Source organism: Pseudomonas sp. L7, from assembly GCF_046605565.1.
Classification (GTDB): Bacteria; Pseudomonadota; Gammaproteobacteria; order Pseudomonadales; family Pseudomonadaceae; genus Aquipseudomonas; species Aquipseudomonas wayambapalatensis.
This window is the reverse complement of record NZ_CP176784.1, coordinates 2662017-2777359: the sequence shown is the minus strand read 5'-3', so window position 1 is coordinate 2777359 and position 115343 is coordinate 2662017. Positions and strand designations below refer to the sequence as shown.

General features: G+C 62.2%; 92 protein-coding genes, 5 pseudogenes and 1 riboswitch (2 of these 98 cut by a window edge). Of the genes and pseudogenes, 59 read left to right on the top strand and 38 right to left on the bottom strand.

The annotated features are described in order from the left end of the window. The 4 genes in view from ACK3BK_RS12495 to ACK3BK_RS12480 are tightly spaced (at most 16 nt apart) and all read right to left on the bottom strand, a layout consistent with a single transcriptional unit that may run on beyond the window. Positions 1-551, bottom strand: partial view of an urea carboxylase-associated family protein gene (locus tag ACK3BK_RS12495; protein ID WP_186664649.1) — the 5' portion only. The gene continues 298 nt to the left of window position 1, outside the view; 551 of the gene's 849 nt are visible here — the first part of the coding sequence; the start codon lies at positions 549-551; its stop codon lies beyond the left edge, outside the window. 16 nt (positions 552-567) lie between these two features. Further along, entirely contained in the window at positions 568-1245 is a 678-nt protein-coding gene (locus tag ACK3BK_RS12490; RefSeq protein WP_186664651.1) for a GntR family transcriptional regulator, read from the bottom strand. Next, a complete protein-coding gene (locus ACK3BK_RS12485) occupies positions 1242-2747 on the bottom strand; it encodes an amino acid ABC transporter permease/ATP-binding protein (protein WP_411384424.1) in 1506 nt (501 codons plus the stop codon). The genes ACK3BK_RS12490 and ACK3BK_RS12485 overlap by 4 nt, the downstream gene beginning before the upstream one ends. A gap of 15 nt (positions 2748-2762) precedes the next feature. Next, a complete protein-coding gene (locus ACK3BK_RS12480) occupies positions 2763-3593 on the bottom strand; it encodes a transporter substrate-binding domain-containing protein (protein WP_186719376.1) in 831 nt (276 codons plus the stop codon). A gap of 398 nt (positions 3594-3991) precedes the next feature. Between ACK3BK_RS12480 and ACK3BK_RS12475 the strand changes: the two genes are divergently transcribed. From ACK3BK_RS12475 to ACK3BK_RS12460, 4 genes are all read left to right on the top strand, one after another. Continuing rightward, the gene (locus ACK3BK_RS12475) at positions 3992-6049 is read left to right on the top strand and encodes a carbon starvation CstA family protein (RefSeq protein WP_411384423.1); all 2058 of its coding nucleotides are present in this window, start codon (positions 3992-3994) and stop codon (positions 6047-6049) included. An 11-nt stretch (positions 6050-6060) separates the two neighbouring features. After that, positions 6061-6264 (top strand): YbdD/YjiX family protein, encoded by a 204-nt coding sequence (locus ACK3BK_RS12470; protein WP_411384422.1) that lies wholly within the window; start codon positions 6061-6063, stop codon positions 6262-6264. 106 nt (positions 6265-6370) lie between these two features. After that, the gene (locus ACK3BK_RS12465; RefSeq protein WP_411384421.1) at positions 6371-7726 is read left to right on the top strand and encodes a cache domain-containing protein; all 1356 of its coding nucleotides are present in this window, start codon (positions 6371-6373) and stop codon (positions 7724-7726) included. After that, positions 7723-8355: a response regulator gene (locus ACK3BK_RS12460; RefSeq protein ID WP_186664663.1), complete on the top strand. Its 633-nt coding sequence runs from the start codon at positions 7723-7725 to the stop codon at positions 8353-8355. The genes ACK3BK_RS12465 and ACK3BK_RS12460 overlap by 4 nt, the downstream gene beginning before the upstream one ends. A gap of 183 nt (positions 8356-8538) precedes the next feature. On the opposite strand, the gene cprA is transcribed toward ACK3BK_RS12460, so the two are convergent. From cprA to efeU, 5 genes are all read right to left on the bottom strand, one after another. Beyond that, positions 8539-9687 carry a cationic peptide resistance protein CprA gene (gene cprA, locus ACK3BK_RS12455; protein ID WP_411384420.1) on the bottom strand — a complete coding sequence of 383 codons (1149 nt, stop codon included), beginning with the start codon at positions 9685-9687 and terminating at the stop codon, positions 8539-8541. Positions 9688-10147: 460 nt separating this feature from the next. Next, positions 10148-10966: an iron uptake system protein EfeO gene (gene efeO, locus ACK3BK_RS12450; RefSeq protein ID WP_411384419.1), complete on the bottom strand. Its 819-nt coding sequence runs from the start codon at positions 10964-10966 to the stop codon at positions 10148-10150. A gap of 30 nt (positions 10967-10996) precedes the next feature. Continuing rightward, a complete protein-coding gene (gene efeB, locus ACK3BK_RS12445; protein ID WP_411384418.1) occupies positions 10997-12295 on the bottom strand; it encodes an iron uptake transporter deferrochelatase/peroxidase subunit in 1299 nt (432 codons plus the stop codon). A 17-nt stretch (positions 12296-12312) separates the two neighbouring features. Beyond that, positions 12313-13521 carry an iron uptake system protein EfeO gene (gene efeO / locus ACK3BK_RS12440; protein ID WP_411384417.1) on the bottom strand — a complete coding sequence of 403 codons (1209 nt, stop codon included), beginning with the start codon at positions 13519-13521 and terminating at the stop codon, positions 12313-12315. A 2-nt stretch (positions 13522-13523) separates the two neighbouring features. After that, entirely contained in the window at positions 13524-14363 is an 840-nt protein-coding gene (efeU, locus tag ACK3BK_RS12435) for an iron uptake transporter permease EfeU (protein ID WP_186719362.1), read from the bottom strand. 243 nt (positions 14364-14606) lie between these two features. On the opposite strand from efeU, the gene ACK3BK_RS12430 reads away from it, so the two are divergent. The 3 genes from ACK3BK_RS12430 to ACK3BK_RS12420 all read left to right on the top strand — a co-directional run bounded on the left by ACK3BK_RS12430 (position 14607) and on the right by ACK3BK_RS12420 (position 16411). Further along, positions 14607-15206: a TetR/AcrR family transcriptional regulator gene (locus ACK3BK_RS12430; protein ID WP_411384416.1), complete on the top strand. Its 600-nt coding sequence runs from the start codon at positions 14607-14609 to the stop codon at positions 15204-15206. Positions 15207-15209: 3 nt separating this feature from the next. Further along, entirely contained in the window at positions 15210-15800 is a 591-nt protein-coding gene (locus ACK3BK_RS12425) for an HD domain-containing protein (RefSeq protein ID WP_411384415.1), read from the top strand. A gap of 107 nt (positions 15801-15907) precedes the next feature. Continuing rightward, the gene (locus ACK3BK_RS12420) at positions 15908-16411 is read left to right on the top strand and encodes a hypothetical protein (RefSeq protein WP_411384414.1); all 504 of its coding nucleotides are present in this window, start codon (positions 15908-15910) and stop codon (positions 16409-16411) included. A gap of 48 nt (positions 16412-16459) precedes the next feature. Here the strand turns inward: ACK3BK_RS12420 and ACK3BK_RS12415 are convergent, their stop codons facing one another. Continuing rightward, positions 16460-17830, bottom strand: a complete 1371-nt coding sequence (locus tag ACK3BK_RS12415) for a gluconate:H+ symporter (RefSeq protein ID WP_411384413.1) — start codon at positions 17828-17830, stop codon at positions 16460-16462. 206 nt (positions 17831-18036) lie between these two features. Between ACK3BK_RS12415 and ACK3BK_RS12410 the strand changes: the two genes are divergently transcribed. The 6 genes from ACK3BK_RS12410 (at position 18037) to ACK3BK_RS12385 (ending at position 23584) form a co-directional block, all read left to right on the top strand. Continuing rightward, a complete protein-coding gene (locus tag ACK3BK_RS12410; protein WP_411384412.1) occupies positions 18037-18549 on the top strand; it encodes a peroxiredoxin in 513 nt (170 codons plus the stop codon). 127 nt (positions 18550-18676) lie between these two features. After that, entirely contained in the window at positions 18677-19171 is a 495-nt protein-coding gene (locus tag ACK3BK_RS12405) for a hypothetical protein (protein WP_411384411.1), read from the top strand. Between the two features lie 13 nt (positions 19172-19184). After that, entirely contained in the window at positions 19185-19388 is a 204-nt protein-coding gene (locus ACK3BK_RS12400; RefSeq protein WP_411384410.1) for a hypothetical protein, read from the top strand. A gap of 192 nt (positions 19389-19580) precedes the next feature. Then, the gene (locus ACK3BK_RS12395) at positions 19581-20171 is read left to right on the top strand and encodes a fimbrial protein (RefSeq protein WP_411384409.1); all 591 of its coding nucleotides are present in this window, start codon (positions 19581-19583) and stop codon (positions 20169-20171) included. A 52-nt stretch (positions 20172-20223) separates the two neighbouring features. Further along, the gene (locus tag ACK3BK_RS12390) at positions 20224-20943 is read left to right on the top strand and encodes a molecular chaperone (protein ID WP_411384408.1); all 720 of its coding nucleotides are present in this window, start codon (positions 20224-20226) and stop codon (positions 20941-20943) included. A gap of 199 nt (positions 20944-21142) precedes the next feature. After that, positions 21143-23584, top strand: a complete 2442-nt coding sequence (locus ACK3BK_RS12385; RefSeq protein WP_186719359.1) for a fimbria/pilus outer membrane usher protein — start codon at positions 21143-21145, stop codon at positions 23582-23584. A gap of 237 nt (positions 23585-23821) precedes the next feature. Here the strand turns inward: ACK3BK_RS12385 and ACK3BK_RS12380 are convergent, their stop codons facing one another. The 6 genes from ACK3BK_RS12380 to ACK3BK_RS12355 all read right to left on the bottom strand — a co-directional run bounded on the left by ACK3BK_RS12380 (position 23822) and on the right by ACK3BK_RS12355 (position 33676). Then, a complete protein-coding gene (locus ACK3BK_RS12380) occupies positions 23822-24670 on the bottom strand; it encodes an EAL domain-containing protein (protein ID WP_411384407.1) in 849 nt (282 codons plus the stop codon). 138 nt (positions 24671-24808) lie between these two features. Beyond that, a complete protein-coding gene (locus ACK3BK_RS12375; protein ID WP_411384406.1) occupies positions 24809-28066 on the bottom strand; it encodes an ATP-binding protein in 3258 nt (1085 codons plus the stop codon). Continuing rightward, positions 28026-28640 (bottom strand): response regulator, encoded by a 615-nt coding sequence (locus tag ACK3BK_RS12370; protein WP_411384405.1) that lies wholly within the window; start codon positions 28638-28640, stop codon positions 28026-28028. The genes ACK3BK_RS12375 and ACK3BK_RS12370 overlap by 41 nt, the downstream gene beginning before the upstream one ends. A 242-nt stretch (positions 28641-28882) precedes the next feature. Continuing rightward, complete coding sequence (locus ACK3BK_RS12365) at positions 28883-29350, bottom strand: hypothetical protein (protein ID WP_186664693.1); 468 nt, start codon at positions 29348-29350, stop codon at positions 28883-28885. A 69-nt stretch (positions 29351-29419) separates the two neighbouring features. After that, a complete protein-coding gene (locus ACK3BK_RS12360; protein WP_411384404.1) occupies positions 29420-33061 on the bottom strand; it encodes an ATP-binding protein in 3642 nt (1213 codons plus the stop codon). Continuing rightward, positions 33062-33676 carry a response regulator transcription factor gene (locus tag ACK3BK_RS12355; protein ID WP_189657556.1) on the bottom strand — a complete coding sequence of 205 codons (615 nt, stop codon included), beginning with the start codon at positions 33674-33676 and terminating at the stop codon, positions 33062-33064. 354 nt (positions 33677-34030) lie between these two features. Here ACK3BK_RS12355 and ACK3BK_RS12350 point away from each other — a divergent pair, with 354 nt between their 5' ends. From ACK3BK_RS12350 to ACK3BK_RS12330, 5 genes are all read left to right on the top strand, one after another. After that, a complete protein-coding gene (locus tag ACK3BK_RS12350) occupies positions 34031-34900 on the top strand; it encodes an EAL domain-containing protein (protein ID WP_186719356.1) in 870 nt (289 codons plus the stop codon). A gap of 111 nt (positions 34901-35011) precedes the next feature. Continuing rightward, positions 35012-35614, top strand: a complete 603-nt coding sequence (locus ACK3BK_RS12345) for a fimbrial protein (RefSeq protein ID WP_186719355.1) — start codon at positions 35012-35014, stop codon at positions 35612-35614. Between the two features lie 52 nt (positions 35615-35666). Beyond that, a complete protein-coding gene (locus ACK3BK_RS12340) occupies positions 35667-36362 on the top strand; it encodes a molecular chaperone (protein ID WP_186664700.1) in 696 nt (231 codons plus the stop codon). A gap of 4 nt (positions 36363-36366) precedes the next feature. After that, a complete protein-coding gene (locus tag ACK3BK_RS12335; protein WP_411384403.1) occupies positions 36367-38874 on the top strand; it encodes a fimbria/pilus outer membrane usher protein in 2508 nt (835 codons plus the stop codon). Between the two features lie 14 nt (positions 38875-38888). Further along, positions 38889-39956 carry a fimbrial protein gene (locus ACK3BK_RS12330; RefSeq protein WP_186719351.1) on the top strand — a complete coding sequence of 356 codons (1068 nt, stop codon included), beginning with the start codon at positions 38889-38891 and terminating at the stop codon, positions 39954-39956. Between the two features lie 335 nt (positions 39957-40291). On the opposite strand, the gene ACK3BK_RS12325 is transcribed toward ACK3BK_RS12330, so the two are convergent. The 4 genes from ACK3BK_RS12325 to ACK3BK_RS12310 all read right to left on the bottom strand — a co-directional run bounded on the left by ACK3BK_RS12325 (position 40292) and on the right by ACK3BK_RS12310 (position 45365). Continuing rightward, positions 40292-41275 carry a fimbrial protein gene (locus tag ACK3BK_RS12325; protein WP_186719349.1) on the bottom strand — a complete coding sequence of 328 codons (984 nt, stop codon included), beginning with the start codon at positions 41273-41275 and terminating at the stop codon, positions 40292-40294. Between the two features lie 369 nt (positions 41276-41644). Further along, a complete protein-coding gene (locus ACK3BK_RS12320) occupies positions 41645-43843 on the bottom strand; it encodes a xanthine dehydrogenase family protein molybdopterin-binding subunit (RefSeq protein WP_186719348.1) in 2199 nt (732 codons plus the stop codon). Then, positions 43840-44841, bottom strand: coding sequence for an FAD binding domain-containing protein (locus ACK3BK_RS12315; RefSeq protein WP_186719347.1), 1002 nt, complete (start codon positions 44839-44841; stop codon positions 43840-43842). The genes ACK3BK_RS12320 and ACK3BK_RS12315 overlap by 4 nt, the downstream gene beginning before the upstream one ends. Further along, positions 44838-45365 (bottom strand): (2Fe-2S)-binding protein, encoded by a 528-nt coding sequence (locus ACK3BK_RS12310; RefSeq protein ID WP_186719346.1) that lies wholly within the window; start codon positions 45363-45365, stop codon positions 44838-44840. The genes ACK3BK_RS12315 and ACK3BK_RS12310 overlap by 4 nt, the downstream gene beginning before the upstream one ends. A 147-nt stretch (positions 45366-45512) precedes the next feature. On the opposite strand from ACK3BK_RS12310, the pseudogene ACK3BK_RS12305 reads away from it, so the two are divergent. The 5 genes and pseudogenes from ACK3BK_RS12305 to ACK3BK_RS12285 form a co-directional block, all read left to right on the top strand. Continuing rightward, positions 45513-45659: pseudogene (locus tag ACK3BK_RS12305) on the top strand (MBL fold metallo-hydrolase); the annotation flags it as partial. 49 nt (positions 45660-45708) lie between these two features. After that, positions 45709-45960, top strand: coding sequence for a nitroreductase family protein (locus ACK3BK_RS12300; protein ID WP_346655455.1), 252 nt, complete (start codon positions 45709-45711; stop codon positions 45958-45960). Next, a complete protein-coding gene (locus ACK3BK_RS12295; RefSeq protein ID WP_346655454.1) occupies positions 45933-46268 on the top strand; it encodes a nitroreductase family protein in 336 nt (111 codons plus the stop codon). Before ACK3BK_RS12300 ends, ACK3BK_RS12295 begins: the two co-directional genes overlap by 28 nt. Before the next feature lie 51 nt (positions 46269-46319). Further along, positions 46320-46430, top strand: a pseudogene (locus tag ACK3BK_RS12290) (hypothetical protein); the annotation flags it as partial. A gap of 206 nt (positions 46431-46636) precedes the next feature. Further along, positions 46637-46735 (top strand): annotated as a pseudogene (locus ACK3BK_RS12285) (copper resistance protein CopD); the annotation flags it as partial. A gap of 70 nt (positions 46736-46805) precedes the next feature. Here the strand turns inward: ACK3BK_RS12285 and ACK3BK_RS12280 are convergent. The 6 genes and pseudogenes from ACK3BK_RS12280 to ACK3BK_RS12255 form a co-directional block, all read right to left on the bottom strand. Then, positions 46806-48857: a TonB-dependent receptor gene (locus ACK3BK_RS12280; protein WP_411384402.1), complete on the bottom strand. Its 2052-nt coding sequence runs from the start codon at positions 48855-48857 to the stop codon at positions 46806-46808. Positions 48858-48932: 75 nt separating this feature from the next. Further along, positions 48933-49340, bottom strand: coding sequence for a DUF2946 family protein (locus tag ACK3BK_RS12275; protein WP_186664724.1), 408 nt, complete (start codon positions 49338-49340; stop codon positions 48933-48935). Positions 49341-49481: 141 nt separating this feature from the next. After that, positions 49482-50135 (bottom strand): annotated as a pseudogene (locus ACK3BK_RS12270) (cytochrome d ubiquinol oxidase subunit II); the annotation flags it as partial. Continuing rightward, positions 50093-51568, bottom strand: a complete 1476-nt coding sequence (locus ACK3BK_RS12265; RefSeq protein ID WP_411384473.1) for a PepSY domain-containing protein — start codon at positions 51566-51568, stop codon at positions 50093-50095. The pseudogene ACK3BK_RS12270 and the gene ACK3BK_RS12265, both read right to left, overlap by 43 nt. Positions 51569-51883: 315 nt before the next feature. Next, on the bottom strand, positions 51884-52063 hold the full coding sequence (locus tag ACK3BK_RS12260) for a CsbD family protein (protein ID WP_186664783.1): 180 nt from the start codon (positions 52061-52063) through the stop codon (positions 51884-51886). A 73-nt stretch (positions 52064-52136) separates the two neighbouring features. Continuing rightward, complete coding sequence (locus ACK3BK_RS12255) at positions 52137-53123, bottom strand: hypothetical protein (protein WP_186664786.1); 987 nt, start codon at positions 53121-53123, stop codon at positions 52137-52139. Between the two features lie 197 nt (positions 53124-53320). Between ACK3BK_RS12255 and ACK3BK_RS12250 the strand changes: the two genes are divergently transcribed. Both ACK3BK_RS12250 and ACK3BK_RS12245 read left to right on the top strand, forming a co-directional pair. Continuing rightward, positions 53321-54796: a PAS domain S-box protein gene (locus ACK3BK_RS12250; protein ID WP_411384401.1), complete on the top strand. Its 1476-nt coding sequence runs from the start codon at positions 53321-53323 to the stop codon at positions 54794-54796. A 981-nt stretch (positions 54797-55777) separates the two neighbouring features. After that, on the top strand, positions 55778-56488 hold the full coding sequence (locus tag ACK3BK_RS12245; protein ID WP_411384400.1) for a hypothetical protein: 711 nt from the start codon (positions 55778-55780) through the stop codon (positions 56486-56488). Here ACK3BK_RS12245 and ACK3BK_RS12240 read toward each other — a convergent pair. Together ACK3BK_RS12240 and ACK3BK_RS12235 are read right to left on the bottom strand one after the other, a co-directional pair. After that, entirely contained in the window at positions 56444-56944 is a 501-nt protein-coding gene (locus ACK3BK_RS12240) for a hypothetical protein (protein WP_186719337.1), read from the bottom strand. The genes ACK3BK_RS12245 and ACK3BK_RS12240 overlap by 45 nt on opposite strands. Positions 56945-56991: 47 nt before the next feature. Then, entirely contained in the window at positions 56992-57297 is a 306-nt protein-coding gene (locus tag ACK3BK_RS12235) for a hypothetical protein (RefSeq protein WP_186719336.1), read from the bottom strand. 96 nt (positions 57298-57393) lie between these two features. Here ACK3BK_RS12235 and ACK3BK_RS12230 point away from each other — a divergent pair, with 96 nt between their 5' ends. Beyond that, positions 57394-57579, top strand: coding sequence for a hypothetical protein (locus ACK3BK_RS12230; protein ID WP_202885222.1), 186 nt, complete (start codon positions 57394-57396; stop codon positions 57577-57579). Positions 57580-57855: 276 nt separating this feature from the next. On the opposite strand, the gene paaX is transcribed toward ACK3BK_RS12230, so the two are convergent. Beyond that, on the bottom strand, positions 57856-58779 hold the full coding sequence (gene paaX / locus ACK3BK_RS12225) for a phenylacetic acid degradation operon negative regulatory protein PaaX (RefSeq protein WP_186664811.1): 924 nt from the start codon (positions 58777-58779) through the stop codon (positions 57856-57858). A gap of 77 nt (positions 58780-58856) precedes the next feature. Continuing rightward, positions 58857-59456, bottom strand: coding sequence for a phenylacetic acid degradation protein PaaY (gene paaY / locus ACK3BK_RS12220; protein WP_411384399.1), 600 nt, complete (start codon positions 59454-59456; stop codon positions 58857-58859). A 308-nt stretch (positions 59457-59764) separates the two neighbouring features. Between paaY and paaF the strand changes: the two genes are divergently transcribed. The 18 genes and pseudogenes from paaF (at position 59765) to ACK3BK_RS12130 (ending at position 78625) form a co-directional block, all read left to right on the top strand. Next, positions 59765-60538: a 2,3-dehydroadipyl-CoA hydratase PaaF gene (gene paaF / locus ACK3BK_RS12215; protein WP_186664816.1), complete on the top strand. Its 774-nt coding sequence runs from the start codon at positions 59765-59767 to the stop codon at positions 60536-60538. 37 nt (positions 60539-60575) lie between these two features. Then, entirely contained in the window at positions 60576-61367 is a 792-nt protein-coding gene (paaG, locus tag ACK3BK_RS12210; RefSeq protein ID WP_411384398.1) for a 2-(1,2-epoxy-1,2-dihydrophenyl)acetyl-CoA isomerase PaaG, read from the top strand. A 1-nt stretch (position 61368) separates the two neighbouring features. After that, positions 61369-62886: a 3-hydroxyacyl-CoA dehydrogenase PaaH gene (gene paaH, locus ACK3BK_RS12205; protein WP_411384397.1), complete on the top strand. Its 1518-nt coding sequence runs from the start codon at positions 61369-61371 to the stop codon at positions 62884-62886. Then, positions 62879-63334 (top strand): hydroxyphenylacetyl-CoA thioesterase PaaI, encoded by a 456-nt coding sequence (gene paaI / locus ACK3BK_RS12200; RefSeq protein ID WP_411384396.1) that lies wholly within the window; start codon positions 62879-62881, stop codon positions 63332-63334. The genes paaH and paaI overlap by 8 nt, the downstream gene beginning before the upstream one ends. After that, positions 63327-64547 (top strand): 3-oxoadipyl-CoA thiolase, encoded by a 1221-nt coding sequence (pcaF, locus tag ACK3BK_RS12195; protein ID WP_411384395.1) that lies wholly within the window; start codon positions 63327-63329, stop codon positions 64545-64547. The genes paaI and pcaF overlap by 8 nt, the downstream gene beginning before the upstream one ends. A gap of 111 nt (positions 64548-64658) precedes the next feature. Further along, a complete protein-coding gene (gene paaK / locus ACK3BK_RS12190) occupies positions 64659-65978 on the top strand; it encodes a phenylacetate--CoA ligase PaaK (protein WP_411384394.1) in 1320 nt (439 codons plus the stop codon). A gap of 260 nt (positions 65979-66238) precedes the next feature. Then, positions 66239-67228, top strand: a complete 990-nt coding sequence (paaA, locus tag ACK3BK_RS12185) for a 1,2-phenylacetyl-CoA epoxidase subunit PaaA (RefSeq protein ID WP_065863738.1) — start codon at positions 66239-66241, stop codon at positions 67226-67228. A 26-nt stretch (positions 67229-67254) separates the two neighbouring features. Beyond that, a complete protein-coding gene (gene paaB, locus ACK3BK_RS12180) occupies positions 67255-67536 on the top strand; it encodes a 1,2-phenylacetyl-CoA epoxidase subunit PaaB (protein WP_004374528.1) in 282 nt (93 codons plus the stop codon). A gap of 8 nt (positions 67537-67544) precedes the next feature. Next, positions 67545-68303 carry a 1,2-phenylacetyl-CoA epoxidase subunit PaaC gene (paaC, locus tag ACK3BK_RS12175; protein ID WP_411384393.1) on the top strand — a complete coding sequence of 253 codons (759 nt, stop codon included), beginning with the start codon at positions 67545-67547 and terminating at the stop codon, positions 68301-68303. Continuing rightward, positions 68290-68823 (top strand): 1,2-phenylacetyl-CoA epoxidase subunit PaaD, encoded by a 534-nt coding sequence (gene paaD / locus ACK3BK_RS12170; protein ID WP_186664834.1) that lies wholly within the window; start codon positions 68290-68292, stop codon positions 68821-68823. Before paaC ends, paaD begins: the two co-directional genes overlap by 14 nt. A 15-nt stretch (positions 68824-68838) precedes the next feature. Then, complete coding sequence (gene paaE / locus ACK3BK_RS12165; protein WP_411384392.1) at positions 68839-69915, top strand: 1,2-phenylacetyl-CoA epoxidase subunit PaaE; 1077 nt, start codon at positions 68839-68841, stop codon at positions 69913-69915. A gap of 329 nt (positions 69916-70244) precedes the next feature. Beyond that, entirely contained in the window at positions 70245-70553 is a 309-nt protein-coding gene (locus tag ACK3BK_RS12160) for a DUF485 domain-containing protein (RefSeq protein WP_054890632.1), read from the top strand. Next, positions 70544-72112: pseudogene (locus tag ACK3BK_RS12155) on the top strand (cation acetate symporter); the annotation flags it as partial. The gene ACK3BK_RS12160 and the pseudogene ACK3BK_RS12155, both read left to right, overlap by 10 nt. 33 nt (positions 72113-72145) lie before the next feature. Beyond that, positions 72146-73378, top strand: coding sequence for an OprD family porin (locus tag ACK3BK_RS12150; protein ID WP_186664843.1), 1233 nt, complete (start codon positions 72146-72148; stop codon positions 73376-73378). Positions 73379-73402: 24 nt separating this feature from the next. Next, positions 73403-75454 carry a phenylacetic acid degradation bifunctional protein PaaZ gene (gene paaZ / locus ACK3BK_RS12145; RefSeq protein ID WP_411384391.1) on the top strand — a complete coding sequence of 684 codons (2052 nt, stop codon included), beginning with the start codon at positions 73403-73405 and terminating at the stop codon, positions 75452-75454. An 89-nt stretch (positions 75455-75543) separates the two neighbouring features. Then, positions 75544-75750: riboswitch (cobalamin riboswitch) on the top strand. 111 nt (positions 75751-75861) lie between these two features. Continuing rightward, the gene (locus ACK3BK_RS12140) at positions 75862-76638 is read left to right on the top strand and encodes an ABC transporter ATP-binding protein (protein WP_411384390.1); all 777 of its coding nucleotides are present in this window, start codon (positions 75862-75864) and stop codon (positions 76636-76638) included. After that, positions 76635-77603, top strand: coding sequence for an ABC transporter substrate-binding protein (locus ACK3BK_RS12135; RefSeq protein WP_411384389.1), 969 nt, complete (start codon positions 76635-76637; stop codon positions 77601-77603). Before ACK3BK_RS12140 ends, ACK3BK_RS12135 begins: the two co-directional genes overlap by 4 nt. Continuing rightward, complete coding sequence (locus ACK3BK_RS12130) at positions 77603-78625, top strand: FecCD family ABC transporter permease (RefSeq protein ID WP_186719315.1); 1023 nt, start codon at positions 77603-77605, stop codon at positions 78623-78625. Before ACK3BK_RS12135 ends, ACK3BK_RS12130 begins: the two co-directional genes overlap by 1 nt. 122 nt (positions 78626-78747) lie before the next feature. Here the strand turns inward: ACK3BK_RS12130 and ACK3BK_RS12125 are convergent, their stop codons facing one another. Both ACK3BK_RS12125 and ptrR read right to left on the bottom strand, forming a co-directional pair. Further along, positions 78748-79269 carry an acyloxyacyl hydrolase gene (locus ACK3BK_RS12125; protein ID WP_186719314.1) on the bottom strand — a complete coding sequence of 174 codons (522 nt, stop codon included), beginning with the start codon at positions 79267-79269 and terminating at the stop codon, positions 78748-78750. Positions 79270-79498: 229 nt separating this feature from the next. After that, positions 79499-80362 (bottom strand): putrescine utilization regulator PtrR, encoded by an 864-nt coding sequence (ptrR, locus tag ACK3BK_RS12120; protein ID WP_153773677.1) that lies wholly within the window; start codon positions 80360-80362, stop codon positions 79499-79501. A gap of 118 nt (positions 80363-80480) precedes the next feature. Here ptrR and ACK3BK_RS12115 point away from each other — a divergent pair, with 118 nt between their 5' ends. The 11 genes from ACK3BK_RS12115 (at position 80481) to ACK3BK_RS12065 (ending at position 93541) form a co-directional block, all read left to right on the top strand. Continuing rightward, positions 80481-81866, top strand: coding sequence for an aldehyde dehydrogenase family protein (locus tag ACK3BK_RS12115; protein WP_186664860.1), 1386 nt, complete (start codon positions 80481-80483; stop codon positions 81864-81866). A 254-nt stretch (positions 81867-82120) separates the two neighbouring features. Beyond that, positions 82121-83191, top strand: coding sequence for an enoyl-CoA hydratase/isomerase family protein (locus tag ACK3BK_RS12110; protein ID WP_411384388.1), 1071 nt, complete (start codon positions 82121-82123; stop codon positions 83189-83191). 17 nt (positions 83192-83208) lie between these two features. Then, entirely contained in the window at positions 83209-84360 is a 1152-nt protein-coding gene (locus ACK3BK_RS12105; RefSeq protein WP_288377536.1) for an acyl-CoA dehydrogenase family protein, read from the top strand. A gap of 564 nt (positions 84361-84924) precedes the next feature. Then, the gene (locus ACK3BK_RS12100; protein ID WP_411384387.1) at positions 84925-85986 is read left to right on the top strand and encodes a 3-deoxy-7-phosphoheptulonate synthase; all 1062 of its coding nucleotides are present in this window, start codon (positions 84925-84927) and stop codon (positions 85984-85986) included. Positions 85987-86065: 79 nt separating this feature from the next. Further along, positions 86066-86347 carry a peptidylprolyl isomerase gene (locus ACK3BK_RS12095; protein ID WP_151924649.1) on the top strand — a complete coding sequence of 94 codons (282 nt, stop codon included), beginning with the start codon at positions 86066-86068 and terminating at the stop codon, positions 86345-86347. A 163-nt stretch (positions 86348-86510) separates the two neighbouring features. After that, complete coding sequence (locus ACK3BK_RS12090) at positions 86511-88310, top strand: extracellular solute-binding protein (RefSeq protein ID WP_411384472.1); 1800 nt, start codon at positions 86511-86513, stop codon at positions 88308-88310. Beyond that, positions 88307-89365, top strand: coding sequence for a microcin C ABC transporter permease YejB (locus ACK3BK_RS12085; protein ID WP_186664871.1), 1059 nt, complete (start codon positions 88307-88309; stop codon positions 89363-89365). The genes ACK3BK_RS12090 and ACK3BK_RS12085 overlap by 4 nt, the downstream gene beginning before the upstream one ends. Next, positions 89365-90381, top strand: a complete 1017-nt coding sequence (locus tag ACK3BK_RS12080; protein WP_411384386.1) for an ABC transporter permease — start codon at positions 89365-89367, stop codon at positions 90379-90381. The genes ACK3BK_RS12085 and ACK3BK_RS12080 overlap by 1 nt, the downstream gene beginning before the upstream one ends. 64 nt (positions 90382-90445) lie before the next feature. Further along, positions 90446-91216 (top strand): 3-hydroxybutyrate dehydrogenase, encoded by a 771-nt coding sequence (hbdH, locus tag ACK3BK_RS12075; RefSeq protein WP_411384385.1) that lies wholly within the window; start codon positions 90446-90448, stop codon positions 91214-91216. A gap of 56 nt (positions 91217-91272) precedes the next feature. Continuing rightward, positions 91273-93231 carry an acetoacetate--CoA ligase gene (locus ACK3BK_RS12070; protein ID WP_411384384.1) on the top strand — a complete coding sequence of 653 codons (1959 nt, stop codon included), beginning with the start codon at positions 91273-91275 and terminating at the stop codon, positions 93229-93231. A gap of 34 nt (positions 93232-93265) precedes the next feature. Continuing rightward, entirely contained in the window at positions 93266-93541 is a 276-nt protein-coding gene (locus tag ACK3BK_RS12065; RefSeq protein WP_054890650.1) for a peptidylprolyl isomerase, read from the top strand. A gap of 3 nt (positions 93542-93544) precedes the next feature. Here the strand turns inward: ACK3BK_RS12065 and hisN are convergent, their stop codons facing one another. After that, complete coding sequence (gene hisN, locus ACK3BK_RS12060; RefSeq protein ID WP_411384383.1) at positions 93545-94336, bottom strand: histidinol-phosphatase; 792 nt, start codon at positions 94334-94336, stop codon at positions 93545-93547. 206 nt (positions 94337-94542) lie between these two features. Between hisN and ACK3BK_RS12055 the strand changes: the two genes are divergently transcribed. The 4 genes from ACK3BK_RS12055 to ACK3BK_RS12040 all read left to right on the top strand — a co-directional run bounded on the left by ACK3BK_RS12055 (position 94543) and on the right by ACK3BK_RS12040 (position 97690). Continuing rightward, positions 94543-95199: a helix-turn-helix transcriptional regulator gene (locus ACK3BK_RS12055; RefSeq protein WP_186711607.1), complete on the top strand. Its 657-nt coding sequence runs from the start codon at positions 94543-94545 to the stop codon at positions 95197-95199. A 132-nt stretch (positions 95200-95331) separates the two neighbouring features. After that, complete coding sequence (locus ACK3BK_RS12050) at positions 95332-96663, top strand: hypothetical protein (RefSeq protein WP_411384382.1); 1332 nt, start codon at positions 95332-95334, stop codon at positions 96661-96663. Positions 96664-96751: 88 nt separating this feature from the next. Further along, the gene (locus tag ACK3BK_RS12045; RefSeq protein ID WP_411384381.1) at positions 96752-96979 is read left to right on the top strand and encodes a hypothetical protein; all 228 of its coding nucleotides are present in this window, start codon (positions 96752-96754) and stop codon (positions 96977-96979) included. An 84-nt stretch (positions 96980-97063) separates the two neighbouring features. Further along, positions 97064-97690, top strand: a complete 627-nt coding sequence (locus ACK3BK_RS12040; RefSeq protein WP_411384380.1) for a hypothetical protein — start codon at positions 97064-97066, stop codon at positions 97688-97690. A gap of 109 nt (positions 97691-97799) precedes the next feature. Here the strand turns inward: ACK3BK_RS12040 and ACK3BK_RS12035 are convergent, their stop codons facing one another. The 5 genes from ACK3BK_RS12035 to ACK3BK_RS12015 form a co-directional block, all read right to left on the bottom strand. Beyond that, positions 97800-98096: a hypothetical protein gene (locus ACK3BK_RS12035; RefSeq protein ID WP_411384379.1), complete on the bottom strand. Its 297-nt coding sequence runs from the start codon at positions 98094-98096 to the stop codon at positions 97800-97802. Between the two features lie 25 nt (positions 98097-98121). Beyond that, positions 98122-100128: a MacB family efflux pump subunit gene (locus ACK3BK_RS12030; RefSeq protein WP_411384378.1), complete on the bottom strand. Its 2007-nt coding sequence runs from the start codon at positions 100126-100128 to the stop codon at positions 98122-98124. Between the two features lie 2 nt (positions 100129-100130). Next, positions 100131-101288, bottom strand: coding sequence for a macrolide transporter subunit MacA (macA, locus tag ACK3BK_RS12025; RefSeq protein WP_411384377.1), 1158 nt, complete (start codon positions 101286-101288; stop codon positions 100131-100133). A gap of 136 nt (positions 101289-101424) precedes the next feature. Then, entirely contained in the window at positions 101425-112827 is an 11403-nt protein-coding gene (locus ACK3BK_RS12020; protein ID WP_411384376.1) for an amino acid adenylation domain-containing protein, read from the bottom strand. Beyond that, on the bottom strand, positions 112824-115343 hold the end of the coding sequence (locus tag ACK3BK_RS12015; RefSeq protein WP_411384375.1) for an amino acid adenylation domain-containing protein. 10383 nt of this gene lie beyond the right edge of the window; 2520 of the gene's 12903 nt are visible here — the last part of the coding sequence; its start codon lies off the right edge, out of view — the gene reads right to left on this strand; its stop codon occupies positions 112824-112826. The genes ACK3BK_RS12020 and ACK3BK_RS12015 overlap by 4 nt, the downstream gene beginning before the upstream one ends.

The window sequence follows — 115343 nt, the reverse complement described above, 5'->3', positions numbered from 1 at the left end:
CACTGGAAGATGTTCAGCACATCGTGCACGTCGAACTCGGTCAGCCCATGGGGCAGCACAGCGCGGGTGAGGTTGGAGTGGCAGTGGTGATGGAAGTCCTCGCCGGTAAGCATCTTGTTCACGTAGGGGTCGCAACGGGTGCCGAGCAGGTCGTGCAGGCGTCCGCCGTGTTCGTCGATGCCGTAGTCGGCCAGGCTGTCGTCGGTGATGGTTACCAGCGGGCGCAGGAATGGCAGGTTCGACCACAGTCGGTCGTAGGTGGTGACGTGGGCACCCTGCAGCTGGCGGGTACGGGCCGCCCACAGGCGCTCACGCGGGTCGTTGGCGTTCCAGATGTTGAAGTCGCCGACCTGCGGGCCGACCGGGGTGGTGACGCGGAACACATGGCCGGCCGGCACCTTCCAGGCGCGGCCGGTGCGGATCGGCACTTCGAACTGCTCGATCAGCGTGCGTGCATCTTGGCGCTCGCGCACGCGGTCATAGAAAGGCTTGTCGACCTGCAGGGCAGCGCCTTTGCTGACCTGGTAGGCGGCGGGATAATCCTTGTACATGGGTAGGTCTCCGGTTTCAGGAACGGGGTGGATGGCTGAACAGGTCGAGCAGGGCGTGCTCGGAGTCGTCCAGGTAACGGGTCATGGCTTCGGCGGCATCGTGACGCAAGCCGTCGGCGAGCAGGTCGTGGATCTCTCGGTCGCGCTCCAGCCACGGGCTCTGGAAGTTCTTTTCATCGGGCGCAACGGCGAACACCAGACGCATCTGCGCAGCGATATTGGTGAAGAAGGCATCCAGCAGCGGGCTGCGCAGCAGGCCGACGATGTGCTGGTGAAAGCGCAGGCTGTGGGTGCCGAAGGCCTGCCAGTCTTCACGATCACGGGCAAGTTCGGCCGCCTCGATGGCGTCGAGCATGCGGTCGGACTGGTATTCGCGCAGCGGCTTGCTGCCGTGGATCGCCTGCACCTCAAGTGTGCGGCGCACCAGGAAGATATCGCGCACCTCGGCGACCCCCAGCCTGCGCACCATCACACCCTTGTTGCGCACGTAGGTGGTCAGGCCTTCGTGACCCAACTGGTGCAGGGCCTCGCGTACGGTGTTGCGCGAAGCGTTATAGCGGCCGGTGAGCTCTGCCTCGACCAGCGGCATGCCTGAGACCAGGCGGCCGCCGATGATGTCTTCGCGCAGTTCGAGGGCCACCTGGTCGGCCAGGGGCAGGCTTTCGCCGGTCTTTTCCGGGAGTTTGCTGCTCATGCCAGTTGCACATCCTTGAGGAAGCGGCCCATGCGCTCGCTGCGGTTGTCGAGCAACTCGCGCGGCGCACCGGCCTGGATGATCTCTCCGCGCTCCATGAACACCACGCGGTCGGAGACCTGGAAAGCGAATTTCATTTCATGGGTGACGATGACCATGGTCATGCCCTCGCGGGCGAGGTCCTCGATCACCTTGAGCACATCGCCGACCAGTTCCGGATCGAGCGCCGAGGTCGGCTCGTCGAACAGCATCACCTGCGGGCGCATGGCCAGTGCCCGGGCGATCGCCACCCTTTGCTGCTGGCCGCCGGAGAGCTGGTGGGGGTACTTGCCGGCATGCTCGCGCAGGCCCACCTTGCTCAGCAGCGCCAAGCCCAAGGCGCGCAGGTCGGTGTCGCTGGCATGGCCATGGTGACGTGGGGCGAGTATCACGTTCTCCAGCACCGTCTTGTGCGGGAACAGGTTGAAACCCTGGAAGACCATGCCGACCTGGACGATGCCCTCCATGTGCACGCGATTGCCAAGGCTGCCGCCGTCTTCTTCACGCCCGCGCAGGAACGGCGCGCCGCACAGCTCGACCTGGCCACGATCCAGGCCCTCCAGGCCGTTCAGGGTACGGATCAGCGTAGTCTTGCCCGACCCCGAAGGCCCGATGATCGACACTACTTCGCCGAAGCGGATGTCCAGGTCGATGCCCTTGAGTACTTCCAGCTGACCATAGTGCTTGCGCGCGCCGAACACCCGCAGGGCGAAGTCGCCTTGCCGGGGTGTGGTCTCGCGCCGGGCAGGCGCCGGTTGCGCCGGGCCATCGGCGATGGCCTTGGGCTGGCGCCGGGTGACGTCAAGGTGCTGCTCCAGGCGACGTAGCAGGTAACTGAACACCGTGACGATCAGCACATAGTAGAAGGCGACCGCGAGCATGGTCTCCATTACCAGGAAGTTCTGCGTGTACAGCTGCTGGCCGACCAGCAGGATCTCCGACAGCGAAATCACCGACACCAGCGAGGTCAGCTTGACGATGGTGATGTACTCGTTGGCCAGGGTCGGCAATGCCACCCGCAACGCCTGTGGAATCACGATCAGGCGCTGCACACCGGTGTAGCGGATACCCAGCGCCTTGCCGGCCTCGAGTTGCCCCTTGGCCACTGCCAGCAGGCCGCCGCGATGAATCTCGGCGATATAGGCCGATTCGCTCAGCACCAAGGCGATCAGGCCGGCGGCGTAGGGGTTGGACAGCAGCACGCTGGTACTCGGGAAGACCTGGGGCAGGTTGTAGACGAAGATCAGCAGCACCAGCAGCGGCAGGCTGCGGAAGAACCAGATGTACAGTGCCGCGCCGCGGTTCAGGGCGCGGTTGCTCGACTGCCGCGCCAGCGCCAGGACAAAGCCGAAGACGATGCCCAGCAGCCAGGTCTCGACGCTCAACTCCACCACGGTGCCGACCGCCTTCCAGAAGTCGCCGTTGACCAGCAGGCCGGCGGCATAATCCCAATCGAATTGCATGCTCGACGCTCCTGCTTACTGCGCTTTCGCTTGAGGATTCTGGCCCAGGGCCTGGGCCACTTCGGCAGGGCTGGGCTCGCCGAGGTTGTAGCGAGTCAACAGCGTCTGGTATTCGCCACTGTGCTTCATGGCCTCGAAGCCTTGGCGCAGTTCACCGAGCAGTGCATCGTTGCCCTTGCGCACGGCAAGGCCAATGACCACCGGGTAGATCAGCTCGTGGGAACTGATCACCACTCGGCCCTTGAGCTTGTCGGCGGTGATGGCCGCCACTGCGGCGTCTTCGAACTGCACATCGACCGCCTTGGCCAGCAGGGCCTGGGCCGCCTCCGGTGAGGTGGGGAATTCGCGCGAGTCGATCGGCGCCTGGCCGTTGGCCTCGCAGTGGCTTTTGGACAGCGCCATCAGCTTGGGAATCCACGATCCACCCTTGATCGAGCCAATGCGCTTGCCGCACAGGTCCTGGGGCGCTTGCGGGCGGAAACTGTCATCGGCACGCACCATCAGCGAGGCACCGCTCTTGAGGTAGGGCAGGAAATCGACCTGCGCCGCGCGCTCAGGGGTAACGTAAAGAGCCGAGGCGACCACATCGAAGCGTCGAGCGTTTACGCCCATCACCAGGTTGGCGAAGCGGGTGTCCTGGAACTGGGGGGCGAGCTTGAGGTGCTGGCCGAGCAGGGTCATGAACTCGGGATCGAAGCCGGCAGGCTTGCCCTGGTCGAGGTACGTGTAGGGAGGGTAGGTGAGGTCCGAGCCGATGGACAGGCGATCGGACTGCAAGGTGCCGTCGGCGGCCTGTGCGGCGGCACTGAGGGTCAGGGCGAGGGTGAGGGCTGTTGCTCGGGACATGAAGGACGCTCCACTTATGATTGTTCAACAATCGTTGTGGAATTATTAATCAATAGTCGTGCCAACAATGCCAGAAACCGCCTCGGAGGATTGGGGCACTGCCCGCGAATATCTGCAGCGCCTGCTTCGCGGGCAAGTCGCAGCGGCGAACCGCCGCTCCTACAAAAGTACCGCATCATCCACAAGGCAATGCGCTCCCCTGTAGGAGCGGGCTTGCCCGCGAAAAGAGCACCGCCCCCTCACTGACACCCCATCTACGTAGTTCTACGTAGTACTTGCGCGTAGTACTGCGAATGTTCTTGTGGACCCAGTACGCCGAGAGTGTCGTCGTCCCTACCCGGGCACCCACAAAAACAAAAACCGTCGCCGGCACACCCGTCGCGACAGGAGAAATCCCGATGACCAAACTGGCTACCCGAATTGCCTGGTTCGCCATTGCCTTGCTGGGCGCATTCGCGCTGGGCACCGTGGCGTTGCGCAGGGGCGAAGCCATCAGCGCCCTGTGGATCGTCACCGCAGCCGTCGCCATCTACCTCGTTGCCTACCGCTACTACAGCCTGTTCATCGCCAACAAGGTGATGCAACTGGACTCCACCCGCGCCACCCCGGCCGTGCTGCACAACGACGGGCTGGACTACGTACCGACCAACAAGCACATCCTCTTCGGCCACCACTTCGCCGCCATCGCTGGCGCCGGCCCACTGGTCGGCCCGGTGCTCGCCGCGCAGATGGGCTACCTGCCCGGTACGCTCTGGCTGATTGCCGGGGTAGTGCTGGCCGGGGCCGTGCAGGACTTCATGGTCCTGTTCATCTCCACCCGCCGCAATGGCCGCTCCCTGGGCGACCTGGTACGCGAGGAAATGGGCTCGATCCCCGGAACCATCGCGCTGTTCGGCACGTTCCTGATCATGATCATCATCCTTGCGGTGCTGTCGCTGATCGTGGTCAAGGCCCTGGCCGAGAGCCCGTGGGGCATGTTCACGGTGATGGCGACCATCCCGATCGCCATGTTCATGGGCGTGTACCTGCGCTACCTGCGCCCGGGCCGTATCGGCGAGATCTCGGTGATCGGCGTGGCACTGATGCTTGCCTCTATCTGGGGCGGGGGCATGGTTGCCGCGGATCCAGTGTGGGGCCCGGCGTTCACTTTCACCGGCGTGCAGATCACCTGGATGTTGATCGGCTACGGTTTCGTCGCCGCTGTGCTGCCGATCTGGCTGATTCTGGCGCCACGCGACTACCTCTCGACCTTTCTCAAGATCGGCACCATCGTGGCGCTGGCCATCGGTATCCTGGTTATCGCGCCTGAGCTCAAGATGCCGGCCATCACCCAATTCGTCGACGGCACAGGCCCCGTGTGGAAGGGGGCGCTGTTCCCGTTCCTGTTCATCACCATCGCCTGTGGTGCAGTGTCCGGCTTCCATGCGCTGATCAGCTCCGGCACCACGCCCAAGCTGCTGGCCAACGAAAGCCATGCCCGCTACATCGGCTACGGCGCCATGCTGATGGAGTCGTTCGTGGCGATCATGGCCATGGTTGCCGCCTCGGTCATCGAGCCGGGCGTGTACTTCGCCATGAACAGCCCGGCCGCGGTGGTCGGTGCCGACGTCGTGTCGGTGGCGCAGACCGTCAGCAACTGGGGCTTCACCATCACCCCGGAAATCCTCCAGCAGACCGCCACCGACATCGGCGAGCACTCGATCCTGGCCCGCGCCGGTGGTGCACCGACCCTGGCCGTGGGTATCGCGCAGATCCTGCACCAGGCGCTGCCGGGTGAGAACACCATGGCGTTCTGGTACCACTTCGCGATCCTGTTCGAGGCGTTGTTCATCCTGACCGCCGTGGATGCCGGTACGCGTGCCGGGCGCTTCATGCTCCAGGACCTGCTGGGCAACTTCGTGCCGGCACTGAAAAAGACCGACTCCTGGACCGCCAACGTGGTGGCCACCGCCGGCTGCGTGGCGATGTGGGGCTGGTTGCTGTACCAGGGGGTGATCGATCCACTGGGGGGCATCAATACCTTGTGGCCGCTGTTTGGCATCTCCAACCAGATGCTGGCCGGCATCGCCCTGATGCTCGCGTCGGTGGTGCTGATCCGCATGAAGCGCCAGCAGTATGTCTGGGTCACTTTGCTGCCTGCCGTATGGCTGCTGATCTGCACCACCACCGCCGGCCTGATCAAGCTGTTCGACCCCAACCCGGGCATGGGCTTCCTGGCGCTGGCGCGCAAGTACAGCGATGCCGCAGCAGCCGGGCAGGTGCTGGCACCGGCCAAGGATCTGGCACAGATGCAGCACGTGATCTTCAACGCCTACACCAACGCCGTGCTGACCGGGTTGTTCCTGTTCGTGGTGCTGAGCATCCTGTGCTTTGCGGTGAAGGTCGGCAGACGCGCCTGGGTCAAGCCTGAGCGCAGCGACAAGGAGTCGCCGTTCCAGCCGATCCCCGACGCCTGAGGAACGCTGCGATGTTGAGCAAACTGAGCAAGATGGGCAAATGCATGGGGCAGGCTGCGCGCATGCTGGTCGGCATGCCCGACTACGAAACCTACGTCGCGCATAGGCAGGCCCAGCACCCGGGCGAGCCGGTGATGAGCCGCAAGGCGTTCTTCCGCGAGCGGCAGGATGCACGCTACAACGGTGCCAGCGGACGTCCGGCGCGTTGCTGCTGAGGTGTTTGCCGTGTAAAAGGGGCGCCACGCTTGTCGTGGCGCCCTTGTCATTTGCCGGGGCCACAGGCGAAGCTGGCGCCGCGCCGCCCCCGCAACCGGAGTGACCATGCAACTCAAGCACAAGATCGTCACGCTCAGTGTCCTGCCGCTGATCGTCTCGGTGCTGTTCATCTGCATCCTGGTGTTCGCCCAGAGCCGCAAGCTCGAGGAGGACCAGGCGCGCTTGGTGGAAAGCAGCATCATGGCGGCGAAGAAGGCCGAGTTGAAGAACTACCTAGGCCTGGCCATGAGCCTGATCGCGCCGTTGTACGACAGCGGCGCCGACGATGACGACACTCGCCAGCGCGCCCTGCAGATCCTGTCGCGGGCCAACTTCGGCCTGGACGGCTACTTCTTCGTCTACGACCGCCACGGCAAGAGCCTGATGCACCCGCGCCAGGCCGAACTGGTGGGCAAGGACCTGATCGGCATGACCGACAACAAGGGCCTGCTGGTCATCCAGGCGCTGCTCAAGAGCGCCGAACGCGGTGACGGCTACCAGTTGTACGACTGGCAGAAGCCCTCCACCGGGCAGTCCACCGGCAAGCTGGCCTATGTGGTGATGCTCGAGCGTTGGGGCTGGATGCTCGGCACCGGCATCTACATCGACGACGTCGAGGTGGCCACGCTCAAGTCGCGCCAGGAGGTGGCCTCCGGCGTGCTGACCACGGTGCTGGCCATCGCCTCGTTCTCGCTGCTGGCGGTACTGGTGATCTTTGCCGGTGGGCTGATGCTCAACGTCAGCGAACACCGCCTGGCCGACCGCAAGCTGTCGGCGCTGAACCAGCGTATCGTCGATCTGCAGGAGGAGGAGCGTTCGAGGGTGGCGCGCGAACTGCACGACGGCATCAGCCAGGAACTGGTGTCGATCAAGTTCCAGTTCGAGCTCGCGGCGATGGAGCTCGACAACGGTCGTGCCGGCGGGCTGGACAACCTGCGCAACGGCACCACTCGCCTGGCTTCGGCGATCGGCGAGGTGCGGCGGATTTCCCACGACCTGCGCCCCTCGCTGCTCGACACCCTGGGTCTTTCGCCCGCCATCGACCAGCATGTGCGCGATTTCGAGCAGCGCACCGGCATCCGTACCCAGTACGAGTGCGGGCTGACGGACATCGAGGTGGATGCCGAGCTTTCGTTGACGCTGTTCCGTATCCTCCAGGAGGCGCTGGCCAATGTTGACCGCCACGCCAAGGCCAGTGTCGCGATCATTTCCATCTCTGCCCACGACGGGTTGCTGGTACTGCGCGTGGAGGACAACGGCATGGGCTTCGACCCAAGTGCCGCGTACGAAAGCCACGGCATTGGCCTGCGCAACCTGCGCGAGCGGGTCGAGCATCACCGGGGCAGTTTCAGCATTGCGTCGTCTGCCGGACGCACCGAGCTGCAGGTCCAGATACCCATGAACAACCCGAGGCTTGCATGAGCGACACCACACCGATCCGCATTGCTTTGGTCGACGACCATGTGCTGGTACGCGACGGCGTCAAGGCACTGCTGGGCGCGATTGCCCATTTCCAGGTGGTCGGCCAGGCCGAATCCGGCGCCCAGGCGCTTGAGCTGGTGGCGTCGCTGGAGCTGGACATCCTGCTGGTGGATGTTGGCCTGCAGGACATGAACGGCCTGGAGCTGACCCGCCGCCTGTGTGGCTTGTACCCCGGCATCAGGGTGCTGATGCTGAGCATGTACGACAACCAGGAGTACGTGCGCACCTCGATCACAGCGGGGGCGAGGGGCTATGTGCTGAAGAACGCACCCTCCACCGAGCTGATTGCCGCGATCGAGGCGATTGCTGCCGGTGGCAGTTTCTACAGCCCGGAAATTGCCCGCAAGCTGGTCAGCAGCGGCCGCGACGAGAACGACCTGACCCCGCGCGAGCTGCAGGTGCTGGCGATGATCGCCAGGGGTAGCAACAACAAGGAGATGGCCCGGGAGCTGGGCATCAGCGTGCGCACGGTGGAGACTTTCAGGCTGAGCATCCGGCGCAAGCTGAATATCGATACTCCGGCGGCACTGGTGAAGTACGCGCTGGAGCATGGGCTGGTGACGCTCTGAGGCAGCGCTGCGCCATGGACTATGGCTCTGCGGCAAAGCCGATGCTCCACCGCAGTGTGCTTTTCGCGGGCAAGCCCGCTCCTACAGAACTGCACCGCTCAGGTTTTGCGGGCAGCGACTGGCTTTCCCGCTCAATCGTGGGAGCGGGCTTGCCCGCGAAGGGCTCACCCGCGAAGCGCCTGTTTACTTGAAGTCCCACTGCATCTGGGTGGCAATGCTCACACCGCTGGAGGAGCGCACGCACACATCCAGGTAGTCGGTGAAGCGCGGCGGCACGGCAATGCCCTCATCGAGCAGGCGGCGGTTGTCGAACAGGTAGTTCAGGTCGGCAAAACCGCTGTACAGGCGCAGGGCTCGCAGGACCAGGCGTGGGTTGGCCGGGCCGATGCGCGACTCGAAGCTGGCGGCCAGTTCCTTGAGGTTGTCGACATCGATCTTGCGGTAGCGCTCGCCCACCGGCGCGGCGCCGTTGGCCAGGGCGAATGCCTGGTCGATCTCGCCGAAAGTACAGGCCGAATCATGCCCGGCGGAGATGTGGTAGAGGTCGTGGCTCAGGCGCGGCTTGAGGGTCAGGCCGATCAGCGCCTCGGCGCAGTAGTCCACCGGAATCACGTCGATCTGTTCGTCGAGGCCACAGGTGAAGCTTTCCAGGGCGAAGCCCATGCGGAACACCCAGAAAATGCTGCCAGAGGCCTGGCAACCCAGGCTGCGGTGACCGACCACGATCGAGGGGCGCGCCACCACCAGCGGCAGGGCCGGCAGTTCCTCGCGCATGCGTCGCTCGATTTCAGCCTTGGAGGCGGTGTAGTCCACCAGTTGCTGTTCAGCGTCCGGAAACTCCCAGGATTCACTGATCGGCGATTCACGCTCAGGGCCGCAGCACATGGCGGTGCCCACGTGGAGGAAGCGCTTGAGGCGCTTGGAGCGGCTCATCACCTCGGCAAAGGCGAAGGTGCCCTCGACGTTGACCGGCCAGATGGCCGGGTTCTTCGAGAACGACGCCACGGCAGCACAGTTGATGACCCGATCGACCTCCAGCAGGCGCGGCGTTTCGCGCTCCAGCCAGGAGGTGTCGAGGAAGTCGCCGCAAATGATCTGCCCGGCGTTCAGCACCAGGCATTCGGCATGGCTGACGCCATGCTGCTGCAGGTTGTCGCGCAGGCGCTCAAGCCCTTGCCCGGCGTTTTCGGCGCGGACCAGGAATACCAGTTGCGGGCCTTGGCCATTGGCAATCAGCTGGGCGACGACCGACCCGCCGAGGAAACCCGTGGCGCCGGTAATCAGGATGCGTTCGGGGGTAGCGGTAAAGGTGATCGGTGCGTGCGTGTTCATACATTTCCTCAAGACGGGTAAGTCATCCGCAGTTCAATGTTAAGTGGCGACATCGAAACGTTGAAATGAACTTAAAGTCATCAGTAGGTTCGAGACATTCGTTGGGACTGACTTATTCGCCTTGAGAACTTGCCCAGATAGACAATCTCTGTTTAGCGCAGCGCCTATCCGTTCAAAGCTGAAAGTGGCGCAGCCATGCAGCGCAGGGCCGGCCGCCACTCGTTGCGGCGCAGGTCCGGTAGCGGGCATGGCGAGCGGCGCGCCATTCTCCACGCTTTATGCCTGGGGGACGATGAATAGAAGGGGAGATTGGCAGGGTTTTCGATGAAACAAAGTTTAGAAAAGGGGCAGGCAGTGGGGAGTTTTAAATATATTTCATTCGCGCGGTAGTTATGGTCGACGCGAGGGGTTGTTCCGTTCGCGGGCGTGCCCGCGAAAAGAACAACACCGTTATTGAAGATCAGTTCAAACCCAACTTCCCGCGCAAGGTCGACAAGTCTTCGGCCAAGGTATTGACCGGCCCGACCATGGCCTTGCGATCACGCTCGGCCACCTTGTCGTAGGACTGGAACCTGCCATCCTTGGTCTTGTACTTGGCCAGCAGCTTGTTGACGGTGGCGAAGTTCTTGTCGACCTTGGCGACGAACGCCTTGTCCTGGGACTCCAGGTGGGTGCGGAACAGCTCGAAGATCTTCTGTGCGCCGTCGATGTTGCCCTGGAAGTCGTACAGGTCGGTGTGGCTGTAGCGATCCTCCTCACCCGATACCTTGGTCGCGGCCACTTCTTCGAGCAATGCTGCCGCACCGCCAACGACTTTTTCTGGCGGGAAGGTCAGGGTGGCAATACGGCCCTGCAGGTCTTTCACGTCGGCGATCAGCTTTTCGGCAATCGGGCCTTGGCCGTCGGTGGTGTTCTTGTCGAACAGCGCGTACTCCAGGCGATGGAAGCCGGTGAAGTCATCGGCCTCGACACCTTTTTCGTGATCGTCCACCCGCGAGTCGATGGCCGCGTCCAGGTCGCTGAACAGCTCGGCAATCGGCTCGACGGCTTCATAGTTGACCCGGGTCGTGGCATACAGCGCCTTGGCCCTGGCCAGGTCTCCCTTCTTCACCGCATTGGTGAACTGCTCGGTGTCGCTCACCAGTTGGTCGACTTTCTCAGTGACATAGATCTTGTAGTCCGACACCGGCTGAACCAAGGTCAGCGGGTCGACCGCGCCGGCGGCGTTGGCGAACAGCGGGGCAAGCGTGAGCAACAGGGCGAGGCGGGTCTTGTTCATGGAGGTGTCCTGATCCGTTTCAGTGTCGTGTCATGCGGTTTTTATGGGTTTGGCAGCGTCGAGCAGCGAACGACCGATGAAATCGCGATCGTTCTTCACGCCGGGGAGGGCGAAGAAATACCCGCCTCCGACCGGCTTGATGTATTCCTCCAGCGGCTCGCCGTTGAGGCGGTTCTGGACGGTGATGAAGCCCTTCTCCAGGTCGGCCTGGTAGCAGATGAACAGCAGCCCCATATCCAGTTGCCCGTTCTTGTTCACACCACTGGAGTAGTTGAAGGGCCGGCGCAGGATCAGGTTGGGCTGGCTGGCCGCGGTGCGCGGATTGGCCAGGCGGATATGGGCGTCCAGGCGGGTCAGCTTGCCTTCCGGGTCCTTGGCGTAGTTGGGTACATCGGTTTCGCGCTGGCCGTCCATGGGCGCGCCGCTGGCCTTCTTGCGACCGAAGATCGACTCCTGCTCCTGCAACGGCGTGCGGTCCCAGCGCTCGACCAGATTGCGGATGATCCGCACCACCTGGTAGGTGCCATCGATCGCCCAGGCGGGCTCATCGCCACGCTGTACCCAGACCAGCTGGTTCATCAGCGCCGCGTCGCTGGAGTCGGGGTTGGCCGAGCCGTCACGAAAGCCCAGGAAGTTACGCGCACTTTGCTCGGGCTCTGCAGCCTTGCGCGGTGCCTGCGGCGGCACCGAGCCTTCCTGTTTCCAGCGTACGTAGAGCAGGTCAGGCAGGTTCTTGATGATGTCGCGCAGGGCGTGGATGTTGGTGTCCGGCGCGTTGGAGCAGAACTGCAACCCCAGGTCGCCATGGCAGCGCTCGGCTTCCAGCGCATCGTTGGGGAAGCCGAGCATGCGGCTCAGACGCTTGGGCTTGGCACTGCTGAGGCCAAATCGCTCGTCGAACAGTGACTCGCCGACCGACACCGTGATGGTCAGGTTGTCTGGCGTGACTACCGGGCCGAGGATGCCCGAGTCCACAGGTGGCAGCTTCGGGTCGACCTGGGGGACTGGGCCGCCGGTCATCAGGAAGCGAATGCGCTGGTCCAGCGTGCGGAACAGGCGCTCGAGATCCTGCTGGTCCTGCGCCAGCACATCGAAGGAGACGAACATCCCGGCGGTAGGACGCGGTGTCACCACCCCCGGTTGATGCTCGCCGATCCAGGCGTTGCGCTCTTGCGTGCGGTCGCTGTGCGGGGCTTCGGTGACCTTGGCTGGTGAGGGGGCGGCCAACGCGTTGCCGGTGGCCATGGCGACGCCCGCGACACCAAGGCCAGCCAGCAGCCGGCGGCGCTCTTGGGATTGCGGGGCGTTACGGGTATCGCGGTCTGTCATCTGGGGCTCGCTTGTCTTTACTGGTCGGCCAGGCCAAGGGCCTGATCGATGGCCGCAATCGCATTGGCCAGTGCATCGGCATCGGCTGCGATCTGCTGTTTCTGCGCCTGCGGCACCTGGTCGTAGGGCATGTAGCCTTCGGCGCCGCGCAGGGCCTGCAGGTGCTGCTCGAACTGAGTCATGGCGCTATCGACTGCCGCCAACGGCTGGGAGCCGGTCCTGGCCAACAAGGGGCGCAGCCGATCGATCACTTTGCGCACACCTTCAAGGTTGGCGGCAAAGCCCTGCAGGTCGAGGTGGCTGTAGCGTTCCTCTTCGCCGCTGCTGCGGATCTGTGCAAGGTTGCGCAGGCTGCGCACGACCGCCTCGGTGAATTGCTGCGGCGCGATGGACTGGGCGAGCAGTTGCGTCTTGAGCTCGCCCAGGTCGGCCAGCAGCGCGTCGGCCACCGGTGTCAGCCCTTCGGTGGTGCGCTGTTGGAACAGGCTGTACTCGATGCGGTGCAGGCCCGCAAACGCCGGATCCTGCTCACGCTGCTCGAAGTAATCGGCACGGGCATTGATCCGGTTGTCCAGCTCAGCCAGCCGCTGGCTGGCGGGGGCGATGCGCTGGTAGATCACCCGCGCGGCGCCATAGGCGGCTTGCGCCTGCTGCAGGTCGCCGGCCTGAATCGCGTCCTTGAGCGCCTGGCCTGCCCGCACCAGGGCGCTGCTCTGGCTGGCCAGGTAGACACGGTATTCGGACAGCGGCCCGATAAAGGCGGTCAGTGCGGGGCGCGCCTTGGCGGCCGCTTCGGAGGCGGCGGTCGGGGTGACGGTCAAACTGCCACGCGGGTTGCTGAGCAGGCCGCAGGTGATCGCGTAGCGACCCGGCTGCAACGTGGCATTGATCACCTGTGACAAGCCCGGCGCGATGTTCTCGCGTTCTTCGATCACCAGCACGCCATCGAGGATCTCCCACTCCACGGCGCGCTGGGACTGGTTGACGATGCGGAAACTGTTGGGCCCGGCCGGGACGCTCAGGTCGTTCGGTTCGCACGCGTGATCGCGAATGGTGATCAGCGTTTCGTGCCCGGCGTTGGCCGCACGTCTGGCCTGGGCCTGGTGCGAGGCGTAGAAGAACACCAGGCCCGCACCGACCATCAGCAGGGCACTGCCGGCAACCGCCAGGCGCAGTACACGGGGGGAGGGGGGCTTGCCGGCGGCGCCGGTCTCGTGACTGGTCATGCTTACCCTTGTTTCTGTGCAGCGTGGGAAGAAGGCTTCGCCGGCGCCGGCCAGAAGAACAGCACCAGCGCACCGACCAGATAGAGCAGGTAGGCCCCCAGGGTGCTCACTGTCGGGGTGTCCTGGTAACCGAACATCCCAGCCAGCACCGATCCGGTCGGGCCATCCATCGGCAGGCTGTGGCTGATATCGAAGACAACCCCCTGCAGCGCATTCCAGACCCCGGCCTCGTGCAGCGCCTGCACCGAGTTAGCGAGGATGCCCGCGGCCACCACGAGGATGAACAGGCCTGTCCAGCGGAAGAACTGCGCCAGGTTCAGGCGCAGGCTGCCGGAGTACAGCGCCACACCAACCAGGATCGCCACCACCAGCCCAAGCAATGCGCCCAGGGGCGCCGCAGGCCCTTCGCTCTGCTGGAACACCGCCAACAGGAAGAACACCGTCTCCAGGCCCTCGCGGGCGACGGCGAAGAACACCATTGCGATCAGCGCCCAGGCCTGGTGCTTCGAACCGCCGAGCGCGGCATCGAGCGAGACATGCAAATCATGCTTGATCGAGCGCGCCACTTTGCGCATCCACAGCACCATGGAGCTGAGGATCACCACCGCGACCAAGCCGACCAGCGCTTCGAAGAGTTCCTGCTGTTTCTGCGGGAACTCGCTGCTCATCAGCTCAAGGCCAGCGCCGACAAAAAGGGAGAGGGCTGCGGCGAGGAATACGCCGATCCACACGGCCGGCATCCACTGGCCACGGCCGGTCTGGCGCAGATAGCTGGCAATGATGCCGACAATCAGCGCGGCTTCGATGCCCTCGCGGAGCATGATTAGAAAGGGGACTAGCATGATTCTCCCGTGATGTCTGAAGGCATCGACCTCATGGCGAGGTCGCCGGGAAATCTACTTCAATGAGAATCATTAGCGCATGTGAATAATATTTTAACTTTTGCCATGTCCTCCCTGCCCAGGCTTAGGGAAATGGGCGTTGCAAGGCTGGAGTACAAATGTGCTCCACCGCGATTGCCATGCTCAATGAAAGAACGCTGAGGGCGATTGACCACTTCCCTACTAGAAGGTAGGCTGCCGTTCATGAGCACTCAATTCACGACTTATTCCGACATCCTCCAGTGCGCCCGCACCCTGATCGTCACGGGCGGGTACAACGGCTTCAGCTACGCGGACATCGCCGAAAGCGTCGGTATTCGAAAAGCCAGCATCCATCACCATTTCCCCACCAAGGCTGACCTGGTCCGTGTCCTGGTGGCGCAGTACCGCGAAGAAGCCAAGGCTGGGATGGCTGCGCTGGAGCGCTACTTTCCCGAACCGATCGACCAGCTCAAGGCCTATATAGGCTATTGGCTGGAATGCGTCGGCGAGGCCAGCAAGGGCTATTGCGTGTGCGCCTTGCTCGCCACCCAGATACCGGTATTGCCTGCCGAAGTCGCCGTGGAGGTGAGGGCGCATTTTCGCAGCCTTTCGGCCTGGATTACCGCAGTGCTCGAGCGCGGCGCACAGGCGGGCAGCCTGACCCTGTCCGATACCCCTCAAGATGAAGCAGAGCGTTTCATGGCAGCCGTGCATGGCGCGATGTTGTCTGCCCGCGCTTATGGCGAGGCTGCTGTGTTCGGGCTGATCACGCAGCCGCTGATCGACAGGCTGGCCACACCGCCCCCAGCCCCAGGAGCCTGAGGCATGCTGCCAAGTCCACTGGAACAGCAACTGGAATTCCTGCGCCAGATTGACCAATTGAAAAGCGTGCGTCGCCAATCACCGCTGCTTGACCAGAGCCGCAAGGAAAATTCCGCCGAACACTCCTGGCACCTGGCCATGTACGCGTTGATCCTCAACGAGCATGCCAGCGGGGCAGTGGACAGCAACCGGGTCATTCGCATGCTGCTCCTGCACGACATCGTGGAGATCGACGTCGGCGACTTCCCCATTCATGGAGGCTCGTCCAGCCAGTTGCAGGCGCAGCTGGAGGCCGAGGCTGCGCAGCGGCTGTTCGGCCTGCTGCCGCAGCCACAGGGCACGCAGATGCTCGAACTGTGGCAGGAGTTCGAACAGGCCGATACCGAGGATGCGCGCTTCGCCAAGGCGCTCGACCGTTTTCAGCCCCTGCTGATCAACATCTTCACCGGGGGTGGCACCTGGTCTGAAGGCGGGGTATCACGCCAGCAGGTTATCGAGCGCTATGGGCCGGTCATCCAGCGCGGCGCCCCCGAACTCTGGGCGCTGTGCGAACGCTGGATCGCCCGGCATTTCGCGGGTGATGGGCAGCCCTGAGGTTTTCACCGTGAAAAGCCGCTGTGCAGGTGCAGCGGTTTTTTTTGCAATCCCGTACCTACCTACTAGTCGGTAGTAGCTCATTCATAAAAACGGAGTCGTCAACCATGCCACATCCTATTTCCACCCTTGGTGTCATTCACACCGCCGTCAGCGTGGCGACCTTTGTCGCCGGGCTCTACAGCTATGTCCGCCATCACCAGATCGAGCCCCGGGAGCCCGCTGCGCGCGGCTATCTGTTCGGGATGCTGGTGTCGGTACTGACCGCGTTCGGGCTTTCCAGTACTGGCGGATTCAACGTCGGGCATGCGCTCGGCATCCTGGCGCTGCTGGTGGTTGGGGCGGCGCTGGTCATCCCCAAGGTCAGCCTGCTGGGGCGCGCACGACCGTACCTGTCGCAACTGGCGTTCGCATTCAGCTTCTTTCTGCTGCTGGTACCGGGGATCAATGAAACCCTGACGCGACTGCCCAGCGGCCATCCGCTGGCGGACGGCCCCGAGTCGCCGCTGGTGCGGGGCGCGCTGGCGGGATGGCTGGGGATTTTCGTGATCGGCGCGGCCGTGCAGGCCTGCTGGATCAGGTCGCAGCGCCGCAGGGCACCAGCGCTCTGATCGCCGAGGCGAGAGCGCAGCCACTGTGGCTGCGCTGTCATTAGCCGTTTACTGGAACCATTGCCACAGCAGCAGGGTGCCGACCAGCCCGACCACCGAGACGATGGTCTGCAGCACCGACCACACCCAGATCGTCTGCTTGAGCTGCAGCCCGAAGTACTCGCGCACCATCCAGAATCCGGCATCGTTGACATGGCAGAAGAACACCGAGCCGGCACCGATGGCCAGTGCCACCAGCGAACTCTGGGTGGTCGCCAGGCCCGCCATCAACGGCGCGAGAATACCGGCAGTGGTGGTGGTCGCAACGGTAGCCGAACCCGTCGCCTGGCGCAGCGCCACCGCGATCAGCCAGGCCAACAGCACGTACGACAGGTGCGCGCCGTTGGCCACCTTGCTGATGGTGTCGCTGATTCCGGCTTCGAGCAGGGTCTGTTTCAGCCCACCACCGGCTCCGATGGTCAACAACAGCACGGCGATCGGCGCCAGGCTCTTGCGCAGCACGCTGCCGACCTGGTCACGGGCCATACCGATCGACCAGCCCAGGCAGATCACCGCAGCGATCACCGCCAGGCCCAGGGCAATCAGTGGCTCGCCAAGAAACTTGAGGGTCAGAGCCAGGGTACTTTGCGGTGCCAGGGCGATCTTGGCCAGCGTGCTGCCCAGCATCAGCAGCACTGGCAGCAGGATAATCAGCAGCGATACGGCAAAGCTCGGCTTGCGCCGGGTCTCGACCTTGGCGGTGAACAGCGCACCCAGTTCCGCGGGTTCCTGCACATCCAGGCGTTTCGACAGCCAGATGCCATACAGCGGGCCGGCGAGGATCACCGCCGGCACGGCGATGCACAGGCCCAGCAGCATGGTCATCCCCAAGTCTGCATGCAGGGCGCTGACCGCGATCAGCGGCCCCGGGTGGGGAGGCATCAAGGCGTGCAGGGTGGTCATCCCGGCCAGCGCGGGGATCGCCACCTTGAGCAGCGGCTGTCCAGACTGGCGGGCGATGACGAAGATCACCGGCACCATCAGCACCAGGCCGACCTCGAAGAACAGCGGCAAGCCGATGACCATCGCCACCAGCGCCATCACCCAGGGCAGCGCCTTGCCGCGGGCATGGCGCAACAGGGTAGAGGCAATACGGTCGGCGGCCCCGGACTCGGCCATCAGCGCGCCCAGCATCGCGCCCAGGGCAATGATGATCCCGGCCTCGCCCAGCAGGCTGCCGGCGCCCTTGCCGAAGGCCTTGGCCACTTCTTCTGGTGGCAGGGCCGCGCCCAGGCCCGCCACGAAGGTGCCGATCAGGATCGATAGGAAGGGTGGTAGCTTGGTGACGCTGATGAGCACGATGATGCTGGCAATGGCCGCCAGGCAACAGAGCACCAGGCGGGTGTCGTGGGCAAGCCACGTGGCATGAGAAAGATCCAACGGAAACCCCTTCTTGTAATGTCTTGTTACGTGTTTGGAAGGAATATACCCGATGGATTCATATAGACGACTAGCTGATCCGGTTTTTCAGGGCTGGAACACATGAAAGTTTTTTCAGAAACCGCGTAACCCTGCATCCTTGCCGCAAACCTGCTAAAACAGGCCGCCGCGCTCTGCGCAGCAGCCCCACCACCGAGGAGAGACCCATGATCAAGACCGGCGATTCACTGCCTGACATCACGCTGTACGGCTACAGCAACGGGGAGGGCGCCTGTGCGATCGGCCCGAATGCCTTTTCCATCCTCGAGCGCTGCAAGCAACGCAAACTGGTGATTTTCGCCTTGCCCGGGGCCTTCACACCCACTTGCTCCGAGCGTCACGTCCCCGGCTATGTCGCTGCGGCCGATGCGCTCTTTACTGCGGGTATCGACGAAATCCTCTGCGTTTCCGTCAACGATGCCTTCGTCATGAATGCCTGGGGAAACAGCCTGCAGGTGGGCGATGCGGTGAAGATGATCGGCGACGGCAATGGCGAATTCGCCAAAGCCCTGGGCTTGAGCCAGGACCTGTCGGCCCGCGGCATGGGCCACCGTTCCCAGCGTTACGCGATGCTGGTCGAAGATGGCGTGGTCAGGCACCTCGCGGTCGAAGCGCCCGGCAAGTTCGAGGTCAGCGATGCCCAGAGCATGTTGAAGTGGGTTCAACAGCTCAGCGTTTAGCCGTTTGCGGCCCACACGTTCATGATGAGCGCCCCGCGCCAATTGCCGTAGGAAATTTCCTATATAAATAGCGCTCAGCTGTAGAGAAGATTCCCCTCGGCCATAGTGGCCTAATCGGGAGTGTTTTATGTGGGCACGTAATATTCAATTTACATCGGCGATGCTTGCTGTCGCCTTGCTCAACGGCTGCGCCTCTATCATTGGTGACTCAAAGTATCCGGTTACTATTGCCAGTACTCCGCCGGAGGCATCTTTCGATATTGTGAACAGGTCGGGGCAGGTCATCTACAACGGCGTTACGCCTACGGTTGTCACCCTGCAGTCGGGTGAACGCTACTTCCGCGGTGAAACCTACACGCTGCGGTTCAAGAAAGAGGGATACCCTGACAGGCAGGTTGAGCTCGACTCGAGTGTCAGTGGATGGTACTGGGGGAACCTTCTGTTAGGGGGCGTCATCGGTATGCTGATTGTCGACCCTATTACCGGAGCCATGTACAAGCTGCCAGAGCGCGTCTCTACAGACATGGGGGCAAAAGTAAGCATCGCCCCCAACCAACTGCAGATCTCGACAGTCGATGATTTGAGCCCCGAGCAGCGAGCCCAACTGGTACAGATCAAATAAGGACCTTTACATCGTGGTTCGAGCGCTCGGCGCAGCGTCGTTCCTGCGTGGAATGGTCGACGGAGCTCAGGGCTTGGGCTGGGCGGCGCTGATAGCGCTGGCCCTGTCCACCACCAGTGGCCTGCTGGCCAAGAAACGCCTGCGTCCGACGGCGGGCCTGCGCGGAGAGATACCTGGACGTGGACTAGCACTTGCGACGCATTGCGCAGGGGCCTGATTGACTGAAGGACGATCGGCAAATTCAGCGTTTGCTGAACACCTGAAGAACCCAACATCAAAAACAAGATGCTTCTTCCGCCCCCCCAAGATGCCTCTTATTCAGCTCTCGCCCCCACGACTCATACAATTTCCTTGCGCTAAATCAAGGCGCTATCTGCCTGATCCAACACTGCAAGGAAGTTTTATCCCAATGAAAGCAATTACGTTTCTGATGCTCGCTTCGGCCGCGTGCGCTATCTCCAGCACCGCCATGGCAGCGGACGGCACCATCAACTTTACCGGGGAAATCGTCGCGGCTTCTTGCGTCGCTTCGGCCGGTGCGGGCTCCACCGTAGGTGGCGGTCCTGGCAAGCAGATCGTCGACGTGAACCTCGGCAAGGTGAGCATGGACGCCATCAACGGGGCAGGCGAAGGCAACATCGCTGCCGGCACCGCCATCAACCTCAACCTGGACTGTGGCAACACCGCCGCAGGCCTGACCACCATCAAATTCGGTTTCGATCCGATGTCCGGCTCGGGCGTAGATCCGAACAACAATAGCCTGCTGAAGATCACCGGCACGGCTGAAGGTGTGGGCATCGGCATGTTCGACGACAGCAACAAGCTGCTCAACATGTCCGGCAACGAGCAGTATTCCGCTCCGTTGATCGTAGAGGGTGAAGGCTCAGAGGCCAAGTACTCCGCCAACATGCGCCTGCGTGCTTCGTACGTGGGTAACGGCGCCAAGCTCAAGCCCGGCACAGCGAACGGCACCCTGCCGTTCACGCTGACCTACGAGTAATCGTTCCCAAGAGAGGGGGACGCATGCCCCCTCGCTTTTCTGCGAGTCACTGATGAATACCGGTCACTTTGTTCGAATCTATCTCTTTTTAATGCTGATGATGACCTCTGGCGTTTCTCTCGCCGGCATACAGGTCGGTGGTACCCGTGTGATCTTCCCTGCGTCGGATCATGAAGCCTCGCTTCAAGTTCGTAATGAGGGCACCGACGACATCATGATCCAGTCGTGGATCGAAGCTGGCCCGGAACAGGCCGATCGCGATATCCCGTTTGCGATCACACCTTCCCTGGCCCGACTGAGTCACCGCAAACAACAGATGTTGCGTATCTTCTATCAAGGCAAAGGGTTGCCCGAAGACCGTGAGTCGGTGCTCTGGGTGAGCGTGCAGGAAATTCCTCAAGTCAGCGAACTGGATAATACGCTGCAAGTTGCCTTTCGCCAGCGCTTGAAGTTGTTCTATCGCCCCAATGGCTTGCCAGGCACCGCTGACGAAGCGGCCAGCACCCTGAAATGGAACATTCTGAAGACAGCCGGCAAAACTATTTTGCTGGCAACCAACGATTCTGCCTTTCACGTGTCCTTCGCCAAAATCGCGATTGTTGCGGGCAACAAGGAGTACGCCGTCGAGCCAACCATGGTTGGCCCACACGATGCCCAGAGAATGGCCATCAAGGACATGCCTGCAACAGCCGGTGGTGAGGCGACGATCGCCTGGGAGTCCATCAATGACTACGGCGCACTGATCGAGCACAAAGCCTCCATCAAGTTCTGACGCCGCCGCTGCGTACCTGCCTTTATTTCATCGCGTACTTCACATGGGGATTTCCCCGGGACGCTTCGTGCACAGGAAGTAGCGTTTTGACGGAATTCAACCTCATTCCATGAACATCAAAAAACACAACAGGAAGTCTCGGAAGGCGCACGCAAGAAAAATATCAGGCCACTACCTTTCGTGCCTGGCGGCTGCGGGCATGCTGGGGGCTTCCAGCGTCAGCGCTGCGCAATTCAACCCCATGTTTCTCAAAGACAAAGGCGCCAAAGTCGACCTGCGTTTCTTTGAGCAGTCCAATGGCGTGGTGCCTGGCGACTACAGCGTCGATATCTATCTGAACCAACGCCTTAACCGACGCGAGGATATTTCGTTTGCCGCAGACGAAGACGCCCCCAAGGCCGATGCACACCCGATCCTGAAAGTGGGCCTGCTGCGTGAGATGGGCATTGATATCGAACGCCTGCAACGAGAAGGCATCGTCTCGCAAGAGGCTACCGAGGACGATCCGGTCAATCTGCTGCGCCTGGAAGATGCTGCGGTAGAAATGGATGTCGCCAACTTGTCGCTGTCCATCAGTGTGCCGCAGGCGTATATCAAGCGCCGTTCGCGCGGGTACGTCGATCCTTCGCTGTGGGATGACGGTATCACCGCTGCATTCAGCAACTATCAATTGAACCTCAACCGCAACAGTGGTGGCGGTATCCAAAGCGACTACGGCTATCTCGGCTTGCGCAGCGGCTTCAACCTGGGCCAATGGCGCCTGCGCAATCAATCGTCGATCAGCCAGAGTACAGGCACATCACGCAAATTCTCCAGCAACCGCACTTACCTGGAGCATGACGTCACTTCGATCAAAGGGCGTTTCGCCATCGGCCAGCTCTACAGCAATGGCGATATCTTCGACAGCAGTCGCTTCCGCGGTTTTCAGCTTGGCTCGGACATTGGCATGTTGCCCGACAACGAGACAGGCTATGCGCCGGTGGTGCGTGGTATTGCCGAAACCCATGCTACCGTCGAGGTGCGCCAGAACGGTTACGTGATCTACTCCACGACCGTCTCGCCGGGCGCCTTCGAGATTCACGATATCTACCCCGGCGGCTCCAATGGCGACCTGGAGGTCACCATCATCGAGTCCGATGGCCGTGAGCGCAAATACACCCAGGCGTATTCCTACCTGCCGGTGATGGTGCGCGAAGGGACGTTCCAGTACAGCTTGTCGCTGGGCAAATACGACAGTGAAGGCATGAAATCGCCCAAGCTCATGCAGGGTACGGCGGTCTATGGCGCCACCGACAACCTGACCACCTATGGGGGCATACTCAACTCTGATGGCTACAACGCCTTCAACGTTGGCCTGGGCCTCAATACCGGTCTCGGTGGCATGTCACTGGACATCACCAACAGTCAATCGCACCCCGATCACGGTGATGCGAAAACCGGTCAGAGTGCACGCTTTCTGTATTCCAAGACGCTCAGCAGTACCAATACCACGTTCACCATGGTGGGCTACCGCTACTCGACCTCGGGCTATCGCACCCTGAGCGAGCACATCCAGGAGTCGAGCGACGTCAACCAGGAGCGCTTTGTCAGCAGTCGCCCCAAAAGTCGACTGGATCTGAACATCAACCAGAATATCGGCCGTGGCTCGGTATTCGTCAGTGCTGGCGAGACTAATTACTGGAACCGCGCCGGTAGCACGCGGCGCCTGCAATTGGGGTACAGCGGCAACGTCGGTGATGTCAGCTACAGCATTACCGCGTCACATATTCAAGAGGCTGGCAGTTCACGCGAGTCCGACAATCAGTTGGCATTCGCCATCAGTATTCCGTTTGGCTCAAGTACACGGTCGCAGCGCGTGTACAGCAACTTCAGCCGTTCGAACAATGAGGGCGACAGCCTGCAAACCGGGGTTTCGGGATATCTCGACGATGCCGGAAAGCTCTCTTACGCCGCCCAGGCCGGTACCGCCGGCAGCGAGCATTCCGGCAGTGTCGGGCTGGGCTGGGATGGGCCGAAGGCCAAAGTTTCGGGCAACTACGCCATGTCGGGTACGACTCGCCATCTGGACGTGTCGGCGACAGGCTCGGTGGTGGCCCATAGTGGCGGCGTGACCTTCGGACAGCCTGTGGGGGAAACCTTCGCCCTGGTGGAGGTGCCAGGAGTCAAGGGCGCCAGTGTCAACAATTCTTCCGCACGTACGGACAGTGCCGGCTACGCCATCGAAAGCTACGTGCAACCCTACCGTTTCAACGACATCGGGCTCGACACCCAGACCTTGGGCACCGACGTGGATGTGCTTGATACCTCTACCCGGGTCGTGCCGCGCCGTGGGGCTGTGGTCAAGGCACGCTTCGAGGCTTCATCGGGGCGACGAGTACAGATTGACCTGAAGCTGAGCAACGGCAGGAAGCTACCATTCGGTGCCCGGGTCGAGGACGAGGGCGGGAAGTTGCTGGCCGTCGTCGACAACCTGTCCCGAGCACTTGTCTTTGGCATCAAGAATGAAGGCGACTTGAAAGTGAAGTGGGCGGACGGTGTTTGCCTGGCGCCTTACCGCTTGCCCCCTCAGGACAAAGCGCTGACCTACGACCAGATAAGTATCAATTGCAATGTGCAGGTTGATCAGGGAGTAAAGAGTTGAAACATGCATTTCAGATAATCGTGGCCATGCTTGCCATGACAACGAACAGTCCGGCGGTTGCTGATAATTCCGCCAAGTGCTACTGGTGTATTTAAGCAAGCCGCCGGTTTCAACGCTAACTATGCCCGCAAAGGCAACGAAAAGATGACGTCCGGCAGAGCGGACGCGGTGCTGAACGACATACTCAACCATAACTGACGCCAGGCAGGGCGCCTGGCGCCCTGCTCGGAACACGCTTCACGCTGCAAAGTCGTTGCCGTGCAGCGCAAGCCAACACCGCAGGGCGTCAACCGACATGGGCCGCGCACGCAGATAGCCCTGACCAACCCCCACCCCCAGCTGCGCAAGGCAGCGACGCTGATCCTCGGTTTCTATCCCTTCCACTACCAGACGCAAGCCCAGTTCCTTGGCCAGACTCACGGTAGTGCGCACGATACTGCGCTGCCGCGGCGACTTGAGCAGCTCTCGAATGAGTTCGCCAGCCAGCTTGATTTCATCGAACGGCAGTTGGCATAGGCGCAACAACGAAGACTGACCCGTTCCGTAGTCATCGAGTGACAAGCGTACGCCGAGTTGGCGAAGACGTATGGCGTTCTGCACGCAAAAGTCGCTGAGGACCGCTGGGCCATCCTCGGTGATTTCCAGCGTTATCCATGACAAGGGCAGGGGGTGTTCGCGCAGTCGGGCAATCAAGCGCTCGACTGACGAAGCGTTGGCCAATTGAGGCAAGCTCAGGTTGAAAGCGACGGGGGATTTACGGCCATCGCGATACAGTTCGATCTGACACGCCAAGCCTTGATCGAGCAACGCATGCAGCAAGTCATCGAGCAGATGCTTGTGCGCCATCGCCGGGATGAATGTGGCCGGCGTCAACAGCCCTAGCTCAGGGTGCTGCCAACGCGCGAGGACCTCCAGCGCACCGACGGCACCGCAGCTCAGGTCGAACTGGGGCTGGACGTAAGCGCGGAATTGGCCATGAAGCAGGGCTTTGCGGATCTCGAGTGCATCGCACAGATCTGCCTGTGACGACGCGGTATGTTGCTGCGTGTCGGGAGCAGGTTTTGTCAGGTTGGGTGGGGTGTACATGGGTTGGAACCTGGTTCATATCATCCGCAAAAAGGGTATGCGAATGAGCGAACCAACCCTTCGAGACGGCTCTGCAATGAGGGCGGGAAAGTTCTTGAATGCGCTCAGGACGCCATCAGCGCATGGGGGCGTTCACAGTCATGGTTGCGCGAGGGTGCTATTGATGCCATCCAGGCATGCGAGCAAGGCTAGCCCGGTTTGCGCAACATTGTCGGCCAGCCCCTGCGCAGCCTGTTCCTCCAGCTCTACGCAATGTTCCAGCAGCGCCTGATGATTAAGTAGATAGGCAGTACCCTTGAGCTTGTGGGCGATGCGCCGCGTGGCTGGCAAGTCTTGCGCTGCCAGTGCCTGGCGCAACGCATCGGCCTCATGCTGGTTACTCAAGGTGACCTGTTCGGCCAACCGGGCGCGGATGTCGCTCTTCCACGAGGGGCGCTCGCTCGCCTGTGATTGACTATCACCAAACATGGGAATCAACTGGTTGAGCGCAGCCAGGTTGGTGGGTTTGGCCAGTACCCGGTCCATGCCGGCATCGCCACAGGCCCGCTGCACAGCCGGTTGTGCATCCGCGGTGAGCCCTATGATGCGGCAGGGCTTCAGCCCCCGACCTTGCTCCAGCCGACGAATCGCGCGGGTCAATTCGATACCGTCCATTTCCGGCATGTTGCAGTCGGTGATGACGATGTCGATATCCTGTTCGCTCCACACTGCCAGCCCTTCGAGGCCGTTACTCGCGGTGAGCGGGCGATGGCCCAGGTAGCTGATCTGCTGAACCAGCAGGTACTGGCTAGGCAGGTGATCCTCGACAATCAGTACGGTGAACAGCTCATCTGCCTGGCGAACGGAAATCTCGCTCGTACCCGGCAACGTCGCGGTATCGACGATCACCCGGTCGAGCTCGAGGGAAAACCGCATCGTGGTACCTTTGCCCATTTCGCTTCGCGCTTGCAGCTTGCCCTGCATGAGCTCGCACAGTGAATGGCTGATCGCCAAGCCCAGGCCAGCACCGGAGTTGGCATCACCGATCACACCCTCTACCAGGTAGAACGGCTTGAACACCAAGTCCAGCTGCGCGGCAGGAATACCCACTCCGCTGTCGGTAACACTGACCTCGAAGCGCAATTTGAAATGATCGACGGCTTGTACCGAACAGGTAAGTTCGACACTGCCGCGATCGGTAAACTTGATGGCATTGCTTAACAGGTTGGACACGATCTGCTTGATCTTCAGCGCATCGCCCCATACCTGCTGCGCCGCTAACGGATCGATGTGCATGCAAAGGCGCAGATGCTTCTGCCGAGCGAGCCCGGAAAATACATTGCCCACTGACTCCAGCAATGTCTTCATGCACATGGGCTCGGGGGTTAAAACCAGCTTGCCCGACTCGATGCGCGAGATGTCGAGAATGTCGCCGATCAACGCCAGCAGGCCGGTTGCCGATTCGTAGGCAATGTGTAGCGATTGATCGTTGAGTTCGGCATCGCCCTTGCGGGTCAGCACCAGTTCCAGCATGCCGAGGATGGCGTTGAGCGGCGTACGGATCTCGTGGCTCATGGTCGCCAGGAACACCGTCTTTGCGCGGCTGGCGCGGTCTGCAGACTCCTTGGCGTCCTGCAACTCATCCAGCAAGCGCTGGCGCTGCTGCAGGTCCAGGCGTTTGCGACGAATACGCCGGCGTTGCGCGAATATCAGCGCGCCCGCGATAATCAGCATCAACCCCAGCGCCTCGAAGGAGTGCCGGATATATGAGGCGATACCTTCCCAGTACCTGTCGTCGGTTGCCGAGTTGGCTCGCCAACGACCAATGATCTGCAGATTCTCGCGTGGTGAAATGCCCAGCATCGCTTTGTCGAGGATTGATATGAACACCGCCTGATCCTGCGGTGCTGCGAATACGATGCGTACGCCGGGTCCGGCGAAGACGCCACCGATCTTCAAGCTGTTTTCGTATTTGTAGGACAGGTAGTACCGCGCCACATTGGCGGGCGCCAACACCATGTCGGCATCGCCTTCGCGGACCAGTTTGAAGGCTTCGCCCATGGTCTCGGTCTGTTTGAACACCAGGTTCGGATACTGGTTTCCGAGCATTCTTCGGTCGATGTAACCGTCTGCAACCGCCACCACTGCATGGGTGTTTTGATCGGATGCATCGCGGGTTTCATCCTGACGCTGGACGAACAGGTAGGGCGCAGACGTCAGTGGCCGGGTATGCAGGTAGGGGAGGGAGGATGGCGGTGTCTCGGGAAGAATGCTCAGGGTCATCCGCCCTTGGCTGAGTAATTCATTGGCCTCGCGGATGGAGCTGACACGTTGGATCTCGAAGTGGATCCCGGCCTTGCGCCGAATGATGTCGAGCACATCGGACGCTACGCCATTGAAACGGCCACGGCTGTTGAAGAAAGCGTAGGGCGCCAGGTCTTCACTGACTGCCAGTTTTACCGTGGAAGCTCGCTCCAGCCAGGCACGCTCGGCGCTGGTGAGGCGATTACGGAAATCGGTGGGGTTGCAGTCTTCGATGTCACCCCAGAAGTGCTGGGCATTGATGATCTGGCAGCGGGTCAAGCCGCCCAGCGCACGATCCAGTATCCCCTTCAATACATCATCGCCCGGTCGGATGCCGAAACCTACTTCGATATCGGGCAGCGTTGCGCTCTGGTTGATCACCAACTGGCTGCTGAACAGTTGGCTGGACAGGTAATGCGTGGCGAGGGTGTCGCCGAGAAACACATCGTTTTCCCCGGTCATGACGGATGCCATTGCCTGGAACTCGGAGGCGTAGTGCTGGAAACGGCCGGTACCTCCGGTACTTTTGAATAGCGCAAGAACCATGGGGTTGGAGAATGCAATGCGTGTCTTCCCATCACGGCTGCTGTATTCACGCAAGTCACCCGCTTCGGAAAACAGCGCCAGTTCAGTCAGTATGTAAGGGGCACTGAGGTTGAACTGCTGACTTTTGGCCATCAGGCGACTAACGTTGTTGACCATATCGATGCGCCCGTCGCGCAACGCGTCATACATAGCGTCCCGGGTGGCAAAGGTGCGCAGCCGAATGGTAACGCCCAATCGCCGCTGCAGGGTCGCGAGATAGTCGGCCATCAGCCCTTCGAACTGGTGATTTTCTGTAAAGATGCGATACGGCGGCAGCGGTTCTTCGGTAACCCCCACGACCAGTACCCGCTTCTGTGCAAGCCACCGTCGCTCAGGTGCGGATAGCTGCACCTTCAGTTCATTGAGCGATTGACGGCCAACGGGCTGCAGGTCCTGAGCCTGCGCCAGGTTGCCAGAAGCATGGACCAAGAGCAGTACCAGCAGAACAGAGTCTAGACGGCGCAGATGTCGTTTCACAGAAAGGTAGTCAGATAATGGCGTGTTGGCGGGCGATTTCGGCCAGCTCAACCACGGAAGCCACGCCGAGCTTGCTTTGAATACTGACCTTGTGGCCACTGACCGTTTTGTTGCTCACGCTAAGACGGACTGCGATCTCGCCATTGGACATTCCCTCAGCCAGCATCCTGAGCACCTGCATCTCTCTGTCAGTGAGATCGTCGAGGGTTGTCGCGGGAGTGCTGCCAAGCAATGGCATGGCGGCTTTGGGGAAAAATATGTAGCCGTCGGCGATTGTTTCCACCGCTTGAACCAGCTTGCCAGTCGCCTCGTTCTTGCTCACAAAGCCACTTGCTCCTGCATGCAGGCAGCGGGCAGCGTAGCTTTCTTTGGCCTGGGAAGTGTACACAAGTACCCGGACATCGAGCTTTTCTCTCCTGATGCGTTTGAGCACGCTCAGGCCATCGATTTTCTCCAACCCAATATCCAATATGACAATGTCGGGTTTGAGCGACTCAATCATTCGCAAAGCGTCGACACCGTCGGCGGTCTCGCCCACTGCCTCGAAGCCACTGGGCTTGAGCGCGTGGCGGATGGCTTGGCAAATCAATGGGTGATCATCGACGATCAGGACTTTTTTACTCATATCATCACCGGGTTATGCGCGTTGACGGTCCGATTACAGCAGTGCGCTGCTTCGACATAATCTTATCTCACGATGCCCCCGACTCATGACTCATTTATCGCGGCAACGGATTTTCGAGAATTTTTCTCGCGCCAGACAAGACGTTTCTTGTGCCTGGCACAGATGCCTGCGTGCGAGGCGTAGTCACTATTTGCCGATGTGCGTCTGTAGAGCTCTCGTGTCGCCAGAACATGCATGACCTTCTACCCCGTTAATTTGGGCGGTGGCTGATCTTTATCTTCGGCGGTGCTATGAAGCGTTGGGGCTTCGGCATCCTTGAGCAGATCAACTGTAGCCAAGGCCGAGAAGCGCTCCTTCAGAAACTGCTCGACCATACTGATCTGCGGGACGCGGGCGAGGTAGGCGCTTTCTACAGTGCCACACGACTGCTCTATCTGCACCATCGAGTCTGCAACGCCGTAAATCATGGCATGGCGTACACCCGGCAATAAGTTACCGAAACCGCACGTGGGAATGTCGGACTGCTGAAAATCCATCTCGCTCATGATCAGTAAGTCAAAATGCATTTTATCGTTACCTGCCACCGAATAAAGCTCGTCAAACGAGCCCACCGGCAACACCTGAAACTGCCCAAGTCCGTTAAGCAGGCGTTCCAACAACAAACGATGGATATGATAAGGATTGAACACGATGATCCGCGCAACGGGCATGCCATTCTCCGAATGAAATAAATAGGGTGGACAGGTGCTGACGGGGTCAAGCAGTCGGTAGTCTGGAATTCACGAATTCGTCGAGGCCTGGAGGAAGTCATTCAGATCACTGAGAAGCGCCTCGACGGACTGATACAGTTCATCGACGACTTTCGCAAACGCTGTATTGTCAGGTCCTGAACAAGCAACTTGCAATTGATCACAGGCGGTGATCACGCGCTTGGCCATTATGATTCGTGCTACACCCTTCACGCGATGGGCCAAGTCATATAAGCCGATATGGTCGTCCAAGGCGAACAACCTGAGAATATGTCGTAAGTCTTCCTCGCTCTCGCTGATGATGTCATGCAGTAACTTATTCATGAGACCGGCATCGTGACTGGCGAGTTGCGTCAGGTTGGTAATGTCAAAGCTTGTCTGATCTTGCGGAAAATCGTGCTCTGAGTCGCGTGCATCGAACGGCGTTGCCAGGTGTTGTAGGCGTTTTGCCAAGTCATCCAGGCTGACTGGTTTGAACAGACAGTCATCCATTCCTGCTGCCTTGCACATCTCCACTTCGCGCGCCTGCGCATTTGCGGTAAACCCTAGGATCAGGCAAGGGGGGCTGTTTGATGCTTTCTCCACGTGACGGATTTTTTTGGCCAGGTCGTAGCCGTTCAGGATGGGCATATTGCAGTCTGTGAACACGACGTCGTAACCGCCCGTGCTCCAGGCACGAAAACCACTGACACCATCAACTTCATCGGCTACCTGATGGCCTAGGTAGATGAGTTGTTGGGTGAGCAACAAGCGATTGGCCGGATGATCATCCACGACAAGGATCTTCAGTTCGCGACTCATAGGCATCTCTAGGATGCTGATCGCATTACGTACTTCGGAAGGTGCAGCTTCCACATTCAGCGTAAGTTCAACCTCCGTACCTTGTCCAAAAACACTTCGAAGATTCAAGCTGCCCCCCATCATCGAACACAGTGCCTTGCTGATATTCAACCCCAATCCTGAGCCCGCTGAAAGTGACGCGCTATCAGCACCGACCTGGCTAAAAGGTGTAAACAGCTTTGGTATATCTTCGGCCGCGATACCTACGCCGGTATCACGAACATAGACGCTCAATGACAATTGACTGGTGCTCCACCGATGCGCATTGGCCTCGACGGTGACACCGCCCTGTGCAGTGAACTTGATCGCATTGCTCAACAAATTGGAAAGGATCTGTTTGAATCGCAAGGGATCTATAAACACCTCGCATTCGGCCAACGTATCAACCTTGACCTCCACACTGAGACCTTTCTGCCGAGCGAGGCCGTCAAAAACGCGCGTGGTCGAAATGATCAGATCCTTCAGCACCACGCGCTCAGGTGCGAGCGTCAGATGGCCCGACTCGACGCGTATGATGTCCAATGTATTCCCGATGATACCTACCAGGCTCTTCGAGGAATCGTAGGCGACCTCGATCGCCAGTCGATCAAGCACTCCTTGCCGGGCTTTGATCATGGCAAGTTCCAACATGCCGACGACCGCATTCATCGGTGTCCTGATCTCATGGCTCACAGTCGCCACAAATTTCGTTTTAGCTTGGCTGGCACTATCGGCCTCGTGCTTGGCTTCGATGAGTTTCAAAAGTAACGCTTCACGCTCTGTGACATCGATCCATCCACCAATAACCCCCTTGATCACGCCATCATCATCCTGGTAGGGGACAATCCAATGGAACGCGGTAATCGAGCGCCCCCCCGGGAGGTACATTTTCATGTCCTCCGAATAGTGTTCGCCTTCCGCCATCACATGCAGGTATCGATTCTGAAAGGCGCTGGCGTACTCCGGCGGTATGAACGAATAGTCGGTCAGGAGCGTACCCGTGACATCGCTCGATGATTGCCCTGTTTCAGCCAGGTAACGTTGATTACAGGTAAGCAGACGTGCAGATCGATCCCTGACATAGATAGAGTGCGGGAGACTATTGATCAGCGTCTCCATGAACTTCATTTGAGACCGCAGCGCTTTTTCAGCGATGGCGCGCTGGTTGATCAGTCGCCGAAGGTACAGGATCCAGGCAATGGCGACCGCGAGAAGAAGAACAGCCGACACTATCCAGCGGACGTAGATACTGCGCGCAGCGACCAGCTCGGTTCTATCGATAGCCACATCACCGCCCCATCGACTGGTCAATGCCCTCAGTCGTTCCGGAGTAAGTGATGCAATCGCAGCATCAAGAATGGAATAGAGAACCTTGCTTTCAGGGCGTGTCCCCAGCGCGAAGTGAGAATATTTGCCATCCACAACATTGACGATGCGAAAATCGTTCCTCTGCTCTTTGGCAAGCGCATACTTGGCCGTTGCAAAATTTCCGATACTGGCATCCACCTGCTGTGTTCTGAGTAACTGAAGAGAGGTATAGATATCGTCGGAGGCTACCGGTATGACGTCCGGGTATTTTTTTCTCAGATAATCCAGGAATTCAAGATTATTAGTGTTAAAAGCAACGCGACGCCCAGCCAGATCAGAAATCTGGGTGATCGATGTATCCGATGCTCGTGAAATCAGAACTCTCGGGGTTGAAAGAAACGCGCGGGTGTACAGGATTCCAATATCGGATCGAATACCGGATAAATTGAGTACGATATCGACCTCGCCCTTGGCGAGCTTAGTTCTGACCTCTTTTCCCGATGCGCACTCTACGATGGTAAAATGTAACCCGGTGACCTCGCTTATGTATTCGAACACATCGGCAGCGATACCTCGATAGGCATAGTTTCGATCGTGAAAGGAGATGGGCGGGTAGTCGGTGAGTAGACCAATTTTCACGGGGGAACTTTCAGTAATCCAGCGCCGCTGTGCGGGAGTCAAATTCAGCTCAGAGGGCGGGGAATAGGTGATCGAAGCACCGGTCCAGCGCTGTATGATGCCTGCTTGTTTCTCTTGGTTGACAGCCGATAACACCAGGTTAACAGCGCGCTGCAGATGTGGATCGGTTCGACGAAACCTGAAGTGTGTTGTGCTCGAGACGCCTTCGATCGGGCTCAAATACAGACCAGAAAAAAAATTGGTGTTGATCACGTGCGCGGCATCCAGTGCGCTACCTACAAAGCCATCCACCAACTCGAATTTGACAGCCGCAATCGCTTCCAGTGGGCTGGGATAACTTATAATTTTCGCGTTGGGGTATGCCTTTTGCTGGGCGGCCTGCATAGTCGATGACGCGACGGAAGACAAATGAAGCGTCCGTTGTGAAGCGCTGAGGGGCGGGATGGTTTTCTGTCGTGTCACGATCACATTGGGATCCACCCAGTAAGAAGACGATTCAATAAAGGACGCTGTAGGCTCTCGTTGCCGTCCCGCAGGCCCCAACATGTCGACTTCACCGTTAAGTAGGGCCCTCTGAGCCGCCGCTTCATCAACATATCGTTGCACGCGAACTTCCACACCTAGTGCGTCGGCGATCAGCTCAAGATAATCGGCCGTGATACCACCGTACTCACCCTTTAATGTTCTTATCTCTAGAGGCGGAGCTCCCGCCAGGGAGGTACCAAACCGGATGGTTTTATTTTTCTGTAACCACGCCTTGTTGACAACGGTGTCCAAGTGTCTAAGGGGTACCATGTGCGATTGACCATTCAGCGGTAACGACTCGACGGCGTCGTTTGCGGCAAATGAATGCCATGCCAAGTTCCACAGCGCCAAGACGCACAGTAGGCCGGTTCGATACTTCATTTAAATTAAGTTATTTCGTTTGGCGAAATCAGCAAGGTAAACGACTGACCGTACTTCGAGCTTTTCGGCAAGTCGAGTTTTATAGGTGCTGACCGTCTTGTTGCTCAACAGCATGGCGTCACCGATTTCCTTATTGCTGAAGCCACGCGCAAGCTGCTGTAAAATAGCGAGCTCCCGGTTTGAAAGATTCTCGATCATCAACCGTTCGGATTTCTCGGTGTCCGTCCGACACACAGAACTTGTCGGCAGCTCGGGGAAGAACGGATAGCCACTCATGATGGCCCTGACCGCTCTACGCAGTTCCGCAAAATCGCCAGTTTTACACACATAACCGGCGGCGCCGGCCTGCATGCACCGACGAGCAAAAAAGCTTGGCTCCTGCGACGTGAAGATCAATACCTTGGTGGTCAGTCCATAGGTGCCTATACGCGTCAGGACCTCCAAGCCATCTAACATTGGCATTGCGATGTCCAGCACCAATAGCTGAGGGGCATGCTCGCGCACCATCTGCACCGCCTCAGCCCCATCCCCGGTTTCAGCGACTATATCGAATTTCTCTTCCTGCAAGAGCATACGTACGCCCACACGAATAACAGGGTGATCGTCCACAATCATCGCTTTCACATCTATTCCTCTGCACTGCCAAGCCACCAAGCCACGGAGAGCGTCAGGCTCTCGCCACGAGCACGGCAAGCATAGGTCAGATCTGATCTACATAAATGTAGGAAATTTCTTACGGTATGCCGGTTCATTCTCGTGCTGCGCGGTCAAGCTCGTTCGCAGGGTGTGCCTACGCTCCAGCAGGCTTATCTGCAGCGCGAGCGGCATGAAACGGAAGAAGCCGACTCGTTTTTCATCTCGCGCCGCTTGGGAAATTTCCTACAGATGCACCAGCCTTTCCTGCTTACAGTGCCGCCAGAACGATTTGAGCGCCCCTCTCACTCCTCTCCTATAGGGATTTGAAATACCGTGGAACGTCAATTCCCAACATTCGGCAGAAGCGATCTGGGAGTCAGGGCTGCATCAGACTCTACGGAGTTGGAGCTACCTCTCGTCGCTGATATCAAGCGAGGCTTGGAGTCGCAGGAATTTAAGGCATTCATACAGCCCAAGATCCATCTGCTTGATCGTCAGGTCGTGGGCGGTGAGCTGCTGGCCCGCTGGAACCATCCTGTCAGGGGTGTTCTTGCAGCCGGGGAATTCATCCCCGTGATGGTGCGGCATGGGCTGGTCGATTCTCTGTTCTGGACGTTGTTCGAGCAGGGGCTGTCACTCCAGAAGCGGTTGGAGCACACAGAGGCTTTGGTGCCCCTTTCCTTCAATTTACATCCGGTGCAACTGGCAAATAACGACTTGGTAGGGAGGTTGATTGCAGAAATAGAAAGGTGTCGTGTCGTTCATAACAGCATCGTGTTTGAAATCTTGGAGTCTGCGACGCTCCCCAGCAGTTCCGCTGCCTACGAAAATGCACGGTATTTGAGGCGCGCAGGATGTGGATTGTCATTGGACGATTTTGGCTCAGGGTACTCAACGCTGGAAAGGCTGATCGTATTGCCGTTTACCGAGGTGAAACTCGATCGGGCATTTATCCAAAGGATTCAGGACGACTTTCAGGCTGAGGCGATTATTTCCTGTGTACTTGCACTTACGGAAAAGCTGGGTATGTCAATGGTCGTCGAGGGCGTCGAAACAGCTGCACAATGCCAGCATTTGATGCAGATCGGAGTGCATTATGCACAAGGGTACTTCTTTGCCCGCCCAATGCCTTCTGAGATGTTCGTTGAGTACTGCGGTAAGTTCGGTAGAGCCGTCCCTAATGTAGGGTCTCGCGTATTCTGAATTAGGGGAGCAGACAGGCTTCTGGGGCGCCCCGTTAGTCAATGTGAAACGTCGGGATCATCGTGCCGCGAAAATGACTCATTGAAACTTTTAAATAACATTGGAAAACTTATGAAATTTTACCTCAAAACACTCGTGGCCGTATCCGCCGCTATTGTATGTGCCCAGTCCGTAGCAGCCACCAATGTGTCAGGTGGTGTAATCTCTTTTAGCGGTATGATCACCGACACAACCTGCACGATCAATGGTGGCAAGAGCGCCGACTTTACTGTCGCACTTGCGCCGATCACAGTCGCAGACGCGGGGACGACTGTGGGTCCGATCGCGAAGAACAAAAAGTCGTTCTCTATGACGTTCTCAGGGTGTAATGCGGCCAGCAGTAGTGCAACGACCCCCGCGGCGCCGACTACGCCGCTGATCATGTATTTTTCGTCAGCGGACAATATCTCAACCGATGGTAAGTACCTGGTGAATACCTCGGTAAATGAAAGCGACGCGGCGGTAGCGAAAAACGTTGGTTTCTCCCTGAGTTTGCCCGGAGCGCAGACGCCGCTGCAATTGAACACGCCGTTCAACACCGGGATTACTGGCGCAAAGAAGTCTCCCGAATCAGACACCTTGGTGTTCGACGCTTACTACTACAAAACAAATACTGCAGCGGCGAGGGTAGGGGTCGTAAGCTCCAGCTTGATTTACACCATCTCGTATCTCTGATACGCCCTTCGAAGATCCAGGCCGCGACCGCAGGCCTGGTTTGAGGCACATAATGTTTAAGTTGCTCATAGGCGTGTGTTTAGTCCTGGGCTCGGCCTATGCCCAGGCAAACATAATCTTGAATGGTACGCGAATTATTTACCACGAACGCAAGGGTTTCGTATCCGTACAGTTGACCAGCACAGGGCCAGACGCCTCCTTGGTTCAGGCCTGGATTGACGACGGAGATGTCAACTCTACGCCTGAAACAGCGCACGTGCCTTTTCTATTATCCCCGCCGATCGTCAAAGTGCTTGGTCATGGCGGGCAACAACTCAGGATTGAAAAAACGGACGCAGCGTTGCCCAGCGATCGCGAAAGTATTTTCTATCTGAATGTGTTGGAGATACCTGCACTTCCGGATCACCTGAAGGAGCAAAATACATTGCAACTTGCGCTGAGAACGCGTGTCAAGCTCTTCTATCGTCCGGATGCCTTGAAATCCAGCCCTGACTTCAGCACTAAAAATATCAGGGCAGTGGCGCACGGTACGGGTGTGTCTATTTTCAATGACAGCGCTTATCACCTGACAATTGTACGTATTGCGGTCAAAGACTCGAGTGTCGAACTTGCGGGCGCAAGTATGATTGCACCTCATGCTTCGCTGGATATACCGGGTGAGCATAAACCTGTGCCGGGCGCTCAATATGTATTGACTTATGTTGACGACCTGGGTGCGTACCGAGATGAAGTGGTCACGTTGCGGTAACTTGATGGCCCACACAAAAAAAACAAAGGCCGCTGTTTTTTTCAGTGTGTTGCTGGGTTCTTCAATCATGATGCATGAGGTGCGCGCGGAGTTTTTCGACACCTCGCTTCTGGCGGGCAGGTCGAAAGAATCAGATCTTTCTCGATTCTTGAACGATGTGGAATTGCCTGCTGGCCAGCATACATTGGATGTTTATGTAAATGAACTATGGAAGGGGCGCTTCAAGGTCCTGCTGGGCACTGCCCGTGAGGATGTGAAAATCACCTCTACGGCAATCTCGGATTTGGGATTGGATACGTCTCTGGCATCACCCGTCGTTGGCGTTAGTGATTGGATTCCGATCAACCAAATTTCAGAGGGTGCAACCTTTGTATTGGATGTCAGTGCACAAAGTCTGCGCGTGAGTGTCCCTCAAGCCTATATGCGACGTGCTGATGAAAGCTACATTGACCCGAAATTCTGGGACCCAGGTCTGCCAGCATTGCTGGTCAGCTACAATGCGGTCTATAACCGGTTGCAAACACAACGTACCAAGGCCGTGACCAACAATATCTATTCGGGCCTGAATGTTGGCGTGAATATCGGTGGTTGGCAGATTAGAGAATTTGGCTCGGTGCGTAAACGGTCCGCCGAGCAGGTGCAGTATCAGTCCAACCTTCGCTACGCGCAGAAAAATATTGCGCCGCTGAAGTCGGTGGTAAAAATTGGCGAATTTTATTCTGGCGGAGACTTATTTGACTCTGTCAAAACCAAAGGGGTCACCTTGTCTTCGGACATCAACATGCTCCCCCAGTCGATGCAGGCATTCTCTCCCGTTGCCCGAGGCACTGCCAGAACCAATGCACTGGTGATCGTGAAGCAGAACGGCAGCATTATCTATCAGGAAAACGTGCCGCCTGGTCCCTTCGTGATCGATGCCTTGCCACATACCGGTTCGGCGGGGGATCTGACCGCCATTGTTCAAGAGGCCACTGGAGAGATCACCTCATTCACAATACCCTTTTCGTCTGTGCCTAGCATGCTGAAAGCCGGTGTCAGTAAATACGCGTTGACGTTGGGCTCTGCGGTACAAGCCAATACGAACTATACGCCTGATTTTTTTCAGGCCACCTGGCAACGCGGTCTTGACAACCTCGCCACGGGCTATCTCGGCAGCACTGTCAGCAGCGAATATCAAGCCTACTTGGTCGGCGGCGCTTTTAATTTACCGGTGGGAGCACTCTCGCTGGATGTGACGCATGCGCGGACGAAGCTCAAACAGCAAGATTTCACCGGCCAGAGTATTCGAATCACCTACAGCAAACTGCTCGATGCCACGGATACCAATTTCACGCTGGGCGCTTTCCGTTACTCAAGCGCAGATTTCTATACGTTTGATGATGCGATTTATGCAACAGAAAACAATTTCAGCAAGGCTCGGAAAAAACACCAGGAACGCTTTGACATACATCAGAGCGAGGAAGCTGCTGTCATCGACATGAAGACCTGGGATTCGCTGACAGGCGCACGACCTCGTAATAACCTCAGCCTCAACGTCAGCCAACGGCTTCCCGGCGAATGGGGATCTGTATATTTTTCGGGAGTGCAACGGGACTACTGGGGCTCCGATAGAAAGAGCCGGGAGTATCAGTTTGGGTTTTCAAAATCATTCAGCCAAGTATCCGTCAACGTGTCTGTCAACAAGGTGCGTGATTCACATGGGCGTGACCAGACACGATCGTCTATTGGCTTTACCATTCCATTCGAAATGTTTTCCAATCGTGCCACGATCGCCAGCAATGTTTCATTTACCGACTCACGTTATTCACAAAGTAATACAAGCGTGAGCGGGAGTGCTTTGCAATCTCAACGACTGAGTTACAGCGTAGCTGCGAGCCATGACCCTGAGAACCGTGCGGTCAGTGTGGGTAGTTCCTACCGTGCCCAGAACGCCACGATCGGAGCGACACTCGGTGAAGCATCCGATTACCGTCAGTTTGGTCTGGACGCACGCGGTACCGTGGTCATGATTCCAGGAAAGATTCTGGCCTCCAATGAAATAGGCAACACGATGATTGTTGTCGAGGCGCCGAAGGCAAAGGGTTTGATTGTCAATGGTGATACCAGTGTCGTCACCGATGAAGATGGTTTCGCGCTTGTACCTTACGCAAGCCCGTACCGCTCAAATTCGATCGTGCTGTCCGAAGGCGAGAATACCTCGGGCGGGCGGGTCATCGGCAACGTTGCGCACAGCGTGCCCTTCGCTGACGCAGTGGCGAAGGTCACGTTCAAAACTGACGTGCGCCAGGCGCTTAACTTCCGTGCTGTACATGATAATGGCTCCCCATTGCCCTTCGGCGCCGAGGTGCTGGACCAGGCTGGGAACTCGATCGGTTATGTAGGTCAGGCCAGCACGGTATTTATAAACTATGAAGAACGCCCTTCGCGATTAACGGTGCGCATGCATGACAGTGCCTGCGCGATGAACCTGCCGGATGTACTCGCACCTCGCGCGTCCGTTTCGTGTCGATGAGTGGAGATGTGCTAATGTCTGCTTGGTCAAAAAATAAGTTGTGTTTTGCTATTTTGCTATTGAGCCTTATTTTCAACTGTGCCGCCAATGCAACGTGCTATGACGACATCACATCCCGAGGGCCCAATATTGTGCTGGACCTTTCGGAGCGCGTGAAAAAGAATATTTCTCCTACGTGGATGACGACGGTCTATACCAACTTTCCGAGTCGGTCGTTTAAATGTTCTGGGGGCGAAAATCTGAAGTACCAATCTGCTCTAAAAAAATCTGGCGGGGTATTGATCGGGTTTCAGAATGGCACCTATTGGATCCGGGTGGAAATCATCTCGATGCCAGAATCCATACCCATGAAATCGGGCTCACATCAAGGCGCCGAGGTGAACACACCCATTACAATGCGCTTTACCTTGGAAAATGGGCCTGGACCTGACGAGACAAAATTTCAAAGTAGCGTGGCGCTACTCAAAAATTTCGTAAATGTCGTCGACGACTCCGGCATGAGTTGGCTTGAATGGCTTGGTTCAATTTTCAGCTCGGCATACTATCTGGTGGCCGGGGCCCCCGATTGGAAAAGAAATATGTTCACTCAAAACTTGGAGTTGATCTACACGCCCACCTCTACTACTTGCAAACTGGACAACCCAGGGCTCACCGTCACTCTTCCAGATGTGAGCATTTCAAGTGTGACTGCTGTTCCGCGGGCTGGCTATACGCCATTCAACTTGAATTTTAGCTGCGCAAACCTTCATGGCAATGGGGTTGCGGACCGCGCTGTCGACATCTTCCTTTCCAGCAATGATCTGGGCACCCAAGACACTTATCTCATCGATCAACGGCCCGGTGCAGCGCAAGGCGTCGGAATCATGCTTGTTACTGCTGACGACCCCTCCACACCGGTGATATTCTCAAGGTCGTCAATTATACGTGGAAGGGGTACTTCGATACATAGCTTATCCCCCGGTAGCTATACGCCTGATCGCTTTACCGCCTCAATGGGGGCGTTCTACTTCCCTTTCGCACCGAACAAAGTGTCGATTGGTCCGCTCAAGGCATCCGCAATCGTCAATATTATTTATCCCTAGGCAAGCAGGCCTTGCCATGCTCTCAGAGCGTCCAACACTCTGGTAAGCGAGAGCAGCCGCGCACGTCTAAACAGGTCGGGGAGGATGGTCCTATCGGCTCGTTATTGAAGGGCGGTGGTCAACTCATATCGAACGCATTTTTTCAGCTTTCGCCTCAGCCAGTCCATCGCTGAGTTGATGAGGTCGGATCCAGTTGTAGTAACCCGTCAGGTACTGGCTAATCTGGTTGTCGAAGGCATTGAGACGCCGTGGCGTTTGTGCCTTTCGCAGATGGCACTCAGCATCGCACAGGGGCAGGTCGAACAATCGCTGACCGACCTGGCATCATTACCCGGTCAGTTATAATCGAGGACGTAATTCAGTACCGCATCGGCTCTGCCGGGTTTAATCTTGGCGCTGCCTTTACGCGTATATTTCGCCTGGAACTCGAACGTATAACGCTCGCCATCTTCTTCACTTTTTACCCATTGCATCGCTAACCCGGCCCATTTACTAAACGGAAGCTTTACGCCCGTGGGGGTCGTGAGGGCGACACCAATGCCCTCTGCTCCTCCGGGGGTCAAGTTGAGCATGCCGGAGCCTTCGTTGCTACCTTCAAAATATACTTTAACGGGTAAATTCGATCCCGGAAGAAGGCCCGTGCACAGTACGCTCAAGCCAACAGTGCGTGGTGTCTGTTCTTCGAGAAGTGCAATAGCTACTCTGCCAAGTGGGATGTCTTGACGTTTTTCACCCGTGCATCCTGAGAAATAGTTACTGGAGGTCAGCTCCACCTGCCCAATAATTTCTATTTCTGCGGCATCCCAGTCTTCAACCTGCGCGTGTACCTTGAAGTTTACGTTGAGATTGCCTTTCTCGATGCCACGGGCTGTACGTATGAGTTCTACATGCAGAGGCTCTGGTAGCCGCCCGATCATTCTTGGAGCATTCTGATAACTATTTTCAAAAGGTAGAGCTCTGTTCAATCGAAAATCTACAAGCCGAATTCCAACGCCGGATAAATTGGTTCGATAGACATCGTCGTATCCGTCCTCCAAAGGAGCATCCACTTTATAACTGTAGTGAATGGGGTTTATTTTTGTCGGACATTTGAAATCAATGAACCTGTTCACGGATGCCAAGGAGAATGCCTGATAATTCATGCGTTGGCCGATGGGGGCCAGATGCAGCGTTTTAGGCGTCATGGCTAAACTAAAGTACACCTTTTTTTGGTCTGTCGTTTGTGGCGACCACCAGCAACCGGCCGTGTTATCTGCGTTAGCGGTACCGCTGGCTACAATGGATAAAAGCGTCAAAATGATATGTGGCGCAAACTTCAACTGTTCACTCCTTGATCAGCCTGCAGACCGCAGGCCATGTTCATCTGGGGGGAGTCGATAAGACGCAAGCAGATACCGGCAGCCCACTTCACTTTCAGCCAGCCTTCTTTTTTGATGCCGAAGACCAGCACACGACACGAAATTCTAGGAATAAGGGTTGGAGACGGGAACAAGAAAAATCTTGAGTGATGAGGAGGAGGGTCTTGAATGCAATTGTGGTGTTTGCCTATTACCTTGATTCGGCTATCCGTAGAACCACCCCCTCATACGCAACCGTGGCCGCTGAGGTGGTCCTATAACACCTGAAGCCGACAAGGTCCGAGCGCGCTGCCGACAGCGCAAGGCGGATGGGGACCTGGCCCCACCCGATCAGAGCACTTTATCGAGCGTGATGGGAAACTCCCTCACACGCTTGCCCGTGGCATGGTAGATCGCGTTGGCCACCGCAGCGGCCACCCCGACAACGCCAATTTCGCCCACGCCCTTGGACCCGAGCTCATTGACAATCTCGTCGTGCTCTTCAACGAAGATCACATCGATATCCTCGATGTCTGCGTTCACCGGGATGTGGTATTCCGCCAGGTTGTGATTGACGATGCGGCCTAACCGATGGTCGGTCAGCGCTGCTTCATGCAGAGCCATGCCCACCCCCCACACCACGCCTCCGAGGATCTGACTGCGCGCGGTTTTCGGGTTGACCACACGCCCAGCCGCCACGGCGCTGACCACACGTACCACCTTGATTGTGCCAAGGTCCTCGTCGACGTGGACTTCCACGAATACTGCCGAATGGGTGGCGGTGGAGAACGGTTGGCGCCTGGCGCCGGGCTCTGCCTCGATCTGCACTTCAAACTCACCGTCGGGGGCGCTGGCGACGATGTCCGCCATGGCCATGCGATGGCTGTCCGCGTGCAGGTAGCCATCGGCGAAAACGAACTGCTCCCGGGGTGTGTTGGCCACTTGCGGGTGCATTTTGCGTGCATGCTCCAGCACCTTGGCACGCAGTACCTGACAGGCCTGGCGCACGGCCGAGCCCACTGACGACACCGTGAACGATCCGCCCTGAAGCGGTGCGGTGGGCAGTGAAGAGTCACCCAGCACGAAGGTGACGTCCTGCACCCTGGTGCCGGCAGCGTCGGCTGCGATCTGTGTCATGACGGTATAGGTGCCGGTCCCGATATCGGTGGTGGCACTGCTGACGGTGAGGTGGCCCTTGGCATCGATGCGCGCCTTGGCGCTGGCCTTCATCTGCATGGCTTCCCAGACGCCACCGGCCATGCCCCAGCCGATCAATTGGTTGCCATTGCGCATGCTGCGCGGTTGGGGGGGGCGCTCATGCCAGCCAAAACGCTCGGCACCTTGCTGGTAGCAGGCCAGCAATTCCTTGCTGGAGTAGGGCTTGCCCTCGTTGCCATTGTTAGCGGCGAAATTACGCCGGCGCAGCTCTACCGGGTCGATCTTCGCAGCACAAGCGAGCTCATCCATGGCGCATTCCAGCGCAATCATCCCGGACCCGGCCCCAGGTGCCCGCATGTCCAGCGGGGTGTACACATCGAGCGAGGCCAAGCGATAGCTGAGCGCGACGTTGTCGCATTGGTAGAGCATGCCGCTCCATTCCACCAGGTGCTCGGTGAAGTCCTCGAAGCGGGAGGTCTGGCCGAGCGCATCGTGAGCGATTGCCAGCAAGCGCCCGTTTGCGTCTGCCCCCAGGCGCAAGCGTTGCTCGGTGCGGGGCCGGTAGCCAAAGGTGAACATCTGCTGACGGGTCAGGGTCACGCGCACCGAGCGCTTCAGGTGCAACGCCGCCATCACTGCCACCGGCAACTGGTACTGCGGGCGCAAGCCCGAGCCAAAGGCTCCGCCGACGAACGCCGCGCGTACACGAATGTTTGCCTTGGGCAGGCCGAACACCTTGTGCAGGTAGTCCTGGCAGTTCTGCGTGCCTTGGGTCTTGTCGTGGATTTCCAGCGTGCCATCGGCCTTGTAGTGCACGGTCGACGCATGGGGCTCCATCGGGTTGTGGTGCTCGTTGGCCGTCAGGTAGGTCGCATCCACCTGCACCGGCGCACCGGCAAACTGCCCGGCGAAGTCGCCACGTGGCGCCGGTGTTTCGGCGGGTGCCGGATGCGACTGCTGGCATGCGCCCAGGTCTGTCTGGTGAGCCTCCTCGGCATACTCGATCTTGAGCAGCGAGCCGGCATATCGGGCCAGTTCGAGGGTTTGAGCGACCACCAGCGCTACCGGTTGCCCGCTATAGAGCACTCGATCATTGAATAGGGGCCGAAACGGCGAGCCCTCGGCAGAGTCGGCATCGCTATAGTCGTCGTCATAACTCGATATATGCGGACGATGGCCATGGTCGAGCACGGCGATTACCCCGGGTACGCGCAAAGCCTGTGTGCTGTCGATATCGACTACCCGACCGCGGGCGATGGTACTGGACACGACGCTGCCGTGTAGCAGGCCCGCTTCGGGATATTCGCCCGCATAGCGGGCCTGCCCGGTGACCTTCGCCACACCCTCCACCCGGTCCAGGGGCGTGCCGACTACTGGTGTGCTTTTGATCATGGTCGTGCTCCTCCGTCAGCGGCACCGCGCGCCGCGTCATCCAATGCGCGCACGATTGCTCGCTGAGCGAGCGTTACCTTGAAACCGTTGTGGCGCAGAGGTTGTGCACCTTGCAGCAACGTTTGCGCAGCGCGGGTAAAGAGTGCTTCAGAAGGCACCTGGCCGACCAACATGCGCTCGACAGCCAGGTCCCGCCAGGGCTTGTGGGCAACGCCGCCCAACGCCAGGCGCGCCTGGCGGATCACTTCGCCATCGAAGCTCAAGGCTGCAGCGACTGATACCAGCGCGAACGCGTAGGAGGCGCGGTCGCGTATTTTCAGGTAACGGTAATGGTGTTCGAACATTGGGGGCGGCAGCTCGATGCCTGTCACCAGTTCATCGAATGCCAGTTGATTGTCGCGCTCGGGGGTGTCCTGGGGCAGGCGATGGAAATCCGCGAAGGGTATCTGCCGCTCACCGGACGGCCCCTGTACGTGCACCACGGCTTCGAGCGCTGCCAATGCGACGCACATGTCCGAGGGATGGGTCGCGACACAGGCATCGCTGGCGCCGAGAATGGCATGGATGCGGTTCATGCCTGTGCGCGCAGGGCATCCGCTGCCCGGTTCGCGCTTGTTGCAGGCGGTGCCGGTGTCGTAGAAGTAGTAGCAGCGGGTACGTTGCAGCAAGTTGCCACCGGTACTGGCCATATTCCTCAACTGCGGCGATGCCCCAGCCAGGATCGCGTCGGACAGCAGCGGGTATTGCTGCTCGATCATCGGGTGCCAGGCCAGGTCGGCGTTGCTCACCCGTGCACCGATCAGCACGCCGCCGCCGGGCGTGGGGTGGATACCGTTCAGCCCGAGTCCGGAGATGTCGATCAAACGCTTGGGGCGAACCACGTTTTCCTTCATCAGGTCGACGAGGTTGGTACCACCAGCGATGAAGTGCGAGCAGGCGTCAGCCAGGTTTACGGCTTCGCTGACCGAGTTGGGCTTGTGGTAGCTGAAAGGTGTCATGGATTCTGCCCTCGTTGTGGCTCGATCCCATCCCTCATCAACGGCAGGGCTTCTTCCACCGCCGCGACGATGTTGCCGTAGGCGCCACAGCGGCAGAGATTGCCGCTCATCTGCTCACGAATGGCCTCGCGGGTGTCGGCACGTGCTTCGTAAACCAGCCCGACCGCAGAGCAGATCTGCCCCGGGGTGCAGTAACCGCACTGGAATGCATCGTGGGTGATGAAGGCGCGCTGCATGGGGTGCAAAACGTCGCCGCTGGCCAGCCCTTCGATGGTCACCAGGTCGGCCCCGTCGCACATGATGGCCAAGGTCAGGCAGGCATTGACGCGCTTGCCATCGCGCAGCACCGTGCAGGCGCCGCACTGGCCATGGTCGCAACCCTTCTTGGTACCGACCAGGTCCAACTGCTCACGAAGCAGGTCGAGCAAGGTGACCCAAGGATGCACCTGCAGTGTTCGGGGCTGACCATTGAGGGTCAGACAGATGGGGTGCGTTTCAGCCCCATTGGAAGAGATCGCGCTCATGGTGAGGTCCTCACGGTCAGGGTACGCGCATTGTGCTGCGTCTTTGTTGTGCGACCGGGGCGGCTGAATAAACGTTCAGTCGGCTCGCCGAAAGCTTGATATGAGGTGGCAGGGGCGGCACGTTGAAGGGCAGGGCGCATTGATCTGACCGAGCAGTCTCTGGCCCAAGCCATCAACCAGACTCTCCTGCGTCATGGCATCATTCTGGTTCCCTCATTCGCAGTGGGGCGCGCCCAACTGCTGATGTATTACCTCTACAAGCTCAAGCGTGACCGGCTGATCCCGGATATTCCGGAGCTCAAAGGCGGGCTACGGTCCGGATGAATACTTTCGAGGCTGAGCCATGAATATCTATGAGGCGATTCACGAGCGTCGCTCGACCCGTGCGTTCACCGCCGAGCCTGTCGAGCAGCATCTGATCGTCCGCCTGATCGAAGCCGCGGCACAGGCACCGAGCGCGATGAACCTGCAACCTTGGGTGTTCACCGTGGTACGCGACCAGGCACTTCTGGAGCAGGGGTATCGTCCGATGCGAAAGCGTACCTGGCAAAGCACTGTGGCGATCAGTTGCCTGAATCTTTGCAAGCGATGTTGAATGATGAGCGCTTTCAGATCTTCTACCACGCTCCTGCGCTCATCGTGATCGCTGCGAAGACGGCCAGTGACTGGGCCGTTGAAGAGTGCGCGCTGGCCGCGCAGAACCTGATGCTCGCGGCGCATGCCGAGGTCCTGGGCAGTTGCTGGATAGGGCTGGCGCAGCGTTATCTCGCCACGCCGGCTGGCAGGCAGGCTTTGCACTTGCCCGATGAATGCGCCCCTGTCGCGCCGGTGATTGTAGGTTATCCCTGCTCAGTGGCAGCTGATGTGCAGCGCAAGGCGCCGGAGATTCACTGGATCGGTTGACGCGCCGTGGACCTTGTATCTGCAGGCTCACCGCGCGAGCGAGGTCGCACCATGACCCTCCCTGAACGCTTTCCACTGGGGATTATTGAACCCGTCGCCAACCTTGTGCTTGGCTATGTGCGGCAAATTCCAGGGGGTGCGCAGGCGACAACCGCAGGAAGCATACGTCGCCTGCGCGATACGGTAGGCGATATCGACATACTCATCGAAGCCGAGGCCGGCGCGGATATCATCGCGCAGTTCTTGCGCTTCCCAGACATCGCAGAAGCACTGAGCAAGGGGCCCGTGCGCGCCAGTGTCCGCTTGAAATCCGGGCTGCAAGTGGACGTTAGGTTAGTGGTGCCGGCCGTGCATGGAGCTTTATCCACGTACTGCGCACCAGCATCCTGGTTGAATGGTTTTGTGGGGTGGCGGCAGTCGCAGCGGTCTCACTGCTGGGTACACTCCCACCCACCCCGCTCAACTGATGCAAGTGATCGCCAGAACGCTAGCGTTTTGGCGTAACAGGCCACTCACCAGGCAGAACGCAGATCCCCTTTAGAAATCGAAGGTCATCCCGGCATACAGGGCCCGACCGTCACCCGGTGAATGCAGCGAGGCATCGGCGCCATCGGGGTCGTACCAGACGTACTCGTAGTAGCGGTTGGTCAGGTTCTTCAGTTGCAGGTCTACGCTCATGGTTTCGCTGAGCTTGTAGGTCGCGCCCAGGTTCATCAGCACGTAGCCGCCGTAGGTGCCCTGGGTGTTCTCACGCTCCAGGTAGTAGTTGGTCTGGCCGTTCGCCCAGGCGCTCAGTTGCAGGGCAGGGGTGGCCTGATAGCTGATGCCGGTGTTCCACAGGTGGTGCGGCACGTGGTCGATCTCCTTGCCTTTGCTGTCAGGCAGCGTGCTGCTGGGCTGAAGAATCTTCGAGTATTGCCAGGAGTACGACATCCACATCTCGGTGCGTTCGCTTGGGTGCAGGTTGACCTGCAGGTCGTAGCCCCAGCGCCGTGTTTCGCCGACGTTGTCCGACTCGCCGCTAGGGTCGTTGAGGCGACGGCTGACTTCACCGCTGGCATCCTGGCGCCAGTAGGCTACGCGGCCATCGACCCAACTGGCCGGGATGAATTTGATGCCGGTCTCCCAGCCTTCGTTGATCGACGGGGCCAGGTCTTCATTACGCGGTGGCACCTTGTAGGCCGCTGCACCGGTACCGACCTGGAAGGTGCGGCCCCAGTTGGCGTAGACACTGGCAAAGCGCCACGGCGAGTAGACCACGCTGAGCTTGGGCTGCTTGATCAGCCCGTAGTCGTTGATGTCATAGTCTTGCCCGGTCATCTTGTTGGTGAAGTCACCACTGATCTTGTCCACCCGGTACGCCGGTACGATCTTCAACGATTCGAATGGCTCGATCTCCGCCTGCACGTAGGCACCGACCGTGTTGAAGTCGAAGTCCTGATCGCGTGTCTGCGCCTGGCGTACACGCTCCACGGTGCGATAGCGCTCGCTGCGGTTCTGTTGCTTTTGCACATCGCTGCCACCTTCAAGCGCAAAAGCGTGCAGCCAGTCCACCTGGGGTCGCCAGGTCAGCGAGGTGATGGCGCCGTACTGGTCTTCGTAGGTGTCGCGCTCCTGCTGTGAGCTGGTGCGCCAGTACTGGGTCCAGCGACGGTCATCGTAGGTGTTGAGGTAGGTCTTGGCCGACCAGGACAAGTTGTCGGCCAGGTCCGTGTCGAGGTGCACGCTGACCTGGTTCATGCGCCGCGTGCCTTTGTCCGTGGCGTTGTAGGCGTTGCTCATGCGCGGATGATGGCGGGCATCGTCTTCGGTCAGGTAGCCGGCCTCCTGGGCTTCGGACTCGTAGTGGCGGGCGATCAGGCCAAGGCGGTAGCTGCCATCGTCAGGGGTGTAGAACCACTTGCCGCCGAAGCTGTAGCGCTCGGTGTCGGCATGGTCACGATAGCTGTCGACCTGCTGGCGGCCGAAGAAATAGTTCTGCGTCCAGTTGCTGGTCTCGATGCCCTTGGCCAGTTGCACCTCGCGGGTGTTGAAACTGCCGTAGCGCACGCGCGCCTTGTTGTAGTTACCGCCGGTACGGGTGTTGATATTGACGTTGCCGGCGATGTTGTTCAGGCCGTAGCGGGGGTCGCTGGTGCCGCGCACTACCTCAATGCTGTCGATGTCCATCGGGAACACCGAGTCGATGAAGGGCATGTTGCCGTCGTTGGTGTTGCTGGGGATGCCATCGATCAGCAACTTGACCGCGTTCACTTCGCCTTCGCCATTGAAGCCGCGAAACGACAGTTTGCCCGAGGTGGTGCCCTGGTTGAACTCGGTCAGCATCACCCCGGGTGCACGGCTGAACAGTTCCCAACTGTAGGTCACCGGCATTTTTTCGAGGATATCGCCGCCCAGGATGTCTACCGAACTGAGCACGCTGCTGGTGGCCAGCGGGCCGCTTTCGGTACTGGTCACGTTGACCGCGCCAAGGGTGAGGGTGGAGTTTTCAGCGGGCAGTGTTTCGGCAACGGCCAATGACAATGGGCTGAGGCTATAGAAAGCGAGCACGGGCAGGACGGCGCGAGCGGTGCAGCGGAATGCGGACATGAGTGTTTCCTGGAGACGGTCGGGCAGGGCTGCGCACCGCAGGTCACGGGGCAGCTATGGGCAAGTAACGACGGGTCAGGCCAGGGGAGAGGCGCGGGGGTTGAGCTTTGGCCACTGATCGCGTGGCAGTGGCAACCTGTGGCTGTCACCGAGCAGGAGTGCATCGGGCCAGAAGCGGGGGAGCAGGTGACGATAGTAGTCGCTGGCCAGCAAGGCATGCCCGGCATGGCCACAGCAGCAGTCGCCAGCCTGGTGTTTCATTTCTGGCTGATCGTCGAGTTGCGGCAGCTCGGCCTTGAGCTGGGCCAGCAGTGACTTGGGCAGGCTCTGTGCACCGTGCAGGCTGCAGAAGCTGCCGAGGATCAGCGATTGGCTGTCGATACGGGGTGTTTGCAAGGCACGGTCGAGCGGCATCGCCAGCAGGTTGAACAGCACGGCGAAGCAGGCGAACAGACAAAGATGTGCACGTGCACGTGAAAGCATGAGCCACCCGAACGAATGTGGCGCGCATTAAGCCGCATCCGTTGCGGGCTGTACAAGTTCCGTGGTGCGCTTTTTTGTCGCAGGCGCACCGCGGCGCCACATCGGTTGCTTCACACTGGGTGTCATCACGTTGGGCCCCTGGTGATAGCCGTCTTCATGGCTCACCTTGCCGCGGAACACGTAATAGCTCCAGAACGTGTAGCCGAGGATGATAGGCAGAATGAACAGTGTGCCCACCAACATGAAGCCTTGGCTCTGCGGCGGCGCTGCGACCTCCCAGATGCTGATCGACGGCGGGATGATGTTTGGCCACAAGCTGATGCCCAGCCCGCTGTAGCCCAGGAAGATCAGCGCCAGGGTCAGCAAGAACGGCGTGTAGTGCGCGTTGCGTGCCACGGCACGCAGCAGCCCGTAGAAGGTCACCAGTACCAGGATCGGCACCGGCATGAACCAGAGCAGGTTGGGTATGCTGAACCTGCGGGCGGCGATTTGCGGGTAGGCCAGCGGTGTCCACAGGCTGACCACGGCGATCACCACCAGCAGCACCAGCGCCAGAGGCCTGGCAACATCGTGCATGCGTTGCTGCAGCGGCCCTTCGGTCTTCATCACCAGCCAGGTGCAACCGAGCAGGGTGTAGGCAACCACCAGGCCTAGCCCGCAGAACAGGCTGAACGGCGTGAGCCAGTCGAGCCCGCCTCCGGCATAAAGCCGCTGTAGTGTGAACACCACAGCGCTGTTCACCAAGCGTGCAATCAACGTAACGGCAGCTTGAACACCCTGCGCAGACGTCGCCAGCCCAGCACGACACCACTGAGCGCGATTACCAGGCCACCGATGCTCATGGTAATGAGCAGGCTCTCTCGCAGCAGCGGCCTGGCCAGCAGAGGTTGCCAATCCCAGCTGTGCAGCAGGTTGAACAACCAGCGGCCGACCCGTTGCGTGCGGTCGAAGCTGACCACCACCTCGCCGCTGGCCGGGTCCAGGTATACCCACGTGCGCGCAGGGTCAGCGAAGTGCAGGCCCAACACGGGCAGTGGGCGCATCTGCAAGCCGTACATGCTTTGCGGATCACGGGCAAAGTAGTGGAAGTCGTAGGCGGTCTGCCAGTAATCCTCGACAGCGCCTCCCGGCGCGATGGCCTGGGCGGCGGCCAGCAGCCGCTGCCTGGACAAGGCTCGCTTCGGTGCCATGCCGGCTTCGACCAGGCGGCTGTCGCCGCTGGCGCTGCGTGCGACCACGAACGTGACGCCAGCGAGCCGCTGCCATTGCAGCTCGACCGGGACGAATCCATCCTCCTCGGCCAGGCGCGCCATGACCTGGCGCAGCGGCATGGCGAAATCGTCGGGGCGCAATGGCCCTTGGCGCAGGGCCGACAGGTCGAGGCGCGAATGGCTGTCGGTCAGGCCCCAGGGGCGCATGGACATCAGCCCACTGAACACCCATAACACCAGCACCACGCCGAACAACAGCCCGCCGATGTGATGCCAGCGCAACCAGCCACCGGGGTAGGGGCTGCATGACCCGCTGCGGTAGCGTTTGCGCAACCGCAGACGCAGGACCCTCACCGTCATGCCCAGGACCGCCATGAGCGTACCGAGCAGGGAGAGACCAATCACCAGCGTGCGCCAGCCATTGTCGAAGCCGAATCCCCCGCGCAAGGGATACAGCCAGTGAAGCCAGGCACCGACCCAGTTCCAGGCGCGCTCCTGGGCGGTGGCGTCGCGCACCACCTCGCCGGTGCGTCCGGACAGGTACAGCCAGGTACCGGCAGCATCTGCTACCTGCACCTTGTGCAAGGGCCGATCGCTGTCCAGGGCGCGTGAGTGTGTCCACATGTCCTCATCCACGGTCCCCAGGTAAGTCAATGCCGCGTCACCGGCATACTGTCGAGCAGTGGCCAGCGCCCAGGCAGGGTCGCTGCTGGCCAACTGATCACCGCTTGCAGCATCGAGGGTGACACGGCGGCCGTCGGCCAGTTCAAGCAGGTAATAGGGTCGCCCGCCCAGGCTGGTCAGGCGCAGGGCTTTCATTGGCTGCTGCGCCCAGCTGGCCGGCAACTCGGCGCAGCACCCTGCCGGCAACGCCGGCAGATGGCCCAGGCGCTCAGCCGGGGTCAGCTTGGGGTAGCCGACATACAGCATGACCACCCCGGAGACGAACCACAGCGCCATGAACAGGCAGGCGACGATGCCCAGCCAGCGGTGCCAGAGATACAACTGGCGCTTCAGGCCCATCAGTAGCGCCACTGCACAGCGACTTCCAGGCTGCGCGGTTCACCCAGGTAATACTGGGTGTTGGTCTGGTGGATGAAGCGGGCGTAGACCTCGTCAGCGAGCACTCAAATGGATGCATTAGAGCTGTGTTGATCGAGCATCGTGCCCACAGCCTGTCCTGCATTGGTCAGAACGCTGAAGGACTGGCATGAGCTGGTCGGTAACGCTGGCTACGCGCTGATTGGCATTCATGCTTGCGCAAGCCAGCAAAGCACGCAATGAATGAGCGGTCGTCCGCTGACGACCGCTCATTCACAACAGTTGACGAGGTTAATCCTTGGTGAGCGCATCCTTGACATCACCGACTACTTGCTGTGCTTCCCCTTTTTTCTCCTGCAGTTTGCCTTTTAACTCGAGGTCCGTGTTCCCGGTGGCCTTGCCTACGGCTTGTTTGACCTTGCCGACAGCCTCGTTAGCCATGCCTTTAACTTTGTCCGAAGCGCTGCTCATCATTTTTCTCCTGCGACAATCATCAGTGAAACGTGGGTTGGAAGAACCGTGCGTGCATCGGTTGAGTTGCATGTCATTCAGCGATGACACGTGTCTTGCGTGACAACAACGCGAAGCGGCCGACTGCAAAGCTCAAGGCAGCACCGATCAGAAGCGTTACCAGGGTGCCCCAGGCGGCTTTCGATACGTTGCTAGCAGCGACTTGAGCAGCTTCGCGTGCCTGCTGCTCTGCCTGTTCTTTCAGAGCCTTCACCTGTTCAGCCGCCTGTTGATAAGCGCGGGCGTAGTTATCAACCACTTGCTCGGCCTCTTGCTGACTCTTTCCGGTGCGCGCAGCGACGATATTGACCAAGGCTTCCTTGTCTGCCGCACTCAGAGCAGGCTCACTGGCTTTGCGTACTCGCTCGAACCACTGCTTGAGCTGGTCGATCGTCAGGGTCGGGTTTTCGGCTGCGACTTGACCCGCAGACTCACCTTGGGCTTGAAGCTGATCGGTCTTTTGCTCCAAGGTCGAGGGGTTAAGTTCAGCCTTGCCGGACTGCTCAAGCGTTTTGTTCAGCTCAGCTTCCAGGCTGTCCCAGTCAAGCGAGATACCCTGTCTGTTCAGTTGCTCCTTGATGCCTTGGCCAACACCAGGCGCAGCAGCAGCGACGCCATCGGCTGCAAGCGACAGGCCTTTGCCGGCAATGTTGCCTGCGGTGCCGACCACGCTACCCGCCAAAGAAGCCAGCAGCCAGGTAGCCATCAGCGTGGTCAGCGTCCAACTCAACAGGCCATGCAGGCCTCCTCGGGTAGGGGCGGTACGGCCGGCCACCCAGGCGCCGGCTGCCACGGAGATCACCGTGCTGATGAACAACCAAACCCCCGCGCCCGTACCGAAGCCGCGTAAGGGATTGCCTTCAGCCATAGGGTCAACGGCCCCGGCGCCGATGGCCGTTCCCAGCACACTGAGTATCAGGTAGCTGGCCAAGGCGATGGCGCCGCCTGCGAACACGGCGCTCCAGGATACCCTCAGCGTGCTGACAGCGTTGGCTGGGGTGGTCACATACGATTCCGTCATCTATGCATCCTCGAGAGTTTGGACTGGCAGCACCAGCAACTGATACCTCTGGTGCAACGTCAGGGCCAGTTTGCAGGTCTCATGCAAGGCTGTAATGGCGCATCTGCACCTGATCGACTAGTGCATTGGCACCACCCTTGGCCTGGTTGCAGCGATTAAGCTCCAGGTAACACCGACATGCGCAATGGAGAACTGCCATGAGTGACGCCGTGCTCGCACGCGAGACCAACCGCCGCCAGCTTCAGCAAATCATCGCCGGCTTGTCCGATGGTGTGATCCTGCTGGAAGTCGACCAATCGATAATCTGGGCAAACGAAGCGGCCCTGCGCATGCATGACGTCGACAGCCTGGAACAGCTGGGCAGCAACGCTGAGGCTTACCGCGAGCGATTCACGTTGCGTTACCGCAACAATCACCCGCTTGAACCCGAGCAGTACCCTATTGCCCGGGTGGCCGCTGGAGAGGTCTTCAGCGATGTGATGGTAGAGGTTACAGCCGTTGGCGAGGAGGAGGCGCGCAGCCGGGTACACAGGGTGCGCAGCATGGTGCTGGCGGACAGCAAGGGCGACGCTGAATCGCTGGTGCTGATCATCGCCGATGCCACTGAATGGGCCAGCGCCGAGCAGCGCTTCGAAAAAACCTTCAATGCCAACCCGGCGCCTGCGGTTATCTGCCGGCTCAGCGATCTACGTTTTATCAAAGTCAATCAAGGCTTTCTGGAAATGACCGGCCATGTGCGGGATAACGTCATCGGCAGGTCTGTCTATGAGGTAGATGTGCTGGAAAACGCCGAGCGCAAGGAATTGGCGATCGAGCGCCTCATAGAGGGGGCAACTATCCCGCAGATGCAGGCTGAATTGCGCTTGCCGGATGGAGGCACGAAGCTGGTCATCGTGGCGGGACAACCACTGGACATGCATGAGGAAGATTGCATGTTGTTCTCATTCACCGACCTTGAGCCCAGGCGCAAGGCGGAAAATGCACTGCGTCAGAGCGAGGAGCGCTTCGCCAAGGCGTTTCGCCTGAGCCCCGTGCCTACCTTGTTGTGCAGCGCTGACAGGCAGCAACTGATCGATGCCAACGAAGCCTTTCTCGACACTCTGGGGTACACCGCACAGGAACTGCTAGGCAAAACGGTGGCTGAAATCAATTTCATGGACGATAGCCGCATTACGGCTCAGGTGTTCGACGTGTTGGAAAAAACAGGGCGCATTGAGGGGCTGGACCTGAAACTGCGTAAAAAAAATGACGACCGACTCCACTGCGTCCTGCAAGCTGACACCGTAAGCCTGCAGGACACTCCATGCTACCTGCTAGTCATGATGGATATCACCGAGCGCAAACGTTCGGAACTCGAGCTGGTCGAGGCGATCGAGACAGTCATGCAGGATGCATCGTGGTTTAGCCAAACCCTGATAGAAAAGTTGGCCAATGCCAAGCGCATTAACACAGGCCGTTTGCCTGATGCGTCGTTTACCAACCTTACGCGAAGAGAGCGTGATGTGTTGGCACTCATTTGCGAAGGTCTTGCCGACAAGGAAATCGCAGCGCGGTTGAACCTGGCACTCAACACCGTGCGCAACCATGTAGCCACAGTGTATTCCAAACTCGACGTACACAGCCGTAGTGAGGCGATCGTCTGGGCTCGGGAGCGAAGATTGTTTGCAGGGTGAATGCGTGCGTTTCAAGATGCTTGGTTCGACAATGCACGTCATCGGTAGGGCTGGTGCGTTGTCTTGGTTTTCCAATAATCTGCGGCTGAAAATCGGTCTTTTCGGCGTCCCCAAGCCGCCCATTTCCGGCTGATGGGCAACTTGTTCAGAGTTTCCTTAACCGCTATATGGAGCTCTACGGCCAAGTCCGTATGGCTGAGATGCGTCGCGAGAAGAATCTGCGTACCTTGGTTGGTCGTTGGTGCGGGTTCGAATCGCAACATGAGCCGGTCCTTTGAACACGTAGGCTGGAGGGGAGGAGGAGGGTGATGCCTGTTCGTGATCGGCTGATTGAGTCACGACGAACCTTCTTGACTGTCAAGTCGGCCCCAAGCTGCCGAGGCGCGCTGTGCGTTATGGCGGTTCGTAGACTCGGCCAGATAACGACGTGGCCTCGCCGAGGTCTCAGTCCAACCGCAGACTCGCCGGAGTTCGCCCGTGGCGCGCTCCACGCTGCTCGACCAGGTAAGCCAAGAAACGGTCGGCGAACGTTCGCTCTGGATGTAGTGCTCGTAGACCTCATGCAGCTGCGCAGAAACACCTACGGTTCGTCCGTGGGTTTCCAGCGCAGGCTCTTCAGTACGCGGGTTGGCGGGGTCATGTTCGCGGTCACTGGTGGTGACATAGGCGTGCTTAGAACCTTAGGCGCGGCGTTACCAGCCTGCAAGAGCAGCGGTACACGCTGACCTGAAGAAAGACGGCACTGAATCAGATTCATCGGCAGCCACCATAATTCTATGGTTCACCATGAACGCCAAGGCCATACAAGGCTCATGAACATTTATGACATAGCCTGTCGTTTAACATAATATACATTATGCGCACCTTCGTATGGAGCTGCCGGGGCTCTGGGTGGACAGATTTGAAGCCAGCTCTTGGCCTTGATCGCTGTGCTCCAGCTCCTACAGGCACCGCTTGGCGATGCGTTCCCCGCATGCTTGAATGCCCGCCTTTAGCAACGCTGTTGCTTCCACTCGGCGCCGGAGAAACGGAATGTGGCTTTGTACAGATTGGAAAATTGACTGGAATGCAATCAGCGCCGTGGCGACGGCCGTCGCAGCAATCTTCGCAGTGTGTGTTTGGTATCGTGATAACCAGCAAAGAAAACGTGAACGCTCAGCGAGCGCGAAGCTCTTGGCTCAAATCATGAAAACACCAATCGGAGCTACGCGCGTCGAAGTTGCAAGGTTCCGATGCGACAATTTTTCAGCCGTCCAAATCAAGCGATTACTGATCGATGAGAATGCTCGAAAGACGCTAGGTGAAAAAGTGTCGTCAATTACGATTGATCTGCCGTCTCAGTTTCTAGATAAAGCAGACATATTCAGTGAAAAAATTAACAACGAATTGGCTAGCGCGTTTTTTCATGTGAACAACCTGAAGCAAATAGTCATGATGACCGCCGACCTACCCAACTCAGCCAAAGATGAAGACATTTCAAAGCATGTCGGATCGGTGATACAAAAAATCCAGCAGTCCGAGGATGCTACCCAGAACGCGCTTAACGCTCTTCAAGAGTTGGGATCGACCGGGCCCAAAAAAGGAATAACCCTACCCTTCGCGTTATGCCTTCACGGAATAACTCGACTAAATATTCATTTAGTTGAGTTATATAGGCGCATCTACCAAGCGCGGCGTCAGAAACAAAACTAGCTCGGTTTCAGTCTTCACGGTCGAACTGCTGTTGAACAGCCATTTGAGCCCTGGGATCTGCCCAAAAAACGGCACGCTACGCACAACGGTGCTATCCGTATCCGAGTACACGCCTCCCAACGCCACAGTTTTCCCAAAGCCCGAAAACACCCGGGACGTCAGCGACGTGGTGTTGATCGGTGGCACCCCGTTCATTGCCTTCGAATAATCAGGTTCATCCTTTGAAAGGATCACGTCCAGGAGCACGCCGGTATCGTTCACAAGCGGAGTGACATCGAGCGAAAGCGCAGCCTCTTTAAAAGAGACGGATGTAGCCCCGTCACCGGCCGACTGTTGGTATGGAACCTGAGAGCCTTTGATGATTTTCGCCTGATGCCGATCAGTGGTGAACACGCGCGGGCTGGAGATTACACGCCCCCTGCCCGCTTGCTCCATTGCGTTCAGCTCAGCATCCAAATTGAACGACCTGGATGTAATCCCAAACCCAGCGATAGCAGCTGGTGTTATGCGCTGACGCGAAGAAACTTACCGTCGACCGTGTACAGAAGACCGCGAGGACCCGTGACGAATTCAATAGCATCGTCCCAACTAACGTCCTTCATACGCATCGACATGGAGCCGGTAACGCCTTCTCCCAGGACTAGATTAAGCCCGCGATAGTCTGCAAGAAGCTGAAGTGCAGCAGATACCTGGATAGTTTGGAAATCAAACGTCAATGGTTGGGTAGTTTCAGAAGCATTAGCCTGCGAGAGAAAGGCTGAGAAGGATAATGCAATGATGAAGCGGCAAAAAATATTAGATGTAGTCATGAGAAAGAGTCCGGGAAAAATGGATTAATTGGTGAAGGGGGCAGCGCTACGCCAACCCCCTCCCCCAATCAATCCTCCAATCAAGACGCCACTGCCGTGTTCGTGCTGCTGCCGCCGAACTTCGACCCTCGCCCTGATTTCCCGGAAACCCGCGCGATACTCGCCAATCTGCACGCAGCACTGCTGGCCAGCAAACCGTCACGCGTGGTGTGCCTGTCCACCATTGGCGCGCAGGCCAGCCACCCCAACCTGCTATCGCAGCTGGGTGAAATGGAACAATAGCTGGGAGGCACTGTTCCTTGCGCAGGGAATGCAGAACCCGTTACCGCGCATGCAAATGCTGGATGGCTTCAATGCAGGCTGGATCGATTTTGAAGGCACGCCGCGCCAGGCGCATACCGATCTGCAGACGGTGTTGGCGGGGTTGGTCGAACGCGGTTGAGCAATGCGCTCTGGCTGGTCCGCGCCCTGCAGGGCGCGCCAGCTTTCAGGTGTTGGCCAAAACAGTACGTCGGCCTCGAATCTTAAGATGTACCGTGATACGTACCACGTATCGTTTCAGCTCAAACCACCAAAACGACGATAGAAACTTTCACTGGCATCCGGTAGCGGTCCGTCCGCCGTCTCCAGCGTGTCATTGAGCCAGGCTTCGGCCTTGGGCGACACCAGGCGATAGAGGTTGCGGCACAACTGGCGCGCTGCGCGACCTTCCCAATCGCCGGGCAACAGTTCGTCGGGCAACTGCGGATCCCGCAGCAGCAAACGCCGGTATTCGTGGATCAACAAGGTGCGCGCCAGGAAGCAATCCTGCGCCTCCAGCGCTTCCTGCTCGCGCAGTGCCTGCCACAGCGGGCGGAACAGCCGAATGAACTCACTGTAGTGCTGGCCCAGTTCGTCGATTCCCCAGCTCTCCTTGACCTGCGCACGCATGGCCTTGGAGGCGAGAATTTCCTGGGCATGGGTCTCGAAGACGATACTGTCTTCCTCGGCCTCCAGCTCGCGCAGGGTCGCCGCAAGGTCCGCGCGATCGGCGCGCGGGCATCCCATCACGTTAGGGGCGATGGCTCCGAAGCCTTGCCACTCCAGCTCTTCACGTACTGCCTTGCGCCTGGCAACGTCCAACTGCGAGAGCAGCACCAGCGTCCAGGCGCCGTCCCAGGCTGGCAAGCTGGCACTGTAGACCCGCTTGAATGCCTTCTCGAAGCGTCGTCGGCCGGTGCCGGTGAGGCTGTAGTAGCTGCGGCGACCGACCTTTTCAGCAGTCAGCCAGCCTTCTTTGGTGAGGCGGAAGATCGAGGTGCGAATCAACCGCTCGTTGATACCGAAGGGCTCCAGCAAACCGATCAGGCTACCCAGCCACACCGTGCCACCATGGGGTTCGACGGCATCGCCATACAGCGTGATGATCAGCGAGCTGGCGCGGATCGGCGTCTGCTCCTGGAAGCGGGTGATCAGGTGATTCAGGGGTACGAGGCTGCTCATGGGGGAACTGGGCGCGGGGAAAGCCCCGACTATACCTTTACCCCGCCCCGCCTGACCATGGCGCGACACGGCAATGCTCATGCGCCATGCCCCGCCTTCGGCCGCAGCCCCGTATCGCCCATGCGCGGGCGCCCGGGTTCGGCCGCACTCAGCGGCGGACACTCCACCATCGATGCCATGCAACGCCTGGCAAGTGCCTGGTACTCCTGAGTGCCGCGCTGCTTCCAGGCGACCTCCTCGTCGCTCAGTGCACGCCTGACCTGGGCCGGCGAGCCCACCACCAGGCTCTGCGCCTCGCAGGTGAAGCCCGCCTTGACGAATGCCGTGGCCGCAACGATGCAGCGTGGCGCGATGTGCGCACCATCCATCACCACCGCATTCATGCCTATCAGCGCATCCGCCCCCACTCGGCACCCATGCAGCACTGCGCCATGGCCAACATGACCATTGCGCTCGATGACCGTGTCACCACCCGGAAAACCATGCATCACGCAGGTGTCCTGCAGATTGGCGCCCTCCTCCAGGACGATGCGCCCGAAGTCGCCCCGCAACGCAGCGAGAGGCCCGACATAACAGCCGGGGCCGACGATCACATCGCCGATCAGTACGGCACTGGGGTGGACATAGGCGGTGGAATGGACCACGGGGGTCAAGCCGTCGAGGCGATAGCAGGGCATGAGAGCGACTCAATGTGATTCATGACGTTAGATGATCATGTATCACTTCAAGTGAGTCAGTCAATTTCGAAATGGCTGTATCGCTTTGTGATTCGCCCTACGCAGCCACCGCAAACGAAGGCCAAATCCCTGCATGCAAAGGGTCTCCAGCAGCCCCACCGATCACCCTCGAATATTAAGATACACCAATTTAATTTTAATATTGATATTTCGTATCGCTTTGAGCCTATACTTGCGCCACCACTGCAACCGATTCCAAGAACTGGCCGGCCCTGACCGGCGCCAAACGTGCAGCCTGAGGTACCACCATGCCAAGCAACCTCGTTGTGCAGGCCCCGGCGGACGGTGTCCGCCTGATCACCCTGCACCGCCCGCAAGCCCTCAACGCCCTGAATACCGAGCTGCTGGCAGAACTCGCCAACGAACTCGACGCCGCTGCCCACGACGAACACACCCGCGCGGTGGTCATCACTGGCAATCGCAAGGCCTTTGCCGCCGGCGCCGATATCAACGAGATGGCCGAGCGCGATCTGGTCGGCATCCTCAACGATCCCCGAGTCGCCCACTGGCAACGCATCGCCGCCTTCCCCAAGCCCCTGATCGCCGCCGTCAACGGCTTCGCCCTGGGCGGTGGCTGCGAGCTGGTGATGTGCGCCGATATCGTGATCGCCGGGGCCGACGCTCGCTTCGGCCAACCAGAGATCAACCTCGGCATCATCCCCGGCGCGGGTGGCACCCAGCGCCTGCTTCGCGCGGTCGGCAAGCCCCTGGCCATGCAACTGGTGCTCACCGGCGAAACCCTCGATGCCCGCCACGCCTTGCAGGCCGGGTTGATCAGCGAAATGACCCAGCCCGAACTGACCGTCGAACGCGCCCTGCAGGTGGCCCGCAGCATCGCGCAAAAGGCGCCCCTGGCCGTGCGCCTGGCCAAAGAGGCCCTGCTCAAGGCCCAGGATACGGACCTCGCCAGCGGCCTGCGCTTCGAACGACATGCCTTCACCCTGCTGGCCGGCACTGCCGACCGCGACGAAGGCATCCGCGCCTTCCAGGAAAAACGCCCGGCCAACTTCATCGGCCGCTGAACCACTCGATTCCACCGACTGACGGAGCGCGCTTGCCATGAGCTTCCAGCACATCCTGTTTTCCATCGAGGACGGCGTCGCCCTCCTCTCGCTCAACCGCCCCGAGCAACTCAACAGTTTCAACACCGACATGCACCTCGAGGTGCGCGAGGCCCTCAAGCAGGTGCGCCAGAGCGCACAGGCACGGGTCCTGCTGCTGACCGGCGAAGGTCGTGGTTTCTGCGCCGGGCAGGACCTGTCCGATCGCAATGTCGCCCCCGGTGCCGAGCGCCCCGACCTGGGCCAGTCGATCGAGCAGTTCTACAACCCGCTGATCCGCAGCCTGCGCGACTTGCCGATGCCAGTGATCTGCGCGGTCAACGGCGTGGCCGCCGGCGCCGGCGCCAATATCCCCCTGGCCTGCGACCTGGTGCTGGCCGCCCGTTCGGCCAGCTTCATCCAGGCGTTCTGCCGCATCGGCCTGATTCCGGATTCCGGCGGCACCTGGCTGCTGCCGCGGCTGGTCGGCATGGCCCGCGCGAAAGCCCTGGCCATGCTGGGTGAGCGTCTGAGCGCCGAACAGGCCGAGCAATGGGGGCTGATTCACCGCGTGGTGGACGATGCCGAGCTGCGCGACGAAGCACTGCGCCTGGCGCGGCACCTGGCCGCTCAGCCCACCTATGGCCTGGCACTGATCAAGCGCAGCCTCAACGCAAGCTTCGACAACAGTTTCGACCAGCAACTGACGCTCGAGCGCGACCTGCAACGCCTGGCGGGGCGCAGCGACGACTACCGCGAAGGCGTCAGCGCCTTCATGGAAAAGCGTACGCCGACGTTCAAGGGGTGCTGAGATGAGCGCCTTGCACATTGACGCTCAGGTTGCGGTGATCGGTGCTGGCGCCATGGGTGCCGGCATTGCCCAGGTTGCAGCCCAGGCCGGGCATCCAGTCCGGCTTTATGACAATCGTCCGGGCGCTGCGGCGCAGGCCATCGACGGCATCGCCCGGCAATTGGCGCGCCAGGTGGAAAAAGGCAAGCTGAGCCCCTGTGAGCGCGAGCTGATCACGGCCCGCCTGCAACCTGCCGAGTCCCTCGAGGCCTTGGCCGATGCAGCGCTGGTGATCGAGGCGATCGTGGAAAACCTCGAGATCAAGCAGCAACTGCTGCACCAGCTCGAAGCCCTCTGCGCAGAAACCTGCATCCTCGCCAGCAACACCTCGTCTTTGTCGATTACCCGCCTGGCAGCGGGGCTTGCTCGTCCCGGGCAAGTGGTCGGCATGCACTTCTTCAATCCTGCCCCCTTGATGGCGTTGGTCGAAGTCGTGTCGGGGCTTGCGACCGAACCGGCCGTGGCCGATACGCTGTACGACACCGCCAAGGCCTGGGGCAAGCAGCCGGTGCATGCGCGCTCCACCCCTGGTTTCATCGTCAATCGCGTAGCCCGTCCGTTCTACGCCGAGAGCCTGCGCCTGCTGCAGGAAGGCGCAGCCGACTGCGCGACCCTCGATGCACTGTTGCGCGAGGCCGGCGGGTTCCGCATGGGCGCGTTCGAACTCACCGACCTGATCGGCCACGACGTCAACTACGCCGTCACCTGCTCGGTGTTCGACGCCTACTACGGGGATTTGCGCTTCCAACCCTCGCAGGTACAGAAGGAACTGGTGGCGGCCGGGCGCCTGGGACGCAAGAGCGGCCAGGGTTTCCATGACTACCGCGAGGGCGCCGAACGCCCGCAGCCTGCCGAATTGCGCAGCGCTGCCGAGGTCACGCGCTGCGTGGTCGAGGGCGACCTCGGCGTCATGCAGCCGCTGGTGCAACGCCTGAACGCCAGCGGCACCGAGCTTACCCAGCGCGCCGGCCAGGGCTTGCTGCGCATTGGCGACGCCACCCTGGCCCTGTCCGACGGTCGCCTGGCCAGCCAGCGCGCTCGCGACGACGGCCTGCAGAATCTGGTGCTGATCGACCTCGCCCTGGACTACAGCAGCGCTACCCGCATCGCCATCACCTGGGCCAGGAGCACCACGATCGAAGCCCGCGATCAGGTTGTCGCACTGCTCCAGCGCGCCGGATTCACCGTCAGCGCCCTGGCTGATCTGCCGGGGCTCGCCGTGCTGCGCACGGTGGCCATGCTCGCCAACGAAGCCGCCGATGCCGTGCTGCAAGGCGTCGCCTCGGCGGCCGACATCGACCTGGCCATGTGCGCCGGGGTCAATTATCCACTGGGGCCGCTGGCCTGGGCCGAACGCATGGGCCTTACCCACACGTTGCGCACCCTCGAACACCTGCAACAGGCCTACGGCGAAGAACGCTATCGCCCTTCCCTGCTGTTGCGCCGCACCCATGCCGAAGGAGGCCGCCTGCATGACTGACACACCTCGCACGCCCGAAGCGCTGGCCCGCGCCTGTGCCAACGCCATGTACGCCCGTGACCCTGCGACCCAAGGCATGGGCATCGAACTGCTCGAGGCCGGCCCCGGCAGCGCCACGGTGCGCATGACCGTGCGCGCCGACATGATCCAGGGCCACGGCACCTGCCACGGCGGCTTTCTCTTCGCCCTGGCCGATTCGGCATTCGCCTTTGCCTGCAACAGCCACGACGAGGCCACCGTGGCCCTGGGCTGCAGCATCGATTATGTGGCCCCGGCGCTGCTCGGCGACCAGTTGACCGCCACCGCCCACGAAGTGGTGCGCAAGAGCCGCACCGGCCTCTACGACGTGCGCCTGGAAAACCAGCGTGGCGAGCTGGTGGCGCTGTTCCATGGCAAGTCCTACAAGTTGCGCGGCAGCGTGCTGACGCAGGAGACGCAAGATGACTGAACCGACCCTCAACGACGCCCTGATCATCGACGCCGTACGCACGCCCATCGGCCGCTACGGCGGCGCCCTGAGCAGCGTGCGTGCCGACGACCTGGCGGCGATCCCGATCAAGGCATTGATCGCCCGCCATCCAGAGCTGGACTGGCACGCCATCGACGATGTGATCCTCGGCTGCGCCAACCAGGCCGGCGAAGACAACCGCAACGTTGCACACATGGCGACGCTGCTGGCCGGGCTGCCTGTCGAGGTGCCGGGCACCACCCTCAACCGCCTGTGCGGCTCGGGCCTGGACGCCATCGGCAACGCCGCCCGCGCCCTGCGCTGTGGCGAGGCCGGGCTGATGCTGGCCGGCGGCGTCGAATCCATGTCCCGCGCCCCCTTCGTCATGGGCAAGGCCGAACAGGCCTTCGGCCGCAGTGGGCAACTGTTCGACACCACCATCGGCTGGCGCTTCGTCAACACCCTGATGAAAGCGCAATACGGCATCGATTCGATGCCCGAGACCGCCGAGAACGTTGCCGAGCAGTTCGGCATCTCGCGCGCCGACCAGGACGCCTTTGCCCTGCGCAGCCAGCACAAGGCTGCCGCCGCCCAGGCCAATGGCCGCCTGGCGCGCGAAATCGTCCCGGTCGAGATCGCCCAGCGCAAGGGCCCGGCCAAGGTGGTCGAACAGGATGAGCACCCGCGCGGCGACACCACCCTGGAGCAGTTGGCGCGCCTTGGTACGCCGTTTCGCGAAGGTGGCAGCGTCACCGCCGGCAACGCGTCGGGGGTCAACGACGGTGCTTGCGCACTGCTGCTGGCCAGCAGCAGCGCAGCCAGCCGCCACGGCCTGAAGGCGCGCGGGCGGATCGTCGGCATGGCCGCAGCCGGAGTCGAGCCGCGCATCATGGGCATCGGCCCGGTGCCAGCGACGCGCAAAGTGCTGGAACTGACCGGCCTTGCCCTGGCCGACATGGACGTGATCGAGCTCAACGAAGCCTTCGCCGCCCAAGGGCTGGCAGTGCTGCGCGAGCTGGGCGTTGCCGACGACGATCCACGGGTCAACCCCAACGGTGGCGCCATCGCCCTGGGTCATCCGCTGGGCATGAGTGGCGCACGGCTGGTCACCACTGCCCTGCACGAACTGGAGCTGACCGGCGGGCGCTACGCCCTGTGCACCATGTGCATCGGCGTCGGCCAGGGCATCGCCATGGTGATCGAGCGCCTTTGAGGCACCTCGACCAACGGACCGCGACCCACGCTGCAACGGGCAGTATGCTGCCCACCATGACACTCACGGCCCCTCGACGGGCCGGCGTACAAGAACAACTCGAGTGAAGCCATGAACATGTACCACGATGCCGAACGCGCCCTGCTTGACCCCATGGAAACCGCCAGTGTCGACGCCCTGCGCCAGCACCAGCTCGAACGCCTGCGCTGGAGCCTGCGTCACGCCTACGACAAGGTGCCGCTGTACCGCCAGCGTTTCGACGCCTGCGGCGCCCACCCGGACGACCTGAAGTCGCTCGAAGACCTGTCGCGCTTCCCCTTCACCGGCAAGAGCGACCTGCGTGACAACTACCCTTACGGCATGTTCGCCGTCCCCCAGGAGGAAGTGGTACGCCTGCACGCCTCCAGCGGCACCACGGGCAAGCCCACGGTGGTCGGGTACACCCAGAACGACATCGACACCTGGGCCAACGTGGTCGCCCGTTCGATCCGCGCCGCAGGCGGACGCAAGGGCGACAAGGTGCATGTCTCCTATGGCTACGGCCTGTTCACCGGTGGCCTGGGCGCTCACTACGGCGCCGAGCGCCTGGGCTGCACGGTGATCCCCATGTCCGGCGGCCAGACCGAGAAGCAGGTGCAGCTGATCCGCGACTTCCAGCCCGACATCATCATGGTCACGCCTTCATACATGCTCAACCTCGCCGACGAGATCGAACGCCAGGGCATCGACCCCAACGACCTCAAGCTGCGCCTGGGCATCTTCGGTGCCGAACCCTGGACCGACGAGCTGCGCCGCTCCATCGAGCAACGCCTGGGTATCAACGCCCTGGATATCTATGGCCTGTCGGAAATCATGGGGCCGGGCGTGGCCATGGAGTGCATCGAGACCAAGGACGGCCCGACCATCTGGGAAGACCATTTCTATCCCGAGATCATCGACCCGGTGTCTGGCGAGGTCCTGCCGGATGGGCAACTGGGCGAGCTGGTGTTCACGTCACTGAGCAAGGAGGCGCTACCGATGGTGCGCTACCGCACCCGCGACCTGACCCGCCTGCTGCCCGGCACGGCACGGCCGATGCGGCGGATCGGCAAGATCACCGGGCGCAGCGACGACATGCTGATCATCCGCGGGGTCAATGTGTTCCCCACGCAGATCGAAGAGCAGGTGCTAAAAATAAAACAGCTTTCCGAGCTTTACGAGATTCATCTGTATCGCAATGGCAATCTTGATAGTGTGGAAGTGCACGTGGAGTTGCGTGCCGACAGCCAGTACCTGGACGACGCTACGCGCAAGGCGCTTGTGGGTGAGCTGAGCAAGCAGATCAAGACCTACATCGGCATCAGCACGCAGATTCGCCTGCAGCCCTGCGGGACGTTGAAGCGCTCCGAGGGCAAGGCTTGCCACGTCTACGACAAACGGTTGGCCAACTGACTTTCGATTCGGCTGCCTTTTTCTGCCCCGGCCTCGTCCGGGGCTTTTTTTTGCGCCGTATTTGCCGGCCCTATCGCGGGACGAGCCCGCTCCCACTGACTCCAGGATCAGCGAGCCGCCTGTGGGCGGGCTCGTCCCGCGATAGGGCCGCAACGTGATACACAATTTCATTCGATACATTATTTTATGTTTGATGTTAGATCGCGTATCGCTTATAAAGAACCCCATGCCCCAACCACCCCTGAGGCGGGAGCCCGAACATGTACGCACAGCTAGTCGAAACCGGCGTCAAACGTGTCAAGTCACTGGAAGAGATGTCGCCCGAAGAGCGCCACTTCCAGGAGAAGATCGACGCCGAGATCAAGATCGAACCGAAAAACTGGATGCCCGAGGCCTATCGCCAGACCCTGATTCGCCAGATCTCCCAGCACGCCCATTCGGAAATCGTCGGCATGCTCCCCGAGGGCAATTGGGTCACCCGCGCCCCGAGCCTCAAGCGCAAGCTGCAGTTGATGGCCAAGATCCAGGACGAAGCCGGCCACGGCCTGTACCTGTATAGCGCCATGGAGACCCTGGGCGCCGACCGCGACGAAGAGATCGCCAAGCTGCACAGCGGCAAGGCCAAGTACTCGAGCATCTTCAACTACCCGACCCTGAGCTGGGCCGACATGGGCGCGGTGGGCTGGCTGGTCGACGGAGCGGCGATCGTCAACCAGGTGGTACTGCAACGTACCTCCTACGGCCCCTACTCGCGCGCGATGATCCGTATCTGCAAGGAAGAGAGCTTCCATCAGCGCCAAGGCTACGAACTGCTGCTGACCATGATGCGCCACGGCACCCAGGCGCAGAAGGACATGGTTCAGGACGCGATCAATCGCCTGTGGTGGCCCTCGCTGATGATGTTCGGCCCCAGCGACGAACACTCCCCCAACAGCGCGCAGTCGATGGCCTGGAAGATCAAGCGCCAGACCAACGACGAACTGCGCCAGCGCTTCATCGACCAGACCGTACCGCAGCTCGAACTGCTCGGCTGCACCGCCCCTGATCCGGAACTGAAGTGGAACGCCGAACGCGGCCACTACGACTTCGGTGAAATCCAGTGGGACGAATTCTACGAAGTGATCAAGGGCAACGGCCCCTGCAACCAGGAGCGGGTCGCCACCCGTCGCCAGGCCATCGAAGACGGTGCCTGGGTACGTGAGGCCGCCGTGGCCTATGCGCGCAAGCAACAGAACAAGAACGCCGCCTGAAGCGGCGACCGATGCGGAGATCGAACATGTCTGTCTGGACCCTCTACGAAGTATTCGTGCGCAGCAAGCACGGCCTGAACCACAAGCACGTGGGCAGTGTGCATGCCGCCGACGCGGCCATGGCCATCGAGAACGCCCGTGAGCTGTACACCCGGCGCAGCGAAGGCGTGAGCCTGTGGGTGGTGCCTTCGGCGCTGATCACCGCCTCTTCGCCTGACGAAAAAGACCCGCTGTTCGCCCCTTCGGACGACAAGGTCTATCGCCATGCCAGCTTCTACGAGCTGCCTGACGAAGTCGGACACATGTGAGGCCCGCCATGCACAACGACGATCTGATCCCCTACCTGCTGCTGCTCGGTGACAGCGCCCTGATCCAGGGCCAGCGCCTGTGCGAATGGTGTGGCCACGCCCCGGCACTGGAAGAAGAGCTGGCGCTGATGAATGTCGGCCTCGACCTGGTCGGCCAGGCGCGCAACTGGCTGGAGTACGCCGCCGAACTGCTCGACGACGGCCGCGATGCCGACGCCCTGGCGTTTCGCCGTGACGAGCGCGCCTTCCACAACCTGCTGCTGGTCGAGCAACCGAACGGCGATTTTGCCGTGACCATGACCAAGCAGTTCCTCTACGACGCCTGGCACCTGGCGATGCTCGAGGGCCTGTGCGCCTCCAGCGATCCGCGCATCGCCGGGATCGCGGCCAAAGCGCTCAAGGAGGTCACCTATCACCTGCGCCGCTCCGCTGAGTGGGTGCAGCGCCTGGGGGGTGGCACTGACGAAAGCCGTCGCCGCATGCTCGCGGCGATCCCGTCACTGTGGCGCTTCACCGTGGAGCTGAGCCAGGGCAGTGAAAGCGAGACGCGCCTGGCCGCCGCGGGTATTGCCGCCGACCCGGCGCAGGTGGGTCAAGCCTGGCTTGCCCAGGTCAGCGCCGTGTTCGCCTCGGTCGAGCTGCCGCAGCCCACGCCTGCCAGCCATTTCTACCTGAGCGGTCGCAAGGGACTGCACACCGAACACCTGGGCCTGCTGCTGGCCGAGATGCAGTTCCTGCCACGAGCCTACCCCGATGCGACCTGGTGAGCTGATCGCCGGCGACCGTGGCGCCCGCAGCCTGCGCGAGGGCGACCTGGCGCGGGCCTGGGCGGTGCTGGAGCAGGTCATGGACCCGGAGGTGCCGGTGGTCAGCGTGGTCGATCTGGGGATCGTGCGCGACCTCGACTGGCGCGCCGGCCACCTGCACCTGGTGGTGACCCCCACCTACTCCGGCTGCCCGGCCACCGAGGTGATCGAGGGCGATATCCGCCAGGCCCTGGAACAGGCCGGTTTTGCCCAGCCTGCGCTGGAACGCCGTCTGACCCCGGCCTGGAGCACCGATTGGATCAGCGACCAGGGCCGCGAGCGCCTGCGGGTCTATGGCATCGCGCCGCCCCAGGGCAGCGCCAGCAAGCGCAGCCTGCTCGGCGAAGCCCCCCAGGTGTGCTGTCCGCAATGCGGCAGCACCCATACCGAACTGCTCAGCCAGTTCGGCTCCACGGCCTGCAAGGCGCTTTATCGCTGCCGCGAGTGCCTGGAGCCGTTCGACTATTTCAAATGCATTTGAGCCGTGGAGACGACCATGAGCCAGTTTCACAGCCTGACCATCAAGCAAGTGCGCCACGAGACACGCGACGCCGTGTCGATCGCCTTCGACGTCCCCGCCCATCTGCAGGACGCGTTCCGCTTCACCCAGGGCCAGTACCTGGTGATGCGTACCTTTCTCGACGATGAGGAGGTGCGCCGTTCCTACTCAATCTGCAGTGCCGTGCAGGAGGGTGAGCTGCGCGTGGCGGTCAAGCGCGTGCCGGGCGGGCGCTTCTCGGCATTCGCCAACGACGTGCTCGCGGCCGGCCAGCAACTGGAAGTGATGCCGCCCAGCGGCAGCTTCTTCGTGCCGCTGCAGGCCGAGCGCCACGGCCATTACCTGGGGGTGGCCGCAGGCAGCGGCATCACCCCGATCCTGTCGATCATCGCCACCACCCTGGCCTGCGAGCCCAACAGCCGCTTCACCCTGCTGTACGGCAACCGCGCCAGCAACAGCGCACTGTTTCGCGATCGTCTGGAAGACCTGAAGAACCGCTATCTGGACCGCCTGAACCTGATTTTCGTGTTTAGCCGCGAACAGCAGGATGTCGACCTGTACAACGGCCGTATCGACGCCGACAAGTGCGGCCAGCTGTTCTCTCGCTGGCTCGACGTGCAGGCCCTCGATGCCGCCTTTATCTGCGGGCCGCAGGCGATGACCGAAACCGTGCGTGCCAGCCTCGAAGACAACGGCATGCCACGCGAACGCATCCATTTCGAGCTGTTCGCCGCCGCCGGCAGCGAAACCCGGCGCGAAGCCCGCGAGGCGGCGCGCCAGCTGGACTCGGCGCTGAGCCATATCACCGTGATCAGCGATGGCCGTGCACTGGCCTTCGACCTGCCGCGCAACAGCCAGAACATCCTCGATGCCGGCAATGCCATCGGTGCCGAACTGCCCTATTCGTGCAAGGCCGGGGTGTGCTCGACCTGCAAGTGCCGGGTCATCGAGGGCGAGGTGGAAATGGACAGCAACCATGCGCTGGAGGACTACGAGGTGGCGGCGGGGTATGTGCTGTCGTGCCAGACGTATCCGCTGAGCGATCGCGTGGTGCTGGATTTCGATCAGCTTTGAGACCGCGTCGCCTTCATCGCGGGACGAGCCCGCTCCCACAGGGATTGGGCTGGACGTTAAAGGGACAAGCCCGCCCCCACAGGGATTGGGCTGGACTTTAAAGGGACAAGCCCGCCCCCACAGGGATTGGGTTGGACTTTAAAGGGACAAGCCTGCTCCCGCAGGGATTGGGCTGGACTTCAAATTTTGAGCAAGACCGTTGCTCCCACAAGACCCATGGTCACTGCTGTACCTGTGGGAGCGGGCTCGTCCCGCGATGAGGCCGCCAGCAACCCTGCAACACCCTGCGTGACCTGAAAAAACAATTACAAGACAGAGGACCGCTTCCCATGACACCCGAGCACATCGATTCCATCAGCAAGCACCCCGACTTCCAGCAACTGATCCGCCGCAAGCGCCGCCTCAACGGCAGCCTCACCCTCACCATGCTCGCCGCCTACTACGGCTTCGTGCTGCTGGTGGCCTTCGCTCCCGGCCTGCTCGGCCAGTCGCTCAGTGGCGGCGTCACCAGCGTCGGCATGCTGGTGGGGGTGCTGATGGTGCTGTTGTCGTTCGCCCTGACCGGCATCTACATGCACCGTGCCAACCGCGTCATCGACCCGCTCAACGACAAGGTTCGCCAGGAGTGCGCGCAATGAACTGGACTGCCATCTCGATGTTCATGGTGTTCGTCTGCTTCACCCTGCTGGTGACCCGCTGGGCCGCGGCGCGCACGCGCTCGACCAGTGATTTCTACACGGCAGGCGGCGGTCTGACCGGGATGCAGAACGGCCTGGCGATCGCGGGCGACATGATCAGCGCCGCGTCCTTCCTCGGCATCTCGGCGATGATGTTCATCAACGGCTACGACGGCCTGCTCTACGCCCTGGGCGTACTCGCCGGCTGGCCGATCATCCTGTTCCTGATCGCCGAGCGCCTGCGCAACCTGGGCAAGTACACCTTCGCCGACGTCGTCTCCTATCGTCTGGCCCAGGCCCCGGTGCGCCTGAGCGCAGCGTTCGGCACACTGACCGTCGCGCTGTTGTACCTGGTGGCGCAGATGGTCGGTGCCGGCAAGCTGATCGAGTTGCTGTTCGGTATCAGCTACCTCTACGCCGTCACCCTGGTAGGCGTACTGATGGTGCTGTACGTGACCTTCGGCGGCATGCTCGCCACCACCTGGGTGCAGATCATCAAGGCGGTGATGCTGCTGTCGGGCACCACCTTCATGGCGTTCATGGTGCTCAAGCATTTCGGTTTCAGCACCGAGGCAATGTTCGCCAGCGCCGTGGCGGTGCATGCCAAGGGCCAGGCGATCATGGCCCCCGGGGCACTGCTGTCCAACCCCATCGACGCCATCTCGCTGGGCCTGGGCATGATGTTCGGCACCGCCGGGCTGCCACACATCCTCATGCGCTTCTTCACCGTCAGCGACGCCAAGGAAGCACGCAAGAGCGTGTTCTACGCCACAGGTTTCATCGGCTACTTCTACCTGCTGCTGATCGTCATCGGTTTCGGCGCCATCGTCATGGTGGGGACCGAGCCGGCCTACCGAGACGCCAGCGGCGCGATCATCGGCGGCGGCAACATGGTCGCCGTGCACCTGGCCCAGGCCGTGGGTGGCAACCTGTTCCTGGGCTTCATCTCGGCGGTGGCCTTCGCCACGATTCTGGCCGTGGTCGCAGGCCTGGCGCTGTCCGGTGCCTCGGCGATCTCCCACGACCTCTATGCCTGCGTCGTGCGCAAGGGCCAGGCCAGCGAGCAGGAAGAAATGCGCATGTCGCGCATCGCCACTCTGCTGATCGGCCTGCTCGCGGTGCTGCTGGGGTTGCTGTTCGAATCGCAGAACATTGCCTTCCTCTCTGGCCTGGTGCTGGCGATCGCTGCCTCGGTCAACTTCCCGGTGCTGCTGCTCTCGATGTTCTGGAAGGGCCTGACCACCCGTGGCGCAGTAGCCGGCAGCATGGCCGGGCTGGTCTCGGCCATCGTGCTGGTGGTGCTGGGCCCGGCGGTGTGGGTCAACGTGCTGCACAACGAGCGCGCGCTGTTCCCCTACAGCAACCCGGCGCTGTTCTCCATGAGCCTGGCCTTCCTCGGTGCCTGGGCCTTCTCGGTCACCGACAGCTCGCAACGAGCCAGCGAAGAACGTGGCCGCTACCTGGGCCAGTTCATTCGCTCCATGACCGGGATCGGCGCCGCGGGCGCCAGCAAGCACTGAACCCTTGAACCTCGAATGTCGGATATAACAACAATGAACCACACTCGTCTCAAGTCGGCCGCCTGGCTGGCCACCCTCGCCCTGCCCTTGCCCGCCATGGCGGATTTCATCGCTGACAGCCACGCCCGCGTCGAGCTGCGCAACCACTACATCAACCGCGACTTCCGCCAGTCCAATGCGCCGCAAGCCAAGGCCGAAGAATGGGCCCAGGGTTTCACCGCACGCTTCGAATCGGGCTTCAGCGAGGGCCCGGTAGGGCTGGGCGTGGATGCCATGGGGCAACTGGGGATCAAGCTCGACTCCAGCCGCGACCGGCGCAACACTGGCCTGCTGCCCTTCGGCCCGCACAGCCTGGAGCCGGTGGACGATTACAGCGAGCTGGGGCTGACCGGCAAACTGCGGGTATCGAAGAGCACCCTGCGCCTGGGCACCCTGCAGCCGATTCTGCCCGTGGTGGTGTACAACGACACCCGCCTGCTGTCATCGACCTTCCAGGGCGGCCTGCTGACCAGCCAGGAGCTCGAGGGGCTGACCGTCAACGCCGGACGCCTGACCAAGGCCAACCTGCGCGACTCCTCCGGGCGCGACGACATTGGCTACGGCGCGGCCAGCAGCGACCACTTCGACTTCGGTGGCGGCAGCTACGCGATCACCCCGCAGACCAGCGTCAGCTACTACTACGCCAAGCTCGACGAGATCTACCGCCAGCAGTACCTGGGCCTGCTGCACACGCAGCCACTGGGCGAGGGTTTGAGCCTGCGCAGCGACCTGCGCTACTTCGACAGCCGCGGCGACGGCGCCGAACGCGCCGGGCGCATCGACAACCGCAACTTCAACGCCATGTTCACCCTGGGCGTGAAGGCCCACAAGTTCACCGCCACCTGGCAGCAGATGTCCGGCGACAGCGCGTTTCCGTTTCTCAACGGCGGCGACCCCTACACCGTCAACCTGGTCACCTACAACACCTTCACCCGCGCAGGTCTGGATTCCTGGCAGGTGCGCTACGACTACGACTTCGTCGCGATGGGCATTCCGGGCCTGAGCTTCATGACCCGCTATACCGACGGTCGCCACGCCGAAACCGCGACCCTCAGCAATGGCCGCGAACGCGAGCGCGACACCGACATCACCTACGTCATCCAGAGCGGCCCGTTCAAGGACGTCAGCCTGCGCTGGCGCAACGTCACCTTCCGTTCCGGCAATGGCCTGACCAACGCCGTGGACGAAAACCGCCTGATCATCGGCTACACCCTGGCGCTGTGGTAACCGCGCCCTTCAAAGGAGAACAGCATGTCTGACGCCCACACCCTGCAGAGTTTCATCGCCGGCCGCTGGATCGGCCAGCACGGCGCCCAGGCCCTGCGCAGCGCCCTCGACGGGCAAGTACTTGCCTACAGCCACGAAGAACGCCCGGACTTCGCCGAAGCGCTGGATTTCGGCCGCCGCCAGGGCCTCGCCGGGCTCATGGCCCTGGATTTTCAACAGCGCGCCGCACGCCTGAAGGCCCTGGCGCTGTACCTGGCCGAGCGCAAGGAACAGCTCTACGCCCTCTCCCACCACAGCGGCGCGACCCGTGCCGACAGTTGGATCGACATCGAAGGCGGCAATGCCACGCTGTTTTCCTACTCCGGCATCGGCACCCGCGAGTTGCCCTCGGGCAACCTGCTGCACGAAGGCCCGGCCATCCCGCTGGGCAAGCAAGGGCGTTTCGCCGGCAGCCATATCCTGGTGCCACGGGCAGGCGTGGCGGTGCACATCAACGCCTTCAACTTCCCGATCTGGGGCATGCTGGAGAAGTTCGCGCCGACCTTCCTCGCCGGCATGCCGTGCATCGTCAAGCCCGCGACGTCCACCAGCTACCTGACCGAAGCCGTGGTGCGCCTGATCGACGAATCCGGCCTGCTGCCACCCGGCAGCCTGCAACTGGTGATCGGCAGCACCGGCGACTTGCTCGAACGCCTGCAGGGCCAGGACCTGGTGACCTTCACCGGCTCCGCCGACACCGCCGCCAAGCTGCGCATGACGCCGAACCTGGTGCGCAACTCGGTGCCCTTCACGGCTGAAGCCGACTCGCTGAACTGCGCCATCCTCGGGCCGGATGTAACCCCGGACGACGAGGAGTTCGACCTGTACATCAAAGAGGTGGTGCGCGAGATGACCACCAAGGCAGGCCAGAAGTGCACGGCCATTCGCCGCGCCATCGTGCCGGCCAGGCACCTGGATGCCGTCGCCACCCGCCTGCGCGAACGCCTGGCCAAGGTGGTGGTGGGCGATCCGGCGGTCGAAGGCGTACGCATGGGCGCGCTGGCCTCCCACGACCAGCAGCGTGATGTCGGCGAGCGCGTGCGCAGCCTGCTGCAAAGCTGCGACCAACTGTTCGGCGCCAGCGACGGTTTTTCGCCGGTAGGCGAAGGCGTGGCCGAAGGTGCGTTCTTCGCCCCGACCCTGCTGCACGCACGCGACCCGCACGCCGAGGGCGGCGCCCACGATATCGAGGCGTTCGGCCCGGTCAGCACCCTGATGGCCTACGACGACCTGGACGAAGCCCTGGCCCTGGCCGCACGAGGCAAGGGCAGCCTGGTGGCGACCCTGGTGACCCGCGACCGCGCCATCGCCGCCAAGGCCATTCCCGCGGCCGCCGCCTGGCACGGCCGTCTGCTGGTGCTCGACCGCGAGGCTGCGCCGGAGTCCACCGGGCACGGCTCGCCGCTGCCACAGCTCAAGCACGGCGGCCCCGGGCGTGCCGGGGGCGGCGAAGAGCTCGGCGGCCTGCGGGCGGTCAAGCACTACCTGCAGCGCGCCGCGATCCAGGGTTCGCCGAGCATGCTGGCGGCGGTCACTGGCGAGCACGTGCGTGGCGCTGAAGTGATCGAGACCGAGGTGCACCCGTTCCGTCGCTACTTCGATGATCTGCGCATCGGCGAGTCGCTGCTGACCCACCGACGTACCGTCACCGAGGCGGACCTGGTGAACTTCGGCTGCCTGTCGGGCGACCACTTCTACATGCATTTCGACGAGATCGCCGCCAAGCAGTCGCAGTTCGGCAAGCGCATCGCCCATGGCTACTTCGTGCTGTCAGCGGCGGCCGGACTATTCGTGTCGCCGGGTGAAGGGCCGGTACTGGCCAACTACGGGCTGGACACCCTGCGCTTTATCAACCCGGTGGGGATCGGTGACACGATCCAGGCGCGCCTGACCTGCAAGCGCAAGATCGACCAGGGCAAGACCAGCCCGTTGGGGCAGCCGCAAGGGGTGGTGGCCTGGGATGTGGAGGTGACCAACCAGCTCGGTGAACTGGTGGCCAGTTACGACATCCTGACGCTGGTGCTCAAGCGCGGCTGAGCATTGAAGGCTTGAAGGTGTCGGCCCTGTCGCGGGAGCGGGCGTGCCCCGCAACAGGGCTGGTTGACTCCCCATCCCATAAATGCTCAGATGCGCCCCTTGTTTCAGGTGTCCCCTGCCGCCGAGCCGGGGATTAAACGGGAAGCCGGTGCCTCGCCCCTGCGAGCAGTCCGGCGCTGCCCCCGCAACGGTAAGCGAGCGATGCATTCGATACACCACTGTGCCAACGGCATGGGAAGGTGAATGCCTCATGCCCCTCGCAAGCCCGGAGACCGGCCTGTCACAGCAGTTGGCAACTCCCGCGGTGGGCGGGCGCAGGCCGGTTCTCGCGGCGGCCGCGCGCCCGCGACAGCTGCGCGCACCTCCACCGTTCGGGTATCACTCACCCTGCGACGGTTGGTTCATCCATGTCATGCCCTACCCTGCACATCCAAGGCCTGCACTGGTCGCCGCACAGCGGTGGACAGCCGCTGCTGGAGGGTATCGACCTGCAGATCGGCGCCGGTGAATTCGTCGGGCTGATCGGCCCCAACGGCAGTGGCAAGACCAGCCTGCTGCGCTGCGCCTACCGCTTCAATCGCCCCAGCGTCGGTCAGGTGCACCTCGATGGCGAGGATATCTGGCAGCGCAACCCACGCTGGGTCGCCCAGCGCATCGCGGTGATGCTGCAGGAGTTCCCCGAAGACTTCGGCCTGAACGTGCGTGACGTCGTTGCCATGGGCCGCACCCCGCATCTGGGCTGGTTCGAGGGCGACGGCGAGCCGAGCCTGATCGACGACACCCTCGCCAGGCTCGACCTGCTGCCGCGCGCCCTCGACGCCTTCGTCTGCCTGTCGGGCGGCGAAAAGCAGCGCGTGCTGCTGGCGCGGGCACTGGTCCAGCAACCTCGGCTGCTGATCCTCGACGAGCCGACCAACCACCTCGACCCACGCTTCCAGCTGGCCCTGTTGCAGCAACTGCGCAGCACCGGCCTGAGCCTGCTGGCCAGCTTCCACGATCTGAACCTGGCCGCCGCCTTCTGCGATCGGCTGTACGTGATCGATGCCGGGCGCATCGTCGCCCACGGCACGCCAGAACACGTGCTCACCGAGCAGTGCCTGGCCGAGGTGTTCGGCGTACAGGCCCTGGTCGATCGCCACCCGCTGGCCTCCCATCCACGCATTACCTGGATCAGCCCTGCATGAAATCGCTGCTCACCAGCCTGGCCCTGCTGGCCGCCCTGCCCCTGGCCGCCGAGGCCGACAACTATCCACTGACCGTGCGCAGTTGCGAGCGCGACGTCACCTTCACCCATGCGCCGCAGCATGCCGTCAGCCATGACATCAATCTCACCGGCATGCTCCTGGCCCTCGGGCTGCGCGACCACATGGCCGGCTACAGCGGCATCAGCGGCTGGAAAACCCTCGACCCAAGCCTGCGCGAAGCACTTGACGGGCTGCCAGAGCTGGCGCCGCGCTACGTGTCGGTGGAAAACCTGCTCGATGCCAACGCCGACTTCTTCCTCGCCGGCTGGAGCTACGGCATGCGCATCGGCGGGCCGGTCACCCCACAGACCCTCGCGCCCTTCGACATCCCGGTGTATGAACTGAGCGAGTCGTGCTCCTGGATCATGCCCCAGCGCCAGGCCAGCCTCGAAGACCTCTACCGCGACCTGGACAACCTTGGCCGGATCTTCGATGTGCGCGAGCGCGCCACTGCGCTGGTTGGCCAGTTGCGCCAACGCGTCGAGCGCGTTGCGGCGCAGATGGCCGAGATCAAGCAACGGCCGCGCGTATTCCTTTATGACAGTGGTGAAGACCGCCCCACCACTTCCGGGCGCCTGGGGATGCCGCAGGCGCTGATCACCACGGCGGGAGGCGATAACGTCATGAGCGATGTGGCCGCCAGCTGGACCCAGGTGAACTGGGAGAGCGTGGTGGAACGCGATCCGCAGGTGATCGTGATCGTCGACTACGGGCCCACCAGTTGGCAGCACAAACGCGACTTCCTCCTGCACCACCCGGCGCTGGGCAGTGTCGAGGCGATCCGCAAGCAGCGCTTCGTGGTGCTGTCGTACCTGGAGGTGACACCGTCGGTGGAGAACGCCCAGGCCATCGAGACCCTGGCCACGGCCCTGCATCCGCAGCGCTTCGCCGAGGCCCGCCGCTGATGCCGATTCGCAGCCCTGCGGGCTATCGCCTGCTGATCGTTTCGCTGCTGCTGGCCTTGCTGCTGTCGTGCCTGCTGTCGCTGGGGTTCGGCTCGGCGCAGGTCGCATTGGGCAAAGTGGTCGGCATTGTCCTGCAGCAGGTGGGGCTGGGGGAAAACGGCGACTGGAGCCGCGGCCAGGCGCAGATCGTCTGGCAGATCCGCGCACCGCGCGTGTTGCTGGGGACGCTGGTCGGCGCAGGGTTGGCAATGGTCGGCGGCGCCCTGCAGGCGGTGACCCGCAATCCCCTGGCCGATCCGCACCTGCTGGGTGTCAGCTCCGGGGCGGTGTTCGGCGCAGTGCTGGTGGTGCTGTTTCTCGGCCCGTTCGCCGGGGCCTTCAGCCTGCCCTTGGCAGCGTTCATCGGCGCGTTGGGCAGTATGTTGCTGGTGCTCGGCGTGGCCAGCCGCGGTGGGCGCCTGGAGAGCGATCGCCTGCTGCTGGCCGGGGTAGCGGTGTCGTTCGTGGTAATGGCCGCCGCCAACCTGCTGCTCTACACCGGCGACCCGCATGCCGCCGCTTCGGTGATGTTCTGGATGCTCGGCGGGCTGGGCCTGGCGCAGTGGTCGCTGTTGTGGCTGCCGGCCGTTTGCGTGCTGGCGGGCTTCGTACTGTTGATGAGCCTGGCGCGGGCGCTGAACGCGCTGATGAGTGGCGAGCAGACCGCTGTGAGCCTGGGCTTCGACACCCGGCGCGTGCGGGCCAAGGTGTTCGTCGGTACGGCGTTGCTGACCGGTGTGCTGGTGTCGCTGTCGGGCGCCATCGGTTTCGTCGGCCTGATGCTGCCCCACGTGGCTCGTCGCCTGGTGGGCGCCGAGCATCGCCGCCTGCTGCCGGCCTGCGCCTTGCTCGGGGCGCTGTTCATGATCTGGGTCGATGTAGGCGCACGCACCCTGATCGCCCCGCAGGATCTGCCAATCGGCATCGCTACGGCGGCCATCGGCGGCCTGTTCTTCATCCTCTTGCTGAGGCGCAAGGCCTGACATGCACGGACGTGGATCGACGGGTGGATGAGCAACTGCTCGAACATCGGGTGGCACGGCAGGTGCTGATCGCCCGCCAGTGATGCACCGTCGGCCCGATACCGACGGTGCACAGGCAGCGCTTAGAAGCCCGCGCTGTAGAACAGCGCGTACGACTCGATGCCGTCGTTCGGCTGCTTGATGCCGGCGTTGGAATAATGCGTGGCGCGGATGCCGATCTTCTGTTGACCCGGCAGCTTCAGGCCGAAACCGATGCGGTCTTCGAAGTTGACCGACGAGCCCAGCTTCTGATCGCCGACGTCGGTCTTGGAGAAGGCGGCCAGGCCGATACCGGCCTCGATGAACGGGACGTAGCCCGAATCGCCGAACTCATAGACAAACACCGGGCTGAACGACAGGGAGTGGGCGCCGCTGTAGTCACCGCCCTCCCAGTAGGTGTAGGCGCCATCCCAGTAACCGGTCAGGTGACCGGTGCTGCTCTGCAGCCACTTCTTGTCCCAGTCGAACGACAGGCCGATGCGATAGGTCATGTCGCCCTGACTGGTGGCGCCCACGGCGCCAGAGATTTGCGCGGCCTGGGCCAGGTTGGTACCGGCAAGGGCCAGCACGGCGGCGGCCAACGAGGTGGCAAGACGGGTTTTCATCAATGACTACTCCAGAAGGTCTTCACGGGCAGGTGCCCTGGTGGGTCGTGCCTGCAGCAAGTGGAGGCTTGGCCTCTCGTTCTTCGCTTGCGCCCCAGGCCATCCCACCTGGGGTCACAAGTAGTAATACTTTTCTGATTATCGTCAGCCGCGATAAAAGATGAAAGTCATTTGCCACTATCGAATAGGAAAAAAGTTAGCAAGGTATCGGTTTTTCGCCTTGAACCCTTCAGCCGGCCTGCTCCTCCAGCAGGCGGATGAACATGCTCAGGCTGCGTGACACCGTACCGCGACGCCACACCAGCCAGGTCTTGAGGTAACGAAAATCCTCGGACAACGGCCAGGCGCTGACCGTACTGGCGCCGGGCATGCTGTCGAGCATGCTGCGCGGCATCAGGGCCAGGCCTGCACCGGCGCTGACACAGGCGAGCATGCCGTGGTACGACTCCATCTCGTGGATCTTGCCCGGGACGGCCTTGTCCTTGACGAACCAGCTCTCGAAGTGATGCCGGTACGAGCAGTTGGCGCGAAAGGCATAGATGCTTTCGCCGTTGACGTCCTGGGCGCGGCTGACCGGAGCGTGGTTCAAGGGGGCGATGACCATCATCTCCTCCTCGAACACCGGCATGCCTTCGAGTGTCGGGTGCAGCACCGGGCCATCGACGAAGGCTGCCACCAGCCGCCCCGACAGCACCCCTTCGAGCATGGTCCCCGAAGGGCCGGTGGAAAGATCCAGGTCGACCTTCGGATAACGCTGGTTATAGGCTGCCAGCACTGCCGGAATGCGTACCGCCGCAGTACTCTCCAGCGAGCCGAGGGCAAAGGTGCCTTGCGGGTCTTCTCCGGCCACGGTCGAGCGTGCCTCCTGCACCAGCTCAAGGATGCGCCGGGTGTATTCAAGGAAGTTCCAGCCCGCAGGAGACAGGCGCAGGCGGCTCTTTTCGCGGATGAACAGCTCCACCCCCAGGTCTTCTTCGAGCTGCTTGATACGGGTGGTCAGGTTCGACGGCACCCGATGGATGTGTTGGGCGGCAGCGCTGATGCTGCCGTGCTCGGCCACCGCCTTGAACATTTCCAGTTGCACCAGGTCCACAGCCATTCTCCATTCGTGAATGTTTCGCTCATTATTATTCAGTTTTCATTAAAGCCGCACACCTCTAGTCTGGCCTTCAGTCGAATACGACACCGCCAAGACAACAAGAGGACCCGCCATGAGCGAGATCAGCAGCCTGACCCATGCCATTTCCGTCGACCCGTACAGCGGCGAACAGATTGGCGCCTACCCCTACGACACCGATGCCGCACTGGACGCTGCCCTGCAACGCGCCAAGGTCGGCTACGCCCAGTGGCGCCAGGTGTCGCTGGGTCAGCGCAGCGAATACCTGATCGCCCTGGCCAATACCCTGCAGGCCAACCATGAAGCCTTCGCGGTGATGATCACCCGCGAGATCGGCAAGCCGATCACCCAGGCTCGCGGCGAAGTGACCAAGTGCATCGGCCTGTGCCAGTGGTACGCCGAACACGGCCCGGCCATGCTCGCCCCCGAGGCCACCCAGATCGAGAAAGCGCGCATCGAATACCGCCCGCTCGGCCCGATCCTCGCGGTGATGCCGTGGAACTTCCCGATCTGGCAAGTGCTGCGTGGTGCCGTCCCCGCCCTGCTGGCTGGCAACACCTACGTACTCAAGCACGCACCGAACGTGATGGGCAGCGCCTACCTGCTGGCCGAGCTGTTCAAGCAGGCTGGCTTGCCGCAAGGCGTGTTCGAGGTGGTCAATGTCACCCCGGATGGCGTCACCCGCGCGATCAATGACCCGCGCATCGCCGCCATTACCCTCACCGGCAGCGTACGTGCAGGCATGGCCATCGGCGCTCAAGCGGGCGCTGCGCTGAAGAAGTGCGTGCTCGAACTGGGCGGTTCCGATCCGTTCATCGTGCTGGCCGATGCCGACCTCGATGCCGCCGTCAAAGCTGCAGTGATCGGCCGCTACCAGAACACCGGCCAGGTCTGCGCCGCAGCCAAGCGCTTCATCGTGGAAGACAGCATCGTCGAGGCCTTCACGCAGAAGTTCGTGGAAGCGACCCGCGCCCTGAAAATCGGCAACCCACTGCAGGATGACACCTACCTCGGCCCGATGGCCCGCTTCGACCTGCGCGACGAACTCGATGGCCAGGTCCAGGCGACTCTCGCCGAAGGCGCCACGCTGCTGCTGGGCGGCAAGAAGGTCGAAGGCAGCGCCAACTTCTACGAGCCGACCGTGTTCGCCAACGTCACCCCCGACATGACCGCCTTCAAGCAGGAGCTGTTCGGTCCGGTGGCGGCGATCATCAGCGCCCGTGACGCCGAGCACGCGGTAGAACTGGCCAACGACAGCGAATTCGGCCTGGCGGCGACGATCTACACCGCTGACCTGGCACGGGCCGAGCGCATGACCTCGGCACTGGACACCGGCGGAGTGTTCATCAACGGCTACTGCGCCTCCGACCCCCGGGTAGCGTTCGGTGGCGTGAAGAAGAGCGGTTTCGGGCGTGAGCTGTCGCACTTTGGTGTGCGCGAGTTCTGCAACGTGCAGACGGTGTGGCTGGATCGTAACTGAGGCGAGTGCGCGTCGCTCTTTTCGCGGGCAAGCCCGCTCCCACAGGGTCTGGTGTGATCCTTAGTAGGAGCGGGCTTGCCCGCGAAGAGGCCAGCACCCACACCGCAGATGCCTGATCATCTGCCACAAAAATGCACCCCACCCCTGCAGATTTACCAATTGTGTCAGGCAAATACGCATGGCAGGATCCGTTGATCCTCCAGCGTATTTCCAGACTTAACGTGGAAAATCAATAACAAAGCAGGGAGACCGCGATGACCGCGCACGCTCAACCAACGGCCACGGATCATGTTCTGGCCGACACCCGCAACCACATCGGCCACCTGACCCTCAACCGTCCCGCCGGCCTCAACGCCTTGACCCTCGACATGGTGCGCAGCCTGCAGCGCCACCTCGACGCCTGGGCGCAAGACCCACAAGTCAAGGCCGTGGTCCTGCGCGGCGAAGGCCCCAAGGGCTTCTGCGCAGGGGGCGACATCCGTTCGCTGCATGACAGCTTCAAGGCCGGCAGCGACCTGCATGAGCGCTTTTTCGTCGAGGAATACGCCCTCGACCTGTGCATCCATCATTACCGCAAACCGATCCTCGTGCTGATGGACGGCTTCACCCTCGGCGGCGGCATGGGCCTGGCCCAGGGCGCGGACCTGCGCATCGTCACCGAACGCAGCCGCCTGGGGATGCCCGAGGTCGGTATCGGCTACTTCCCCGATGTGGGTGGTAGCTACTTCCTGTCGCGCATTCCCGGCGAGCTGGGCATCTACCTGGGCGTCAGCGGCGCGCAGATCCAGGCCGCCGATGCCCTGTACTGTGGGCTGGCGGACTGGTACGTGGACAGCGCAAAACTGACCGCGCTGGACGAAGGCCTGGATCATCTGAACTTCGGCGACCAGCCACTCAAGGATCTGCAAGGTCTGCTCGCCAAACTTGGCTCCCAGACGCTGGACGACGCGCCGCTGGCCAAGCTGCGCCCGGCCATCGATCACTTCTTCGCCCAGCCCGACCTGGCCAGCATCATCGAGCAACTGCGCGCCGTGAGCATCGGCGACAGCCGCCCCTGGGCACTGGCCACCGCCGATCAGCTGGAAACCCGCTCGCCGCTGGCGATGGCGGTTACCCTGGAAATGTTGCGCCGCGGCCGCCACTTGAGCCTGGAAGACTGCTTCGCCATGGAACTGCACCTGGACCGCCAGTGGTTCGCCCATGGCGACATCATCGAGGGCGTGCGTGCGCTGATCGTCGACAAGGACAAGCAACCTCGCTGGAACCCGCCCACCCTCGCCGCGCTGTCGCGCCAGCGGGTCGATCAATTCTTCGAAGGCCTGTGAGCCCGGGAGTACACAGCATGCAAGACCTGGAACTGAGCGAAGAACAGATCATGATCCGCGACATGGCCCGGGACTTTGCCCGTGGCGAGATCGCGCCGCATGCCCAGGCCTGGGAGAGGGCTGGCTGGATCGACGATGACGTCGTCCGCGCCATGGGTGAGCTGGGCCTGCTGGGCATGGTCGTGCCCGACACCTTCGGTGGCAGCTACACCGACTACGTCGCCTATGCCCTGGCGGTAGAAGAGATCTCGGCTGGCGACGGCGCGACCGGTGCGATGATGAGCATCCACAACTCGGTCGGCTGCGGCCCGCTGCTGGCCTATGGCAGCGCTGAGCAACAGCAGCAATGGCTGCCGCGCCTGGCCAGTGGCGAAGTGATTGGCTGCTTCTGCCTGACCGAGCCCCAGGCTGGCTCCGAAGCCCACAACCTGCGTACCCGCGCCGAGCTGGTCGATGGCCACTGGGTGATCAACGGCGCCAAACAGTTCGTCAGCAACGCCCGCCGCGCAGGGCTGGCCATCGTCTTTGCCGTCACCGACCCGGAGCTGGGCAAGAAGGGCCTGTCGGCGTTTCTGGTAGAGACCGACAACCCAGGGTTCAAGGTCGATCGCAGCGAACACAAGATGGGCATCCGCGCCTCGGACACCTGTGCGGTCACCCTCGACGACTGCCGCATCCCCGCCGCCAATCTGCTGGGCGAGCGCGGCAGGGGCCTGGCCATCGCCCTGTCCAACCTCGAAGGCGGGCGCATCGGCATCGCCGCCCAGGCACTGGGCATCGCCCGCGCCGCCTTCGAAGCAGCGCTGACCTATTCGCGCGAGCGCATCCAGTTCGGCAAACCGATCAACGAGCACCAGAGCATCGCCAACCTGCTGGCCGACATGCAGGTGCAGGTCAATGCCGCACGCCTGCTGATCCTCCACGCCGCACGCCTGCGCACGGCCGGCAAGCCGTGCCTGTCGGAAGCCTCGCAGGCCAAGCTGTTCGCCTCGGAAATGGCCGAGCGGGTGTGCTCCATGGCCATCCAGGTGCATGGCGGCTATGGCTATCTTGAGGACTATCCGGTGGAGAAGTACTACCGCGATGCGCGCATTACCCAGATCTACGAGGGCTCAAGCGAGATTCAGCGGATGCTGATTGCACGCGAGCTCAAGCATTATCCGCTGTGATCGCGCGGTCCCGGGGTCGCGTTGCTGCCCCGGATTATCATTGCGATAGCATTTATCCATTGAACACAGCGTTACAGGTGCAGTAAGCTCGATCCCATTCACTGGAGAGCAACATGTCGAAACACACCTGCAATCACGCCAACACCACCGGTCGCACCGCGCGCCCTGTGCTGGCCGTTGCCGGTCGTAACGTCGCCTGCTCCTATTTTGGGTATTGGTTTAGCCACTAGGCGCCGATACCCACACGGCGCCCACCTTCGAGGGGCCGCCGAACATGAGAATACTCAAACCCCCGGTCGGCTCCCCGACCGGGGGTTTTGCGTTTACAGGCCCTGAAAAACATCCATTCGTTCCGAGGACAGATTCATGAACTACACCAGCTACCCCTACGCAGACACCTACGCCTGGCGATTTAGCCAATCCCGTTCGGGCCAGCCTGCCGCCTCCGTACGGTCCATCACTGGTGGCGACGCTGCACACAGCAATCATCCGAATACCTGTCGAACACCTCGATAGGGCCGACAGCGCGGGAAGCACCCGCCGTCCGCCCAGGGAAACAACGCCATGCAAGCTTCGAATCTCGCTCTGCCCCTGACCCAACCTGCCGCTGCCAACACCTCCGTCAGCCAGCGCCTGCCCAGCCCTCACCTGCTTAAGCAGCAGATGCCGCTTTCCAGTGAACTCGCCCAGCAAGTCCACGCCCATCGCCAGGCCGTGCGCGCCATTCTCGAAGGCCGCGACCCACGCCTGCTGGTGATCGTCGGCCCATGCTCGATCCACGACCCACGCTCGGCCCTTGAATACGCCGACCGCCTGGCGGCCCTGAGCCGTGAAGTCGATGACAAGCTGCTGCTGGTGATGCGTGCCTACGTGGAAAAGCCGCGCACCACCGTAGGCTGGAAAGGCCTGGCGTACGACCCGCACCTGGACGGCAGCGACGACATGCACGCCGGTATCGCCCTGTCCCGGGGCTTGATGCTGGGCATGCTCGAGCGCGGCCTGCCGATCGCCACCGAACTGCTCCAGCCGATGGCTGCGGGCTACTTCGATGACCTGCTGAGCTGGGCGGCCATCGGTGCACGCACCACCGAATCGCAGATTCACCGCGAGATGGTCAGCGGCCTGGAGCTGCCCGTCGGCTTCAAGAACGGCACCGACGGCGGCGTCGCCATCGCCACCGATGCCATGCGCAGCGCCGCAGCACCGCACCGCCACTTCGGCATGGATGCGCAAGGCTACCCGGCGATCATCGAGACCTTCGGCAACCCGGATACCCACCTGGTGCTGCGCGGCGGCCACAAGGGCCCGAACTACGATGCCGACAGCATCGCCCTGGCCCGCCAGGGGCTGGCCAAGGCCGGGCTTGCGGCGCGGATCATGGTCGATTGCAGCCACGCCAACAGCGGCAAGGACCCGGCGCGGCAACCCGCAGTGTTCGAAGATGTGCTGAACCAGCGCCTGGCCGGTGACACCTCGATCGTCGGCGTGATGCTCGAGGGGCACCTGTTCGACGGCTGCCAGGCGCTGGGCAAGGGCACGTTGAAATATGGCGTGTCGATCACCGATGGCTGCCTGGGCTGGGATTCGACCGACACCTTGCTGCGCCAGGCGGCAGATAAGTTGTAGGAGGCTCACGGCAAGCCTTGCGAGACATTTCGCAGCCAATTGCGCTAGGCTTGCCGTTTCACATCAAGGAGCAGTTCCCATGGCACGTGCCACCGCCCGCCACATCCTCGTCAGCAGCGAAGAGAAGTGCAACGAACTCAAGGCTCAGATTGAAGCCGGTGCCGACTTCGGCGAAGTCGCCAAGGCCAACTCCACCTGCCCGTCCAGCCGCCAGGGCGGTGACCTGGGTTCCTTCGGCCCAGGCCAGATGGTCAAGGAATTCGACACCGTGGTGTTCAGCGCGCCAGTCAACACTGTGCAAGGCCCGGTCAAGACCCAGTTCGGCTACCACCTGCTGGAAGTGACCAGCCGCCAGGACTGATTCGGTCTTGTTCGCCCGCCCCTGCAGTGCCCTTGTAGGAGCGGGCTTGTCCCGCGACAGGGCCCGTTCAGTACCCCCCCATGTCTCGCCGCGCCTCATCGCGGGGCAAGCTCGCTCTTGCAGGGGGCTGGGCCGTCTGTTGGTGGGATGCTTGCTGTCATGCCTGGCATTGACCCTCCAGGCCGCCCCCTCCCACGCCCTCACCGTCTACGGCGAAGCCCCGCGCTACCCCGCGAACTTCACGCACTTCGACTACGTCAACCCGCACGCCCCCAAGGGCGGCAGCTTGCGGCGCTCGGCCATCGAGATCGGCCAGTTCGACCATATCCTGCCGTATATCGACAAGGGCACCGGTGTCAGCGAGGTCGATGGCTGGTTGTATGCCCCGCTGGCGGTACGCTCGTTCGATGAGCCGTACACGGTCTATGGCTTGATCGCCCACCGGATGGAGCGTGGCCCGGACGACGCCTGGCTACGTTTCGAGATCGACCCGCGTGCCACCTTCGCCGACGGCAAGCCGGTGCGCGCCGAAGATGTGCGCTTCACTTTCGAGCTGCTGATGAGCAAGGGCAGCCTCAAATACCGCACGCAGTTCGCCGAGGTTGCCGGGGTCACCGTGGAAGGCCCGCGCAGCGTGCGCTTCGATTTCAAGCAACCCCACGGACGCACCCTCGCGCTGGACCTGGCAAGCCTGCCGGTACTGCCGGAGCACGACTGGCAGACACGCGACTTCGCCAACGGCGCCGGGTTCGAAAAACCGGTAGGCAGTGGCCCCTACCGCATCAGCCGGATCGACAACGGCCGCAGCATCACCTTCGAGCGCGACCCCGACTGGTGGGCCAAGGACCTGCCGGTCAACCGCGGGCGCTTCAACTTCCAGCGCTTGCGCGTCGAGTACTTCGGCGACACCGAGGTTGCCCGCCAGGTACTCAAGGGCGGCGGATACGATTACAACCGCGAGTTCTCCGCCACCGCCTATACCCTGGGCTACAACGGCGCCCAGCTCGACGACGGCCGCCTGCAGCGCGCCCACCTGGGCCCTGCCAAGCCACAGAACGCCCAGGGCTTCGTGTTCAACCTCGACAAGCCGGTGTTCCGCGACCGCCGTGTGCGCCAGGCGCTGGCGATGCTCTGGGACTTCGAGTGGAGCAACCGGCAGATGATGCGCAACCTGTACATCCGCCAGCAAAGCCTGTACTCCAACACCCCGCTCGCGGCGCGCGAGCTGCCCGACGCCGAGGAACTGAAACTGCTCGAGCCGCTACGCGGCCAGATCCCCGACGAAGTCTTCACCCAGGTGTTCACGGCACCAGTGACCGATGGTTCGGGCATCATCCGCAAGCAGCAGCTGCAGGCGTTGGAGTTGCTCCAGGCCGCCGGTTGGCGCCCTGAGGGTGATCGCCTGGTAAACGCCGAAGGCACGCCGCTGAGCTTCACTTTCCTCAACGGGCAATCGGGCCTGGAGCGCTTGCTCTTGCCCTGGAAACGCAACCTGGCGCAAATCGGCATCGAGCTGAACATCCGCAATGTCGACTCGGCCCAATACATCAACCGGCTGATGGCGCGCGACTACGACATGGTCGTCACCGGTTACCCGGTCACGCTGTCACCCGGCTCGGAGCAGTACAACTACTTCGGCTCAGCCGCCGCCAACGACCCTGGCTCGAACAACCTCATGGTGCTCAAGGACCCGGCGGTGGACCACCTGCTCGACGGCCTGGTACGCGCCTCGACCCAGGCCGACATGCTGCGCCACGCCCACGCCCTGGACCGCGTGCTGCAGTGGAACTACTACTGGATTCCAAACTATTACCCGCCCGGCAGCTCGACCGTCTGGTGGAACCGCTTCGGCCTGCCCAAGGTGCAGGCCGCCTACGACGAAGGCCTGGATACCTGGTGGGAACTCAGCCCAACGGCGCTGACCAATCAGCAGATGGCTGAACGCTCCAAGGTTGCACCATGACCGCCTATATCCTGCGGCGCCTGCTGCTGATCATTCCGACCCTGCTGGCGATCCTGCTGGTGAACTTCGCCATCGTCCAGGCGGCTCCCGGCGGCCCTGTGGAGCAGGCGGTGGCGCGCCTGCAAGGCATCGGCGGCGGCGCCCCAGGCGCCCGGGTCGAAGTGATGCAGGGCGAGTCCCGCGCCAGTCGTGGGCTTGACCCCAAGCTGATCGAGGAGATCAAGCGCCAGTACGGCTTCGACAAGAGCGCCCCGGAGCGCCTTTGGCTGATGCTTGGCCAGTATGCCCGGCTCGATTTTGGCCAGAGCTTCTTCCGTGGCGCCAAGGTTACCGACCTGATTCTCGACAAGTTACCCGTTACCCTGTCGCTGGGCTTCTGGGCGACGCTGATCACCTACCTGGTCTCGATCCCGTTGGGTATCCGCAAGGCCGTGCGCCACGGCAGCCGTTTCGATGCCTGGAGCAGCGCGCTGATCGTGGTTGGCTACGCGCTGCCCTCGTTCCTCTTCGCCCTGCTGCTGATCGTGCTGTTCGCCGGCGGCACGTCCCTGAACTGGTTCCCGGTGCGCGGGCTGGTCTCGGAAGACTTCGACCAGCTGAGCCTGCTGGGCAAGGTCGCCGATTATTTCTGGCACCTGGTGCTACCGGTCGGTGCCTTGGTGATCGGCGGCTTTGCCACCCTCACCCTGCTGACCAAGAACGCCTTCCTCGATGAAATCTCGCGCCAGTATGTGGTCACCGCCCGGGCCAAGGGCTTGAGCCAACGCCGGGTGCTGTACGGCCATGTGTTGCGCAATGCCATGCTGCTGGTGGTGGCCGGGGTGCCGCAGGCGTTGATCACGGTATTCTTCGCCGGTTCATTGCTGATCGAGGTGATCTTCTCGCTCGACGGCCTGGGGCGCATGAGCTATGAAGCGGCCGTCTCGCGGGATTACCCGGTCGTGTTCGGCACCCTGTTCATCTTCACCCTGGCAGGCTTGCTGATCCGCCTGATCGGCGACCTGTCGTACACCTTGCTCGACCCACGCATCGACTTCGACACGAGGGCGCACTGATGCTCTCACCCATCGCCCGGCGCCGCCTGCAGCGTTTTCGCCATAACCGCCTGGGCTGGGTGTCGCTATGGCTGTTCGCTGCCATCCTGCTGCTGAGCCTGGGCGCAGAGCTGGTGGCCAACGACAAGCCGTTGCTGCTGTCGTACAAGGGCGAGCTGTACACCCCGGCGCTCAAGCGCTACACCGAGCAGCAGTTCGGCGGTGAACTGCCGTTCCAGCCCGACTACCGCAGCGCCTATGTGCGCCAGTTGATTGAAGGCCAGGGCGGCTGGATGCTGTTCGCCCCCATCCCCTTCAGTGCCGACACGCCCAACTACGACCTGCAGGTGCCCACCCCAAGCCCGCCCAGTGCCAGCAATTGGCTGGGCACCGACGACCAGGGCCGCGACGTGCTCGCACGGGTGCTGTATGGCACTCGCATTTCCTTGCTGTTCGCCTTTGCCCTGACCCTGGTCAGCGTGCTGATCGGCGTTGCCGCCGGCGCACTGCAGGGCTACCACGGTGGCTGGGTCGATCTGCTCGGCCAGCGCCTGCTGGAGGTATGGTCGGGGTTGCCGGTGCTGTATCTGCTGATCATCCTGTCCGGCTTCGTCGAACCGAATTTCTGGTGGTTGCTGGGCATCATGGCGCTGTTCTCCTGGCTGGCCCTGGTCGACGTGGTGCGCGCCGAATTCCTGCGCGGGCGCAACCTTGAGTACGTCAAGGCCGCCCGTGCACTGGGCCTGCCGGACACCCAGGTGATGCTGCGGCATATCCTGCCCAATGCCATGAACGCCACACTGACCTACATTCCGTTCATGCTGACCGGTGCCATCACCACCCTGACAGCGCTGGACTTCCTCGGCTTCGGCATGCCGGCCGGCACCGCGTCGTTGGGTGAGCTGGTCACCCAGGGCAAGCAGCACCTGCAAGCCCCCTGGCTGGGCTTCACCGCGTTTTTCGCGCTGGCGGTGATCCTGTCGCTGCTGGTATTCATCGGCGATGCGCTGCGGGAGGCATTCGACCCGCGGCGCTGATTCGGCCCTCGGCAAACAGACACACTGATCGTTAACGCTATCGGCATCGTGTAAGGAGCGGCACATGACTCTAGACGGCAAGACGGCACTCATCACCGGATCCACCAGCGGCATCGGTCTGGGCATCGCCCAGGTACTGGCCAAGGCAGGTGCCAACATCCTGCTCAACGGCTTCGGCGATCCGCAACCGGCGCTGGCCGAGATCGCCCGCCACGGCGTGAAGGTCGCCCACCATCCGGCAGACCTGTCCGACGTGACGCAGATCGAGGCCCTGTTTGCCTTGGCCGAGCGCGAGTTCGGCGGCGTCGACATCCTCGTCAACAACGCCGGCATCCAGCACGTCGCGCCGGTGGAGGCCTTCCCGGTGCAGAGCTGGGACAAGATCATCGCCTTGAACCTCTCGGCCGTGTTCCACGGCACCCGCCTGGCCCTGCCGGGGATGCGCGAACGCGGCTGGGGGCGGATCATCAACATTGCCTCGGTGCACGGCCTGGTGGGCTCGACCGGCAAGGCCGCCTACGTGGCGGCCAAGCACGGGGTGATCGGGTTGACCAAGGTGGTGGCGCTGGAGACCGCGACCAGCAACGTCACCTGCAATGCCATCTGCCCCGGCTGGGTGCTGACCCCGCTGGTGCAGAAGCAGATCGACGACCGCGCAGCCGCAGGCGGCGACCCTCGGCAGGCCCAGCATGACCTGCTGGCCGAGAAGCAGCCCTCGCTGGCGTTCGTGACCCCCGAGCACCTGGGCGAGCTGGCACTGTTTCTGTGCAGCGAGGCCGGCAGCCAGGTACGTGGCGCCGCGTGGAACGTGGACGGCGGCTGGTTGGCGCAGTAAGGGCTAGAGTTCAACTAGCAGGCCGTGTCGATTCCCCACCGACCGAGGAGGCTCGCATGAGCGAAGTACTGTGGCGCCCCAGCCCCGCACAGGTCCAGGCCAGCCGAATGGACCACTTCCGCCGACAGGTGAACCAGGACCTTGGCCTGCAGCTCGCCAACTACGCAGACCTGCACCGCTGGAGCATCGAGCAGCGCGAAGCGTTCTGGCAGAGGCTCTGCAAGTGCTTCGAAGTGCGCTGGCACAATCTGCCGTCGCAGGTGCTCAGCGAAGGCCCGCAGATGCCGGACGCGCGCTGGTTCGCAGATGGCACGCTCAACTATGCCGAACACCTGTTGCGTCGACGCGACACGCACCCGGCGCTGATCACCGTGCGCGAGGACGGTACACGCCAGGTGCTCACCCACCGGCAGCTCGCCGCCGAGGTCGCCGGCCTGCAACGCGCGTTCAAGGCCGCCGGCATCCAGCCAGGCGATCGTATCGCCGCGGTCATGCCCAACACCTGGCAAACCCTGGTGGCCATGCTCGCCAGCGCCAGCCTGGGGGCGATCTGGTCCACCTCGTCCCCCGAGTTCGGGCTGCACGGCATCATCGACCGCTTTGGCCAGATCGCGCCGAAACTGCTGATCGTCTGCGCCGGCTATCACTATGCTGGCAAGGTGATCGACCAGGTCGAGAAGATCAATCAGGTCTGCGCCCGGTTACCAGCGCTGGAGCACCTGCTGGTCGTGCCCTACACCCGCGAGCAGACGCGCACCGATGAGTTCGTCGCACCCAGGGTCAGCCTCTGGCAGGACTTCTTTCAGGCCGGTGGCGAACCTGAGTTTGCTGCCCTGCCCTTCGACCACCCGCTGTACGTCCTCTATTCCAGCGGCACCACCGGCGTGCCCAAGTGCATCGTCCACGGAGCAGGAGGCGTACTGCTGCAGCATTTGAAGGAACACGGCCTGCACAACGACCTGAAGGCCGACGACGTGCTGTTCTACTACACCACCTGTGGCTGGATGATGTGGAACTGGTTGGCCAGCGGCCTGGCGGTCGGTGCCACCCTGGTGCTGTACGACGGCTCACCGCTGCACCCCGGCCCCGAGCGCCTGCTCGACCTGATCGACGCCGAAGGCATCCAGGTGTTCGGCACCAGCGCCAAGTACCTGGCCACGCTGGAACAGCAAGGCCTGGTGCCGATACGCAGCCACCGCCTCGACAGCCTGCGCCTGTTGCTGTCCACCGGTTCGCCGCTGTCGCCGCACAGCTACGACTACGTCTACCGTCAGATCAAGCGTGATGTGCGCCTGGTGTCGATGTCCGGCGGTACCGACATCGTCTCATGCTTCGTGCTGGGTAACCCGACCCTGCCAATACGGCGCGGGGAAATACAATGCCGGGGCCTGGGCATGGCCGTACAGGTGTGGAACGAACAACGCCAGGCGGTGGTAGGCGAGAAAGGCGAGCTGGTCTGTACCCGCCATTTTCCGTCGATGCCGCTGGGTTTCTGGGGCGATACCGACGGCAGCCGTTATCACGAGGCTTACTTCAGCCTGTTTCCCGGCGTCTGGGCACAGGGTGACTATGCCGAAGAAACCAGCAGCGGCGGCCTGGTGATCCACGGTCGCTCCGACGCGGTGCTCAACCCCGGCGGCGTGCGCATCGGTACGGCGGAGATCTATCGCCAGGTGGAGAAAGTCGAGGAGGTGCTCGAGAGCATCGCCATCGGCCAGGATTGGCAAGGCGATGTGCGTGTGGTGCTGTTCGTGCGTCTGCGTGAGGGCCTGCAACTGGACGACGCCTTGTGTCAGCGCATCCGCCAGGTGATCCGCCAATACACCACACCGCGCCATGTGCCAGCGGTGATTGCCCAGGTGCCAGACATCCCACGCACCGTCAGCGGCAAGCTGGTGGAGCTGGCGGTGCGCAACGTGGTGCACGGGCTGGCGGTGAAGAACACCGATGCCCTGGCCAACCCCGAGGCGCTGGCGTATTTCCGTGACCGCGCCGAGCTGCGCGATCAGGCATAATGGCGCCCTTTTTTGCCCGAAGCACAGGTGTCCCATGAAAGCACAAGCGCGCCATATCCTGGTCAAGACCGCCGATGAGGCCGAACAACTCAAGCAACGCCTGGCCAAGGGCGAGGCGTTCGACGTGCTGGCGAAGAAGTTCTCGACCTGTCCATCGGGCAAGCGCGGTGGCGACCTGGGCGAGGTGCGTCCTGGCCAGCTGGTCGGCGCCATCGACCAGGTGATCTTCAAGAAGGCCCTGCGCGTGGTGCATGGGCCGATCAAGACCAAGTTCGGTTATCACCTGGTGCAGGTGTTCTACCGCGACTGAGCGTTACATCGCTGCGCGCAACATCTCCACGACCTGTGTATGAAGCGCTGGATCGCCGCAGGCCACGATGCAGCCACCGTTCTGCGCCGAGCTGCCATCCCACGCCGTGATCACACCGCCCGCCCCTTGGATGATCGGCATCAGTGCCTGCACGTCGTAGGGTTGCAGGCTCGCCTCGACGATCACATCGACAAACCCCGACGCCAGCATGCAATAGGCGTAGCAGTCGCCCCCATAACGCATCAGTCGCGCCCGCCCCGCCACATGCTCGAATGCCGCCTTGCGCGCCGGAGTGTCGAACATGTCCGGCGTGGTGCACATCAGCGTGGCCGCCTCGAGCGCCCCACAGGCGCGGGTTTTCAGCGGTGTACCGCTACGCCAGGCGCCCTCGGGCGTGCCGACGAAACGCTCGCCGGTAAAGGGCTGGTTCATCACCCCCACCACCGGCTGCTCGCCATCGTTCAGGGCAATCAGCGTGCCCCACAGCGGCAGGCCGGTGATGAAGGCCCGGGTGCCATCGATCGGGTCCAGCACCCAGGTCAACGGGCTGCTGCCCTGTGCCACGCCCTGCTCCTCGCCCAGGATGCCATGCGCCGGATACCGCGCCTGGATCAGCGCACGCATGGCGTCTTCGGCGGCCTCGTCAGCCACGGTCACCGGATCGTACAGGCGCCCGCCTTTGTCCTCGACCTCCAGGCTCGCGCGAAAATACGGCTGGATCGCCAAGGCAGCGGCATCGGCCAATTGCTCGGCAAAAGCACGGAATTCTGTGATCTGCTCAGCGTTCAGGGACATGGGGCGGGCCTCGTAGGAAAAAGGCGGCCATGATACCCCAGCCCAGCGGCGCAGGCGCACAAGCACCTCACTTTCGGGCATGGGGTTATGACCATTTCATCAAGCGGTAGCTGAATCGTTGTACTAGGATAGCAAGCAGTCGCGCCCAAATAATGGCCAAAAGCCATATCGCGACTTTCGGATTACCGCTACTCATGGACGATACGATGAATTCTCACCTGCTCTTTCCGCAGATCGGCAAAGTCATAGCCAGCACCGGCAGCCGCCAATTCCCGCGCCTGCTGCATGACCTGATCCAGACTCACCTGAGCATCGATGCTACGCATATCCGCCAGGTGCGCCTGGCCTCACCCGGTTTGCACGACAGCACCACCCTGCTCAGTGAAACCGTGTTCAGCACCGGCGAACCCGCCTGCGACGAGCTTCTGGACCCGGCCCGTCTGCATCTGGTGCGCCGCACTGCCGATTATCACTACGAATTGCACGTCCTGCGCGCTGATCGCGCCAGCTTCTCGCCGCGCGAGCGCGACTGCCTGCAGGATATCTCGCCGCTGCTGCTGCCCATGTTGCAAAAGCACCTGGATGCCTTGCAGCCCAGCATCAGCGAACGACAGAGCGATAGCCTGCAGGAGCGTTTCCGCGAGCGCCTGGGCCAGACTGGCCTTGCACTGTCAGAACGGGAAATGCAGGTCTGCCTGGGCCTGCTGGCCGGTCACACTGCACCGCAGCAGGCCGAACGCCTGCAGTTGAAGGTCAATACGGTGGAAAGCTACCTGCGTCGCGCGGCGATCAAGCTGGGGATCAGCGGGCGGCATTCGTTGATGCGCTGGATGTATGGCGCCCACCCATCGATACCCCTCTAAGCCATCCGCAGCCGGGGTATTCAATCCCCGCCGCCGATGTGGCGCAGTACCCCACCTATCATTTTTGCCAGTTGGAGTGCCACATCGACTGCGTTAGTTTCTAGCCACCCTCACACGGTGGAGCTCATCAGCATGTCTGTGCAGTCTTCCGGCACGCCTGACCATGCCTACGGCACGCAAGGAGTGGCCAATATTCCGCACGAGCCTCCCTACAACCCGGACATGGCCTCTCTCCAGGTCGGGCCATCAACCCTCGACGCCAAGGGGAGGCTGGTGGTATTCGGCCGTAACCCCGCAGACTCCAGCCCAGGATTGCTCACCCGGCTCAACGCCGATGGCCACTGGGACGAAAGCACCGGCCATGTGGTCGTAGACGCTGCGAATCTGCCCGATGAGGCACTGGACTTCAAAGGGCTTGTCGGCGCCACGATCAATGGCCAGCAGACCTATTTCGCCGTTGGCGTGCCCACCTATTTCGATGCCGAATTCGCTCGTTTTCTGAACTTCATCGGTATCAGCCAGTTTGATGAAGGCTTCCAACCGGTAACGTCCTTTGGCGATAACGGTCATGCTTTACCAGACCCCGGCGAAGGTTGGCAGAAGGGTGACGTAAGCCGCGCCAAAATGCGCCGGTTGAAGCACTCGACGAACGCGCTTCTGTCGGCCGAGGAGCGCCCGCTGGCGTTCGCGAACGGCTTACTGCGAGTCATCTTCCCCTACACTCTTGGCGACGCGGACACCGAGCACACTGAAAGCTGGTTGGCGGTCTTCAACCCCATGACTGGCGAGCTGGCACCTGAGCTCGGCGAGGCGCGTGATCTCGGCATGTTGCCACTGACCAACAAGGCTGGTTTTTCGTTGCGGGTCTTGCGTGCGCACTTCTTCGCCGACGGTAGTTTCCTGGTGCTAGCAGAGAACGCCACCAAGCGAGTCATCGTGAGGCCTTACGACCGACACGCCATCGCCGATGAACGCTTCAATGATGACCAGGGTCAGCGGGAACTGTTCGCCTTTGAAGGAAGCATGCGCCTCGGCATGTTCGCAAGGAACGGTCGGATCGCTGTGTCCCGGGGCGTGGAATTCCAGCTCCAACAACCCACGACAGTGTTCGTACTGACCGAGTCCGGTACGAACGACACGACCTTCAATAGCGGCCACCCCCTGATGCTCGGCAGCGACGGCCATGGCCTGGCCCTGGGCGAGCTTCACATCGATGATCAGGGTCGCATTTTGCTCGGTGGCGCCCTGCTCACCGCCATCAACGTCGGCCGTTTGCATGTGTATCGCCTGACACGGTCGGGAGAGTTCGACAGCGCCTTCGGCAACGAGGGCCTCTTTGACGGTGGCCCTGACTACAGGACGGCGAACAAGGTGTTGGCCAGTGAGCACGGCATACACATCCTGACGCTGTTCCCTACCAGCGGCCCGTACTTCTTGGAAAGGGTGCTCAAGCTGCACGACTGACCGGCTTCTGCAGCACCCTGCGTACCGCAGACTCTTGCCAGTACCGTGAATAGTTCCTACCACTTACCAGCCAACGAGAGTAAGCCTCATGAAAACGACAGATAATACCGGCGATAAAGCAGGGCAACTGGACCCGAATTTCGGAGTTGGGGGCATCGTAGAGTTGCGTCCACTCGATGAGGATCGCGGTTTTGAAATCATCGACTCTGCGGGCCTGCAAGATGGCGGGAGCGTGCATGTTATCCAGACTCACGAGAAGAAAGAGAACTACTTGGCCAGCTTCGATCAAGACGGCAAACGGACCCATCTGGAATAAGTCATCCTGCCCGATGAAAACCAACAGAATACCAACTATTTCTTCCAACTCAAATACAACCAACTCGACCGGATAGCCTGTTACGTGCCGGATATACGCTGGCCATCCGAAGAACACGATCCCATCGTCCACACTTCAGCCGTTGGTTGTTTCGAGACAAATCTGAAACCGCAGGAAGGATTCGGCGAAAATGGTATTGCGACAATCAAACCAGCAGACTTGGCCAAGAACAGCCCCGATCGCCGCGCGCCGCGCAAGTCTGAAGCGCCCGCCGCCGGACATACCGAAACACCAGAAAAACACGTCTACGATGTGAGCAGTGGAGAGGCCCAACTCATCAATGGCGCGCTGTGGTCAGTATCCAGTAGCTACCACGAGTATGAGGATCCACCGTTCAAAAGTTGGATTTCCAAATTTGCTCAAGACACAGGGAAGCTGCTGTCGTTTCTCCCGCTGCAGCCCCTGGAAGGCAAGCCATGGGAGCCGGTCGATGTCCATTTGTTCGAGGGCGGTGGATTTATCATGCTGGCCTACAGAGAACAACAGGCTTACCTGACGAAGTTCACCGACTCGGGAATGCTCGACAAGACATTCAACGATTCCGGCTACGTTGAAATGCCGGGTCTTGCTTATAAAAATAGCTGCATGCACGTACATCAAGAGCGGATCCTGATCGCTTCTATGGACCCATTAACACACAAAAAAGAATGACCACCAATCTGAGCCGCGGCTGAAGTTGGACGCTTACCTCTTGTCAGGAGAACGTGACAGTACATTCACGAGTAGGAACGATGCGGTAAAAAACGCGGTGTATATTTCCTCACCACATATCGCCGTCGATGCGAAGAACCGTATCCTCGTCGGCTTGACCGGTGACATGCAGCTCGGTACATCCCCTGACCCCCTCGTGGCGATGATCTATCGATTCAGTTGGGCGGGCAACGCGGACCTGACGTTTAACGGTGACGGCAGGTTCGTACTTTCGTGTGTGGTGGCATTCAAGCACATATTTTTGAACGGCAATGAAATCCGTGGGGTAGGCAACGTGTTTTCGAGCCAGGAACCAATAATGTTCAAAGTCCTCGATTAACGCCCCATTGAACGTGTCGCTGACCAAAGCCGTGCGTCAGCGACACGTCAGTTCAATCCCGCGCCAAGGCTTCGATCGGGTCCAGCCGTGCGGCGTTTCGTGCGGGCACAAACCCGAACACGATGCCGATCAACGTCGAACAGGCGAACGCGGTGGCAATCGAGGCCGGCGAGAACACCATCTCCCACTGTTTGACGAACAGTGTGAACAGGTAGCCAATCCCATAAGACAACGCGATCCCCACCAGCCCGCCGAACAGGCAGACCATCACCGCCTCCACCAGGAACTGCTGGCGAATGTCCGACTGCCGGGCACCGACGGCCATGCGGATGCCGATCTCACGGGTACGTTCGGTGACCGACACCAGCATGATGTTCATCACCCCGATACCCCCCACCACCAATGAAATTACCGCGATCAACGACAGCAGCAGGGTCAGCGAGCGGCTGGTTTTCTGCACCGTCTGCATGATGCTGTCGAGGTTGTTGGTGAAAAAGTCCTTGGTGCCGTGGCGCTGCAGCATCAAGCTGTTGACCTCCTCTTCTACCCGCTTGCTGGGCATGCCGTCCTTGATTCGCACGCTGATGCTATCCAGGTGACGCTGCCCCAGCAGGCGCCCGGCAGCAGTTTCGTAGGGCACCCAGACGTTCAGCGCGTTGCTGGCGGCGAACAGGTTCTTGTTCTCGGTGGTCACGCCGATCACCGTGCACGGCAGATTGCCGATCAGGATCACCTGCCCGAGCGGATCGACCCCCTCGCCGAACAGCCGCAAGCGCGTGTTGTGGTCGATCACCACCACTTGCGCCTGGCGCCGGGCATCGCTTTCGCTGAAGGCGATGCCGGCAGCCAGGTTGATGTTGCGCACCTGGAAGTAGCGTTCGCTGACGCCATTGAGCTGTACGTCCAGGTCCAGGTTGCGGTAGCGCACCAGCATGCTGCGGCCGATCACCGGCGTTGCACTGTCGACGTAATACAGTTGGTTGAGCGCAGTGACGTCGGCCAGCACAAGGGTCTCGATGGCCTTGGCCCGACTGTCACCGAAGTTGCTACCTGAATAGATGTCGATGGTGTTGCTGCCGATCGCCTGAATATCCTTGAGCACGTAGCCTTTGGCGCCCTCGCCGATCGCCGAGATCGACACCACCGAGGTGATGCCGATGACGATCCCGAGCATGGTCAGCAACGTGCGCATGCGGTGCGAGATCAATGCGATCCAGGCCATGTTGAACGCTTCTCGGAACAAGCCCAGGCTGGCCACCAGGCGCCGTGGCGGACGGGCCTTGCGTTGCGGCTCGGGGATGGCCGCATCGGGCGTGGCCTGCGGCGAGTTGCGCTGATCGCTGACGATCTGCCCGTCGCTGACCTCGATGATGCGCTCGGCATGGGCTGCGACCTTGGGGTCGTGGGTCACCAGGATCACGGTGTGCCCGGCTGCGTGCAGCTCCAGCAGGATGGCCATCACTTCCTTGCCGCTGGCCGTGTCGAGGGCGCCGGTAGGCTCGTCCGCGAGGATCACCTCGCCGCCGTTCATCAAGGCCCGGCAGATACTCACCCGCTGCTGCTGACCGCCCGACAGTTGGCTGGGGCGATGCGTCAGGTGCCCGGCCAGGCCCAGGCGCTTGAGCAGTTCCTGGGCCCGCTCGTGACGCTGCGCCTGGGGCGTACCGGCATACACCGCCGGGATCTCGACATTGCGCAGGGCGTCCAGGTGCGGCAGCAGGTGATAACGCTGGAAGATGAAGCCGAAATGGTCACGGCGCAGCGCGGCCAGCGCCTCATCGTCCATGTCGCGGGTTTCCTGGCCACCCACCTGATAGGAACCGGCGCTGGCATGGTCCAGGCAGCCGAGGATATTCATCAGCGTCGACTTGCCCGAGCCCGAGGCGCCGATGATCGCCACCAGCTCGCCCGCGTTGATTTCCAGATCGATATGGCGCAGGGCAAGAAACTCGCGATCTCCCGCCATGAAACTGCGGCTCACGCCCTCCAGGCGCAGCAGCGGCTGGCCGGTTTCGACGGCGGTGGTGCGCTGCGAGGCCAGCTCGACGTTCATGTTCATGCTCATGCCCCCGCCGCGTCGCCGATGGGCTCGCCAATTACGACCCGGTCGCCCTCGTCCAGCCCCTGCCTGATCTCGACCCTGACATTGTTGTTGATCCCGGCCTGCACCTGGCGCACCTGGGCAAAGCCCTTGGCGTCGACCACCCGCACCGGGAAGCTGCCGTCACCACTGCGCGGCCCAAGCGCCGCCACCGGCACACTGAGCACCGCCTCGGCGGTGGCCAGCACGATGCGCACCTGGGCGGTCATGGAGATGCGCAGGCGGTGGTCAGGGTTGGGCACTTCGAACAAGGCGTTGTAGAACACCGCGGTGTTCTGCTTCGGCGCGCCAGCGCCACTCTTGTCGGTGCTCTCCAGGTAGTTCTGCGGCGCCGGTTCCGTGCCGCGCAAGGTCGCGTAGTAGCGCTTGTCTTCGCCGAGGATGGTGAAGTACACCTGCTGGCCGGGGCTGATATGGATCACGTCGGCTTCGGAGACCTGAGCCTTGACAGTCATGGTGTCCAGGTCGGCCAACTTGAGGATCACCGGCGCCAGTTGCTGGGCGATCACGGTTTGCCCTTCCTGGGTGACGATGCCCACCACATCGCCGTCGATGGGCGCGCTGATACGGGTGTAGTCGAGGTTGACCTTGGCGGTGTCGATCTGCACCTGGGCACTCTTGATCTGCGCGTCCAGCGAGTGCAGGGTGGCCTGCTGCACCTGGTATTCGGACTCGGCGTTCTCGAAGTCCTGGCGCGAGATCGACTCGTCGTCCTGCAACGCGCTGTAACGCTCGTAGACCCGACGGGTCTGGTTGACCCGGGCCAGGGTCGAGCGCCGCTCGGCCTGCAGCTTTTCTTCATCGACCTGGGCCTGGCGCAGCGTGTTGCGCAGCACCAAGGGATCGATCTCGGCGAGCCACTGGCCCTTGGTCACCTTGTCGCCCAGCTTGACCTTCAGCGAGCGCAACTGCCCGGAAACCTGCGCCCCGACATCCACCTGGCGGATGCCCTCGAGCACACCAGTGGCCAGCACCGCGTTCTCGATGTCACCACGCTCGACCGTGGCAGTGATGTAGCGCGGCGGCGTGGCCGGGGCCTGTACCGCGTACAGCGTGATCCCGGCCACCAGCGCCAGGGCGCAGCCCAGGCTTATCTTGCGAAATCTGCTCTTGTCCATAAATGCTCGTTCATCCGTTCCAAAGGCCTGCGTGCCGCACCGCCCCTTGTGGGGGCGGGCTGGCCTCGCAATCACCGGTCAAAGCCGGTGCCAGATACCGCAGTGCTGCAATCGCGGGACCAGCCCGCTCCCACAATCAATGAGTGACCCGCTGCAGCGCCTGCCCGTCATGCCACCAGGCCGCAAGGCTGAACACATCCGGTGCCTTGAGGATGCTGAAGTGGTTGCCAGGGCCGTACCACACCGCCAGTTGCGGCAGCAGACGCTGCCAACCGGCAAGCATCGCCGACTGTTCGCGCTGGTTGCCGGCCGCATCCAGGGTCGCGTCGGCCACCAGCACCAGGCTTGCCGGGCCGCAGTAATCGGCCTGTGCCAGGTATGGCGTACGCAGCGCGCTGGAGAAGGTCCGGGCGATCCCATGCAGCGCCCTGGCGGAAGAACGCGCGGGCATCAGCCCGACGCGAACCATGGCCTGGTGCAAGCGCTCGAGCTGCTGCTCGTCGTCCAGCGCGGCAAAGGCCTGGCGGTCGATGTCCAGCGAGCGCCCACTGGCCAGCTGCAACGATTCGATCAGCCGGTCCAGCGCTGCCCCTGCGGTGTAGGGCCGACCGCAGACGCTGTTGCCACCCGGTGACTCGCTGTCGATCAAGGTCAATGAGCGCACCTCGCGCCCCTGTGCCTGCAACCGCGCCGCCATGGCATGCGCCACCCAGCCACCGAAGGAATGCCCGACCAGGTTCAACGGCCCCTGCGGGTACAGGGCTTCGATGGCCTGGACATGGCAGGCCGCCGCAGCTTCGATGCTGCTGTGGGGTGTGGCGGAGCCATCAAGGCCACGCGATTGCAGGCCGTACACCGGCCAGTTGGCCCCCAGCGCCTCGGCCAGGCCGATGAAGCTGGTCACACTGTCGCCGGCCCCCGGCACACAGAACAGCGGCGCATGGCCGACCTGCCCGCTCTGGATCGCCACCAGCGGCTGATAAGCCACCACCGGTTTCTCGCCGATGCCCGCACGGGCGGCCCGCAGCGCTGCACCGAGCGCACGTCCCAGGCCCTGCACGTGGGGCGCCTGCATCATGCTCAGGTGATCGCCGGGCACCGCGATGCACTGCAACTGGCCAGTCGGCACCGTGCGCTCCCAGCCAAGGTTCGGCTGCTCGGCGTGACGCGGCCCACCCTGCTCGGCACGCAGCAGGTGGATGGCAATGCCCAGCGGTTCCGGGCGGTAGTGGGCCATGGCATGGCCGTGGGCGATCTCGCGCTCGAAGAACAATTTCAGTGCGTCATCGCTTGCGGCGGCCAGTTGCGGATACAGCAACCCCTGCTCACGACAGGCCGCCAGCAAGGTGGCGAAGTCGGCTTGCCCAGCCTCCAGGGCATTGACCCTGGCCAGTTGCGCCGCGCCGTTTGCGCCGAGCCCTTGCCAGTGCCCGGCGCAGTGCAGCAGCAGTTGCTGTTGCAGCAGGCGCGCACCCTGCCAGCGTGCCTTGCCCTGGTCGACCAGGCGCGGCTGCCAGGTGTCGATCAAGCCCAGGAACTCGACCTGCTCGTCCGCCCCCAGCAGTTGCGCGGCGATTTCATAGGCCAGCACGCCGCCGAACGACCAGCCGGCAAGCCGGTATGGCCCGTGTGGCTGGACCCTGCGGATACGCTCCAGTTGCGCGCGGGCCAGGGCCTCCAGGGTGTCCGGCTGCGCCTCGCCCAGGGCAAGGCCCGGCACGCCGTAGATCGGGAAATCACCGTCCAGTTGCTGGCCCAGTACCGGGAAGTAGAAATCCATGCCGCTGAATTCGTGGATCAGGAACAGTGCCGGTTCGTCGCCCTCGGCGCGCACGCACACCAGCTCCATCTGCGGCGTTGCCGCCTGCAGATGCTCGGCCAATGCCGCCACGCTGGCATGCTGGAACAGCTCGGCGAGCGAGACCTGCAGCCCCTGTTCGCGCAACAGGCCCACCAGCCGGATGGCCAGCAGCGAATGCCCCCCCAGGGCGAAGAAGCTGTCATGGCGCCCCACCTGCCCGATCTCCAGCACCTGCGCCCAGAGCGTCGCGAGCTGTTGCTCCAGCGCGGTGGTCGGGGCCTCGTAACGGCTCTCGGCAAGATCCTGCATCGCCGGACGCGGCAGCGCCTTGCGGTCGATCTTGCCGTTGTTGGTCAGCGGCAGCGCATCGAGCACGACGCAAGCCGACGGCACCATGTACGCCGGCAAGCGTTCCTGCAGCCAACCCCGCACAGCGGCGGCATCGAGGGTCGGGTCTGTGCGGGTGAACCAGGCGACCAGGCGCGCCGGCCCCTGCGTCAGGGTCAGGGCCATGACCACCACTTCGCCGATGCCCGGACACAGCGCCAGGTGCTGCTCGACTTCGCCCAGTTCGATACGGAAACCGCGGATCTTCACCTGGTCGTCGTTGCGCCCCAGGCACTCCAGCTGGCCGTCGTCGCGCCAGCGGCCCAGATCGCCGGTGCGGTACAGGCGTGCGCCCGGCTGCGCGCTGAACGGGTCGTCGACAAAGCGCTCGGCGGTGAGTTCCGGACGGTTTAGGTAGCCCAGCGCCACGCCATCGCCACCGATGTACAACTCACCTACTGCCCCAAGCGGCACCGGACGCAGGTGCGCGTCCAGCACATGCACCTGGGTACTGCCGACCGGCCCTCCGATCGGCACCAGTTCGGCGTCCGCCGGCACGTGGCGAACCTGCCCGGCGGTGGCATAGGTGGTGGTTTCCGTCGGCCCGTAGCAATGCACCAGGCGCAGGCCCGGTGCCTGCCCCAGCAAGCTGCGAAACGCTGCCGGATCCGCCCGTTCGCCACCGCACAGCAGCACGCGCAACCCTGCCAGCACGTCAGGGATCATCTGCACATACTGGTTGAACAACGCCGTGGTGACGAACAGCACCGTGGCGCCTCCTTCACGCAGGGTCGCGCCCAGTCGCACAGGGTCGAGCAAGGTGTCATGGTCGATAACCAACACCTGGCCGCCATTGAGCAGAGCACCCCAGACATCCATGGTGCTGGCGTCGAACGCGGGGTTGGAGGCGAAAGCGATGCGGTCCTGGGCGCTGAAGTCGGCGTAGCCATCGTTGAGCACCAGGCGGGTGATGCCACGATGGGGCACGCGCACGCCCTTGGGCGTGCCGGTGGAGCCAGAGGTGTACATGACGTAGGCGACCGTATCCCCACCTTGGGCCAGCCCCGGGTTGTGACCGGGCTGACGGTTCAGGTCCAGGCGATCGAGGTCGATGCGGCGCGCGCGGTAGGTCAGGGTCGCCGTGCTGTCGCAGATCAGCGCCACGGCCTGGCAGTCCTGCACCATGAAGCCCTGTCGTTCGGCCGGCGCATGGATGTCCAGCGGCACATAAGCCGCACCGCACTTGGCGACGGCCAGCTGGGCCTGGAGCAGTGCCAACGAACGCGGCAACAGGATCGCCACATGATCGCCCGGCGCCACGCCTTGCTCGATCAGGTGGTGGGCCAGGCGGTTGGCCTGCTCGTTGAGCTCGCCGTAGGTCAGGCTGTGCGCCCTGTCACGGGCGGCGATGGACAACGGATGCCGCGCCACCTGTTGTTCGAACAGGCGATGCACCGGCAGGTCGCGCGGGTAGTCACGCGTGGTGGCGTTGAAGGTCTCGCGCAACTGCCGGGCCTCGGCCATCGGCACCACGTTCAGGCGCTCGAGCCCTTCGCAGACGCCCCTCTCAAGTGCCTGCAACAGCAGGTGCAGGGCGTGCTCCACGTAACCGCAGATCCGCCGGGCATCGATGCCCTGCTCGGTTTGCGCGGTCAGCTCGAACGCCAGGCCCAGGTCATCGACGCTCAGCGCCAACGGGTAGTTGCTGCGCTCGTGCGCCTCGACCAACTCGATACCGTCCCACGCCTTGCGCGCAGCCTCGCCCTGCCCGGCCAACGTGCCATGGCGATAGTTGAGCAACGCACTGAACAACGCAGCCCCCGTAGGCAAGCCACTGCAGCGCTGGGCCAGCGCAAGGCGTGCCTGCTCATGGGCCAGCAGGCCGGTCAGGCGTTGGTGGGCTTGCTGCAACGCCGCCAGCACGGGCTGTCCGACAAGGTCCAGGCGCAGCGGCAAGGTATTGATGTAGACCCCCAAGGCCCGCTCGGCGCCCTCGCCGCCCTGCAGCCGACCGAGCAGCACGGTGCCGAACACCACGCTGTCGCGCCCGCTCAGTTGCCCGAGTACCTGGGCCCAGGCCAGGTGCATCAGGCTGGCAGCACTGACGTTATGGCGACGGGCCTGTTCGCGGATGCGCAGGTTCAGCGCATGGTCCAGACGCTGATGGTGCTGCGCCTGGGCATCCTGGTGTGGCGTTGCATAGCCGCCGTAAGGCAGGGTGGGTTCGTCGATATCGGCCAGTTGCTCGCGGAAGAAGGCTTCATGGGCCGCCTCGCCCGCCCCACGCTGCAGTTGGGCGATGTAGTTGCGGTAAGGCACCGCCGCTGGCAGCGCATGGGCCTGTTCGAGCAGACAGGCTTGCAGCTCGCTGCGCAACACCTCGAGGGCGACGTGATCCATGACCAGATGGTGGAACAGCAGCGTAGCGCTGATTCGTCCGGTACTCGGGTCAGTACGGTGTACCAGGCGCAGCAACGGTGCGCGGGCCAGGTCGAAGCGGCGCGGCTCGATGGCATCGTCCTCCTGCACCACATCCAGCGGTGCATGGCGCCAGACCACCTGCACAGGTTCGGCCAGCCCATCCCAGTGGAAGGCACTGCGCAGGATATCGTTACGCGCAATCACCTGGTCCAAGGCGCGGTGCAGAGCCTGCAAACGCCCCCGGTCGGCGAGCAGGAAACGTACCTCCAGCACATAGGCCGCCTCACCTTCTCCGGCCAGGTGGTGATAGAGCATGCCCGCCTGCAGCGGCCCGAGCGGATAGATGTCCTGGACATTGGCGGTACCGCCATCCACCTGGCCGACGATGCGCTCGATCGCCTCTTGCGTCAGCGCCACCAGCGGCAGCAGCTCAGGCGTAATGCGCGGGCAATCGGCGGCGATGCGGTTGGCAGGCACCTGCACCTGGTCGAGGGTCTCGACCGTCGCGGCAAGGGCCGCCAGGTCCGGCTCGGTGAACAGCGCCTGGATATCCAAGGCCAACCCCCGGGTGCGCAGGCGAGCGACCAGGGTCACGGCCAGCAGCGAATGGCCGCCCAATTCGAAGAAGTTGTCGTGTCGCCCTACCCGCTCCACGCCCAGCAACTCGCCCCACAACTCGGCGAGCAGGTGCTCGGTATCACTTTCGGGGGCTTGGTAGACCTGGCCTTGCAAGGCCTCGACAGCGGGAACAGGCAATGCCTTGCGGTCGAGCTTGCCGTTGGGGCTCAGCGGCAGGGCCGGCAGGTGCACGAACTGTGCAGGCACCATGAACTCGGGTAGTTGAACCTGCAACTGCCCCCTCAAGGCGTCTGCCGTGTGCACGACCCCGGTGTAGTACGCCACCAGGCGCTTGCCGGCTGGCGGCAAGTCCAGAGCCAATACAGCGGCTTCCTTGATGCCTGCGATGCGGGTCAGGCAGGCCTGGATCTCGCCCAGTTCGATGCGCAGGCCGCGGATCTTCACCTGGTCGTCGTTACGCCCCAGGTATTCCAGGGTGCCGTCGGCCAGGTGCCGAGCCAGGTCTCCAGTGCGATACAGACGTGCGCCGGGGCGGGTGCTGAACGGGTCTTCGATGAAGCGCTCGGCACTCAGTTTCTCGCGGTTCAGATAACCACGGGCAACCTGTACGCCGCCGATATATAGCTCACCGGCAACGCCCTGCGGCACTGGCTGGCCCTGCGCGTCGAGCACGTAAAGCGTGGTGTTGGCGATCGGTTTGCCGATCGGGGTGTTGTCTGGGGTCTGCTCCAGTGGCTCGGCGCAGTGCCAGGCACTGACGTCAACTGCAGCTTCGGTCGGGCCGTACAAGTTGTGCAACTCGACGCTCGGCAACTGCGCCTTGAAGCGCCGTACCAGGCTGCCGGGCAACGCTTCGCCGCTGCACAGCACCCGACGCAGCGCTGCAGGTTCGGCATCGCCATAGGCGAGGAACACGTCGAGCATCGAAGGGACGAAGTGCAGGGTCGTGACCGACTCGGCAGCCATCACCTGGCGCAGGTAGCCAGGGTCACGGTGCCCGCCCGGGCGTGCCATGACCAGTTGTGCACCGGTCTGCAGCGGCCAGAAGAACTCCCACACCGACACGTCGAAGCTGAACGGGGTTTTCTGCAGTACTACGTCGTCAGCGCCCAGGCCATAGGCATCCTGGGTCCAGAGCAGGCGATTGACCACCCCGGCGTGCTCGTTCATCACGCCCTTGGGCAGGCCGGTGGAGCCAGAGGTATAGATCACATAGGCCAGGTGTTGCGGAGTAAGGCCGGCAACCTTCGGATTCTCGCTGGAAAGCGCATGCCACTCGGGCAGGTCCAAATCGACCTGCGGCACCTCGAACGCTGCCAGCACCCCGCGGGTAGCCGCATGCCCCAGCACCGCCACCGGCGCGCTGTCGGTGAGCATATGGCGGATGCGGTCGGCCGGATAATCCGGATCGACCGGCACATAGGCACCGCCCGCCTTGAGGATCGCCAACAAGCCAATGACCATCGACAGACCGCGCTCGACGCAGATCGCCACACGGTCATCCGGCTTCACCCCGAGTGCAATCAGGTGATGGGCCAGGCGGTTGGCCTCGGCGTTCAGTGCGCGGTAAGTCAACTGCCCGGTTTCGGCACGCAGGGCGATGCGCTCGGGCGTGCGTTCAACCTGAGCCTCGATCATCCCGTGAACGGTCTGCTCCAGGTCATAGTCCACGGCAGTGTCGTTGTAGTCGACCAACAGTCGGCGACGCTCCAGCGCATCCGGCAGGGCAATGCTTGCCAGCACTGCACCGTCGCTGCCGGCCATGGCCCACAGCAGTTGCTCCAGATACCCGCAGTAGCGCTCCACCGTGGCCCGCTCGAACAAGGCGGTGGCATAGTTCAGCGCGCCGCCAAAGCCTTCTGCGGTCTCGCCCAGGCTCAGGCTCAGGTCGAACTTGGCAAAGCCCTGCCCTTGGCCGAGGTTGCGCAGGCTCAGGCCGTCCAGCCCAGTGGCGAAATCATGGCCGCCCTCCCACTCCAGCGACACCTGGTACAGCGGCGTGTGGGCCAGGCTGCGCGCTGGCCTGATCAGGTCCACCACCTGCTCGAACGGCAGGTCCTGATGCTCCTGCGCGGCCAGTACCTGGGTCTTGACCCGCGCCAGCAAGGTGCCGACATCCGGCGCGTCCGCCAGGTCCAGGCGGATGGCCAGGGAGTTGACGAACAATCCGATCAGCCCTTCGACCTCTGCCTGTCGACGCCCGGCCACCGGCGTACCGATCACCACCTCGTCCTGCCCCGACAAACGTGCCAGCAGCACCGACCAGGCGCCCATGAACAGCATGAACGGCGTGACCTGGTGACGCTTGCACAGGGTCTTGAGATCGTCTGCGAGGCGCGCGTCCAGGCGGATACGCACGCTGTCACCCGTGTAATCCTGGCGCACTGGACGCGGCCGGTCGGTCGGCAGGCTCAGCAGCGCTGGCGCACCGGCCAGGTTGTTGCGCCAGAACTCGCCCTGGCGCTGCAGTGCCTCGCCCTGCAGCCAACGGCGCTGCCACACCGCGTAATCGCCATACTGGATCGGCAACGGCGCAAGGAGCGCCTCGCGGCCCTCGCGCAAGGCCTGGTACAGCGCGCTCAGCTCACGGGTCAGCACGCCCATCGACCAGCCATCGGCGACGATATGGTGCAGCGTCAGCAGCAGCACATGGTGCTGTGGCGCGACCTGCAGCAGGCGAGCCCGCAACGGCAATGCCTCGCCCAGCGCGAACGGCCGCGCAGCTTCTGCGCGGATCACCTCGTCCAGGCGCGGCTCATCGGCTCTGGCCAGCTGCTCGCGCAGCAATACCAAGCGCTGCGCCGACAACCGCACCTGCGGCTCGCCATCGACCTCGAAGAACTCGCTGCGCAGCGCCTCGTGACGCTCGACCAGTGCCACCAGGGCCTGCGCCAAGGCGTTGGCGTCCAGTTCGCCGCGCAGCTCCAGCGCCAGGGGAATGTTGTAGGCCTGGCTGGCACCGTTCATCTGTGCCAGGAACCACAGACGCTGCTGGGCGAACGACAACGGCAGCGGCTGATCGCGTGCCACTGCCAGCACCGGCGGCAGCTCGCTGCGCGCAGCCGCCGCCACCACCTCGGCCATCGCCGCCAGCTCGGCCTGGGCGAACAGTGTCCCCAGCGTGAGCTCCACGCCGAGTCGCTGACGAACCTGCGCGACCAGGCGCATGGCCAGCAGCGAGTGACCGCCCGACTCGAAGAAGTGATCCTGTCGACCGACCCGCTCGACCTGCAGCAACCCTTGCCAGATCTGCGCCAGGGTCTGCTCCAGCTCGCCCTGGGGCGCCTCGAAGCGACGCTCGAACAGGTCGGCGCGGGTGGGGGCCGGCAGCGCGCGGCGATCAAGCTTGCCGTTGGCCGTCAGCGGCAGCGACTCGAGCCGCACGAAGGCGACCGGCACCATGTAATCGGGCAAGTGCGCCTGCAGCTGTGCACGCAGTTGCGCAGCCGCGGCCACCTCGACGCTGTCCTGGCCGGTGAAGTAGGCCACCAGGCGCGCCTGCCCCGGCTGGTCCTCGCGGGCCAGTACCACGGCTTCGTTGATGCCTGGCAGCGCTGCCAGGCGGCTTTCGATCTCGCCCAGCTCGATGCGCACGCCACGGATCTTCACCTGGTCGTCGTTGCGCCCGAGATAGTCGAGGGTGCCGTCATCCAGCCAGCGCACCAGGTCACCCGTTCGGTACATGCGCGCGCCCGGTTGCGCGCTGAACGGATCGTCGAGGAAACGCTCGGCAGTCATCTGTGCACGGTTCAGGTAGCCACGGGCAAGCCCGGCGCCGCCAATGTACAGCTCGCCGGCTACGCCCTGTGCCACGGGCTGGCGGTGCGCATCGAGCACGTAGAGCCGGGCGTTGTCGACCGGCGCGCCAATATGCAGCACACCGCCAGGGGTCATCGCCCCGGAGCTTGCGACCACCGTGGTTTCGGTGGGGCCGTAGTTGTTGATCACGGCAAAACCGGAGTGACGGGTGAATTGCCGCAGGCGGTCACCGCCGATCAGCAGGGTGCGCAAGGTCGGGTGATCGATCTGGTGGCTGAAGGCATATTCGGCCACGGGTGTCGGCAGGAAACTGACATCCAGCGGGCAGCCGCGCCACCAGGCGAGCAAGGCGTCGATATCCTCGCCCTGTTCGCTGGGCGGCGCGATATGCAGGGTGGCCCCGGCGCACAGGGCCGGCCAGACTTCCCAGGCCATGGCGTCGAAGCCGAATCCGGCGAGGCTCGAGGTGTGGCGCCCCTGGCACAGGTCGAAGGCGCGGCAATGCCAGTCGATCAGGTTGTTGAGGGTGCGGTGTTCGACCATCACGCCCTTGGGCAGGCCGGTGGAGCCGGAGGTGTAGATCACGTAGGCCAGGTTGCCGACAGCCAGGCCATCGACCTGCGGGGCGTGCTCGCTCGACGGCCAGTCTGCCCGGTCGAGCTCGATCACCGGCACCGAACACTCGCCAAGACGTGCGCGCAGGTCGTGCTGAGTGAGCAGCGCGGCCGGGGCACTGTCATCGAGCAGGTAGGCGATGCGTTCATCGGGATGCGCCGGATCGATCGGCACGTAACCCGCGCCGGCCTTGAGGATGGCCACCAGGCCGATCAAGGTGTCCAGACCACGACGGGCCAGAATCGCCACGCGGTCTTCAGGCTGCACGCCGAGCATGACCAGGCGCTGGGCCAGGGCGTTGGCACGTTGCTCCAGCTCACCGTAGCTCAGCGCGCTGCCTGCGCAGGTGGCGGCCACGGCTTCGGGCTGCGCGCTGGCCTGGAGCTGGATACGCTGGTGCACCGTGAGCATGGTTTCGGTGTCACCCGGGCGGTCGTTGAAGGTCTCGAGCACTCGCTCGCGCTCGGCGGCAGGCAGCATGTCGAGCCGATCGACACCCAGCGCTGGCGTCTGCGCCAGGGCCTTTACCAGGCTTTCGAGGGTTTTCTCAAGATAGGCGCAGACCCGCTGCTTCGGCACTTCGGAAGTCGCCAGCAAGGTCAGGCGCAGAGCGTCGCCCAGGTCGTCGACACTCAAGGTCAGCGGATAGTTGGTGCCCTCTTCGCTTGCCAGTACTTCGATGCCATCCCACGCCGCGCGGGCCTGGCCATCGGCAACCGGCGCACTGTGCCGATAGTTGAGCAAGGCGTTGAACAGTGGCGTGGGCGCGGCCACACCGCTGCAACGCTGGGCCAAGGCCAGCGGGGCGTGCTCGTGACGCATCAGCGTGGTCAGGCGCTGGTGAGTGGCCTTGATCGCCGTGACCAGGTCCAGATCGGCCAGATCCACCCGCAGCGGCAAGGTATTGATGAAAATCCCCAGTGCACGGTCGTTGGCCTCCGCACCCATCAGGCGGCCCATCAAAACGGTGCCGAACACCACCTGCTCACGCCCGGTCAGCCCTCCAAGAACCCGTGCCCAGGCCAGGTGGAACAGGCTCGCCAGGCTCACGCCCAGCGCCCGCGCCTGGCTACGCAGGCCATCGCACAGGGCCGGCGCCAGCGTCAGGCTCTCTTCGTGCGGTGCACTACCGTCCCCCTGCACGTCCTGCAGGCCGTAGGCCAGCGTCGGCTCGACGATATCGCCCAGTTGCTCGCGGAAAAACGCCTCGTGCTGTGCCTGGCTGACGCCCAGCAAGGCCTGGCCGACGTAATTGCGAAACGGTACTGCCGCGCCCAACAGGTGGCCGTCACCGCGCAACACGGCCTGCATTTCGTGACGCACCACCTCGAGGGCGCTGTGGTCCATGGCGATATGGTGGAACCGCAGCGTGGCTTGCACGCGACCGTCGCTGGCCGCAGGCGCGCAATGCAGGCGGATCAGCGGTGCCTGGCCGAGATCGATACGCTCGTCCAGTGGCCTGCCGCGGCACACCTGCAGCCGGGCCTCGCGCCAGACCACCTGCACCGGCGCCTCCAGTCCCTGCCAATGCACCGAAGTGCGCAGGATATCGTGGCGGTCGATCACCGCCTGCAGCGCTTGGACGAACGCCTGCAGGTGCGCCTGGCTGGCAAAGGCGAATTGCGACTGCATCACGTAGGGGTCGCTGCCCTCTGCGCTGGCGTGATGATAGAGAATGCCCTGCTGCAAGGGCGCCAGCGGGTAGATGTCCTGCACATTGGCGTGGCAGCCGGGAATCTGCGCGGCGAGCGCATCGATGGCGCCCTGGTCGAGCTCGACCAGGTTGAGCAGCGCCGGGGTGATCCGTGTGCAGTCGGCCGGGATGGCGTTGTCCGGGGCGCCGGCATTGCCGGCCCTGGCCACGTACTCACCGCGCTCGAGCAGTGCGATCAGCGCCGGCTTGTGCTCGCGCAGGCGCGCCACCAGGCTCGCATCGGTCAGCGCCTGGCGGTTGCCCTGGACCACCAGCTGGCCATCCTTGAGCGCCAGCTGGATATCGTTGGCTGACAATGTCGCCAGTAGGTCGTTGATGCTCACAGGACGATCTCCATTCTGTCTGTGATGGCGGCATAGCCTGCCAAGGTCGGTTGTTCGAACAGCGCGCGCACATCGGCCTCCAGACCCTCCTGGCGCAGGCGGGCGGTCAGGGTCACCGCCAGCAGCGAGTGGCCGCCCAGTTCGAAGAAGTTGTCATGCCGCCCTACCCGCTCCACACCCAGCAGCTCGCACCAGAGCGCAGCCAGCAACTGCTCGGTGTCGCCTTGGGGGGCCTCATAGGGACGCGCGTCGGCCACGGTGGCGGCCGGCAGCGCCTTGCGGTCAAGCTTGCCGTTGGGGCTCAGTGGCAAGGCGTCCAGATGCATGAACAGCGCCGGGACCATGAATTCCGGCAGTTGCGCCGACAGCTGCTGGCGCAGGCCCTCGACGGGCTGCATGGCGCCGGTGTAATAAGCGACCAGGCGCTGATCCACGGCCAGCACCACCGCCTCCTTGATCCCCGCAATGCGAGTCAGGCAGGCCTGGATCTCGCCCAGTTCGATGCGCAGGCCGCGGATCTTCACCTGGTCGTCGTTGCGCCCCAGGTACTCCAGGGTGCCGTCGGCCAGATGCCGGGCCAGGTCTCCGGTACGGTAGAGGCGTGCGCCGGGGCGGGTGCTGAACGGGTCTTCAATGAAGCGCTCGGCACTCAGTTTCTCGCGGTTCAGATAACCACGGGCAACCTGTACGCCGCCGATATATAGCTCACCGGCAACGCCCTGCGGCACTGGCTGGCCCTGCGCGTCGAGCACGTAAAGCGTGGTGTTGGCGATCGGTTTGCCGATCGGGGTGTTGTCTGGGGTCTGCTCCAGTGGCTCGGCGCAGTGCCAGGCACTGACGTCAACTGCAGCTTCGGTCGGGCCGTACAAGTTGTGCAACTCGACGCTCGGCAACTGCGCCTTGAAACGCCGTACCAGGCTGCCGGGCAGTGCTTCACCACTGCACAGCACGCGCTTGAGGCGTGCGGCCTGCAGGTCGCCGTGGGCCAGGAAGACATCGAGCATGGACGGCACGAAGTGCAGGGTCGTGATACCACGCTCGGCGATGACGTCAGCCAGGTACTGCGGATCGCGATGGCCACCTGGGCACGCCATGATCAGTTGTGCACCGGTCTGCAGCGGCCAGAAGAACTCCCACACCGACACGTCGAAGCTGAACGGGGTCTTCTGCAGCACCACGTCGCCAGCGCCCAGGCCGTAGGCGTCCTGGGTCCAGAGCAGGCGATTGACCACCCCGGCGTGCTCGTTCATCACGCCCTTGGGCAGGCCGGTGGAGCCTGAGGTATAGATCACGTAGGCCAGGTGTTGTGGGGTGAGGCCCACAACCTCTGGGTTGTCGCTGGAAAGCGCATGCCACACGGGCAGGTCCAGATCGACCTGCGGCACCTCGAACGCTGCCAGCACCCCACGGGTCGCCGCATGCCCCAGCACTGCCACCGGCGCGCTGTCGGTGAGCATATGGCGGATACGATCGGCCGGATAATCCGGATCGACCGGCACATAGGCACCGCCCGCCTTGAGGATCGCCAACAAGCCAATGACCATCGACAGACCGCGCTCGACGCAGATCGCCACGCGATCATCCGGCTTCACCCCGAGTGCAATCAGGTGATGGGCCAGGCGGTTGGCCTCCGCGTTCAGCGCGCGGTAGCTCAGTTGGCTTTGCTCAGCGCTCAGCGCGATGCGCTCCGGCGTGCGTTCGACCTGGGCCTCGAACAGGCCGTGCACGGTCTGCGCGAGGTCGTAGTCCACGGCAGTCGCGTTGAAGCCGAGCAGCAGGCGCTGGCGTTCCTCGTGCTCCAGCACCGGCAGCTGGTTCAGCGGCAGGTCGGGCTGACGCTCGAGTGCTTCCACCAGGCCCTCCAGCACCTGCTGCAGTTGCCCGCAGACCCGCTCGGCACCTACCGCAGGCAGTACCTGCACGGTCAGGCGCAGGCCATCGCCCAGGTCATCCACGTTCAGGCTCAAGGGGTAGTTGGTGCGCTCTTCGCTGGCCAGTGTCTCGATACCCTGCCAGGCCTGACGCTGGGTTTCGGTCTCGGCAGCGCTGGCGCTGTGCCGGTAGTTGAGCATGGCACTGAACAGTGGCATGGGTGCGACCACGCCACTGCAACGCTGGGCCAGGGCCAGCGAGGCATGCTCGTGGGTCAGCAGCGCGCTCAACCGTGCGTGGGTGGCACGCACGCCTTCACGTACGCCGTGCCCCGCCAAATCAACGCGCAGTGGCAAGGTGTTGATGAACATGCCCAGGCCATGCCCGCTGCCCGCGCCACCTTGCATGCGCCCCAGCAGCACCGTGCCGAACACCACGTTGTCGCGACCACTGGCGCTGCCCAGCAGGCGCGCCCAGGCCAGGTGCAGCAGGCTGGCAGTACTCACGCCGAGCTGGCGTGCCTGGCTGCGCAGGCGTTGGTTCAGCTGCGGGTCCAGGTGCACCTGGGCCTGCTCGATGTTGTGCACGTCGCCCTGGATGTCACGCAGGCCGAACGGCAGGGTCGGCTCGTCGATATCGGCCAG

Bases quoted from the DNA above. Each gene is read 5' to 3' on its own strand.
- ACK3BK_RS12490 (WP_186664651.1), bottom strand. From the start codon at position 1,245: ATGAGCAGCAAACTCCCGGAAAAGACCGGCGAAAGCCTGCCCCTGGCC.
- ACK3BK_RS12485 (WP_411384424.1), bottom strand. From the start codon at position 2,747: ATGCAATTCGATTGGGATTATGCCGCCGGCCTGCTGGTCAACGGCGAC.
- ACK3BK_RS12480 (WP_186719376.1), bottom strand. From the start codon at position 3,593: ATGTCCCGAGCAACAGCCCTCACCCTCGCCCTGACCCTCAGTGCCGCC.
- ACK3BK_RS12475 (WP_411384423.1), top strand. From the start codon at position 3,992: ATGACCAAACTGGCTACCCGAATTGCCTGGTTCGCCATTGCCTTGCTG.
- ACK3BK_RS12470 (WP_411384422.1), top strand. From the start codon at position 6,061: ATGTTGAGCAAACTGAGCAAGATGGGCAAATGCATGGGGCAGGCTGCG.
- ACK3BK_RS12465 (WP_411384421.1), top strand. From the start codon at position 6,371: ATGCAACTCAAGCACAAGATCGTCACGCTCAGTGTCCTGCCGCTGATC.
- ACK3BK_RS12460 (WP_186664663.1), top strand. From the start codon at position 7,723: ATGAGCGACACCACACCGATCCGCATTGCTTTGGTCGACGACCATGTG.
- cprA (WP_411384420.1), bottom strand. From the start codon at position 9,687: ATGAACACGCACGCACCGATCACCTTTACCGCTACCCCCGAACGCATC.
- efeO (WP_411384419.1), bottom strand. From the start codon at position 10,966: ATGAACAAGACCCGCCTCGCCCTGTTGCTCACGCTTGCCCCGCTGTTC.
- efeB (WP_411384418.1), bottom strand. From the start codon at position 12,295: ATGACAGACCGCGATACCCGTAACGCCCCGCAATCCCAAGAGCGCCGC.
- efeO (WP_411384417.1), bottom strand. From the start codon at position 13,521: ATGACCAGTCACGAGACCGGCGCCGCCGGCAAGCCCCCCTCCCCCCGT.
- efeU (WP_186719362.1), bottom strand. From the start codon at position 14,363: ATGCTAGTCCCCTTTCTAATCATGCTCCGCGAGGGCATCGAAGCCGCG.
- ACK3BK_RS12430 (WP_411384416.1), top strand. From the start codon at position 14,607: ATGAGCACTCAATTCACGACTTATTCCGACATCCTCCAGTGCGCCCGC.
- ACK3BK_RS12425 (WP_411384415.1), top strand. From the start codon at position 15,210: ATGCTGCCAAGTCCACTGGAACAGCAACTGGAATTCCTGCGCCAGATT.
- ACK3BK_RS12420 (WP_411384414.1), top strand. From the start codon at position 15,908: ATGCCACATCCTATTTCCACCCTTGGTGTCATTCACACCGCCGTCAGC.
- ACK3BK_RS12410 (WP_411384412.1), top strand. From the start codon at position 18,037: ATGATCAAGACCGGCGATTCACTGCCTGACATCACGCTGTACGGCTAC.
- ACK3BK_RS12405 (WP_411384411.1), top strand. From the start codon at position 18,677: ATGTGGGCACGTAATATTCAATTTACATCGGCGATGCTTGCTGTCGCC.
- ACK3BK_RS12395 (WP_411384409.1), top strand. From the start codon at position 19,581: ATGAAAGCAATTACGTTTCTGATGCTCGCTTCGGCCGCGTGCGCTATC.
- ACK3BK_RS12390 (WP_411384408.1), top strand. From the start codon at position 20,224: ATGAATACCGGTCACTTTGTTCGAATCTATCTCTTTTTAATGCTGATG.
- ACK3BK_RS12385 (WP_186719359.1), top strand. From the start codon at position 21,143: ATGCTGGGGGCTTCCAGCGTCAGCGCTGCGCAATTCAACCCCATGTTT.
- ACK3BK_RS12380 (WP_411384407.1), bottom strand. From the start codon at position 24,670: ATGTACACCCCACCCAACCTGACAAAACCTGCTCCCGACACGCAGCAA.
- ACK3BK_RS12370 (WP_411384405.1), bottom strand. From the start codon at position 28,640: ATGAGTAAAAAAGTCCTGATCGTCGATGATCACCCATTGATTTGCCAA.
- ACK3BK_RS12365 (WP_186664693.1), bottom strand. From the start codon at position 29,350: ATGCCCGTTGCGCGGATCATCGTGTTCAATCCTTATCATATCCATCGT.
- ACK3BK_RS12360 (WP_411384404.1), bottom strand. From the start codon at position 33,061: ATGAAGTATCGAACCGGCCTACTGTGCGTCTTGGCGCTGTGGAACTTG.
- ACK3BK_RS12355 (WP_189657556.1), bottom strand. From the start codon at position 33,676: ATGATTGTGGACGATCACCCTGTTATTCGTGTGGGCGTACGTATGCTC.
- ACK3BK_RS12345 (WP_186719355.1), top strand. From the start codon at position 35,012: ATGAAATTTTACCTCAAAACACTCGTGGCCGTATCCGCCGCTATTGTA.
- ACK3BK_RS12340 (WP_186664700.1), top strand. From the start codon at position 35,667: ATGTTTAAGTTGCTCATAGGCGTGTGTTTAGTCCTGGGCTCGGCCTAT.
- ACK3BK_RS12335 (WP_411384403.1), top strand. From the start codon at position 36,367: ATGGCCCACACAAAAAAAACAAAGGCCGCTGTTTTTTTCAGTGTGTTG.
- ACK3BK_RS12330 (WP_186719351.1), top strand. From the start codon at position 38,889: ATGTCTGCTTGGTCAAAAAATAAGTTGTGTTTTGCTATTTTGCTATTG.
- ACK3BK_RS12320 (WP_186719348.1), bottom strand. From the start codon at position 43,843: ATGATCAAAAGCACACCAGTAGTCGGCACGCCCCTGGACCGGGTGGAG.
- ACK3BK_RS12315 (WP_186719347.1), bottom strand. From the start codon at position 44,841: ATGACACCTTTCAGCTACCACAAGCCCAACTCGGTCAGCGAAGCCGTA.
- ACK3BK_RS12310 (WP_186719346.1), bottom strand. From the start codon at position 45,365: ATGAGCGCGATCTCTTCCAATGGGGCTGAAACGCACCCCATCTGTCTG.
- ACK3BK_RS12300 (WP_346655455.1), top strand. From the start codon at position 45,709: ATGAATATCTATGAGGCGATTCACGAGCGTCGCTCGACCCGTGCGTTC.
- ACK3BK_RS12280 (WP_411384402.1), bottom strand. From the start codon at position 48,857: ATGTCCGCATTCCGCTGCACCGCTCGCGCCGTCCTGCCCGTGCTCGCT.
- ACK3BK_RS12275 (WP_186664724.1), bottom strand. From the start codon at position 49,340: ATGCTTTCACGTGCACGTGCACATCTTTGTCTGTTCGCCTGCTTCGCC.
- ACK3BK_RS12260 (WP_186664783.1), bottom strand. From the start codon at position 52,063: ATGAGCAGCGCTTCGGACAAAGTTAAAGGCATGGCTAACGAGGCTGTC.
- ACK3BK_RS12255 (WP_186664786.1), bottom strand. From the start codon at position 53,123: ATGACGGAATCGTATGTGACCACCCCAGCCAACGCTGTCAGCACGCTG.
- ACK3BK_RS12250 (WP_411384401.1), top strand. From the start codon at position 53,321: ATGAGTGACGCCGTGCTCGCACGCGAGACCAACCGCCGCCAGCTTCAG.
- ACK3BK_RS12245 (WP_411384400.1), top strand. From the start codon at position 55,778: ATGCCCGCCTTTAGCAACGCTGTTGCTTCCACTCGGCGCCGGAGAAAC.
- ACK3BK_RS12235 (WP_186719336.1), bottom strand. From the start codon at position 57,297: ATGACTACATCTAATATTTTTTGCCGCTTCATCATTGCATTATCCTTC.
- paaX (WP_186664811.1), bottom strand. From the start codon at position 58,779: ATGAGCAGCCTCGTACCCCTGAATCACCTGATCACCCGCTTCCAGGAG.
- paaY (WP_411384399.1), bottom strand. From the start codon at position 59,456: ATGCCCTGCTATCGCCTCGACGGCTTGACCCCCGTGGTCCATTCCACC.
- paaF (WP_186664816.1), top strand. From the start codon at position 59,765: ATGCCAAGCAACCTCGTTGTGCAGGCCCCGGCGGACGGTGTCCGCCTG.
- paaG (WP_411384398.1), top strand. From the start codon at position 60,576: ATGAGCTTCCAGCACATCCTGTTTTCCATCGAGGACGGCGTCGCCCTC.
- paaH (WP_411384397.1), top strand. From the start codon at position 61,369: ATGAGCGCCTTGCACATTGACGCTCAGGTTGCGGTGATCGGTGCTGGC.
- paaI (WP_411384396.1), top strand. From the start codon at position 62,879: ATGACTGACACACCTCGCACGCCCGAAGCGCTGGCCCGCGCCTGTGCC.
- pcaF (WP_411384395.1), top strand. From the start codon at position 63,327: ATGACTGAACCGACCCTCAACGACGCCCTGATCATCGACGCCGTACGC.
- paaK (WP_411384394.1), top strand. From the start codon at position 64,659: ATGAACATGTACCACGATGCCGAACGCGCCCTGCTTGACCCCATGGAA.
- paaA (WP_065863738.1), top strand. From the start codon at position 66,239: ATGTACGCACAGCTAGTCGAAACCGGCGTCAAACGTGTCAAGTCACTG.
- paaB (WP_004374528.1), top strand. From the start codon at position 67,255: ATGTCTGTCTGGACCCTCTACGAAGTATTCGTGCGCAGCAAGCACGGC.
- paaC (WP_411384393.1), top strand. From the start codon at position 67,545: ATGCACAACGACGATCTGATCCCCTACCTGCTGCTGCTCGGTGACAGC.
- paaD (WP_186664834.1), top strand. From the start codon at position 68,290: ATGCGACCTGGTGAGCTGATCGCCGGCGACCGTGGCGCCCGCAGCCTG.
- paaE (WP_411384392.1), top strand. From the start codon at position 68,839: ATGAGCCAGTTTCACAGCCTGACCATCAAGCAAGTGCGCCACGAGACA.
- ACK3BK_RS12160 (WP_054890632.1), top strand. From the start codon at position 70,245: ATGACACCCGAGCACATCGATTCCATCAGCAAGCACCCCGACTTCCAG.
- ACK3BK_RS12150 (WP_186664843.1), top strand. From the start codon at position 72,146: ATGAACCACACTCGTCTCAAGTCGGCCGCCTGGCTGGCCACCCTCGCC.
- paaZ (WP_411384391.1), top strand. From the start codon at position 73,403: ATGTCTGACGCCCACACCCTGCAGAGTTTCATCGCCGGCCGCTGGATC.
- ACK3BK_RS12140 (WP_411384390.1), top strand. From the start codon at position 75,862: ATGTCATGCCCTACCCTGCACATCCAAGGCCTGCACTGGTCGCCGCAC.
- ACK3BK_RS12135 (WP_411384389.1), top strand. From the start codon at position 76,635: ATGAAATCGCTGCTCACCAGCCTGGCCCTGCTGGCCGCCCTGCCCCTG.
- ACK3BK_RS12130 (WP_186719315.1), top strand. From the start codon at position 77,603: ATGCCGATTCGCAGCCCTGCGGGCTATCGCCTGCTGATCGTTTCGCTG.
- ACK3BK_RS12125 (WP_186719314.1), bottom strand. From the start codon at position 79,269: ATGAAAACCCGTCTTGCCACCTCGTTGGCCGCCGCCGTGCTGGCCCTT.
- ACK3BK_RS12115 (WP_186664860.1), top strand. From the start codon at position 80,481: ATGAGCGAGATCAGCAGCCTGACCCATGCCATTTCCGTCGACCCGTAC.
- ACK3BK_RS12110 (WP_411384388.1), top strand. From the start codon at position 82,121: ATGACCGCGCACGCTCAACCAACGGCCACGGATCATGTTCTGGCCGAC.
- ACK3BK_RS12105 (WP_288377536.1), top strand. From the start codon at position 83,209: ATGCAAGACCTGGAACTGAGCGAAGAACAGATCATGATCCGCGACATG.
- ACK3BK_RS12100 (WP_411384387.1), top strand. From the start codon at position 84,925: ATGCAAGCTTCGAATCTCGCTCTGCCCCTGACCCAACCTGCCGCTGCC.
- ACK3BK_RS12095 (WP_151924649.1), top strand. From the start codon at position 86,066: ATGGCACGTGCCACCGCCCGCCACATCCTCGTCAGCAGCGAAGAGAAG.
- ACK3BK_RS12085 (WP_186664871.1), top strand. From the start codon at position 88,307: ATGACCGCCTATATCCTGCGGCGCCTGCTGCTGATCATTCCGACCCTG.
- ACK3BK_RS12080 (WP_411384386.1), top strand. From the start codon at position 89,365: ATGCTCTCACCCATCGCCCGGCGCCGCCTGCAGCGTTTTCGCCATAAC.
- hbdH (WP_411384385.1), top strand. From the start codon at position 90,446: ATGACTCTAGACGGCAAGACGGCACTCATCACCGGATCCACCAGCGGC.
- ACK3BK_RS12070 (WP_411384384.1), top strand. From the start codon at position 91,273: ATGAGCGAAGTACTGTGGCGCCCCAGCCCCGCACAGGTCCAGGCCAGC.
- ACK3BK_RS12065 (WP_054890650.1), top strand. From the start codon at position 93,266: ATGAAAGCACAAGCGCGCCATATCCTGGTCAAGACCGCCGATGAGGCC.
- hisN (WP_411384383.1), bottom strand. From the start codon at position 94,336: ATGTCCCTGAACGCTGAGCAGATCACAGAATTCCGTGCTTTTGCCGAG.
- ACK3BK_RS12055 (WP_186711607.1), top strand. From the start codon at position 94,543: ATGAATTCTCACCTGCTCTTTCCGCAGATCGGCAAAGTCATAGCCAGC.
- ACK3BK_RS12050 (WP_411384382.1), top strand. From the start codon at position 95,332: ATGTCTGTGCAGTCTTCCGGCACGCCTGACCATGCCTACGGCACGCAA.
- ACK3BK_RS12045 (WP_411384381.1), top strand. From the start codon at position 96,752: ATGAAAACGACAGATAATACCGGCGATAAAGCAGGGCAACTGGACCCG.
- ACK3BK_RS12030 (WP_411384378.1), bottom strand. From the start codon at position 100,128: ATGAACATGAACGTCGAGCTGGCCTCGCAGCGCACCACCGCCGTCGAA.
- macA (WP_411384377.1), bottom strand. From the start codon at position 101,288: ATGGACAAGAGCAGATTTCGCAAGATAAGCCTGGGCTGCGCCCTGGCG.